General features: G+C 63.2%; 106 protein-coding genes and 3 pseudogenes (2 of these 109 only partly in view). 56 read left to right on the top strand and 53 right to left on the bottom strand.

Annotated elements, in window-relative coordinates:
* A protein-coding gene (locus tag X750_RS154595; RefSeq protein ID WP_023671802.1) for a glycosyltransferase family 4 protein crosses the window boundary here: on the bottom strand, window positions 1-784 show its 5' portion. 335 nt of this gene lie to the left of the window's left edge; 784 of the gene's 1,119 nt are visible here — the first part of the coding sequence; its start codon is at window positions 782-784; the stop codon falls past the left edge of the window.
* Window positions 785-952: 168 nt separating this feature from the next.
* Between X750_RS154595 and X750_RS154600 the strand changes: the two genes are divergently transcribed.
* A complete protein-coding gene (locus tag X750_RS154600) occupies window positions 953-2,392 on the top strand; it encodes a polysaccharide biosynthesis C-terminal domain-containing protein (protein ID WP_023703938.1) in 1,440 nt (479 codons plus the stop codon).
* 40 nt (window positions 2,393-2,432) lie between these two features.
* Here X750_RS154600 and X750_RS154605 read toward each other — a convergent pair whose 3' ends face one another.
* The 3 genes from X750_RS154605 to wecB are packed head-to-tail and all read right to left on the bottom strand — an operon-like array spanning window position 2,433 to window position 5,717.
* Window positions 2,433-3,236, bottom strand: coding sequence for a WecB/TagA/CpsF family glycosyltransferase (locus X750_RS154605; protein ID WP_023703939.1), 804 nt, complete (start codon window positions 3,234-3,236; stop codon window positions 2,433-2,435).
* Complete coding sequence (gene wecC / locus X750_RS154610; RefSeq protein ID WP_023686301.1) at window positions 3,233-4,570, bottom strand: UDP-N-acetyl-D-mannosamine dehydrogenase; 1,338 nt, start codon at window positions 4,568-4,570, stop codon at window positions 3,233-3,235. The genes X750_RS154605 and wecC overlap by 4 nt, the downstream gene beginning before the upstream one ends.
* Entirely contained in the window at window positions 4,563-5,717 is a 1,155-nt protein-coding gene (wecB, locus tag X750_RS154615) for a UDP-N-acetylglucosamine 2-epimerase (non-hydrolyzing) (protein ID WP_023747190.1), read from the bottom strand. Before wecB ends, wecC begins: the two co-directional genes overlap by 8 nt.
* Window positions 5,718-6,452: 735 nt before the next feature.
* On the opposite strand from wecB, the gene X750_RS0132475 reads away from it, so the two are divergent.
* Window positions 6,453-7,367 (top strand): hypothetical protein, encoded by a 915-nt coding sequence (locus X750_RS0132475; protein ID WP_245260025.1) that lies wholly within the window; start codon window positions 6,453-6,455, stop codon window positions 7,365-7,367.
* A 42-nt stretch (window positions 7,368-7,409) separates the two neighbouring features.
* Here the strand turns inward: X750_RS0132475 and X750_RS20480 are convergent, their stop codons facing one another.
* Window positions 7,410-8,513: an acyltransferase gene (locus X750_RS20480; protein ID WP_198020970.1), complete on the bottom strand. Its 1,104-nt coding sequence runs from the start codon at window positions 8,511-8,513 to the stop codon at window positions 7,410-7,412.
* Window positions 8,514-8,891: 378 nt separating this feature from the next.
* On the opposite strand from X750_RS20480, the gene X750_RS154620 reads away from it, so the two are divergent.
* From X750_RS154620 to X750_RS154640, 5 genes are all read left to right on the top strand, one after another.
* Window positions 8,892-10,154 carry a VpsF family polysaccharide biosynthesis protein gene (locus X750_RS154620; RefSeq protein WP_023671794.1) on the top strand — a complete coding sequence of 421 codons (1,263 nt, stop codon included), beginning with the start codon at window positions 8,892-8,894 and terminating at the stop codon, window positions 10,152-10,154.
* A gap of 452 nt (window positions 10,155-10,606) precedes the next feature.
* A complete protein-coding gene (locus X750_RS154625; protein WP_245271826.1) occupies window positions 10,607-11,986 on the top strand; it encodes a GumC family protein in 1,380 nt (459 codons plus the stop codon).
* A 1-nt stretch (window position 11,987) separates the two neighbouring features.
* Window positions 11,988-13,094, top strand: coding sequence for a glycosyltransferase (locus X750_RS154630; RefSeq protein WP_023691695.1), 1,107 nt, complete (start codon window positions 11,988-11,990; stop codon window positions 13,092-13,094).
* Window positions 13,095-13,334: 240 nt separating this feature from the next.
* Window positions 13,335-13,994 carry a HemK/PrmC family methyltransferase gene (locus tag X750_RS154635; protein ID WP_023747185.1) on the top strand — a complete coding sequence of 220 codons (660 nt, stop codon included), beginning with the start codon at window positions 13,335-13,337 and terminating at the stop codon, window positions 13,992-13,994.
* Complete coding sequence (locus tag X750_RS154640; RefSeq protein WP_023747184.1) at window positions 13,991-15,106, top strand: hypothetical protein; 1,116 nt, start codon at window positions 13,991-13,993, stop codon at window positions 15,104-15,106. Before X750_RS154635 ends, X750_RS154640 begins: the two co-directional genes overlap by 4 nt.
* A gap of 175 nt (window positions 15,107-15,281) precedes the next feature.
* Here X750_RS154640 and nadE read toward each other — a convergent pair whose 3' ends face one another.
* The 4 genes from nadE to asnB (X750_RS154660) are packed head-to-tail and all read right to left on the bottom strand — an operon-like array spanning window position 15,282 to window position 20,077.
* The gene (gene nadE, locus X750_RS154645; protein ID WP_023747183.1) at window positions 15,282-16,286 is read right to left on the bottom strand and encodes an NAD(+) synthase; all 1,005 of its coding nucleotides are present in this window, start codon (window positions 16,284-16,286) and stop codon (window positions 15,282-15,284) included.
* Entirely contained in the window at window positions 16,283-17,830 is a 1,548-nt protein-coding gene (locus tag X750_RS154650) for an AMP-binding protein (RefSeq protein WP_023747182.1), read from the bottom strand. The genes nadE and X750_RS154650 overlap by 4 nt, the downstream gene beginning before the upstream one ends.
* Window positions 17,831-17,853: 23 nt before the next feature.
* Complete coding sequence (locus X750_RS154655) at window positions 17,854-18,117, bottom strand: acyl carrier protein (protein WP_023671787.1); 264 nt, start codon at window positions 18,115-18,117, stop codon at window positions 17,854-17,856.
* A 22-nt stretch (window positions 18,118-18,139) separates the two neighbouring features.
* Window positions 18,140-20,077 (bottom strand): asparagine synthase (glutamine-hydrolyzing), encoded by a 1,938-nt coding sequence (gene asnB, locus X750_RS154660; RefSeq protein ID WP_023747181.1) that lies wholly within the window; start codon window positions 20,075-20,077, stop codon window positions 18,140-18,142.
* Window positions 20,078-20,660: 583 nt separating this feature from the next.
* On the opposite strand from asnB (X750_RS154660), the gene X750_RS154670 reads away from it, so the two are divergent.
* A complete protein-coding gene (locus X750_RS154670; RefSeq protein ID WP_023671785.1) occupies window positions 20,661-21,530 on the top strand; it encodes a hypothetical protein in 870 nt (289 codons plus the stop codon).
* Between the two features lie 207 nt (window positions 21,531-21,737).
* On the opposite strand, the gene X750_RS154675 is transcribed toward X750_RS154670, so the two are convergent.
* The 11 genes from X750_RS154675 to X750_RS154725 form a co-directional block, all read right to left on the bottom strand.
* Window positions 21,738-23,252 (bottom strand): aldehyde dehydrogenase family protein, encoded by a 1,515-nt coding sequence (locus tag X750_RS154675; protein WP_023710989.1) that lies wholly within the window; start codon window positions 23,250-23,252, stop codon window positions 21,738-21,740.
* Between the two features lie 175 nt (window positions 23,253-23,427).
* Window positions 23,428-24,702, bottom strand: coding sequence for an RNA polymerase sigma factor (locus X750_RS154680; RefSeq protein ID WP_023683451.1), 1,275 nt, complete (start codon window positions 24,700-24,702; stop codon window positions 23,428-23,430).
* Window positions 24,699-25,073: a YciI family protein gene (locus X750_RS154685; RefSeq protein WP_023671781.1), complete on the bottom strand. Its 375-nt coding sequence runs from the start codon at window positions 25,071-25,073 to the stop codon at window positions 24,699-24,701. Before X750_RS154685 ends, X750_RS154680 begins: the two co-directional genes overlap by 4 nt.
* An 82-nt stretch (window positions 25,074-25,155) precedes the next feature.
* Window positions 25,156-26,256 (bottom strand): DNA topoisomerase IB, encoded by a 1,101-nt coding sequence (locus tag X750_RS154690; protein WP_023683452.1) that lies wholly within the window; start codon window positions 26,254-26,256, stop codon window positions 25,156-25,158.
* A 63-nt stretch (window positions 26,257-26,319) separates the two neighbouring features.
* Window positions 26,320-27,081: a hypothetical protein gene (locus tag X750_RS154695; protein WP_023686315.1), complete on the bottom strand. Its 762-nt coding sequence runs from the start codon at window positions 27,079-27,081 to the stop codon at window positions 26,320-26,322.
* Complete coding sequence (locus X750_RS154700) at window positions 27,078-27,956, bottom strand: glycosyltransferase family A protein (RefSeq protein WP_023747178.1); 879 nt, start codon at window positions 27,954-27,956, stop codon at window positions 27,078-27,080. Before X750_RS154700 ends, X750_RS154695 begins: the two co-directional genes overlap by 4 nt.
* On the bottom strand, window positions 27,949-28,884 hold the full coding sequence (locus tag X750_RS154705; RefSeq protein ID WP_023725135.1) for a glycosyltransferase family 2 protein: 936 nt from the start codon (window positions 28,882-28,884) through the stop codon (window positions 27,949-27,951). Before X750_RS154705 ends, X750_RS154700 begins: the two co-directional genes overlap by 8 nt.
* 101 nt (window positions 28,885-28,985) lie before the next feature.
* A complete protein-coding gene (locus X750_RS154710; RefSeq protein ID WP_023683456.1) occupies window positions 28,986-29,870 on the bottom strand; it encodes a transglutaminase family protein in 885 nt (294 codons plus the stop codon).
* 1 nt (window position 29,871) lies between these two features.
* The gene (locus X750_RS154715) at window positions 29,872-32,283 is read right to left on the bottom strand and encodes a circularly permuted type 2 ATP-grasp protein (protein ID WP_023747177.1); all 2,412 of its coding nucleotides are present in this window, start codon (window positions 32,281-32,283) and stop codon (window positions 29,872-29,874) included.
* Between the two features lie 6 nt (window positions 32,284-32,289).
* On the bottom strand, window positions 32,290-35,649 hold the full coding sequence (locus tag X750_RS154720) for a transglutaminase family protein (protein WP_023747176.1): 3,360 nt from the start codon (window positions 35,647-35,649) through the stop codon (window positions 32,290-32,292).
* 248 nt (window positions 35,650-35,897) lie between these two features.
* Entirely contained in the window at window positions 35,898-37,094 is a 1,197-nt protein-coding gene (locus X750_RS154725) for an acyl-CoA dehydrogenase (RefSeq protein ID WP_023747175.1), read from the bottom strand.
* A gap of 106 nt (window positions 37,095-37,200) precedes the next feature.
* On the opposite strand from X750_RS154725, the gene X750_RS154730 reads away from it, so the two are divergent.
* Window positions 37,201-38,112 (top strand): LysR family transcriptional regulator, encoded by a 912-nt coding sequence (locus X750_RS154730; protein ID WP_023686321.1) that lies wholly within the window; start codon window positions 37,201-37,203, stop codon window positions 38,110-38,112.
* 11 nt (window positions 38,113-38,123) lie between these two features.
* Here the strand turns inward: X750_RS154730 and X750_RS1000000165695 are convergent, their stop codons facing one another.
* The 9 genes from X750_RS1000000165695 to X750_RS154770 form a co-directional block, all read right to left on the bottom strand.
* Entirely contained in the window at window positions 38,124-38,306 is a 183-nt protein-coding gene (locus X750_RS1000000165695) for a hypothetical protein (RefSeq protein ID WP_023820690.1), read from the bottom strand.
* Between the two features lie 65 nt (window positions 38,307-38,371).
* Window positions 38,372-40,693 (bottom strand): Tex family protein, encoded by a 2,322-nt coding sequence (locus X750_RS154735; RefSeq protein ID WP_023747174.1) that lies wholly within the window; start codon window positions 40,691-40,693, stop codon window positions 38,372-38,374.
* 114 nt (window positions 40,694-40,807) lie between these two features.
* Window positions 40,808-41,989 carry a serine hydrolase gene (locus tag X750_RS154740; protein ID WP_023747173.1) on the bottom strand — a complete coding sequence of 394 codons (1,182 nt, stop codon included), beginning with the start codon at window positions 41,987-41,989 and terminating at the stop codon, window positions 40,808-40,810.
* 33 nt (window positions 41,990-42,022) lie between these two features.
* Complete coding sequence (locus X750_RS154745; protein ID WP_023691711.1) at window positions 42,023-43,219, bottom strand: serine hydrolase; 1,197 nt, start codon at window positions 43,217-43,219, stop codon at window positions 42,023-42,025.
* Between the two features lie 62 nt (window positions 43,220-43,281).
* Complete coding sequence (locus tag X750_RS154750; RefSeq protein WP_023703961.1) at window positions 43,282-44,316, bottom strand: extracellular solute-binding protein; 1,035 nt, start codon at window positions 44,314-44,316, stop codon at window positions 43,282-43,284.
* Between the two features lie 23 nt (window positions 44,317-44,339).
* The gene (locus X750_RS154755; RefSeq protein WP_023671766.1) at window positions 44,340-45,140 is read right to left on the bottom strand and encodes an ABC transporter permease; all 801 of its coding nucleotides are present in this window, start codon (window positions 45,138-45,140) and stop codon (window positions 44,340-44,342) included.
* The gene (locus X750_RS154760; RefSeq protein WP_023703962.1) at window positions 45,133-46,053 is read right to left on the bottom strand and encodes an ABC transporter permease; all 921 of its coding nucleotides are present in this window, start codon (window positions 46,051-46,053) and stop codon (window positions 45,133-45,135) included. The genes X750_RS154755 and X750_RS154760 overlap by 8 nt, the downstream gene beginning before the upstream one ends.
* Window positions 46,054-46,055: 2 nt before the next feature.
* Window positions 46,056-47,156 carry an ABC transporter ATP-binding protein gene (locus X750_RS154765; protein WP_023703963.1) on the bottom strand — a complete coding sequence of 367 codons (1,101 nt, stop codon included), beginning with the start codon at window positions 47,154-47,156 and terminating at the stop codon, window positions 46,056-46,058.
* A gap of 156 nt (window positions 47,157-47,312) precedes the next feature.
* Window positions 47,313-48,992, bottom strand: coding sequence for an amidohydrolase (locus X750_RS154770; protein WP_023703964.1), 1,680 nt, complete (start codon window positions 48,990-48,992; stop codon window positions 47,313-47,315).
* Between the two features lie 277 nt (window positions 48,993-49,269).
* On the opposite strand from X750_RS154770, the gene X750_RS154775 reads away from it, so the two are divergent.
* Together X750_RS154775 and X750_RS154780 are read left to right on the top strand one after the other, a co-directional pair.
* Window positions 49,270-49,923: a TetR/AcrR family transcriptional regulator gene (locus tag X750_RS154775; protein WP_023703965.1), complete on the top strand. Its 654-nt coding sequence runs from the start codon at window positions 49,270-49,272 to the stop codon at window positions 49,921-49,923.
* Window positions 49,924-49,947: 24 nt separating this feature from the next.
* A complete protein-coding gene (locus X750_RS154780; protein WP_023747172.1) occupies window positions 49,948-50,979 on the top strand; it encodes a histone deacetylase family protein in 1,032 nt (343 codons plus the stop codon).
* Window positions 50,980-51,065: 86 nt separating this feature from the next.
* Here the strand turns inward: X750_RS154780 and X750_RS154785 are convergent, their stop codons facing one another.
* From X750_RS154785 to X750_RS1000000167505, 3 genes are all read right to left on the bottom strand, one after another.
* Window positions 51,066-52,259 carry a TMEM43 family protein gene (locus X750_RS154785; RefSeq protein WP_023733427.1) on the bottom strand — a complete coding sequence of 398 codons (1,194 nt, stop codon included), beginning with the start codon at window positions 52,257-52,259 and terminating at the stop codon, window positions 51,066-51,068.
* Between the two features lie 61 nt (window positions 52,260-52,320).
* Window positions 52,321-53,058, bottom strand: a complete 738-nt coding sequence (locus X750_RS1000000166805; RefSeq protein ID WP_348524466.1) for an insulinase family protein — start codon at window positions 53,056-53,058, stop codon at window positions 52,321-52,323.
* Window positions 52,959-55,226, bottom strand: a complete 2,268-nt coding sequence (locus X750_RS1000000167505) for a M16 family metallopeptidase (protein WP_023747170.1) — start codon at window positions 55,224-55,226, stop codon at window positions 52,959-52,961. Before X750_RS1000000167505 ends, X750_RS1000000166805 begins: the two co-directional genes overlap by 100 nt.
* Before the next feature lie 506 nt (window positions 55,227-55,732).
* Between X750_RS1000000167505 and X750_RS1000000167500 the strand changes: the two are divergent.
* A pseudogene (locus tag X750_RS1000000167500) lies at window positions 55,733-56,451 on the top strand (LuxR C-terminal-related transcriptional regulator).
* Window positions 56,448-57,218, top strand: a complete 771-nt coding sequence (locus tag X750_RS154795) for a helix-turn-helix transcriptional regulator (RefSeq protein WP_023747169.1) — start codon at window positions 56,448-56,450, stop codon at window positions 57,216-57,218. Before X750_RS1000000167500 ends, X750_RS154795 begins: the two are co-directional and overlap by 4 nt.
* A gap of 33 nt (window positions 57,219-57,251) precedes the next feature.
* Here X750_RS154795 and X750_RS154800 read toward each other — a convergent pair whose 3' ends face one another.
* From X750_RS154800 to motA, 6 genes and pseudogenes are all read right to left on the bottom strand, one after another.
* Window positions 57,252-57,689 carry a hypothetical protein gene (locus X750_RS154800; RefSeq protein WP_023671756.1) on the bottom strand — a complete coding sequence of 146 codons (438 nt, stop codon included), beginning with the start codon at window positions 57,687-57,689 and terminating at the stop codon, window positions 57,252-57,254.
* Window positions 57,686-58,768 carry a flagellar biosynthesis protein FlhB gene (flhB, locus tag X750_RS154805; RefSeq protein ID WP_023747168.1) on the bottom strand — a complete coding sequence of 361 codons (1,083 nt, stop codon included), beginning with the start codon at window positions 58,766-58,768 and terminating at the stop codon, window positions 57,686-57,688. Before flhB ends, X750_RS154800 begins: the two co-directional genes overlap by 4 nt.
* A 13-nt stretch (window positions 58,769-58,781) precedes the next feature.
* Window positions 58,782-59,874: pseudogene (locus X750_RS01000000162780) on the bottom strand (flagellar motor switch protein FliG).
* Window positions 59,875-59,912: 38 nt separating this feature from the next.
* On the bottom strand, window positions 59,913-60,302 hold the full coding sequence (gene fliN / locus X750_RS154810; protein WP_023683477.1) for a flagellar motor switch protein FliN: 390 nt from the start codon (window positions 60,300-60,302) through the stop codon (window positions 59,913-59,915).
* A gap of 33 nt (window positions 60,303-60,335) precedes the next feature.
* Window positions 60,336-61,268: a FliM/FliN family flagellar motor switch protein gene (locus tag X750_RS154815; RefSeq protein ID WP_023747165.1), complete on the bottom strand. Its 933-nt coding sequence runs from the start codon at window positions 61,266-61,268 to the stop codon at window positions 60,336-60,338.
* 35 nt (window positions 61,269-61,303) lie between these two features.
* Window positions 61,304-62,179, bottom strand: coding sequence for a flagellar motor stator protein MotA (gene motA, locus X750_RS154820; protein WP_023671751.1), 876 nt, complete (start codon window positions 62,177-62,179; stop codon window positions 61,304-61,306).
* 144 nt (window positions 62,180-62,323) lie between these two features.
* Between motA and X750_RS154825 the strand changes: the two genes are divergently transcribed.
* The 32 genes and pseudogenes from X750_RS154825 to X750_RS154975 all read left to right on the top strand — a co-directional run bounded on the left by X750_RS154825 (window position 62,324) and on the right by X750_RS154975 (window position 93,147).
* Complete coding sequence (locus tag X750_RS154825; RefSeq protein WP_023747164.1) at window positions 62,324-64,135, top strand: DUF1217 domain-containing protein; 1,812 nt, start codon at window positions 62,324-62,326, stop codon at window positions 64,133-64,135.
* Between the two features lie 7 nt (window positions 64,136-64,142).
* On the top strand, window positions 64,143-64,868 hold the full coding sequence (flgF, locus tag X750_RS154830) for a flagellar basal-body rod protein FlgF (protein ID WP_023671749.1): 726 nt from the start codon (window positions 64,143-64,145) through the stop codon (window positions 64,866-64,868).
* A gap of 4 nt (window positions 64,869-64,872) precedes the next feature.
* Window positions 64,873-66,294 carry a flagellar protein export ATPase FliI gene (gene fliI / locus X750_RS154835; RefSeq protein ID WP_023686339.1) on the top strand — a complete coding sequence of 474 codons (1,422 nt, stop codon included), beginning with the start codon at window positions 64,873-64,875 and terminating at the stop codon, window positions 66,292-66,294.
* Window positions 66,281-67,147: a hypothetical protein gene (locus tag X750_RS154840; protein ID WP_031242748.1), complete on the top strand. Its 867-nt coding sequence runs from the start codon at window positions 66,281-66,283 to the stop codon at window positions 67,145-67,147. The genes fliI and X750_RS154840 overlap by 14 nt, the downstream gene beginning before the upstream one ends.
* Window positions 67,148-67,232: 85 nt before the next feature.
* Window positions 67,233-67,613, top strand: coding sequence for a flagellar basal body rod protein FlgB (gene flgB / locus X750_RS154845; RefSeq protein WP_023683310.1), 381 nt, complete (start codon window positions 67,233-67,235; stop codon window positions 67,611-67,613).
* A 2-nt stretch (window positions 67,614-67,615) separates the two neighbouring features.
* On the top strand, window positions 67,616-68,032 hold the full coding sequence (flgC, locus tag X750_RS154850; protein ID WP_023683309.1) for a flagellar basal body rod protein FlgC: 417 nt from the start codon (window positions 67,616-67,618) through the stop codon (window positions 68,030-68,032).
* A complete protein-coding gene (locus X750_RS154855) occupies window positions 68,032-68,367 on the top strand; it encodes a flagellar hook-basal body complex protein FliE (RefSeq protein WP_023683308.1) in 336 nt (111 codons plus the stop codon). The genes flgC and X750_RS154855 overlap by 1 nt, the downstream gene beginning before the upstream one ends.
* Window positions 68,368-68,378: 11 nt before the next feature.
* Complete coding sequence (gene flgG, locus X750_RS154860) at window positions 68,379-69,167, top strand: flagellar basal-body rod protein FlgG (protein WP_023673650.1); 789 nt, start codon at window positions 68,379-68,381, stop codon at window positions 69,165-69,167.
* Window positions 69,168-69,173: 6 nt separating this feature from the next.
* Window positions 69,174-69,701, top strand: a complete 528-nt coding sequence (gene flgA / locus X750_RS154865) for a flagellar basal body P-ring formation chaperone FlgA (RefSeq protein WP_023714018.1) — start codon at window positions 69,174-69,176, stop codon at window positions 69,699-69,701.
* A complete protein-coding gene (locus X750_RS154870) occupies window positions 69,698-70,939 on the top strand; it encodes a flagellar basal body P-ring protein FlgI (protein WP_023683306.1) in 1,242 nt (413 codons plus the stop codon). Before flgA ends, X750_RS154870 begins: the two co-directional genes overlap by 4 nt.
* Before the next feature lie 3 nt (window positions 70,940-70,942).
* On the top strand, window positions 70,943-71,524 hold the full coding sequence (locus tag X750_RS154875) for a MotE family protein (RefSeq protein ID WP_023673653.1): 582 nt from the start codon (window positions 70,943-70,945) through the stop codon (window positions 71,522-71,524).
* On the top strand, window positions 71,521-72,225 hold the full coding sequence (gene flgH / locus X750_RS154880; protein ID WP_023686346.1) for a flagellar basal body L-ring protein FlgH: 705 nt from the start codon (window positions 71,521-71,523) through the stop codon (window positions 72,223-72,225). The genes X750_RS154875 and flgH overlap by 4 nt, the downstream gene beginning before the upstream one ends.
* Before the next feature lie 17 nt (window positions 72,226-72,242).
* Window positions 72,243-72,743, top strand: coding sequence for a flagellar basal body-associated FliL family protein (locus X750_RS154885; protein ID WP_023686347.1), 501 nt, complete (start codon window positions 72,243-72,245; stop codon window positions 72,741-72,743).
* A pseudogene (gene fliP, locus X750_RS01000000162775) lies at window positions 72,740-73,481 on the top strand (flagellar type III secretion system pore protein FliP). The gene X750_RS154885 and the pseudogene fliP overlap by 4 nt, the downstream one beginning before the upstream one ends.
* 210 nt (window positions 73,482-73,691) lie before the next feature.
* Complete coding sequence (locus X750_RS154890; RefSeq protein WP_023683303.1) at window positions 73,692-74,576, top strand: flagellin; 885 nt, start codon at window positions 73,692-73,694, stop codon at window positions 74,574-74,576.
* Between the two features lie 281 nt (window positions 74,577-74,857).
* Window positions 74,858-75,742, top strand: coding sequence for a flagellin (locus X750_RS154895; protein ID WP_023683302.1), 885 nt, complete (start codon window positions 74,858-74,860; stop codon window positions 75,740-75,742).
* Between the two features lie 189 nt (window positions 75,743-75,931).
* Window positions 75,932-77,572 carry a flagellar basal-body MS-ring/collar protein FliF gene (fliF, locus tag X750_RS154900; RefSeq protein ID WP_023686350.1) on the top strand — a complete coding sequence of 547 codons (1,641 nt, stop codon included), beginning with the start codon at window positions 75,932-75,934 and terminating at the stop codon, window positions 77,570-77,572.
* Between the two features lie 3 nt (window positions 77,573-77,575).
* Complete coding sequence (locus tag X750_RS154905; protein WP_023686351.1) at window positions 77,576-78,202, top strand: hypothetical protein; 627 nt, start codon at window positions 77,576-77,578, stop codon at window positions 78,200-78,202.
* 31 nt (window positions 78,203-78,233) lie between these two features.
* Entirely contained in the window at window positions 78,234-79,580 is a 1,347-nt protein-coding gene (locus tag X750_RS154910; protein ID WP_023686352.1) for a MotB family protein, read from the top strand.
* A complete protein-coding gene (locus X750_RS154915; protein WP_023703976.1) occupies window positions 79,577-81,007 on the top strand; it encodes a chemotaxis protein in 1,431 nt (476 codons plus the stop codon). The genes X750_RS154910 and X750_RS154915 overlap by 4 nt, the downstream gene beginning before the upstream one ends.
* Window positions 81,008-81,102: 95 nt before the next feature.
* Window positions 81,103-82,389 (top strand): flagellar hook-length control protein FliK, encoded by a 1,287-nt coding sequence (locus X750_RS154920; protein ID WP_198020320.1) that lies wholly within the window; start codon window positions 81,103-81,105, stop codon window positions 82,387-82,389.
* Window positions 82,316-82,909, top strand: coding sequence for a transglycosylase SLT domain-containing protein (locus X750_RS154925; protein WP_245271825.1), 594 nt, complete (start codon window positions 82,316-82,318; stop codon window positions 82,907-82,909). Before X750_RS154920 ends, X750_RS154925 begins: the two co-directional genes overlap by 74 nt.
* Window positions 82,910-83,129: 220 nt before the next feature.
* On the top strand, window positions 83,130-83,798 hold the full coding sequence (locus tag X750_RS154930; protein WP_023683295.1) for a response regulator transcription factor: 669 nt from the start codon (window positions 83,130-83,132) through the stop codon (window positions 83,796-83,798).
* Between the two features lie 94 nt (window positions 83,799-83,892).
* A complete protein-coding gene (locus X750_RS154935; RefSeq protein ID WP_023671890.1) occupies window positions 83,893-85,146 on the top strand; it encodes a flagellar hook protein FlgE in 1,254 nt (417 codons plus the stop codon).
* Between the two features lie 176 nt (window positions 85,147-85,322).
* Window positions 85,323-86,777: a flagellar hook-associated protein FlgK gene (gene flgK / locus X750_RS154940; RefSeq protein WP_023703979.1), complete on the top strand. Its 1,455-nt coding sequence runs from the start codon at window positions 85,323-85,325 to the stop codon at window positions 86,775-86,777.
* Between the two features lie 3 nt (window positions 86,778-86,780).
* Complete coding sequence (locus X750_RS154945; protein WP_023683291.1) at window positions 86,781-87,824, top strand: flagellar hook-associated family protein; 1,044 nt, start codon at window positions 86,781-86,783, stop codon at window positions 87,822-87,824.
* Between the two features lie 30 nt (window positions 87,825-87,854).
* A complete protein-coding gene (flaF, locus tag X750_RS154950; RefSeq protein ID WP_023671893.1) occupies window positions 87,855-88,202 on the top strand; it encodes a flagellar biosynthesis regulator FlaF in 348 nt (115 codons plus the stop codon).
* Complete coding sequence (gene flbT / locus X750_RS154955) at window positions 88,199-88,642, top strand: flagellar biosynthesis repressor FlbT (protein WP_023695743.1); 444 nt, start codon at window positions 88,199-88,201, stop codon at window positions 88,640-88,642. The genes flaF and flbT overlap by 4 nt, the downstream gene beginning before the upstream one ends.
* Entirely contained in the window at window positions 88,642-89,049 is a 408-nt protein-coding gene (flgD, locus tag X750_RS154960; RefSeq protein ID WP_023671895.1) for a flagellar hook assembly protein FlgD, read from the top strand. Before flbT ends, flgD begins: the two co-directional genes overlap by 1 nt.
* A 24-nt stretch (window positions 89,050-89,073) precedes the next feature.
* A complete protein-coding gene (gene fliQ, locus X750_RS154965) occupies window positions 89,074-89,340 on the top strand; it encodes a flagellar biosynthesis protein FliQ (protein WP_023671896.1) in 267 nt (88 codons plus the stop codon).
* A 71-nt stretch (window positions 89,341-89,411) separates the two neighbouring features.
* On the top strand, window positions 89,412-91,280 hold the full coding sequence (gene asnB, locus X750_RS154970) for an asparagine synthase (glutamine-hydrolyzing) (RefSeq protein ID WP_023703980.1): 1,869 nt from the start codon (window positions 89,412-89,414) through the stop codon (window positions 91,278-91,280).
* A gap of 223 nt (window positions 91,281-91,503) precedes the next feature.
* Window positions 91,504-93,147, top strand: coding sequence for an MFS transporter (locus X750_RS154975; protein WP_023703981.1), 1,644 nt, complete (start codon window positions 91,504-91,506; stop codon window positions 93,145-93,147).
* Window positions 93,148-93,170: 23 nt separating this feature from the next.
* On the opposite strand, the gene X750_RS154980 is transcribed toward X750_RS154975, so the two are convergent.
* From X750_RS154980 to X750_RS155020, 9 genes are all read right to left on the bottom strand, one after another.
* Window positions 93,171-93,539, bottom strand: coding sequence for a cupin domain-containing protein (locus X750_RS154980; RefSeq protein WP_084013515.1), 369 nt, complete (start codon window positions 93,537-93,539; stop codon window positions 93,171-93,173).
* Between the two features lie 58 nt (window positions 93,540-93,597).
* Window positions 93,598-94,983, bottom strand: coding sequence for an FAD-binding oxidoreductase (locus X750_RS154985; protein ID WP_023747161.1), 1,386 nt, complete (start codon window positions 94,981-94,983; stop codon window positions 93,598-93,600).
* 50 nt (window positions 94,984-95,033) lie between these two features.
* Complete coding sequence (locus tag X750_RS154990) at window positions 95,034-96,149, bottom strand: ABC transporter ATP-binding protein (protein WP_023703984.1); 1,116 nt, start codon at window positions 96,147-96,149, stop codon at window positions 95,034-95,036.
* Complete coding sequence (locus X750_RS154995; RefSeq protein WP_023703985.1) at window positions 96,146-96,943, bottom strand: ABC transporter permease; 798 nt, start codon at window positions 96,941-96,943, stop codon at window positions 96,146-96,148. The genes X750_RS154990 and X750_RS154995 overlap by 4 nt, the downstream gene beginning before the upstream one ends.
* On the bottom strand, window positions 96,943-97,815 hold the full coding sequence (locus X750_RS155000) for an ABC transporter permease (RefSeq protein ID WP_023703986.1): 873 nt from the start codon (window positions 97,813-97,815) through the stop codon (window positions 96,943-96,945). The genes X750_RS154995 and X750_RS155000 overlap by 1 nt, the downstream gene beginning before the upstream one ends.
* A gap of 22 nt (window positions 97,816-97,837) precedes the next feature.
* Entirely contained in the window at window positions 97,838-98,914 is a 1,077-nt protein-coding gene (locus X750_RS155005; RefSeq protein ID WP_023703987.1) for an extracellular solute-binding protein, read from the bottom strand.
* A 37-nt stretch (window positions 98,915-98,951) separates the two neighbouring features.
* Window positions 98,952-99,605, bottom strand: coding sequence for an XRE family transcriptional regulator (locus X750_RS155010; protein WP_031195920.1), 654 nt, complete (start codon window positions 99,603-99,605; stop codon window positions 98,952-98,954).
* Between the two features lie 90 nt (window positions 99,606-99,695).
* Window positions 99,696-100,037: a hypothetical protein gene (locus X750_RS155015; RefSeq protein ID WP_023703989.1), complete on the bottom strand. Its 342-nt coding sequence runs from the start codon at window positions 100,035-100,037 to the stop codon at window positions 99,696-99,698.
* A 448-nt stretch (window positions 100,038-100,485) separates the two neighbouring features.
* Window positions 100,486-100,785, bottom strand: coding sequence for a putative quinol monooxygenase (locus X750_RS155020; RefSeq protein WP_023703990.1), 300 nt, complete (start codon window positions 100,783-100,785; stop codon window positions 100,486-100,488).
* Between the two features lie 123 nt (window positions 100,786-100,908).
* On the opposite strand from X750_RS155020, the gene flhA reads away from it, so the two are divergent.
* The 7 genes from flhA to X750_RS155055 all read left to right on the top strand — a co-directional run bounded on the left by flhA (window position 100,909) and on the right by X750_RS155055 (window position 106,481).
* Complete coding sequence (gene flhA, locus X750_RS155025) at window positions 100,909-102,996, top strand: flagellar biosynthesis protein FlhA (protein ID WP_023671908.1); 2,088 nt, start codon at window positions 100,909-100,911, stop codon at window positions 102,994-102,996.
* Entirely contained in the window at window positions 102,993-103,745 is a 753-nt protein-coding gene (gene fliR / locus X750_RS155030; RefSeq protein ID WP_023747160.1) for a flagellar biosynthetic protein FliR, read from the top strand. Before flhA ends, fliR begins: the two co-directional genes overlap by 4 nt.
* Window position 103,746: 1 nt before the next feature.
* Complete coding sequence (locus tag X750_RS155035) at window positions 103,747-104,130, top strand: hypothetical protein (RefSeq protein WP_023703992.1); 384 nt, start codon at window positions 103,747-103,749, stop codon at window positions 104,128-104,130.
* Window positions 104,131-104,421: 291 nt separating this feature from the next.
* Window positions 104,422-104,994 carry a rod-binding protein gene (locus X750_RS155040; RefSeq protein WP_023747159.1) on the top strand — a complete coding sequence of 191 codons (573 nt, stop codon included), beginning with the start codon at window positions 104,422-104,424 and terminating at the stop codon, window positions 104,992-104,994.
* A 13-nt stretch (window positions 104,995-105,007) separates the two neighbouring features.
* Complete coding sequence (locus X750_RS155045) at window positions 105,008-105,424, top strand: hypothetical protein (protein WP_023747158.1); 417 nt, start codon at window positions 105,008-105,010, stop codon at window positions 105,422-105,424.
* A gap of 28 nt (window positions 105,425-105,452) precedes the next feature.
* The gene (locus X750_RS155050) at window positions 105,453-106,001 is read left to right on the top strand and encodes a hypothetical protein (RefSeq protein ID WP_023747157.1); all 549 of its coding nucleotides are present in this window, start codon (window positions 105,453-105,455) and stop codon (window positions 105,999-106,001) included.
* A gap of 195 nt (window positions 106,002-106,196) precedes the next feature.
* Window positions 106,197-106,481: an SCP2 sterol-binding domain-containing protein gene (locus tag X750_RS155055; RefSeq protein ID WP_023714024.1), complete on the top strand. Its 285-nt coding sequence runs from the start codon at window positions 106,197-106,199 to the stop codon at window positions 106,479-106,481.
* 69 nt (window positions 106,482-106,550) lie between these two features.
* On the opposite strand, the gene X750_RS155060 is transcribed toward X750_RS155055, so the two are convergent.
* Both X750_RS155060 and odc2 read right to left on the bottom strand, forming a co-directional pair.
* Window positions 106,551-107,222 carry an N-acetyltransferase gene (locus X750_RS155060; protein ID WP_023747156.1) on the bottom strand — a complete coding sequence of 224 codons (672 nt, stop codon included), beginning with the start codon at window positions 107,220-107,222 and terminating at the stop codon, window positions 106,551-106,553.
* Window positions 107,223-107,368: 146 nt separating this feature from the next.
* Window positions 107,369-108,502, bottom strand: coding sequence for an ornithine/lysine decarboxylase (odc2, locus tag X750_RS155065; protein WP_023747155.1), 1,134 nt, complete (start codon window positions 108,500-108,502; stop codon window positions 107,369-107,371).
* Window positions 108,503-109,041: 539 nt separating this feature from the next.
* Here odc2 and X750_RS155070 point away from each other — a divergent pair.
* The 4 genes from X750_RS155070 (at window position 109,042) to X750_RS155085 (ending at window position 113,082) form a co-directional block, all read left to right on the top strand.
* Window positions 109,042-110,241, top strand: coding sequence for an amidase (locus tag X750_RS155070; RefSeq protein WP_023747154.1), 1,200 nt, complete (start codon window positions 109,042-109,044; stop codon window positions 110,239-110,241).
* A 2-nt stretch (window positions 110,242-110,243) separates the two neighbouring features.
* Entirely contained in the window at window positions 110,244-111,143 is a 900-nt protein-coding gene (locus X750_RS155075; protein WP_023703999.1) for a LysR family transcriptional regulator, read from the top strand.
* A gap of 89 nt (window positions 111,144-111,232) precedes the next feature.
* Window positions 111,233-111,901, top strand: coding sequence for a DUF1007 family protein (locus X750_RS155080; protein WP_023671926.1), 669 nt, complete (start codon window positions 111,233-111,235; stop codon window positions 111,899-111,901).
* Window positions 111,898-113,082 carry a nickel/cobalt transporter gene (locus X750_RS155085; RefSeq protein ID WP_023747153.1) on the top strand — a complete coding sequence of 395 codons (1,185 nt, stop codon included), beginning with the start codon at window positions 111,898-111,900 and terminating at the stop codon, window positions 113,080-113,082. The genes X750_RS155080 and X750_RS155085 overlap by 4 nt, the downstream gene beginning before the upstream one ends.
* A 10-nt stretch (window positions 113,083-113,092) precedes the next feature.
* Here X750_RS155085 and denD read toward each other — a convergent pair whose 3' ends face one another.
* The 4 genes in view from denD to X750_RS155105 are tightly spaced (at most 58 nt apart) and all read right to left on the bottom strand, a layout consistent with a single transcriptional unit that may run on beyond the window.
* The gene (gene denD / locus X750_RS155090) at window positions 113,093-114,076 is read right to left on the bottom strand and encodes a D-erythronate dehydrogenase (protein WP_023747152.1); all 984 of its coding nucleotides are present in this window, start codon (window positions 114,074-114,076) and stop codon (window positions 113,093-113,095) included.
* Between the two features lie 11 nt (window positions 114,077-114,087).
* On the bottom strand, window positions 114,088-114,294 hold the full coding sequence (locus X750_RS155095) for a hypothetical protein (protein ID WP_023686390.1): 207 nt from the start codon (window positions 114,292-114,294) through the stop codon (window positions 114,088-114,090).
* 58 nt (window positions 114,295-114,352) lie between these two features.
* Window positions 114,353-115,324, bottom strand: a complete 972-nt coding sequence (locus tag X750_RS155100) for a cation diffusion facilitator family transporter (protein ID WP_023747151.1) — start codon at window positions 115,322-115,324, stop codon at window positions 114,353-114,355.
* Between the two features lie 15 nt (window positions 115,325-115,339).
* Window positions 115,340-115,343 carry the end of a GNAT family protein gene (locus X750_RS155105; RefSeq protein WP_023747150.1) on the bottom strand. 683 nt of this gene lie beyond the right edge of the window, so the window shows 4 of its 687 coding nt (coding positions 684-687); the start codon falls outside the window, past its right edge; the stop codon is at window positions 115,340-115,342.

The raw sequence follows: 115,343 nt of genomic DNA, 5'->3' as shown, positions 1-115,343 counted from the left end.
AAGCGATCAGTGATGCGACCTCGTCAGGTCCCACCCAGCCCGGAAAAGCAATACGGTCGGCAATCCCTAGAGCGACCGACCTCGCTCGTGCCGGCTCGACCTCACCATCGCCGGCGATCGTGGCACGCCAACCCCTGAGATGTTTCATCCGCTCCAGCGCCTCGCCCAACTGCGGCACGCCCTTTCGCTCGCCGATGCGGCCGAGGAACAGGATGTGCACGTGATCGCCTCCGCCGACATGCGCCAGGGAAGGAACTGCCGTGGCGTTGGGAACGATGACAATATTGCCGCCGTTCGCCGGTGCCCGGCTGGCGACGAAATCGCGCCAAAGCCCCCCCAGGACAATCACCCGGCCGGCATGCTCGAACAGAGCCCTGATACGGCGGCTCATGAAACTATGATCATCTTTCCAGAATGTCTGATACTGCGCCCCATGCAGATGAAGGACATATGGTATCGACAACAGCCTGGCGCAGGCGGCGATCATCATCTTGCGATAGGTGCTGCCGGAGACCGATATATTGATGTGAATGACGTCGGCGCGTCTGTCGAGGCGGGCCGCAAGCATCCGCGCGCAAAAACCAAGCATGTAGAAGATCGAAAGCCCGACATGTCCCGGGCCACGGCTGGAAAGAAAGCGCAGATCGATGTCGGCGATCTCTTGCCGTTCGAACTCCTGCTTCAGCGCCCCCATGATCCGGTCGATGCCGCCTTGTCCCGAAACGCCCGAGGGCGTTGCGACCAAGACATGTATTTTTCTATTGTGGGCGAGACGCTGCAACATGACACCATTTGGATTGCGGATGCCGGGTGACCGTAAAGCAAACGTTCCAAAAAAGGTTTACGACAAATCTTTTGGTTCAAACTGTATCCGTTCACCCTTTGCCGTCATCATGCTGGAATTCCCGTCGGTCAACGGTTAATCGACGGCAAATTTTCCGGGGACAACCCTTTGCTGCTCCGTTCCACGCTCATCTATGGCCCAGCTATTCTGCTGACGCGGGTCTCCGCTCTGCTCCTGCTGGTCGTCATGACGCGGTTGATCGACCAGACCGAGTATGGCCTGCTGACCCTGGTGGTCACCGTGGGCGAAATGACGGATGTTGCCGTTACCAACTGGCTGCGCATTGCCTTGCTGCGGCTTGGTGGAAAAGGCGACGTCAGCCGTGGCAGCCTGATGCTTGCCGGACAGGTATTGCTTGCCACCACGGTGCTGGCCCTGATCATATCCGTGATCGCCTCGGCGGTGATCGTGCCGGAGCGCTGGATAGAATTTGCAATCGCCGTCTGCAGCTATCTGATTGCCGGCTCCATCAGCCGGTTCGCGTTGACGGTGCTGCAAATGCAGCAGCGTCATTCCCTCTATTCGATGCTTGAATATCTGCGCGGCCTGCTGCAACTGGCCTTGCCGATCGCCGCCACCCTTATCTTCCAATGCTCTTTTCTGACGGTATCGCTCGGCTCGAGCCTCGCCGTGCTGATTGCCGGCATCGTGGCGTGCGTTGTGGCATCCGGGCGCGTTATTGGCGGCCCGCCGCGCTTCACCCACAAGGAGTTTTTTGCCCTCGGCGTGCCCCTCGTCATCATGGCGCTGGTCGGTTTCGGTCTCAACAGCGCTGAACGCGTCTTCCTCAAGTTCTACTACGATGCCGGCGCGGTGGCTGTCTTCGCAGCCGCCTACGCATTGGCTCGGCAGCCGATCGATATGGTCGCCAACGCAATCAACATGGGCGCATTTCCAGAAGTGGTCAGCCGCTTCGACGACGAGGGATCCGAGGCGTCCGGGCGGTTGTTGTCGCAACTCATGGCCTTGATGATACGCCTTTGCCTGCCGGTCGCAGCAATGCTTATCGCGCTCAGCGGCGACATCACGCGACTCCTGCTGCCCGCGGAATATCATGGTCGCTTCGGTCTGCTGTTTCCGATCATCGCCTTCAGCGTTCTTTGTGCCAATCTCACAAGCTTCGTTTATGGCGTCGTGGTGCACGCACATAAGCGGCCGTGGTTGCTGATCATCGCCAATTCCTTCGGCTCGGTGGCAACGATTTCACTGTCTTTTCTGTTGATTCCCACCATGGCGGAGGTTGGCGCGGCGTTGGCGTTGGCGGGCGGATCGCTGGCAGGTCTTGCAGCCTGCATCGTCATCGCCGAGAGGCTCACGCCGGTGCCGGTTCCCTGGCGCGACATCGCTGTCTCGGCCATCATTTCTATCTGCACCGGACTGGCCGCCAGCCTTGCCAGCACTGCGCTGGGCAATATGCCGGCGATCTTTCCGCTCGCGGCGGGCGGTGTCGCCGGCGCTGCGGCTTTCCTGGGACTGACCTGGTTGTTTCACCCCGCGGCCGTGACGCAGTTCATCGGCAAGCTAAGGGCACGGCTCCGGATCGCATAAATCCCGCGCAATGAGGCATGCTTGTCTGAAAGTCGCGAGCCTACGGATTGACGTTTCGGCGTCCCCGGCGAGACCAGAACTCACGCCACAGCAGCACTGCATAGGCGGTGTTGGTATCGTAGTAGCGGCGCCACAAGCGTCGCGGCTCCTGTGCCACACGGAACAGCCACTCCAGGCCGGCCGCCTGAACCAGTTTCGGTGCCCGGGCGACCTTTCCACCATAGACGTCGAAGCTGCCGCCCACGCCCATGACGAAACTCGGAGCGAGTACGTCGCGATAGCGCTTGAGAAAGCGCTCCTTGCTCGGCGTCGGCATCGCCACAAACAGGCAGTCGGCACCTGAAGCGTTGATGGCCTCGACGATCGCGGCCTCTTCGTCCGCCTTGAAATACCCATTGCGCCTGCCGGCAATGGCCAGGCTCGGATGATCTCTGGCAAGTCGGCTTTCAACTGCGTCGAGAATGTGCTGTTCAGCGCCCAGAAGGTAGGGGCGATAGCCACGCCTGGCGCACAGCGCAAGCAGGTTGATCATGACGTCGACGCCGGTCACACGCTCCGGCAACTCGACGCCGCAGAGCCGCGCGCCCCAAAGCACGCCTTTGCCGTCGACATTGACCATATCCGCCCCGACGACATCCTCGCGCAGTTCGGCATTCTTGCGCATGTTCACAAGCTTGGCGACGTTCACGACAACATGATGAAGCGGCCGCCGCGTCGCCATCGCCTCGTCTGCGATGGCCAGCGTCTCGGCCATGGTCAGCGCATGGATGGTCGCACCGAGAAACTCGCGGCGGCGTGATGCCAATAGAGAGTGTTGCGCCCATGCCGTGTCATGCGAGTTCATGCCGCTTCTCCGGTGCGAGCGAGAGACTGCGAGCGTTCCATTTCGGATTTCTTGCCTTCGATGCGGGCGTCGGGCTTGCGCGCCTTGCGCCAGGTCCACAGGCCCCGTGTGTCGACGAGCTTCTTGTCCTTGAGCGCTTCGGGATCGATCAGATTGAATTGTCGATGGTCGACCAGCAGGACGACGATATCGGATTGGTCAATAGCGGAAAGTGCATCGGTGAACATGACGCCGCTGCCCTCGAGCTCGTGTGGCAACTGACGCGCATTGGGCTCGGCAGCGACGATCTTGATATTGGGAATCTTGGACAGAAGCTTAACAACCTCGACAGCCGGGCTCTCGCGCATATCGTCGATATTGGGTTTGAAGCTGAGGCCAAGACAGGCGATCGTCTGCTTGCGGGTCGGGTCGAGCAATGCCTCGATGTCCCTGACCACCGACAAGGGTCGCTCGGAATTGATGCGCCGTGCCGAACTGATCAGCCGCGTATTGTTCGGTGCGGCGTCGATGATAAAATACGGATCGATCGCAATGCAGTGGCCGCCCACGCCCGGGCTCGGCTGCAGGATGTTCACGCGAGGATGCCGGTTGGCGAGATCGATTACCTCCCAGACGTTGAGCGACAGATCCTGGCACACCGCCGCAAGCTCATTGGCGAAGGCGATATTGACATCGCGGAACGCATTTTCGGTCAGCTTAACCAGTTCCGCGCTTTCGGCCTGGGTTATGAACAGGTCGCCGGCGACGAAGCTTGAATAGAGTGCCGCTGTCCGCTCCGAAGACTTTCGGGACAGCCCGCCGATCGAGCGATCATTGTTGATCAGTTCGGTCAGCACCTTTCCCGGCAGCACGCGCTCGGGAGAGTAGGCGACCAGGACGTCAGCTTCCTCGCCATGTGCGACGGGAAATTTGAGATCGGGTCGCAGTTCCGCGAGCAGCGCTGTCATGACACGCGTCGTACCGACCGGCGATGTTGATTCCAGCACCACCAGGTCGTCCCGTTTTAGCACCGGAGCGATGCTTCGCGCTGCCGCAAGCACGTAGCTGACATCCGGCTTGCGGTCCGGGGTGATCGGAGTTGGAACGGCGATAATATAGGCATCGGCCGGCTGAGGCGTACTGAATGCCTTGAGCTTGCCATTGGCGACGACTTTCTGGATCAAACCATCCAGGTCCGGTTCGATGATGTGGATTTCGCCGCGGTTGACCTTCGCGACCACCGCCTCGTTGATATCGACACCGATGACATCGAGTCCGCGGCTGGCAAAAATGGCACAGGTCGGCAGGCCGATATAGCCCATGCCGATAACGGAAACGGTTTTGATTTCAGCCATGATTCAGCAATTCCTCAACGATCCGGGTCGCAGCTTGGCCATCGCCGTATGGGTTGTGCCTCTCCGCCATGCCGCGATAGACGCTCTCATCATCGAGCAGGCTATTGGCATTGGCCAGAATTTTTTCGATATCGGTACCGACCAGCCGGGCAGTACCAGCGGCGATCCCTTCGGGTCGCTCCGTGTTTTCCCGCATCACCAGCACCGGCTTGCCGAGTGAAGGCGCCTCTTCCTGCACGCCGCCGCTGTCGGTCAACACCAGGTAGCTCTGTTTCTGCAGGTACAGGAACGGCAAATAGTCCTGCGGGTCGATCAGGTGGATGTTCGGCACCGTCCCGATTTCGGCTTCGACCACGGAGCGCACATTCGGGTTGGGATGGACCGGGTAGATGATCTGCACATCCCTGCGCGCCGACAATGCCTTCAGCGCGGTGCAGATCCTCTGGATGCCGCCATCGAAATTCTCACGGCGATGACCGGTGACGAGGATCATTTTCTTGGTCGGATCGATGAAGGGGAAACGAGCGGCGAGCTTGGCGTTCATCAGCTTGTCGGCATCGATCTCGCTGGAGAAATGCAGCAGCGTGTCGATCACGGTATTGCCGGTTACGAAGATGGTGTTCGCAGCCTTTCCTTCGGCGATGAGATTGTCGCGCGCCTCGGTGGTCGGCGCAAAATGCCAAGTGGCGATGTTGCCGGCAATCTTGCGGTTCAGTTCCTCCGGAAAGGGAGAGTTGATGTTGTGGCTGCGCAATCCCGCCTCGATATGGGCAACCGGAATCCGCTTGTAGAAGGCAGCTAGAGCCGCGGTCATCGCGGTGGTTGTGTCGCCCTGGACGATGACGATGTCCGGCTTCGCCTTCTCCAGCACCCCCGCCATTCCGAGGAGCACGCGCGAGGTCACGTCGAACAACGTCTGACCTGGCTGCATGATGTTGAGATCGTAGTGCACCGGCAGGCCCGTCAGTTCAATGACCTGATCGACCATCTCGCGATGCTGGCCCGTCACACATATTTCCGTGGTAAAGCCCGGATGGGCAAGCGCGGCGCGCGCCACCGGAAAACATTTGAGCGCCTCCGGCCTCGTGCCGAACACGATCAGCAGTTTTCGCCTTGAGGGCAATTTCGGATGTGAAACGGCGTTCATGGTTGACCCTGGTCACCGAAAGCGTGGGCGCCCGGCTGACATGTGCTTTCAGCCTAACAATAGCGCCCTGAACCGCCTTCGTATTCAAAAAAATTAACGTATGATTAACGCTAGAGTCCGCAGGCCCCCTTGGGCAACCCTTGCCAGGAACTGTGGGGAAAGATACCAGAGCAAAGCCATTTTTTGCTTTAACGAGAATAACTTGGGTTGACTAATATTTTAATCATCGGCCACGCCGTCGCATCCCGGCGCTGGGAAAATGAGCTTTTCATGCGGTTGGGTGCGGCAGGTTATGTGGTCTCGAGTTGCCACGCGCCGGCGCCGGCGCCAACCGCTCGGGGGCTGGACACTGTCTTGGCGATCGAGAGCCGGCGTTTCGGTCCCTCGCTGGCGGGCCGGTCCGAGCCGTTGCCGCCCATCGATCGCGGCCCTCCGGACCTCGTCATAGATCTCACTGCCAGCGCAACGGGGCAAGACGCGCCAGTCCTGAGGCTCGAATTTTGCGGTCGCAACAGCTTTCCAGCCGGCGTTGCCGCAATGTTGGCGAGCGGACAATTGCCTGAACTTGGCGCTCGCCTCGATGGCGTTGTCGTGGCCCAGGCTAGACCGATGCTGGCAGACAGGCTCTGGCTATCTCGAAGCTGCAACGACCTGCTCGCCGGCGCCATGTCGCTGATCATGCAAACCGTCGCCCGCTTCTTTGCGGGCAAGCTTGTGCCGGTAACCGACAACCCGGTGCCGATCCTGAAGAACGACAGTTTTGTTCGACACTATGTGCCCTTTTTTGGCAGGGCTTTGATCGATCGCGCCGTGCAAAAAATCAGGCGGGGACGACGCCCCTTCTATTGGCAGGTTGCCTATCGGGTGATCGACGGACCAGGCATCGCCGAAACCGGGCAACTCGACGGCAAACCGTTCACAGTCCTGCCGGACGATGGCCAACGCTTCTATGCCGACCCGTTCGTCTTCGAGGCCGACCGCCGCCATCATCTGTTTGTCGAGGAATTCCCCTACGCGACGAGTCGCGGCGTGATTTCCGTCGCCGAGCTCGGTGACGATGGCACTTTCGGTGTTCCAAGGGTTGTATTGGAGGAAGCGCACCACCTGTCGTATCCGCAGGTGTTCGCACACGATGGCGAGATTTTCATGATCCCCGAAAGTGGTTCGGCTCGCGAACTTGTGCTCTATCGCGCCGCGCAGTTTCCCGACCGCTGGGTCCGCGACACGGTGCTGATGGCGGACAGGGATTTCAACGACGCGACGCTGCTCGAATCCGACGGTCGCTTCTGGCTGGTTGGAACGGAGCGGTTCGGCTACGGCAGCGCGTCGGACACGATGGCGGTCTATTGCGCGCCCTCGCTGCGCGGGCCATGGGTCGCCCATCCGCTCAATCCCATTGCCGTCGATCATTCGGCCACCCGGCCGGGCGGCGCCTTTATCCGCCAGGACGATGCCCTGGTGCTGCCGGTGCAGAACGGATCGAGGGCCTATGGCGGTGGTCTGGGGCTGATGCAGCTTGAGCGACTCGACGCGTCCGATGTCCGCTTCGCCTCGCCCCGGCCGATCGGCGCGGGTCCGGCATGGGCACGCACGGGCATTCATACGCTTAACCGCGCCGGCAATGTCGAGGTCGTGGACAGCGCGGGCTGACTGAAGCGCTGAAAGCCGTGACCGTCCCGTTGCTTGGCCTGCTTATTTGTTCTCCGTGGCAATATGAGGAAGCGGTGTGTTTCTCGTCTTCCTTTTGCCGTTCAGGGTCTGAAGAATCGGCTTCTCGATCATCTGGTAAATCACCAGACTGACGAGGCAGGCTGCCACGATGCTGACCACCGACACCAACAATACCGTTGTCGGATGCTCGTATCCGACGGTGCGTCTGGCCAGGTACGCCACAGCGCCGATCACGAAGATATGCGACAGATAAAGCGCGTAGGAAGCGTCGCCCAACTGCTCGAGAAGGCTCCAGTGCTTGAGTTTCGGCTCCAGAATGAGGCTGAGATGAAGTAGGCCCGCCGCCCACATTGCTTGTCCCGCGAAGCTGATCTGACCCAAGAGCGGCGTACCGTCATCGACGAATGAAAGCACCCCGCCCGCAGCGGTCATTACGCCGAATACCCAGGCATGGCGTATGTCGGAAGTGAAATCACCGTCCAAATAGCGCCGCCCTATCCACATACCGATGACGAATGCCACCGGAGAAGGGTTGAGATAGAACTGGATAACAGGGTTGGTGGGAGCCAGCCACAGCCCGGCTATCCACATCGCAATGAAAAAGACCGTCAGCACAAATACGCGCGAGGTCACGGACAGGAATGCGAACACCGCAAAAGCGATATAGAAAAATACCTCGTAATTGAGCGTCCAGCCGAGTGAGAGGATTGGACTGGCGCTATCCCGTCCAGGCGCTTCGTGAACAATGAAGAGGAGCGACTGAAGATAGTGGGGCCACGTAAAGACGGTCTTCTGGAAGAGACTTGGCGCGAGCGCCGCCAGAACCGCGGCGAGGCTGGTGAAAAGCCAGTAAAGGGGGATGATCCGGATTGCTCGGCGTTTCAGGAAGGTGGCAGCGGAAAACGGACCATCTCCCGTAATATGGACCATTATGAAACCGCTGATGACAAAGAACAGAACGACGCCCAGGCGGCCCGCCGTCACAATAATCAGATTGTCCACGCCAATCTGATAGGAAAAGGCGTGTGCGAACAGAACCAGCAAGGCGGCGCAGGCGCGAAGATACTGAATCGAATAGAACTTCTTCACCTTGATCTCCTGCGCTTTGCCGGTGCCTGATGCCATTGTGCCGTCCACAGGCAGCGCGTCGGGCGCCGTGCAAAGCATCGCCATCAATACGACCGGCCAATTAAGTGTGGGTTACCGAGTTCACGAATAGCGTAAATCCGGCTGCCGATGCATGTCGCGCAAGTGCATTGCGTGCATTCGTTCCCACGCGGCGCACTTTGGTGAGATTTCAATGAGCGGTGTCCGGCTTTTCGGCAAAGCTGACATGTGGCGGCCCATGCCCGGCATCGCCACTGTTAAGATCGGGTTATCCATATTCCTTTACGTTCGTGCAGGAAAATGTACCCGGGGGCGCGTTCGTCCCCTGCCATCTCAATCGCAAGCCGCAACGCTGGTCGGATAATCGTGAGTGTCACCCCCACAGAGCAACAGTTCGTGACCGCGCAGGCCAGCCGCCAAGACGCCCTCACACTCCTGTTCTTTCTCCTCGCGGCCTTCGCTTTCCTGCTCCGCTCGACCATCTCTCCGCAGTTGATGAATATGGTGATGTCCTATTCGACGGAGGGGGGGTCGTTTCCCGAAAAGCTGCATATCGGGACCTATGCCATCTTTCTGCTGCTTGTCGTCATCGCCACGACCCGGCCAATTCGGCTCGAAGGCGATGAAGTCAGGCTGTTCAAGGCGACATTGTTATATTCGCTGCTGCTGTTGTGGCTGGTGCCTTATCTCTTCGTGATAGGCCGTGCCGGCTCGGCCGGCTTCATAATCGATTCCTATCTGGTCTCTTGTGCCGCGGCGATGATCATGCTTGCCTTGGGTGACCATGTGCGCAGGGCGCTTGGCAATGTCATCGTCGGCATGATCGTCCTCAGCGCCATCATCGGAACGATCGAGGCCGTCACCCAGCATCGATTCCTGCCCTATCCCCTCGTTGAGCTGGACTTTCGGCCGATCGGACTGTCGGCCCATCCGCTGGCGCTGGGCGCGCTTTGCACCACCGCCATAGGTTTCGTTGCATTGACGCGGTGGCGTATCTGGGTGTGCGCGCTTTGCATCTTCATTCTCTTCATCGGCACGGCCGCTTCGGGCGCGCGCACCGCCCTGCTGCTCGCTTGCGGCGAGATCCTGTTCCTGCTCGTGTTCCTGCCTTGGCCGGACTTGTCACCCAGACATCAACGCCAGGCCAAACTCCTGGTGCTGATGCTGACGCTGGCCGGTGGCGCCATACTGATTGCGATACTCTTTTCGGCGGGGCTGCTGAACCGCTTCAGCAACACGCTCTTTGATCAAAATTACGACGCGCGCGTCAAGATCTACGATGTATTCAAGTTCGTTGAATGGAGGGACATCCTGCTTGGCATGAATCCCAACGAGTTGTTGAAGATCGTCAACGAAAAGCTCAACCTCCCCTTCATCGAAAGCACGCCGGTCGTTCTTACGCTTTTGTTCGGCCTGCCGATCGCCCTGCTCTTCGCGTTTGCTTTCTTCCGGTTCCTTTTCAAGCTCCTGCGCAATACGCCTCGGGCCGCCCATATCGCAGCGGCCGCGTCCATCCTCGCGGCATTGTCAAACAATGCCCTTTCTTCGAAGGCGCCGGATATCATGCTGCTCGTCATCTTGTTGCTCGCTTATCGAAAGCCGGATGGGCGCCAAACCGGCACGCCCCTTCAAGGCCAACCAGCATCAACAGCGACATGACGCCAAGCCCGCTCCTTGCGGGTGCCCTCGCGACGACCTCTTGTATTTCCATTTGAAACGCCTGCACGCTTTGCCAGGCTACGACGGGCGTGGCAGAATACCGACCAAGGGTGGATAGATCGCTGTTCCGGAACGCGCCTGACACGCCTGGAAAATGAAATGTTAACGATGTTTCCGTAAAGCAGGCTGTGCGTATTGAATATTAAAGGGTTAGCATGATGTCCGCCGCTTCCGGTCCTCCTCCAGCCGCGGCCGCCGCCGGCATTAGCCCCTATGAACGGATCGAAAATGCGCGGCGCGCCAGCAGGCCAAAGCCGCAACAAACCGCGCCGATCATGGCACATGCGGCGGCACCCGCTGTAACGTCGGCCCCTGTAACGTCGGCCCCTGTAACGTCGGCCCCTGTGTCGCCTGCACCCGTGGCGCCGCCTGTAGCCGAGCCCGTCACGACGGTGACGCTCAACAAGATCGGAACCTTTCTCGAACTCGATTTCGGGCGTCTGTTTGTCTGGCTGCGCGCCGGCCTCGCTCTGGTATGCCTGCTGGCAATAGCCGGCGGGATCATCGGCGGTGCCTACGCTCTGCTGAGCAAGCAGCGCTACACCGTGACCACGGACATCCTCATCAATCCCGCCAATCTTCAGGTTGTTCCGAACGATCTTTACCCGCAATCGGCCCAGGTCGATGGACAGCTGCTCAGCGCGCGCAGCAAAGAGCGCATCTTGACCTCGGGCAGCGTGCTTTCACGTGTTGTAGACGATCTTGACCTGGCCAGTGACCCGGAGTTCTTCGACGCGGACCGTAGCCGCACAGGGACGGACGGCGCCAAACCCGATCCAGAGCTTACCGCCCTGAAGAACCTGGCGGAACGGGTTGGCAGCATCGCGGATGAAAAGTCGTTTGTCACGACCTTGATGGTATCGGCGGAAACCCCCGCCAAGGCGATCCTGATTTCGCAGGATATCGTCAAGACTTTCCAGGAAGAGCTGGCCAGCGCCGAGGCTTCCGGCGCCAGCCGTGCCGCGGCGGCGCTGGACGGGCGGCTGGGCCAGCTCAAGAGCGATGTGCAGGCGGCCGAAGAGAAGGTCGAAGCCTATAGGCGCAGCCACAATCTGGCCACCAGCAATGGGCAGCTTGTTTCCTCGCAAACCATGACCCAGCTCAACGGCCAGATCGTGGAGACGCAATCGCGCGTCATCGCCGCGCAGGCAAGTTACGACGCCCTGCTTGCCGCCGGCGCAAACGGCACCAATTCCGGTCCCGCCACGTCGGAGGCGCTTGTGGCGCTGCGCGCAACGGCCAACGGCCTGCGCCAGCAGATCGATTCGCAGTCGATGACCTTTGGCCCCCGTCATCCGTCGATCGTCAGGCTGAAGACGGAGTACAACACGGTCAGCGCGCAACTCAGCGCCGAATACGCGCGCACCCTGCGCCTGGCGAAGGTCAATCTCGATGCCGCCAAAACCTCGTCGGCCTCCCTCAATGCCAAGATGAATGACTTGAAGGGCAACGTGTTCTCGGATAGCGATTCCGAGGTCGCCTTGCGTGAGCTTGAACGTGACGCCGCGTCGAAGACGGCCATCTATGAGAGCTTCCTGTCGCGGGCACGCCAGATAACCGAGCGCGAACAGATCGACAGCACCAATGTGCAGGTGATTTCCACCGCAGTGCCGCCAAAGGGCCGTTCATGGCCCCCGCGCACCGTCGTGATGATCGGCCTGGGGGCCATTGGCGGCATGATCCTCGGCATGTTGCTCGCCATTACCCTGGGTATCGTGCGCGACATGCGGCTTCCGCCGAACCGCCCGGATGTCAATGCCAGCCGCGCCTGAAATGGCGAAGCGGATTGTCTTTCACATTGCCAGCCTCAGGGGCGGCGGCGCCGAGCGTGTGTTCGTCCTGATAGCGAACGAGCTGGCATCGCGCGGCCACAACGTCACGCTTTTTACCTGGAACGCGCAGGGGCCCAATGCCGCCCTGCTTTCGCCTGCCGTGCATCTGGTCGATTTCGGCCTCCCCATTCGCGGCGAGGGTTATGGCAAGTGGGCGACATTGAAAGGCATCGTGCGAAGCGCGGGCCTGCTTGGCCGCCTTTCTCCCGACGCGATCTACAGCGCCCCGGAATTCGCCAATCTGGTCGTGGCGCTGGCGCTTTCCCTCGCGCGAAGCAGGGCGCGGTTCTTCCCGAGTTTCCACGCCGCCGCCTCACTGCCTTCCGGCAGCCTTGGCGCGAAAATGGCGGTCTGGCTTTCGGCCCTGGTTGCGGCCCGCGCCACCAGGGCCATCGCGGTTTCTGAGGGTGTCGGCGGCGATCTTGTGGCCCGAGGCTTCCCGAAATCCAAGGTCGTGGTCATCAACAACCCGCTGCCGCCGGCTGCGGCATCCCAGCAACGCGCCTACGCCTGGCAGGCAGAGCTCGCGGCGATGGGCGACGGCCCCATCATCATCACCGCCGGACGCCTGGTGCCCGTTAAGGATCATTGGACGTTGCTGCGGGCCTTCGCTGTGCTGCGCGCCGGGCGCCGGGCCCGGCTTGTCATCTTCGGCGAGGGTCCGCTGGCCGACGAGTTGCGCGCCTATGCCGAAGAATCCGGTATCGGCGCAGACGTTCTGTTTGCGGGCTATGTCAATGATCCGGCGGCCTGCTACGCCGTAGCTGACTTGTTCGTCCTATCATCGACCAGCGAGGGCTTCGGCAATGTTCTGGTCGAGGCCATGGCAGCGGGGATTCCGGTGGTCTCCACGGACGCGCCGCACGGCCCGCGCGAAATACTTGATGACGGCCGCTTCGGCGCCCTGGTGCCGGTCGGCGATGCCGCGGCCCTGGCAGTGGCGATGGCCGGAATGCTCGACCAGCCGACAACCGCCGCGATCCTGAAAAGCAGGGCGGCGGATTTCGAAATTGAAAAGATCGGAGACCGGTACGAGGCGTTGCTCTGAATTAGCGCATGGATCGGCTTGCGGCGGCACAGGAATCCGCCATTGATGGGACAGGACGCCGCCAACATAGGCCGGTTACTCCCAATCCAATCATGATCTTTAACATCAATTTACCCGGAGTTGGTAACAACAGGGAACCCGCGTTTCATCCCCTCAGCATAGGGAATTTCCTTGCCGCAGCATCACAGCCTTCCTGCCGGCCGTGCAAACGATCGCAATTGGCCGAGATTGCACCGCCTCATGCGGGTTGAGCTGGAACTCGCGCCTGACGTTCTGGTGCCGCGAGCCGAAACGGAACTGCTTGGCCGGACGGCCGCGGCCATTCTTGGCGAACAGGCGCACGAAACGATCCTGATCGACATGTGCTGCGGCAGCGGCAATCTTGCCGTGGGCATCGTCAGCGAATGTCCTCGGGCTCGGGCATGGGCGGCGGACCTGACCGACAGCACGGTTTCGCTTGCCCGCCGCAATGTTGTGCGCCTCGCCCTGCAGGACAGGATCAAGGTCCGGCAAGGCGACCTATTTGCCGCGATCGAGGGTGACGGCCTCCGCGGCGCTGCCGACATGGTCGTGTGCAACCCGCCCTATATTTCCTCATCCCGTCTCGATAGCGAAAGCGCGCATCTGTTGGAGAACGAACCTCGGGAAGCTTTCGACGGCGGCCCTTACGGTATTTCGATCCTCCAAAGGCTGGTCCGGGATGCCGCAGCTTTCCTCAAGCCAGGCGGATGGCTGCTATTTGAGTTCGGCGAAGGTCAAGATCGGCAGATAGCAACCCTTTTATCGAGAACGAAATCCTACGAAACCCCAACCTTTGCCGTGACGGCCGACGGCCAGCCCCGTGTCGCCATGGCGCGCAAACATGGTGGCCGGGTTCCCGGAACCGGGAGCCCGGCGTGAGCGTCGTCCGCGCCCTCGATCAGGCCGACCTTGCGGCCGTCGCGGGCATGTTTCAACGCATGCTGCGCAAGAAGCGGGGGCCAGCGCCGGCCTCCCTCGTCGATTACATGAGGCGGTTTTATCTGGACGCACCCGACTGGGGCAGCGGGCTCCGTTCGCTTGTCCATGTCAATGACGCCGGCCAGGTTTCCGGCTTCGTCGGCGTTCATGCGCTGCCAATGAAATTCAACGGCCGGCAGCTCTACGCTGCCATCTGCAGCTCGCTGATGGTCGAGGATCACGAGACCGATCCGATGGCCGGTGCCCGCCTGTTGAAGGCCTTCCTCGATGGTCCGCAGGACATCTCCTTCAGCGAAACCGCCAATGATACGTCCGTGAAACTGTGGACGCGGCTTCGCGGCGTTGTGCTGCCGCAATACAGCCTTGACTGGGTTCGCGTGATGCGGCCGGCGACCTTCATGCTCAGCCTTTTTGCCAGTCACATGAAGCTTGCCTGGATGTTAAACCCGCTCGCCCGGATGGTGGACCGGCTCTACCTTCGCAAAATGAAGGGCAGTCAACGACGCTGGACCGGCGTCGTCGCCAACGCGTCGAGCCGGGGGGCATTTAGGACCTCCGAGATCGACAGCGGCAGCTTTGCGGGGCTGCTGGAGCCGCTTTGCGCCCAGTTTCCGCTACGTCCGCAGTGGGCGGAAGGTCAGCTCAACCATATTCTGGGCGATGCGGCGCAAAAGCCGGATTTCGGAGAGCTTGTCTGCGTGTCGGTGGCATCGCCGAACGGCGCCAATGTCGGCGCTTTCGCCTATTACGCGCGACCGGACGGGATCGGCCGCGTGCTGCAGGTCCTCGCTCTTCCCGGCCAGGCCGGGCCGGTGATCGATTGCCTGGTCGAGCATGCCGCCCGGCGCGGTGTCTCCGGCTTGCGCGGCCGCGTCCAGCCCGCGCTTCTGGACGCCATGCTTGTAAGACGCATAGCCTTCATACCGGTCGCCTCGACCGTCGTGCATTCACGCGATCCCGAGCTTCTCGATGCCATGAAGAACGCGCAGGTCTTTCTGAACGGGCTTGCGGGCGAGCAGTGGAGCCAGTTGATCGGCGGCCGCTTCACCTGAAGCGTTCCGCCTAGAGCAATTCCAGGAAAGGGTGCGCGGTTTTCCGGCCGGAATCGCGTTAAAACAAGAGCTTAGAGTGCCTCGCATGAAATCGGGTTCATGCGATGCGCTCTGAGTTTTTCTTGATGCATGTCGTATCGCAAAACCGGATCACTTTTGCTCGATATGCATCAGGTCAGGAGCCGACTTCGTCCACGCCGCCAACGAGCTGCGGGCGCAGGTGCAGATAGCGCGTTGCCTTTCGCTTGGCGGCGATGTCGGCCCAGACGCGTTCGATCTGTGAGGCGGTCAATCCCGCCGCTTGCCCTACCACCTCGGCGGACACGCCGTTGTTGAGGCCGTAGAGACACAGATCCATCCGATCGTAAGGCAGGGAGAAGTAGAATTCTTCCTGCGTCTGCGCCAGCGAGTAGGTGTCGGTGGTCGGCGGCCGGTTGCGGACCTCTTCCGGAATGCCGAGATAGGCGGCTAGCGCATAGACCTGCGTCTTGTAGAGATGCGCGATCGGCTTGACGTCGGCGGCGCCGTCGCCGTTCTTGACGAAGAACCCCTGGTCGTATTCCAGCCGGTTCGGTGTGCCGAGCACGGCGAAGTTCAGCCGCTCGGCATGATAATATTCGAGCTGCTTGCGGGTGCGCTGCTTCATGTTGGTGGCGGCAACGATGCCGAGGTAGACAGCCACCGGCATCCGCAGTTTCGTCTGCTTGCCTTGCGGGTCCTGCACCACCAGCGACGAGATGTTGTAGCCCTCGCCTTCGAGCACGTTCGCGATCACGATCTTCGAGGCCCAGCCCTTGCCATAGTCCGGGACCAATTCGCGGATGAAGGCGTCGCGGCGTTCATAGCAGCCCATTGCCCGCAGGGTCGGCCCGATATCCTCCACAACGGCCTCGACGCCGAAAGTGTCGGCGACCAGATGGCCGAGCCGCAGGCTTTCGGGGTCGGAATCGCTTTCCGGCATGAGGACGCACAGCACATTCTGGTGGCCGACGGCCCGCGCGGCCAATGCAGCCGAAACGCTGGAATCTATACCGCCCGAAAGACCGAGCACGAGGCCGCGCTTGCGAATGCCGCGCAACTGCTCGCGCAGGGCCGCCACGATCCTGTCCGTTTCGGCGGCGGGATCGATGACCAGGGCTTGCGTGAAGGCCGGCGCATCCTGGGTTGAGCCGATGTTCATTGCTCGGCCTCCATCATCTCAGCCGCGAGCCGGCGGCTGACCTTGCCCGACTCCGTCTTCGGTAATTCGCTGCGGAACTCTATGATTTTGGGGACCATGAAATCCTCCAGGTGGCGCGCGCAGTGACGAATGATGTCCTTTCCGCCAAGCGCCGGATCGGACCGCACGACGAGCGCGCCGATCGCATGCCCCAGCACCGGATCCGGCACGCCGACGACCACCGCTTCCGCGATACCTGGATGGGCGTGGAGCACTGCCTCCACTTCCTTGGGGGCGACCTTCTCGCCACGCGTCTTGATGATGTCGTCCTTACGCCCGACAAAATAGAGAAAGCCGTCCTCGTCGGTCTGGAACAGGTCGCCCGTATAGAGCACCTTTTCCCAAGGGTTAGGCCCCGGCCGGAGCGCTCGTTCCGTCGCGGCCTTGTTGCGCCAATAGCCCTGCATCACGTGCGGACCGCGGATGACGAGCTCACCTGCCACGCCCGCCGGCACGCGTTGTCCAAGGTCGTCGACGACAAAGGCTTCCGTGTTGGGGATGGCTATGCCGACCGACCCTGGCCGGCGGTCAAGTTCCTCGGGTGGCAAATAGGTGCAGCGCTTGCATTCGGTCAGCCCATACATCGAATAGATCCGGACGCCGGGCAGCAGCGAGCGCAGGCGTTCTATGTGGGCTGGCGGCAAGGCGGCCGCGGTGTTGGAAATATAGCGGAGGCTGGGCAGGAAACCCGGCGCCAGATCACGCATCTGCAGGATCATCGCCGCCATGGTAGGCACCAGCGGAAGGCCGGTGACGCCCTCTTTGCGGATGCGTTCGAAGATCTCGTGCGGGAAGGCGAAGGACTTCTCGAGCACCAGCGTGGCCCCGAGCCTGACTGCCATCAGCAACTGGTAGAGGCCATAGTCGAAGGCAAGCGGGAGGACGTTCAGGATGATGTCGTCCGGCGCGTTGCGCAGATAGGTGGCGATCGACCCCGCGGCAGCGTCGCAATTGCGATGCGTCATCATCACACCCTTGGGCCGGCCGGTCGAACCTGACGTGTAGATCAGCATCGCAAGGTCGACGTCGATGCCGCGATGGTTTACCTCCGCGCCATCGAACGTCAGGCAGTCAGTCAGGGACGCGGCCCCTGCCGGGCATTGCCCATCGGACCCAGGGGTGGAAGCCACGAAGATGCCGGGCTTGCCTTGCGATGCGCAGGCTTCGGTGACCACGGGCATCAGCTTCGCCTGCGTCAGGACCGCCCTGGCGTCGCAATCGGCGATGACGTAACCGAGCTTGTCGGCCTTTGTGGAGGGGTTGATCGGACTGAAGGTCGCACCTGCCTTGAGTGCGGCAAAGATCGATACGGCCGCCTCCCAGCAATTGTCCATGAAGATCAGAACGCGGTCGTCGCGCCTGATCCCATTAATGAAGAGAGCGGTGGCCAGCCGGCTCGAAAGGTCGTCGAGTTCTTCGTAGCTCAGCCTTTTGCCCTTGGTGACCAATGCCGTCTTGGCCGGGTGGGCAGCAGCCTTCGCCACCAGAAAATGCTCGATCCGCACGGGACGTTCCTCGCCGTTGGCGCTTACGCTGCCAGCGTTTGTGCTCTCGCCTCGATGAAGGACGAGATGCGGTCAAGCGAGTCCAGGTTGGCCGGAACGATGTCGGCGTCCACCATCGCGATGCCGAAATTGTCCTCGATGAAGGCCACCAGCTCAAGTACCGCAGTCGAGTCGATAATGTCGTTCTCGATCAGCGAGGCTGAATCCGACAGTTTGTAGGAGGTGTCGCCGAACAGGAAGTTATCGACGATAAAGCTTCTGACCCTGTCCTTGATTGCCGTCATCATGTCTTTCCTTTTCCTCGCCGTCTCAGGCCGCTCTTGCCGCGCCGACCGCTTGGCCGGCGAAATTCTTCTGCCACAGCTGCGTCGACAGAATGCCGACGAAGGCGGCGTTGTCGCGAAATCCGGTCGCGGTCTCCATGCGGCATTTCTCGTGGAGCTTGGCCACCGCCTTGGCGTTGAACAGGCCGCCGGCAGTAATGCTCGCCTCGCCCAGGCAGTCACGAACATAGTCTAGTTCCTCCGCCCGGACGAAGGAGCGGGCCTCCGGGGCGCGGTAAGGTTGCTTGGTGCGTTTACCGATCGCCGCCGGAAGGTGGTGCCTGGCCACCTTGCGCAATATGTGCTTCTCCATCAAGCCTTTCAGTTTCATCTCCGGCGGAAGTCTTGCCGCGAACTCTACCACGCGATGATCCAGGAAAGGAAACCGCCCTTCGATGCCGTGCGCCATGGCCATCCGATCGCCTTGGCTGGAGAGGATGTAGCCGGGCAGGAGGAAGCGGGTTTCGAGATATTGCGCCTGATGCAGCGGATGCCATAGGGAAAACGCCTCGGGTAGGCGGCTGGTTAGCTCTTCAGCTGCGTCATAACCCTTCAACGTCGCGCGCAGGTCGCCGGAAAAGAAGATTTTCGCCGCCGCCGTTGTCTTGAAGCGTGGCCGATGCGAGAACAGCGGATCGTCGAGGGCAGCGTTGCTGGTGCCGAAGAAGGCAGCCAGATACTCCACCGATTGCTGTTGCAGGCCCGGCAGATACGGGTAAAGCCGGCGGAACAGCTGCGGCCTAATGCGCGATGTGGGCTGCCGCCCGCAGAACCGGCGGACACGCGCCTCCTTGAAGACGTCATAGCCGGCGAAGACCTCGTCGGCGCCTTCACCCGTCAGCACCACCTTCAGGCCGGCCTGGCGAACCAGCGCGGACAATTTGTAGAGTGGCGCTGGCGCCGTGCGGATGATCGGCCGCTCGGTAAAGCGGATGACCTCAGGAAAGACGCTGGCGATATCGCGGGCGCCGCATTCTATGGCGTGGTGGCGCGTGCCGAGCGCCGAGGCCATTTCGGTCTGAAAGGCGCTTTCGTCATGCTCGGCGCTGTCGAAGGTTACGGAAAATGTCTCCAGTCTCCGAGGAGTCATGCCGGCGGCAAGCGCCGAAACAAGCGACGAATCGAGCCCTCCGGAAAGATAGGAACCGACCGGCACGTCGGCCCGCATGCGAAGCCTCACCGCATCGGTCAGAAGGGCTTGCAATTCCTCTGCCGCGTGGTCCTCGTTCGTGATCTTCGACGGCTCATCACGATGCGGATAGTCCAGGTGCCAGTACCGTTTGACCGTGACCTGCCCCTGCGTCGCGATCATCACACTTGCCGGTTCCAACTCGTGGATATTGCGGAACGCCGTGCGCGGAGCGATCGGCGCCCACAGCGTAAAGATCTGATCCAGCGCAACCGGATCAATTTCAGCGGAGACGCCCGGGACCTTCAGCAGGGCTTTGATCTCCGAGGCAAAGTAAAGCACCCCGTCCTTGCTTGTGTAGAACAGCGGCCGGACACCCATGCGGTCTCGTGCAAGCACCATTCGTCGCTGCCGATTGTCCCATATCGCCAAGGCGAAATCACCGTTCAGGAGAGACAAGCAGTCTTCGCCCATCTCCTCATAGAGCTGAAGGATGACCTCTGTGTCGCTCGACGTCCGAAAGTCCCGGCCCTTGGCGATCAGCCCTTCGCGCAGTTCTATGTAGTTGAAAATCTCGCCGTTGAACGCAATCGTCAAATTGCCGGCCTCGTCGGACATCGGTTGCTGGCCATCGCCGATGCCGATCACCGACAGCCGCGCATGCCCGAGCCCGGCATCGGGTGCTACGAATTTCCCTTGCTCATCCGGCCCACGATGGGCAATTGCGGCTACCATGTGCGTGAGCAAAGCTTCCGCATCCCGGATTGACCCGAAATAACCCCCGAATCCACACATCCCTTGAACTCATATTGAACGCTAAGGTACGGAACATAACCTCGATAGTGGCATCTGGGGTTAATCCGATATTTTCACCGAGCATGTGGTTAACAAGAAGTTGCCACGATGTGGTCTTCGTGGCTAGGACGCGATGGCTCTCCATCACCTCGCGGTTGCGGCCGTAATAGCCGGAACGATAGCCCAGGCGCTCCGACGTGGCGAACCGCCTGGATACAAACGGGCCGCGCGCAACGTGCTGGCGATCTTGAGGCAAATTCAACCGCAGGCTGCTGGGCTGACTATTATCGGGGTAGGTTTTTTCAACGCTTGCAACGGCTTAGTGCTTTCCGACACGCGCCGGGCGCGAACGGACCAGAGCATTTCCAAAAAAGTGTGACACGGTTTTCTCTGCAGAAGCGCGCGGCGCTTCTGCAGCAATTTGCCTCGAAATCAAGAGATGACGGGGGTTTCAACCTGTCTGTGGAACGGTTGATCGCTCTAGGCCTTTTGTCCGGGTTGGCATGGCTGGACACGGGCGGCTAAGGCTGGAAATGTGATTGCACGTCTTCGCTGCCGGGGGGCTGGCCGGAGGACGAGGAGGATGGCGCTGAATTTCGAATATATTGCCGGCCATCCGGCGCTGCACCGTCATGTCGAGGCGCAGTCGAAGGCGCTGCTGCATATCTATGAAACGAGCCCACGCCTGGCCGCCGTGTTCGCTACGCAACAGCGCTGGCTGCTGGCTCACACCGGCCTAGCCCTGCATTTCGCCCGCGACCCGCGCGATCCCCGCACGGAACTGACACTGGCCCGCTTCATCGATGCCGTGCTTCACTATTCCGTCGCTAGCCGCAACACGGCCGAAGCCTTCATCAAGGAGATGCTGCACTATCACATCATCGAATACCTGCCGCACACCGGTGACGGACGAGCCCACCCGTTTCAGGTGACGGCAGCGACGCTGAAGGAATTCGACGGCTGGGTGGTTGCGCATCTGCGCACGCTCGACGGTCTCGACAGCGGCAGCCGCCTCGCCGCCTTTCTCGAGCAGCACGGCATGATTTCCAGGCTGCAGCCGCTGGTGGCGGAAGGCCTGCTCTCCTCCAACCCTGTGCGTGAGCCCAAGCAGACGTTTTCGCTGTTCATCTGGCTCAACAATGGCGGCATCGTCATGGATTGGCTGATGTCCGGCATCGATCCCGACAATGCCGCCCTCGACCGGATCCCGACCAGCGTGGTTTCGATCGGCGAATTCGCCAGTTGGCTAAAACTCTCGCGCACCCATCTTGCGCGCAAATTGCGCGACGCCGAAAAGCTCGGCAGCGTCGGCTGGCTGGGCCGGCGCGGGCATTCCGTAATGTGGGTCTCGAACAGCTTCTACCAGGAATACATGACCGTGCAGGCCGCCAAACTTGCCGTCATCGATGCCGCGTTCGAAGCCTGCCGACCGGCGTCGCCGCACGCTGGCTGAACGTTCGGCGCAGACGCTGTTGCGCAGCCGATCGTGCCGACCGCGAGGACCCGTCCGGGCGCATGGCCGAGGCGGCCTTTCCGCCGTCGGGATACGGACATCTGGACAGCGGGGGCGAAGCCTGAAAGCGGAACGATCCGCGCGAGCGGCAGCGATCCGCCCGACGGGTTCGGGTGGATCAACTGGTCAAAAGCCGGGCGCAGCATCTCAATCGATGTCGAATGACACGCCCTGCGCCAGCGGCAGCGCCTTGGAATAGTTCACCGTGTTGGTGGCGCGGCGCATATAGGCCTTCCAGGCATCGGAGCCGCTCTCGCGGCCGCCGCCGGTTTCCTTCTCGCCGCCGAACGCGCCGCCGATCTCGGCGCCCGACGTGCCGATGTTGACGTTGGCGATGCCGCAATCCGAACCATCGACGCCGAGGAAGCGCTCGGATTCCTGCAGGTCGCGGGTGAAGATCGACGACGACAGTCCGGCGCCGACCGCATTGTGCTCGTCGAGCACTGCATCGAAATCGGAATATTTCATCACGTAGAGGATCGGCGCGAAGGTTTCTTCGGTGACAGGAGCCACCTGCTTCGGCATTTCGACCAGCGCCGGATGCACGTAATAGGCATCGGGATGGCCATTCTCGACCCGCGAACCGCCGGTCAGCTTGCCGCCGTGAGCGGTGGCTTCCTTGAGCGCCTTCTGCATGGCGTCGAACGCCCCCTTGTCGATCAGCGGCCCGACGAGCGAAGACGTCTCCAGCGGGTTGCCGACCGAGACGCTCTCATAGGCCTTCTTCAGCCGCGGCAGCAGCGTGTCATAGACGCTGTCATGCACGAACAGGCGCCGCAGCGTCGTGCAGCGCTGGCCCGCGGTGCCCATGGCGCCAAAGGCGATGGCGCGCAGCGCCATGTCGAGATCGGCGGTCGGGCAGACGATGCCGGCATTGTTGCCGCCGAGCTCGAGCACGGCGCGGGCAAAGCGCTTGGCCAGCCGCGGGCCGACATCCCGGCCCATGCGGGTCGAGCCGGTGGCAGAAACCAGCGCCACCTTCGGGTGGTCGACCAGGATCTCGCCGACGGAGCGGTCGCCAATCAGCACCGGTGCCAGGCCCTGCGGCGCATCCGCGCCGAAGCGCTTGACCGCGCCGGCAAAAATCGCCTCGCAGGCGAGCGCCGTCAGCGGCGTCTTTTCCGAGGGCTTCCACACCACGGCGTCGCCGCAGACCAGCGCGAGCGCCGCGTTCCACGACCACACCGCGACCGGGAAGTTGAAGGCCGAAATGACGCCGACGACGCCGAGCGGATGCCAGGTCTCCATCATGCGATGTCCCGGACGCTCGGTGGCGATGGTTAGACCGTAGAGTTGGCGGGAAAGGCCGACGGCGAAATCGCAGATGTCGATCATTTCCTGAACTTCGCCGAGGCCTTCCGACGGGATCTTGCCGACCTCGATCGACACCAGCCGGCCAAGCTCGGTTTTGTGCGCGCGCAACTCCTCGCCGAGCAGCCGCACCAGTTCGCCGCGCCGGGGACCCGGCACCATCCGCCAGGCCTGGAACGCCGTGTGCGCGGCATCGATGGTCTTGGCCGCATCGGCCGGCGAAATCGTCTTCAGCGCCGCGATCTGTTCACCCGTCACCGGGCTGCGCACGACGAGGTCGCCGCCGGTCAGCGCGTCCTTGGCCACACCCAGTTTCGCCAGAAGTTCGGCCGTTTCCTTCGCTATCGTCATTTTCATCCCTTTCAGATCCGCTCGCCATCATAGGGCGGCGGTCGAGCCTTGGCGCCATTATCGCCCGCATGCCGCAGGCGCTGTCATGGCGTGCCATTACTCGTTTCAGGGGAAAATCGCCACCCCGGCATGGTCCAAGCCGGGATTGCACGATTGAGCCACAGGAGGAACAGGTTTAGTGCGCTGTCTTCGCCGGCGCCTTCACGGCTCCGTCTCGCATCAGCCGGTCGATATGCATGCGGATATGGGCGGCTTCCGCTGCCGTGTTGGCCAACGCAATGGCGCGATCGAAGGCGACACGCGCCTCTTCGCCACGGCCGAGCTGCATCAACAGACCGCCCTTGAGGCCGAAGAAGTGGAAATAGCCGGACAGCCTCTCGCCAAGCGGCTCGATCATGGCAAGGGCAGCTTCCGGCCCGCGCACCTTGGCGACCGCAACCGCACGGTTCAGCGTCACCACCGGCGAAGGTTGCATCGCCTCCAGCAGGCTGTAGAGCAGGTCGATCTCTGTCCAGTCGGTCTCCTCGGGGGTTGCCGCCCGCGCATGAAGGGCGGCGATCGCCGCCTGCACCTGGTAGGGTCCGGGCTTCTGGTGGCGCAGGGCCTTGTCGACCAGCGCCAGGCCTTCGTCGATCATCTTGCGGCTCCACAGCGAGCGGTCCTGGTCGTCGAGCAGCACGATCTCGCCATTCTCGTCGAAGCGGGCCGGCGCGCGCGCATGCTGCAGCAAAAGCAATGCCGTCAGGCCCATGATCTCCGGCTCGGTCTGGAACAGCCGCAGCAACAGGCGCGCCAGCCGGATCGCCTCCTCGCAAAGCGGCGCACGCGCCGGCGCCTCGCCGCTGTTGGTGGAATAACCTTCGTTGAAGATCAGATAGACCATGGCGGCAACGGCGCCGAGCCGCTCCGAGCGCTCGACCGCGCCGGGCGTCTCGAACGGCACGCCGGCATCGGCAATGCGCGCCTTGGCGCGCGTGATGCGCTGTTCCATGGCGCTTTCGCCGACCAGGAACGCACGCGCGATCTGCTTGACGGTGAGACCGGAGACGATGCGCAGCGCCACCGCGATCTGCTGCGTAGGCGGCAGATCCGGATGGCAGCAGATGAACAAGAGCCGCAATATGTCATCGCGGTAGTGCGCGCCGTCCAGCCGTTCGGCGATATCGCTCTCGGCATCTTCCAGGTCCGAGATCTGGTCCTCTTCCGGCATCGGCGCCTGCTTGGCGCGCTTGCGCACCGCGTCGATGCCGGTGTTGCGGCCGACAAAGATCAGCCAGGCCGCAGGATCGCGCGGCGGCCCGTTCTGCGGCCAGTTCTTGAGTGCCCTCAGGCACGCGTCCTGGAAAGCTTCCTCCGCCGTATCGAGATTGCGGAAATAGCGCAGCAGCGCACCCATAGCCTGCGGGCGGGCAGCGCTGATCGCCGAGCTTATCCAGGCGAGGTCTGTCATGTGGCTACTCTGGTTGGGTTGAAGACGGAAACCGGTCGGATCTCATAGGATCCGCCGCTGGGATTGACCTCGGAAAGCTCGCGCGCGAAGTCGACGGCTTCGTCGAGATCGGCGCATTCCAGCGTGTAGAAGCCGAGGAACTGTTCCTTGGTCTCGGCAAACGGGCCGTCGATGACGACCGATTCGCCCTTGACCTTGCGCAGCGTCGTCGCGGCGGTGGTGGGCAAAAGCCGCGCCACCGGCCCAAGCCGGCCGGCTTGAGCGTATTTTTCCTGCACATGCATGAGCTTTGCCATGACCTCGTCATCCTGTGCCTTGCTCCAGGAGGAGACGACATCTTCGGAGGCATAGCAGAGGATAGCGTAGAGCATGGGACGTCCTTTTCTGTCTCAAAGGACGAAACAGTAGGGCCTATGCCGACATGGCGTCGACAAAAAAGTTACGCCATTTTTGTCAGCCTTCGCTTGCCTTCAACCATCTCAGCACAAGAGCCTCTTCATCATCGAGACCGTCTATCGATCGCTTGCGCTTGTTGGCCTCGGTCATTTCGCTAAGCAGCCGCCCTTCCACCCAGGCTTCGAAAACCTGTGGATGGATGTAGCATTTGCGGCAGACGGCGCGTGTGTTGCCGAGCCGCTCGGCCACCTTGTCGATGACGGCGTTCATTACACGCTTGGTCTGCGCCTGGCTTTCGGGAAGCTCCGTCCGCGCAAACAGCGACGCGGCATGGATGGTGCCGCCCCAGGTGCGGAAATGCTTGGAGCTGAAATTGGCGCCGATCGCGTCGCGGATATAGCGGTTGACATCGTCGGAGCGCACTCCATGCCTCTCGCCATCCTCGTCGAGATATTGGAACAGTTGCTGCCCCGGAATATCCTGCGCGCCGCGCACGACCCGGGCGATGCGGCGGTCGACCAGCTTCAATTTCCATTCCTTGCCGGACTTGCCCTTGAAGGCAAAGCGCAGGCTCGATCCCTTGATGTCGACGTGGCGGTCGCGTAGCGTCGTCAGCCCAAAGCTCTTGTTGTCGCGGGCATAGGCGGCATTGCCGACCCGGATCATCGTGTTGTCGAGCAGCCAGACAATTGCCGCCACGACGCGCTCGGCCGGCAGGCCACGGCGGCGCAGATCGGCATCGATCCGGCGGCGCAGCTCCGGCAGGCTTTCGGCAAAGGCGACAAGGCTGGAGTATTTGGCGCCGTCGCGCTCGGCGGCCCACAGCGGATGGTAGCGGTACTGTTTGCGCCCGCGCTGGTCGCGGCCGGTCGCCTGGATGTGGCCGGCGGGATCGGGCGAGATCCACACATCCGTCCATGCCGGCGGAATGGCCAGCGCCTTGATGCGGGCAATGGCTGCCGCGCCGACGGCCTGTCCTTTCGCGCCCTTGTAGGAAAAGCCTTCGCCCGCCTTCAGGCGCCGGATCCCCGGCTCGCTGTCGCTGATATAGGTGAGCGAGGCCTGTTCGGCAGCGGTCTGCGCGCCGTTCTTCGGCGCTCCATCGTCCCCCCGTCCGGCAGCCGACCGGCCGGATGGCGTCCCAGATTTGTCAAGCATGCCCGCTCCACGAAATTTTTCTCGTAGATAAGCGCCAGGCCGACTGCTGGTTCCACCCCGTTGCTATGGAATGTGGTCGGGTCCACCAATGGTGGCACCAGCCGGCACGGCCATCCAGAGGCCGCCATCGTCGACGTGAGGCGGATGGTAGTCGCGCCCGGGCGGAATCTGTTCGAACACGGCCCCTGCCTCATCGGCAAGGTAGTCATAGCCCACATCCTGCAGGAGCCCCTTTGGATCCAGGTGGTGGTAGAGATTGCGGCGGGCGATCCGCCGCTTCGGCTCCATCATCTTTAAATGATAGAGGTTGAGCCCGCTGTTGCGGGCCTTGAAACCAAGATCGGGAGGATACCAGAGCCCGTGCAGGTCCTCTGGTCGGTACTTCGCCGGATCGTAGGCTCTGAACAGACGATACTGGAACTTTTCGGCCCACAGCCCGTCGACCCGGTACTCGGTCGGCGAATACAATTCGCGGAGCCGGAACCCCCAAGCCATGCGCCTGTAATCCCCCGTCAGCTGTCCGATCCGCTCCGCGGTACCGCGTTCCAGCCGCTCATCGGGATCAATAGCCAGGATCCAGTCGGCGGCAGCTTCATGCGCTGCGTCGAGTAAGATCCGCCGCCGCTGCGGCTCGCTGCTGAACACGCCGGTCGCCCCGCGATCGTCATAGGCAATCCAGCCGTCAACGACCGGATCGATATTGGTGATCAGATCGGCAACCAGATGCGCGTCATAACGATAGCTGAAAACTGCGACCGTTCTCTGGCGCGTCCAGAACAGTCGGCTCCGTCGCCAGCGTCGAGGCTTGATTTGGCTCGTTATCATTTTCTTGTTGCCGCTTTCACGCGATTTCGCACGCCAATATAGACACCCACGGATTTGACCAGCAGGGCAAGCCAGACAATTGGCATCGACATCATCGCGAAAGTTCGATCCCGATCGGAAAGCCCGATCTTCGCCAGCTTGCGGGCATTCCGCCGATCGCGAAACGTGTCGCGAAAACACCGAAACGGAGTGTTCAGGGCGGACGCTGCGAGGTAATCGCCGCGGCGACAGCCGCGCCTGTACTGATCGGCAAGCAATCTGGACAGCCGGGTTTCGTTGCGATGAACGGTTTGCACCTTAGACTCCCACACCGGCTGCAGTTCCTGCGGCAGCCGCCCCAGGAATTCGGTGTCTTCGGCAGCAGGCATGGTTTCATCGAACAAGCCAAATTCATCGAACAGCCGCCGATCGAACGACACGCCGTAACGCAGCGCACGATCCGACGCCAGACCGGGAAGCCGTCGCATGAACATGATCAGATGAGCCGCACAGGCGATCAGATTGCGCGGATGGCTATTCACCATCGCGCTCGCCACGGCGCGGTCGCCAGCCAGATGCCGCTGCATCCGTGCCTCGGCCCAGCCCGAACAGGCGAGGCAATCATCGGCGAGAAAGGCAACGAAAGGCGCTTTGGTGGCCGCAATGCCGAGGTTGCGGGCTGCGCCTACAAACAGCCTTCGACCGACCTCGATCACTGGCACCTTGACCCCGGCGCCGGTCAGCAGCGCCAGGACCTCGCCTCCGCCCGAGTTGACCACCATGATCTCGAGCGGCTCATCCTGATCCAGCAGGGATGTCACCGCCTCGACGATTTGAGCCGGCGCGCGATAGCCGATGACAATGACGGCAAGCTGCGGCGGGGCTGATTCAGGCACGTTGCAACTGGACGCGCGGAGAGGAAAACCAGCGCCGCAGCGCCAGCTTCAGCTGGTAGCGCCTGCAACGCCAGGTGTTCGACCGCACCTTCGGCGCCGCCGCCGCGATCCTCAGGAACCGCGCCGCCGTCTCCAGATCGCCGCGCGCATAGTGAACCCTGGCGATCTTGAGGGCGACCAGCCCCTCCCTGGTTTTTAGCGACGACAGTGGGATGCCACAGTCAGTCAGCTCGCGCAGCGCCAGCCGCCAGTCGAGAAAGCGGCGCACCGGCCTGGTGATGAAGCGATCATCGGAACGCACTGCCGAAACGTGGTAGATCATGACGGGATGCACGATCAGGGCAAGCGACGCCCTGCCCATCAGCCTGGACCAGAACAGCGTGTCCTCGTCATAGGCAAGCCCGGTCGGGAAGCGCGTGTCGCCGACGACGCGCCGGGAAACCAGCGCACTGCCCACGGCGATCGAGCGAATGTGACCTTCCAGATAGGCCGAGGCATTGGCTATACCATCTTCTATGTAGCCGGCTGGAAGCTTGAGGTTCCGGTTCTCGCCATCGGTGCGCCGACGGTAGGCGCCGATCACCATGTCGGCGGCCGGCTGCGCCCCCGCCCGGACCAGCATCGACCGCAGCCCGCCCTCCAGATGCAAGTCGTCGGCGTCGATCAGGTAGATCCAGGAGCATTGCGCCTGCGCCAGCGCCACATTGCGGGAGCCGCCCGCGTCCCGGCAGTTGCTCATGAGCACGCGCAACGGCAACGAGAATTGCGTGGCGGCATTCAGCGCGGCTTCTGCCGTCCCGTCCGAGGAGGAATCGTCGACCAGCAGCACCTCGCCGATAACCTCGGCTTCGGAACGAAGCGAGGCCAGCGTGGCCGCTATGGTTGCCGCCGCATTGTGCGCCGGGATGATGACACTGATTGCCGTCAATACCGAACTCCGCATCAGCATGCCTGCCGACCGATCCTCCCCGAAGTTTCAACCGAGCATAACGGGCATGGCCGTTGTTGAGAAGCTGTGCTTCGAGGCTGTCAGGCCTTCTCGAGCGCGACCGGGATGACGTCGACGGCCTGGTCGCCGACCTGGCCGCCGGTGGTTTTCAGCACGCCGACGATCGGAGCCACGTCGGAATAGTCGCGGCCATAGCCAACGGTGATGTGGTCGTTGCTGGCCCGCATGCCATTGGTCGGGTCGAATTCCTGCCAGCCGGCATCGCGCCCACACCACACCTTGACCCAGGCATGCATGGCATCGGCGCCTTCGAGCCGCGGCTTCCCTTTCGGGGGAATGGTGCGCAGGAAGCCGCTGACATAACCCGCAGGAATACCTAGCCCGCGCAGGCCGGCGATCATGATGTGGGAGAAGTCCTGGCACACGCCCCGCTTCAAACGGAAGGCATCGCTGGCCCCGGTACGCACCGTGGTCGCTTCCCCGTCATAGGTGAAGTCGCGGTGGATGCGGTTGCACAGATCGATGGCCATGCCGACCGTCGAGCCGCCGGCGCTGTCGCGGGCATAGGCGGTGATCGCCGCATCGATGCCGGCATGATCGCTGGCGGCGAGAAAGTGATGCGGTGCATCCGGCGCCAGTGACCGTACGGCGCCGAGTTCTTCCCGCAGCCGCTGCAGATCGGGCGACACGTCGAGCCCAGGCTCCGGCCGTGACACCGACACGCGCGCGCTCATTCTGATGTCGAGCCCGTCATGGACGTCGCGAAAGGCGATCGCGGTGACATTGTTGCCGAAGAAATCGGCAAAATCCGTGCGCTCGGATGGGGTCGGCACAAACGAAAGCGAGGCCGCGATCACGCGCTGCACGCCGGCAATGGTCGGCGGCAATACACGCACCTGATGCCGGCTGCCACCGGCCGCGGCGTCATAATCGTAGCTGAGATGAAGCCTGATATCGTACAGCATGTTAACCGAAATACGCTTTAGCCAGGCTGCTGTAGAGGTTGCCGATCTCAGTTGCGAGATCGTCCAGCACCTCCGACGACATCTCCGATGGCTCCATGACGGCAATTGCCGTGTTGAGCTGCAGGATTTCCTTGGCCGCGACCGACATATGCCCCTCCGGGCCAACCGAGGGCAACAGGCCGATCTCCGCCTTCAGCCGTTCGAGCTGGAACAGGATCGAGCGCGGGTTGAGTGGGTCGAGCGCCAAGAGGTCGATCACCGTGCGCCGTCCGGCCCGCACCGGATATTGCCGGCGGTGGGTCATGACGCTGTCGCCGATCTCCAGCATCATGTCGAGCGAGCCGTCCGGCGCACCGGACCTTGTCAGTCGGGCTAGCGTACGGGCGATCTGGATGCCGCGCTCGATCCGCCGGCCGATCTCGAGGAAACGCCAGCCGGTGAAACGGTACATATTCTCGTGCAACAGGCCAGAGAAACCGGCGAGCTTGCGCAGCATGACCGTCATCGCCCGTGTCGCGTCGTCACCCGTCGCCACCGTGGTGGCGAACTGATGAATGGTCTTCGACAGGTCCTTCAGCGCCAGCCAGCCATCGGGCGAAAAGCGGTCGCGGATCTGTCCGGCGCTGTAGACGGCGCTGTCCAGCGTGCCGATCAATCCGGGCGGAATGGCCGCTTCGAGATCGATGCCGAAGGGTTCGAGATAGTCCCTTATATCGGCGAGCAGCAGCATGTCAGGATCGGACGTCTCGGCCAGCCGCACATGATAGGCGCGCAGGATGCGAACCGTATCCTCCGAGCGCTCGATATAGCGGCCGAGCCAGGTCAGGTTTTCCGCCGCGCGGCTGGGCAGGCTGCCCGGCATGGTGCGGACGAAGCTGTCATGCTCCTGGGGCAGCAGTGTCTCGCGCTCGACCGACCGGTCGCTGACCACCCAGACGTCGGCCGCCTGGCCGCCGCGCTGCATGGCGATGGCCGTCGGGTCGAGCGAAAGGCCGACACGGGCGAAACCGCCCGGCATTACCGTCCAGCCATCGGGCGTACGCGCCAGATAAACGCGCAGGCTTGCCGGTCGCGGTTCCAGCCAGCCGCCGACATAGACCGGCGTCGTCGACAGCGTCACCGCTTCCTGGCCGACGAAACCGCTGCCATCGCTCTCGATGCGCGCGATCAGCGCGATGCGTTCCTCCGGCGTCAGTGCCGAACCGAGCCTGGTCTGGCCGTCATCCTCGAAGGCCAGCCGCGTCGACAGCGCCGGACCGATCACCATGCGATCGATATTGGCAAGCACATGGGCCCGTTCGGTTGCTTGCCCGCACCACCAGGTGGCGACGCTTGGCAACAGAAGTTCTTCGCCGCGCAATGCGCGCGAAATCTTCGGCAGGAAGGCGAGCAGCGCCCGGGTTTCCATCAAGCCCGAACCCAGCGCATTGACCGTCGAAACCGTGCCGCGGCGGATCGCCTCGACCAGCCCCGGGGTGCCGATATGCGAGTCTGGCCGCAGTTCCAGCGGATCGGCGAAGGCGGCATCGAGCCGCCGCCACAGCACGCTGATCGGCATCAGCCCCGAAACCGTGCGCACCATAAGCTTGCCGCCGGCGACGGTCAGATCCTCGCCCTCGAGCAGCATGATGCCGAGATAGCGGGCGATATAGGCGTGCTCGTAATAGGTCTCGTTGAGCGGCCCCGGCGTCAGAATGGCGACGCGGCCGTCATTCTCCTTCGCCATGCCGATCAGAGCATCGCGAAAGCGACGGAAGAAACCGGCGAGACGGTGCACATGCATCTCGCCATAGATGTCGGACAAAGCCCGCGTCGTGGCGACTCGGTTTTCCAGCGCAAAGCCGGCGCCCGACGGCGCCTGCGTGCGGTCGCCCAGCACCCACCAGCTTCCATCCGGTCCACGGCCGAGCTCGAAGGCGCAAAAATGCAGGAAATGACCGCTGGCCGGCATGGTGCCGACGACGGGGCGCAAATATTCGGGGCTCGCCGCAATCAGGCCTGCCGGCAGGATTCCCTTCTCGGTCAGCCGGTTCGGCCCGTAAATATCAGCGACTATCTCCTCGAAAAGCTCGGCGCGCTGGACGAGACCGGCGCTGATCCCGGCCCATTCCTTGTCTTCGATCAGCAGCGGGATATGCGCCAGTGGCCATTCGCGCTCGTTGGCGCCGGCCTTGTCGTAGACGCGATAATAAACGCCGGCGTCGCGCAGATACTGGTCGGCGCGGGCAAAGCGCTGGCCCAGCTTTTCGGGACCCAGCTCCTCCAGCGCCTCGATGAAGGGCGCCCAGGCCGGACGCGGATGGCCCGAAGCATCGACCATCTCGTCGACGACGCCGTCAATCGGCTGGTAGTGCTCCAGCAGACTGTGCCTCAGCGGCTTGCCGCGGACCTTTTTCTGATTCCCCTTTGCCATCGCTGATCAGAGTCTTGCTGGCCGCCTGAGGTCAAGGGTCATGGGGAAGTCTTCAGAGGCTTCTTCATTGCGCAGCACATAGGCCGACGGCGTATGGCCGCGCGGCTCGAAGCGGGCGAGACGCCTCGCCTCGGCCTCATTGCCGTTGACCGGGAACGTGTCGTAGCTGCGCCCACCTGGATGCGCGACATGGTAGACGCAGCCGCCCACCGCCCGCCCCGACCAACGGTCGTAAATGTCGAAGACCAAAGGCGTGTTGACCGGCAGCGCCGGATGCAGGCCCGACGAAGGCTGCCAGGCCTTGAAGCGCACACCGGCCACCGCGACCTCGCGATTGTCGGTGACCTTCATCGGCACGATTCGGCCATTGCAGACAATGGCATGACGTTCCGGGTTGAGGCCTTCGGTCCTGACCTGCAGCCGTTCGACCGAGGAATCGACGAAGCGCACGGTGCCGCCGATGGCGCCTTGCTCACCCATCACATGCCACGGCTCCAGCGCCTGCCGCAGTTCCAGCTTGATGCCGGCATGCTGGACTTCGCCGCAGAACGGAAAGCGGAACTCCAGCTGGGCATCGAACCATTCCGGCCGGAATTCGAAACCGTTGAGCTTGAGGTCGTCGAGCATGTCGAGGAAATCCGCCCAGACATAATGCGGCAGCATGAAACGGTCATGGAGCGAGGTGCCCCAGCGCACGAAGCGGCCATCAAGCGGGTTGTTCCACGCACGGGCGATGATGGCGCGTACCAGCAATTGCTGCGCCAGCGACATGCGCGCATTGGGCGGCATCTCGAAACCGCGGAACTCAACAAGCCCAAGCCGGCCGGTCGGGCCATCGGGCGAAAACAGCTTGTCGATGCAGATTTCCGAGCGGTGCGTATTGCCGGTGACATCGGTCAACAGGTTGCGAAACAGTCGGTCGACCAGCCAAGGCAGCGGTGGGTTGCCCTGGCCCGGGTGCGGCACCTGCGCCATCGCGATCTCGAGTTCGTAAAGCGAATCGTGCCGCGCCTCGTCGAAGCGCGGCGCCTGGCTGGTCGGGCCGATGAACAGGCCGGAGAATAGATAGGACAGCGACGGGCGCCGCTGCCATTGCAGCACCAGGCTCTTCAACAGATCGGGCCGGCGCAGGAACGGGCTGTCATTGGGCGTCGCGCCGCCGACGACGACATGGTTGCCCCCGCCGGTACCGGTGTGGCGGCCGTCGATCATGAACTTGTCGGCGCCAAGCCGCGTCTGCCGTGCTTCCTCGTAGATCGCCGTCGTCGTCGCCACGCAGTCCTGCCAGTTGGCAGCCGGATGGATGTTGACCTCGATGACGCCGGGATCGGGTGCCACCCTGATGACGTTGAGGCGCGGATCGTGCGGCGGTCCATAGCCTTCGATATGGACGGGAAGGCCGATCGCCTTGGCCGCGTTTTCGGCGGCTGCGACGAGTTCGAGATAGTCTTCCAGCGCCTCGACCGGCGGCATGAACACGCACAGCCGCCCGTCGCGTGGCTCGACCGAAAGTGCTGTACGCACCGCGCCGCCGATCTCGGTGATCTCCTGTTCGACCCTATCCTGCTGGCCGGTCGTCGCCGTGAAAGAAATCGCCTGCTGGCGTCGTGCCATCTCGTCGGCGCCTTCCAGCTCGGCCGGAGCCGGTTCTGGCAGTATGGCTTCCCGCGCCGGCAGCGGTCCACGCGGCAGCGACGGATCGACCGGCACAATATAGGGGAACTGCGCCGGCGGCACATAGGGCAGCGTGCCCAGCGGCAGGCGGTAACCGACAGGGGAATCGCCCGGCACCAGGAACAGCCGCCCGCGCCGGGTCTTCCACTTCTCCGAGCGCCAGCGCGGGTCCGAAGCCTGGCTGTTCCAGCGCTGCACCGGCAGCACGTAGCCCGACGGCTTGGTCAGCCCGCGCTCGAACACTTTCGCCATGCGGCTGCGCTCTTCCGGGTCTTCCAGCTTGGAGTTGGACGGATCGACATTGTCGGGCAGCTTGCCTTCTTTCAGCAGCCATTCGGCCGGGTCCTCATAGGCCTCGCTGACCATCGCCTTGTCGATGCCGAGTTCGCCGGCGATTGCCGTCAGCAAGCTCTCGGCCTGCTGCGGCCCCACCTTTGCGTCGCTCTTTTCGCGTGCGATCAGCGACGGATCGCTCCACACCGGCTGGCCGTCGGTGCGCCAATAGAGCGAAAAGGTCCAGCGCGGCAGGCTTTCGCCCGGATACCATTTGCCCTGGCCGTAGTGGAGGAAGCCGCCCGGCGCGAAGCGTTCGCGCAATTTACGGATCAGCGCATCGGCCTTTTCGCGCTTGGTCGGGCCGACGGCGGCGGTGTTCCACTCGGCGGACTCGAAATCGTCGATGGAGACAAAGGTCGGCTCGCCGCCCATGGTCAGCCTGACGTCGCCCGCTTGAAGTGCGGCGTCGACCTTGTTGCCCAGCGCATCCAGCGCCTGCCAGCTTTCGTCCGAGAATGGCTTGGTGATGCGCGGATGTTCGGCGATGCGGTCGACACGCATGTCGAAGCCGAATTCGACATTGGCGAAGCTCGCCATGCCGGAAATGGGTGCGGCGTTGCGGAAATGCGGCGTGGCCGCCAGCGGCACATGGCTTTCGCCGGTGAGCAGGCCCGACGTCGGATCGAAGCCGATCCAGCCGGCGCCCGGCAGATAGACCTCGCACCAGGCGTGCAGGTCGGTGAAGTCGACGGCGGTTCCGGCTGGGCCATCGAGCGCGACCAGATCGGGCTTCAGCTGGATCAGATAGCCTGAGACGAAACGCGCGGCGAGGCCGAGATTCCTGAGAATTTGCACCAGCAGCCAGCTCGAATCCCGGCACGATCCCTTTTTCGCGGCCAGCGTTTCCTCCGGCGAGAACACGCCGGTTTCCATCCGCACGATATAAGCGATCTCCCGCTGCAGCCGCGCATTGAGGTCGACGACGAAATTGACGGTGTTGGTGGCGCTACGGTCGATGGTTGCGAGGAAAGCAGACAGCAGCGGCCCCGCCGGCTCCGGCGTGCGGTAGATGGCGAGATCGTCCCTGATGTCTTCGGGGTACTCGAACGGGAAGGTCTCGGCCGATGGCTCGACGAAGAAATCGAACGGATTGTAGACCGTCATGTCGGCGACGAGGTCGACCTCGATCTTCAATTCCGTCACCGGTTCCGGGAAGACGAAGCGGGCCAGGAAATTGCCGTAGGGGTCCTGCTGCAGATTGACGAAGTGGTTCGCCGGCCCGACCTTCAGCGAATGGCTGAGCACCTTGGTGCGGGAATGCGGTGCCGGCTGCAGCCTGATGACCTGGGGCCCGAGAACCACCGGCCGGTCGTATTTGTAATGGGTCAGGTGGTAGACGGCTGCCAGTATTGCCATGGGGCCCCGGAGATCGGCGTTTCTTCAGCCGAACCCTGACACATCTATTGGCCATTCTCCAAGCAGAGATGTTGCGCTGCACCTAAATTAAGCAGCCGAAGCCGGCTACGCTGTGTCGAGATTCAGGTCAGGCCGAGTCGAAAATGGCTGATACCGAGAACCGGAGCAGAGCGTACTTTTGGTACGCGAGCACCGGAAGCGCAGGTATCGGCCATTTGCAGGCCGGCCTCACTTGAATTCGGCACAGCTTAGAAAAACGCCTGTATCCCCGTCTGAGCCCTGCCAAGGATCAGCGCATGCACGTCATGCGTGCCTTCATAGGTGTTGACCGTCTCCAGGTTCTGCGCGTGGCGCATGACGTGGTAGCCGATCTGGATGCCGTTGCCGCCATGCATGTCGCGGGCCTGGCGGGCGATGTCGAGCGCCTTGCCGCAATTGTTCCGCTTGACGATCGAGATCATTTCCGGGGCCATCTTGCCTTCATCCATCAGCCGCCCGACGCGCAGCGAGCCCTGCAGGCCCAGCGCGATCTCGGTCTGCATGTCGGCGAGCTTTTTCTGGAACAGCTGCGTGCCGGCGAGCGGCTTGCCGAACTGCTTGCGGTCGAGTCCATACTGCCGGGCCCGGTGCCAGCAATCCTCGGCGGCGCCCATCGCGCCCCAGGAAATGCCGTAGCGGGCCCGGTTGAGGCAGCCGAATGGGCCGCCGAGGCCCCTGGCGTTGGGCAGCAGCGCGTCTTCGCCAACCTCGACGCCTTCCATCACCACCTCGCCGGTGATCGAGGCCCTAAGGCTGAGCTTGCCGCCGATCTTCGGCGCCGACAGCCCCTTCATGCCCTTCTCCAGCACGAAACCGCGGATTTCGTCCTTGCCGTTGTCGCCCTTCAGCTTCGCCCAGACCACGAACACGTCGGCGATCGGCGCGTTGGATATCCACATTTTCGAGCCGGAAATCTTGTAGCCGTTCGCCGTCTTCTCGGCCCGCGTCTTCATGCCGCCCGGATCGGAACCGGCATCCGGCTCGGTCAGGCCGAAACAGCCGATCCATTCGCCCGAAGCCAGCTTCGGCAGGTATCTCTTGCGCTGCTCTTCCGTGCCATAGGCATGGATGGGGTACATCACCAGCGACGATTGCACCGACATCATCGAGCGGTAGCCGGAATCGACCCGCTCGACCTCGCGCGCCACCAACCCGTAGGTGACGTAATTGGCGCCGAGCCCGCCATATTCCTCAGGGACGGTGATGCCGAGCAGGCCGGCCTCGCCCATCTCGCGAAAGATGCCGGCATCGGTCTTTTCCTCGAGATAGGCCTCCTCGATGCGCGGCGCGAGCTTGTCTGCGGCAAAGGCGGCCGCGCCATCGCGCACCATGCGCTCATCCTCGGAAAGCTGGTTCTCGATCAGGAAGGGGTCTTCCCAAACGAACGCGTTCTCGTCGGCGGCCATGGCTTCGCTCTCTCCCAAAATCTTGAAGTGCTCGGGCTTATCCGCCTTCGCTTCGGAAAAATCAAACAAAATTGCATCACCGATCAATGAGGTTTAGTAATGGATCATGAACGTCCAACGCCGGCTTTTGCCCAGCACCAGCGCCCTTGCCGCCTTCGAGGCCGTGGCCCGCCTTGGCTCCTTCACCGCTGCCGCCCAGGAACTCGATTTGACCCAAGGGGCCGTCAGCCGCCAGATAGCCCTTCTGGAGGAACAGTTCGGCCGCCGGCTGTTCGAGCGCGACAGCCGCAATGTTCGGCTGTCCACGGCGGGCGAAATCTATGCCGAAGCCGTGCGGGCGGCACTGGGGCAATTGCGCGACGCCGCGCTCGGATTGATGAGCAATCGGCATAGCGGCATGCTGAACCTCGCCATACTGCCGACCTTCGGCACGCGCTGGCTGATGCCTCTGATCCCGGATTTCGTCGCAGAAAACCCTGACATCACCATCAACTTTGTCACCCGCATCGGCCGCTTCGACTTCGCCCGCGAGCGGCTCGACGCCGCCATCCATCATGGCCAGCCCGACTGGCCGGACGCCGATTCCACATTGTTGATGCGCGAAACCGTGATGCCGGTGGTTTCGCCCGACTTCCTTGCCAGCCGCGATATCACCACGGCGGCCGACATCAGCCGCCTGCCGCTGCTGCACATGGCGACGCGTCCCGGGGCCTGGGGCGAATGGTTCGAGGAACAGGGCTTGAGCGCACCGATCGGACCCGGCATGCAGTTCGAGCAATTCGGCACCGTTGCCCAAGCCTGCATGGCGGGGCTTGGCGTCGCGCTCCTGCCTCAAGTTCTTATCGCCGGCGAATTGCAGCGCGGTCAGCTCGTGCCGGCGCCGGGACAGCCGATGCAAAGCCGCAGCGCCTACTACCTCGTCGTCCCGAACGACAAGCGCGGCCACCCGCCCGTCGTCAGCTTTCGCGACTGGCTGCTGGGCCAGGTTGAAAAGGAACCGGCCGTTCTGGCCTGGTAGCTACTTCCGCTTCATCGGCACGGTTTCCGGCTGGAAGCGCAGCGTTTTTGCGACTTGCGTTCGGCAACTTTCGCATCGAGCTTGCTTTTGATCCGGGCGAAAGCCTGGTCTCCATCGACCGAACTGCCACTCGCCATGCCCTCGTCCCAAAGACGCCCCAACTCTTGGACACTCACTTTCTCGAAACTTGCCATATCGCGCGTATCTCCACACAAGGATGGTAGATAACGCTCTAGCGATTGCAAGGAACCATCCGAGGCTACTTCCGCTTCAAGGCATCGGCCAGCGCCGCACCAAACGCGCCTTGCTGTGCCGATCGTTCCGGCTGACGCTGCGGCATCGGCGAAGGTTGCGCCGGCTTGCCGCCGCCATTGTCGCGCGGCCCCTTCGGCGTCCCGCCCTCGCCGCCGTCCTTGCGCATGGACAGCGCGATGCGCTTGCGCTTGATGTCGACATCGACGACCCGCACCTTCACCACATCGCCCGCCTTCACCACCTCATGCGCGTCCTTGATGAAACGATCGGCCAGTTGCGAGACATGCACCAGCCCGTCCTGGTGCACGCCGATATCGACGAAGGCGCCGAAGGCCGCGACATTGGTGACGGTGCCTTCGAGAAGCATGCCGGGCTTCAGATCCTTGATATCGTCGACGCCGTCGGCAAAGGTCGCCGTCTTGAAGCCGGGGCGCGGGTCGCGGCCGGGCTTTTCCAGCTCCGCAATGATGTCGCGCACCGTCGGCAGGCCGAACCGTTCGTCAACGAAGACGCGCGGATCGAGCGCCTTGAGCGCGGCACTGTCTCCCATCAGCGAGCGCACATCGCGACCGCAGGCAGCGACGATCTTCTTGGCCACGCCATAGGCTTCCGGATGGACGGACGAGGCGTCGAGCGGCTCGCTGCCATTGGCAATGCGGAGGAAGCCTGCGGACTGTTCGAACGCGCGCGGGCCGAGCCGCGCTACCTTGAGCAGTTCCTTGCGGCTGGCGAACGGCCCGGTCGCATCGCGATGCGCGACAATGGCATCGGCAAGCGACGCGCCCAGGCCTGACACGCGGGCCAAGAGCGGCGCCGAGGCGGTGTTGAGATCGACGCCGACAGCATTCACCGCGTCCTCCACCACCGCCTCCAGCGAGCGGCCAAGCCGGTACTGGTCGACATCATGCTGGTACTGGCCAACGCCGATCGATTTCGGCTCGATCTTGACCAGTTCGGCGAGCGGGTCCTGCAGGCGCCTGGCGATCGACACCGCACCGCGCAGCGACACGTCGAGCCCGGGAAACTCAGCCGCCGCTGTCGCGGAGGCCGAATAGACCGAGGCGCCGGCTTCGCTGACGATCACCTTGAGCGGCTTTGGCCCACCATCTGAAGGCATGTCGGACAGCATGTCGGCGACCAGCTTTTCAGTCTCGCGGCTGCCGGTGCCGTTGCCAATCGAGATCAGCTCGACCTTGTGCAGGCGGATGAGCTTGGCGAGCTCCGCCTGTGTGCCGCGCACATCGTTCCGCGGCGGAAATGGATAGACCGTCGTCGTCGCCAGCACCTTGCCGGTGCCATCTACCACCGCGACCTTGACGCCGGTGCGGATGCCGGGATCGAGCCCCATGGTCGGACGCGATCCTGCGGGCGCTGCCAGCAGCAAATCCTTGAGGTTGCGTGCAAAGACATGGATCGCCTCTTCCTCCGCCCGCTCGCGCAGGTCACGCATCAAATCGAGCGTCAGGTGCAGCGAAAGCTTGATCCGCCAGGTCCAGCCGGCGACTTCCATCAGCCAGCGGTCGCCCGGCAGGCTGCCGCCGATGGCGTAGGCATTGGCGATCATCCGCTCGACCGGCTTCACCGGCGAGGCATGGTCGGCATCGACCTCGATGTCGAGCGACAACACCTCTTCGTTGCGGCCGCGCAGCATGGCCAGCGCACGGTGGCTCGGAACATTTGCCCAACGCTCGACATGGTCGAAATAGTCGGAGAATTTCGCCCCGGCCTCCTGCTTGCCGTCGACGACACGGGCACGCATGAAAGCGCGCTCCTTCATGTAGGTTCGCAATTTGCCGACCAGATCGGCATTTTCCGCAAACTGTTCCGACAGGATGTCGCGTGCGCCTTCCAGTGCGGCCTTGGCGTCGGCCACATCCTCGGTCACATAAGCCAGCGCCGCCTCGGCGGGCACCAACGACCGGTTGGCCAAAATAGCCTCCGCCAATGGCCCCAGCCTGCGCTCCCGGGCGATCTCGGCCTTGGTGCGGCGCTTGGGCTTGTAGGGCAGGTAGATGTCTTCCAGTTCAGCCTTGGTGGCGGCAGCCACAATTTTGGCCTCAAGTTCGTCGGTCAGCTTGCCCTGCTCGCGAATCGAACCAAGGATCGTATCGCGCCGCGCATCGAGCTCGCGCAGATAGGCCAGCCGCTCGGCAAGGTCGCGCAATTGCGTGTCGTCGAGCCCGCCGGTGACCTCCTTGCGGTAGCGCGCCACGAACGGCACCGTCGCGCCCTCATCGAGCAGCCCTATAGCTGCCGATGCCTGCTCCGACCGCGCCCCGATCTCTGCCGCGATGATGGATGCGATGCGTTTGCTGTCTGCTGCCATGCTGGTCCCTGTCGCAAAGAGCGGCGACCATAGGCGCTGATGTCCGTCCCGCCAACCGCAGTGTTCTCAAGCGTCAAAGAGGTCCACAGGAAAGCGCCTTGCTTTGGCTCGTCCTCAGACCATCCCGCTCAGCGCCTCGAAAAAGGCAACGTTCTCGCGTTCGAGCGGATAATCTTCAGGCACCGGCTGCGACCCCATTTTTGCAATCACCACTTCCGTCTTCGGGTTGACGTAGAGCCATTGGCCGTGGATGCCGATGCCGCAGAAGGCGCCGTTTGCCGCCCCCGTCTGGTACCATTTGTTACGGTAACGGCCCTTTGGGAACAGATGCACCATTGTGCCGCGCTGCCAGGCCTCCGCGCTGCCGCCGGCAACGGTCGTATCGCGCACCCAGCCTTCTGGCACGATGCCGCGGCCATTGGCCGTGCCGCCCTGCCGCATCATCTCGCCGATACGCGCCAGGTCGCGCGGCGTCACCGAAATGCCGCCGGCGGTGCGCGCCGTACCTTCCATGTCGACGCCGATCGAAGCCTCGCTGACAGCACCCAGCGGTAGCCACAGTTTCTCGCGCATGAGGTCCGGGAAGCGCTGGCCGGAAGCTCGTTCGAGCAACAGGCCGAGCAGATCGGAATTGGGCGAACGGTAGCGGAAGGTTTTGCCGTGCGGTTCTTCGAGCCGCTGCAAGGTCAGAATGAATTCGCGCAAGCTTTCAGTGCCGCCGCCCGGATTCCACAGCGTAGCGCGACGGTAACGGGCAAAGGCGCTTTCGGGATCGAGATAGGCCTCCTCGAAGTCGAGGCTGACGCTCATATCGAGCACATGCCGGCAGCTTGCATCGGCATAGGCCGAACCGGCGGCTTCCGGAATGTACTGGGTCACCGGCGCTTCCGGGTCGAACACGCCCTCGCCTTCCAGTATTCCGGCGATGATCGCGGTGACCGATTTGCTGATCGAAAAGATGATGTGACGGGCGCCGAAATCCATATTGGGCGCGAACCAGTCGCCGATGACCTTGCCAGCCTTCATCACCGTCAGCGCGTCGCTGCTCGAACGTGTGAGGAATTCGGCCACCGTTTCCGGGGCGCTGGCGATCGAAACCTTTTCGCCGAGCAGGCCGCTCAGGTCCCGCACCGGCGCTTCGACGCTTCCCGGCGTCGGCGCCACGGGAGCGGTCGGCACCAGCTCGCCAAGGTTCTGGAACGACCAGCGGTTGAACGGGCTTTCGCGCCAGTTGGAGAGCAGCACCTCATTGCGGGCAAAGCCGTAGCGGGTCTCGAACGCAGTCTTGCCGGTCATGAACGTTTCCTCAGAGGGATGGTTTGTTGTGGGTCAACCAAGCGCCTTGGCGATGGCGTGCACCGCCTTCAGCGTTGCCACCGAATAGGCGACATTGCTGAAATCCGGATAGCTTGAAAGCTTGACCACGACCATGCCGGTGTCCCAGTCGATATGGATCATCTGCCCGAACACGCCTCTGCACATCAAAGCGCGCGTGCGCGGATTCTCGATCCAGAACTGGTTGCGATAGCTGCCCTCCGGCAGGCTCGGATTGAAGTCCGGCCCATGCTTGCCGTTGCGCGTCGCCTCGATCCAGTCGGCCGGCACGATGCCGCGGCCCTTGTCGAGGATCAGCTGGCCGAAGCGGGCGTAATCGCGCAGCGTCGCGTTGAAGCCGCCATCGGCCAGCGCATAGCCGGCGCTGTCGACCGTGAAGCAAGCGCTTTCGTCGGCGCCGAGCTTCTGCCACAGCTCCTCGGACACCAGCTGCGCCAGACGTTTACCGGTGACCCGCTCCATGATGAAGGCAAGCACGTCGGTCTCGATCGAGCGGTACTCGAACGCGGCGCCATGCGGCCGCACCTTGTCCTTCAGCTGCAGGATCAACTCGAACAGATGCGGCGGCCATTGGAAATCCGGATCGCTGTCCGGCGGCACCGGCTTCCAGCCCGTGGCGACATCAACCTGGCCGATGTCGGAGTAACGGTCGGTGTATTCCTCGGAAAACCGCACGCCGGTGGTCATATCCAGCACATGCTGCACGCTGGCGCCGTCCCAGCCGGTCGCGCCGAGCTCCGGCAGATAGGCGCTCACCGGTTTGGCCGGGTCGATCAAGCCGCGCCCAACCAGAATACCGAACACGGTGCCTGTTACCGACTTCGCCATCGACTGCGACAGATGCAGCGTGCGCTCGGCCATGCCGTTGAAATAGCGCTCATAGGCGACCTTGCCGTCTTTGAGCACCAGGAAGCCGTCCGTGTAGGTCTCGTCGAGCAGGCCAACGAGCGTCGTCGGACGGCCCTTGCTGTCTTCCACCGGCAGCGCGTCGAGATCGGTCTCTGCGCGCTCAAGACGATGGCGATGGCCATTACCGCGCCAGACCTCGATGGTCGGCAGGAATTCGCGGATGTGTTGGAAGGCCCAGCGATTCCATGGCGGCCGGTCCCAGTCGAGCTTCGGCAGCACCATTTGAGGCGGCGAGCCCTGCATGATCGACGGCCGCGGATCGCTGTTGCGATAGGAGTCCATGAAAGCCATTCCGGAAAAGAAAAGACCCGGCGGCGCATGCCGCCGGGTCTGTCAGACTGCGGTTATTTCTGCAGTTCGGTCCAGATCTTGGTGTAGATGTCCTGGATCTCAGGCGCGCACATCTTCTGGAATTCGCCTTGTGCCTTCGCAGCCTCCGGAATGACGACTTCCGGGGCATCCTTCATATCGGCCGGCATGTATCTGTCCGAGCCGGTAATGGCGTTTGCGTAACGGTGGAAGGCCGAGAGGCCGGCCGCGTTTTCCGGATCCATGATGAAGTTCTGGAACAGCTTGGCGTTCTCGACATTTTTGGCTTCCTTGAGAACGACGACGTTATCGCTCCACAGGCCGTAGCCTTCCTTCGGATAATTGTAATGGATGGCCGGATTGGCCAGCCGCTGACGCAGCGCCGAACCGTTCCAGTCGCTGGTCGCCTTGAAGTCGCCGGCGCCCATCTTTTCGATGGTGTTGTATTCCATGGCGATCCAGTTCGGCTTGGCCGCGACAAGCGTGTCGCGCACCTTCTTCAGCACCGTCTTGTCGTCGGTGCACTGCTGGCCGCCGACATATTTGATCGCCGCGAAGATAACGTCATTCATCTCGGGAACGACATTGGTCTTGCCCTTCAGCTCGTCCGGCGTGTTGAAGATGATGCCCCAGCTGTCGGCTGGTCCCTTGTAGGCATCGGTGTTGACGACGACGCCGACGGTGCCCAGCGCCCACGGCACGGAATATTTGCGGCCGGGGTCGAAGTCTGGATTGGCCCATTCCGGCGCCACGTTCTTGAAGTTCTCCATCTTGCCCGGATCGGTCTCCTGCACGAGGCCCTCCTTGATCCAGATCGGCACGTAGGTTTGCGACGGAACGGCGATGTCGAAGCCGGTGCCGCCCTGGCGTACCTTGGCGAGCGCCGTATCGTTGGAATCGTAATCGGTGATGGTCACCTTGACGTTGTATTTGGCTTCGAACTTTTTGATCACGTCGGGGCTGGTATAGTTGCCCCAATTGTAGATGTTCAGCTCGCCATCGGCGCGGGCCAGGCTCGTCGTTGCGAGCAGCGCCAACCCCATGGCGGCTGTCGTTGTTTTCCAGTTCATGGTTTTAGCTCCCATTTGTCGGTTCAGTCTCTTTTCCTGCTGACGAAGAAAAACAACGTGACGATCGCGACCGAAAGCAGCAGGAAGGCGGTCGATATCGCGTTGATCTCTGGCGTGATGCCGCGGCGGATCTGGCCGAGCATGTAGGTGGGCAGCGTATCCTGGCCGCCCGATTTGACAAACTCGGTGATGACGACGTCATCGAGCGAGATGACGAAGGCCAGCATCAGTCCGGCCAGTATGCCGGGCCACAAAAGCGGCAGCGTGATGCGGCGGAAGGTCTTCCAAGGCGTCGCGTACAGATCGGCGGCCGCGCGCTCCAGCGTCAGGTCCATGTTTTCCAGCCGCGCCCGGATCGGCAGATAGGCAAACGGGATGCAGAACGCCGTGTGCGCGGCGATCAGATAGCCAATGCCGGAATAGCCGGTGAAGATCTTGATGCGCGAGAAGAAGATCAGCAGCGCCACGCCCGTGACGATCTCGGGCACCATCAGCGGCTGGTTGATCGCCGCATATTTGAAGGTGAGGCCCGGATAGGACGCGGTGCGCGTGGTGGCGAGCGCGGCCATGGTGGCAAAGATTGTCGACAGCACCGCAGCGACGGCGCCGATCTGGAACGAGCGTAGCGTCGCGTCGATAACTTGCACGTTCTGCCAAGCCGACTGGAACCAGCGCATCGAAAAGCCGCCCCATTCGGACGTCGAGTTCGCCGCGTTGAAGGCATAGGCGACCAGCACGATGATCGGCAGATAGAGCACGATAAAACAGGTCGCAGCGATCACCGTGAAGCCGGTCTGGTGCTTGATGGAAAAGTTCTTAGCCATGCCGCGTCCCCGACTTGCCGGCATTGCGCACATAGGCAAGCAGCGCCACCATGACGATGATCATCACCGTGATCGACAGCGCCGAGCCGAGCGGCCAGTTGCGGCCTTGGCCGAACTGCAATTCGATCAGGTTGGACAGCATCATATTCTTGCCGCCGCCAAGCACGCTCGGCGTCACATAGGCGCCAAGGGCTGGAATGAAGACCAGGATGGAGCCGGCAATGACGCCGGGTTTGACCAGCGGGAAAATGATCTTCCGCAATACCTTGAATCGGGTCGCGTAGAGGTCGTAGCCCGCCTCGACGAGGCGAAAATCAAGCTTCTCCATGCTGGCATAGATCGGCAGCACCATCAGCGGCAGATAGACATAGGCCATGCCGATCAGAATCGCCGTGTCGGTGAAGAGGATCTGCACCGGCGCTGAGACGATACCAAGCTTGATAAGGATGGTGTTGATGATGCCTTCGTTGCGGATGATCTGCAGCACGGCGAAGGTGCGGATCAGAAGGTTGGTCCAGAACGGAATGGTGATCAGGAACAGCCAGAGATCCCTGGTTTTCTCGCTGCGCGTCGCCATGAAATAGGCGGTTGGAAACCCCAATGCCAAAGTGGCGATCGTCGTTATCACCGCCAGCTTGATCGAGCGCCAGAAGATGGTGACATGCGCTGCCGCAAGCGAAAGCGTATCGTCGAAAATGTCGCGTTCCATGAACACCGACAGCCAGGCATCGGGCGAAAACTGCCACTTCACATCGCCATAGGGGCCAGGCGTCAGGAACGAGTAGATCAGCACGATCAGCAAGGGGCCGGTCGCGGCGAGGAAGATCACCAGCAAGGCTGGCGCTGACAGCAGCCACCGGTCGCGCACATCGCGTCGCTCCGCTGCCTTGGCGACTTGTTCCGCGGTCGCCATGATCAGTCCTTCAGCACTTGCGCGGCGTCGTTGCCGATCATGATGCCGATCTGGCCGCCCTGCACGAAGCCGTCACCGGCGCCGCGGCTGTTCTGACGCCGCACGATGAACGGCTCGCCACCGGCAAGGCGCAGATGGAAGTGCGTGTCGGTGCCGAGATAGACGATGTTTTCGACGGTGCCGGACAGCGAAGCGCTCGGGCTGGCCGTGCCCAACTGCGCATGCTCTGGACGCACGACGATGGTGACCTTGCCGCTGGGGCTGAAGCCTTCCGGCAGCGAGGCTGGGATTTCCACACCAGACGGCAGCTTCACCGTCGCCCGGCCACCAGTCGCGCTAACCACATCCGCCTTGAGGAAGTTCGACTCGCCGATGAAGTCGGCGACGAAACGCTCGGCCGGCCGGTCGTAGATGTCGCGCGGCGAGCCGACCTGCAGGATTTTGCCCGACGACATCACCGCGATGCGGTCCGACATGGTCAGCGCTTCCTCCTGGTCGTGGGTGACGAAGATGAAGGTAATTCCGGTCTCGTGCTGCAGCCGCTTCAATTCGATCTGCATTTCCTTGCGCAGCTTGTAGTCGAGCGCCGAGAGCGGTTCGTCGAGCAGGAGCACCTTGGGCTGCGGCGCCAGCGCCCGGGCGAGCGCCACGCGCTGCTGCTGGCCGCCGGAGATCTGGCTGGTTCGGCGACCCGCCAGCGCCTCCATCTTCACCAGTTTCAGCATCCCGGCGACGCGCGCCTTGATCTCGGCCTTCGGCTTGCCCAGCATTTCCAGGCCAAAGCCGATATTGTCGGCGACCGTCATATGCGGGAACAGCGCGTAGGATTGGAAGACGGTGTTGACCGGCCGCTTGAAGGGCGGCAACGGCGCGATGTCCTGACCGTAGAGGAGGATTTCGCCGGCGGTTGGAAAGTCGAAGCCGGCAATCAGCCGCAGCAACGTGGTCTTGCCGCAGCCGGATGGTCCCAGCAGGGTGAAGAACTCATTCTCGCGGATGGATACCGAGACCGTATCGAGGGCAGCGACCTGCCCCTCACCCGATCCGAAAATTTTACTGACGTTTACGACTTCAATTGCATTCCGATCCGGTTTTTCCGGCACGATACGCCTCACTGTTCACCCCGCTCTTGCTGGCGGAGCTTTTCCCCTGTTCGATGTGACCACACGGCCGGTAGGTTGGCAAGTCCGGCATTGAATCACAGTTCAGTCGGTCATTTCGTCTTGCAAGCGGCAAGCTGTGCAAGCCGCATGCCATTGTCAGGCCTGGTAGGTGACCTTGCCACCGCAGACCGTCGTCACCGGCCGCAGCTTGTGCAGATCGGCCGGCGCCGTCTTCTCGATATCGGCCGACAAAACCACCAGATCCGCCATGTAGCCGGGTTTCAGAACGCCTTTGCGATGCTCGGCGAATTCGGCATAGGCGCCCTCGACCGTGTAGGCGGCAATCGCTTCCTGCAGCGAGAAACTCTGGTCAGGATCGCCTTCTGCCCATGGTTTGCGCTGCACTGCCGCCTGAATGCTCAGGATCGGGTCGATCGCCGCCACCGGCCAGTCCGAGGCGAACACGACATGGGCGCCGGCGCTTTTCAGGGCGCGCCAGGCATAGCTCAGCGGCCAGCGGGCCGGCCCGATGCGTGACACCGTCGGCTCCAGAGGAAAATCCATGGCTCCGGGCGGATGCGACGGCTGCATCGAGGCGATGACGCCGAGTTCGGCAAAACGCGGCACGTCGGCTGCTGTGGTGACCTCGATGTGCTCAACCCTGTGCCGGCTGTCGCGCTTGCCATTGACCTTCCGCGCCGCCTCGTAACCGTCGAGCACCGCGCGCACCGCGCCGTCACCGATCGAGTGCACGGCGATCTGCAGCCCGCGTTTGTCGATAGCCACGGCGAGATCGATAAATTGCTGCGGCGTGAACAGCGGCTCGCCGACCCAGTCGGGACGATCCGCATAAGGTTCGACCATAACAGCGGTCCAGGAATCGAGCACGCCGTCATAGAACACCTTGACCATGCCCGATGACAGCCACTCGCCGTCGTAGCGCTCGGCCATGACGGACGCCTTCTCGAGCATGTCGAGCGTCATGAAGTTCTTGTAGTGGAACGGGATCTTGACGCGGCAGGGCAATCCCTCCTCGGCCTCGATCTCGGAAAGCAGTTCGAGTTCGTAGAGATTGCCGTCCATGTTCTGGATCGAGGTGATGCCGTGGCGCGCGCACCATGCAAGCCCGCGCCGCATGATGTCACGGTCAGCGGCCCGCTCGGCGGCCGACGGCATTGGGTCCGGCTCGCCGCCGGTCGACAGCCCCAACCGCACCCGGCTTTCGCCGGCAAGGTCGAGCACCGGACCGAAGGCCTCGCCCTCGCGCAATTCGCCCGCGGCCAGGCCGTCGTCACCCATCACGATCTCGTTGCCCGGGCCGAGCGTGCGTCCCTTCAGGATGCCGGCCATCTCCAACGCCTTGGTGTTGGCCCACATCGTATGGTGGTCGGGCGCCGCCATGCAGAAGGGGCGGTCGGGCAGGATGGCGTCGAGATGATGGCGTGTCACCCGCTCGTCGCCGAGCACGGTGTAGTCGACGCCCTGGCCCACAAGCATTTTCGCCTCGGGCCGCGTCGTTGCGTAGTCGCGGATGGCGCTTTGAAGCGCCTCGAAGCCATGGATACCGCCGAGTTGAAGATGCGCGAGCTCGGCCCCTCCCGAGAACAGATGCATGTGGGCTTCGATGAAACCGGGCAGGACCGAACCGCCCTTGGCGTCGATCACCTCTGTGGTCGTTCCCTTGAGTTTTTCGATGGCGGCGTGGTTGCCGATGGCGATGATGGCGCCGTCCTTGACGGCAATCGCCTCGGCGGCGGGATTGTCATCGTCCATGGTCCGCACGCGACCATTGATGACGATCAGATCAGCATTTTGACCCGCACCCGTGACAGACATCGCGACTCCGCGCTTTTGACGACTGGCTGAGACCGACAACCCTCTAGTCCGACAAGCTGCCACTCCGCCGGAGCGGCTTTATCGGACGAAAACTGATGCCAGTGCGCTGTTTCGAAATTCCCCTTGTGATCTCTCGAAACAGCGTGGATAAAAGAATGCGACTAATTAGTCGCGTTTGTCAACGTGCCGAATTTCGAATGTATTGTGGACAACACACCACGCCAATGTTGAGACCGGGACCTGTGTTGAAACCGGCAGGGAACGAAGGCATCAATCCGTGAAGCGCAGTCTCAGCCGCGAAACCAGGATGGCGCTCGAACCGCGCAAGCAGCCGCGGCAGGAACGGTCGAGCAAGGTGGTCGACAGGATACTCGACGCTGCGCTGACCCTGACGCGGGAGCAAGGAACCAAGACGCCGACGACGCTCGCCATTGCCCGGCGCGCGGGCCTGTCGGTCGGTTCGGTCTACCAGTACTTTCCCAACAAGGAAGCCATTCTCCTCGACCTCGCCCGGCGCTGGCTGTCGTCGTTTCCCGAGGTGATCGCCAGGCGCATCGAGGTCACCCCACCCACCAACCGCGACGAGTTTCGGCAGGAGGTGCGCAAGCTCTTCATCGATACCTCCAGAATATATCTCGAAAACGCCACCCTGATGCCGGTGATCGAGGCGATATCCGGCAATGCCGACCTCAGGCCGATCCAAGACGGATATGACGAGCAGATCATCGCGCTTTACGCCGCGTGGCTGCAGCATGTGAACCCGGCCCTTGAAGACAAGATCGCCAGCCGGCTCGGCGTGCTGATGATGGATGTCGGGCACGCCTGCCGGCTTGTGGGGTTGAAGCGGGATCGCAAGACATACGACCTCATCGAGGACGATGTGGAAAGAATGTGGCTCGCTCTGGTCACCCCCTATCTCAACCTTGACTGATTTCGCTATTTCGAGAGGAAATTCATGAAGACTGTCTATTCGCCGCTTCATGCCGGCCATGCCGGCCAGATGGAACTGGTCACGTCGGCAATCGTGCCGGGTTTCGAAAAGCCATCGCGGGCCGAGTTCATCAAGGCGCGGGTCGAGAGCGAGAAGCTGGGGCCGATCATCGGACCGGTCGAGCACGATCTCACAGCCGCCAAGCGCATCCACAAGGCCGACTATATCGACTTCCTGCCAACCGTCTGGCCAGCGTGGAAGGCCGCCGGCCTCGATGGCACGGCGATGCCCTTCACCTGGCCGACGCGCGGCCTGCGCGGCGACGTGCCACCCAAGCGCGTCGACGCCTTGCTCGGCTATTACTCCTTCGACGCCGGCGCCACCTTCGTCGAAGGCACATGGACCGCCATCAAATCGTCCTATGACGTGGCGCTGACGGCGGCGGCCTTGGTCAAGGGTGGCGAGCGGTCGGCCTTCGCGCTTTGCCGCCCGCCCGGCCATCACGCCGGTGCCGGGTTCATGGGCGGCTACTGCTACATCAACAATGCCGCGGTCGCCGCGCAATGGTTCCTCGACCAGGGCGCCGAACGCGTCTCGATCCTCGACGTCGACTACCACCACGGCAATGGCACGCAGGAGATCTTCTATGAACGCGCCGACGTGCAGGTTCTCAACCTGCATGGCGATCCCATGGTCGAGTATCCGTTCTTCCTCGGCCATGCCGATGAACGCGGCGCCGGCGCCGGCGAAGGTTTCAACGTCAACTATCCCATGCCCTTCGGCACCAATTGGGACGCCTGGAACGCCTCGCTGGAGGATGCCTGCGTCAAGCTCGCCGCCTACGCCCCCGATATCGTCATCGTCTCCCTTGGCGTCGACACCTTCGAGAAGGACCCGATCAGCCAGTTCAAGCTGAAAAGCCCGGACTATCCGAAGATCGGCCGGCGCATGGCCAAGCTCGGCCTGCCGACGCTGTTCGTGATGGAAGGCGGCTACGCCGTCGAGGAGATCGGCATCAACGCCGTCGGCGTGCTCACCGGCTTCGAGGACAAATAGGAAAGCAATTCCAGGATAAGTGTGAGGCGGTTTTCCGGCCGGATTGCGCCAAAGAGATATGGGGCGGCTCCGGCCGCCCCGACCATCTAGGCGGCCGCAGCCGGGTTAGGTGCAACCACCGGAACGGCTGGCCTTCGCGACCGGCCGATGCGGTAGACAATCACCGCCGCAATCACGCCTGCCGCCAGGATGGCGAGCGCCAGCAACGGCCGGTACCAGAACCAGGCAATCGCGATCGTCACCGTGCCGACCAGGATCGCCAGAACGAAGGCGATGATGCCGGTGCCCATCCGCGCCATGCTGCCGAGGAAGGGTATGACGTCGAGGATCACCCCGATCGGGCTGAGGAACAGCGCAAAGCCTATGGTCAGCAACAGCAAGCCGGCGCCGCGCAGCAGCCAGGTGATCAGCGTGTTGGCGCTGACGGCGTCGGCGAACATCTTTTCGGCCGGGACGTTGCCGGTGTCGACCATCAGCAGCGCATCGCCGGCTTGCGTCTGGTAGGGCTCGAAGCGGCTGTCGGCCTGGCGCGCGATGATGCTGATCACGCCCAGCGGCGCCAGTTCGTAGCCGATTCGATAGTCACCCAAAGCGGGCGTCGTGTTGTCATTGCCGAGAAAAATCTTGCCATCGACGATGCTGAGCGGTTTCGTTCCGGTATAGGCAGCCTTTATCGCCGCCGACTGGTCGGCTGAGAGCGAATAGTCCTTGTCACCCTCGATACGGTCCAGCACTGGCGTATCGAGATCGAAGGCGACAAGCTTGCCCTCAGGAATCTGGAAGGTCCGGCCGTGGATTTCCATCGGCGGATTCTGGTGGCCGTCCGGCTTCTTGAAGTCCGACGAGTCGATCTGGCTGTCGTCCCACACCTTGGAATAGCTGTAGGTGGTCACCGTCTCTTCGCCACCGCCGAGCTTCTTCGTCGTCTCCGACTTGGACTCTTCCTTCCACTGATACATCTCGACGCTCCGCGACAGCCGCAGCCCTTGCGCCGCAATGCCGAAATCCGGATCCGCCAGGCCGCTGTCCGCCGTTACCGGTCCGCTGACATGAACCAGCTTGCCGTCATTGGCGGTATCGACGCTGTCGGCGCCGACCGAAACCACCGCTCCAGAACCTTCGGCCAGCGAGCGCGCCGTCTGCACGGCGCGGCCTTCGTTCCAGAACAGCCCGATCACCATCAGCACGATCAGCATAAGGCCGAAGATGACCCCGCCGACCGCACGCTTGATCCGCCCGAACCACGAGACGGATGTGACTTCCCGAAATGAATCGCTCATCGTTTCCCCCGAAACAAAGTTGCCCAAGATTTAAACGCGGCCGGCGGCCGCGTCGTATCGATCAGTCGGCGTGGATCTGCGCGCCGCAGTCCCTACCGCCTGTACAGGAATGCACCGCCCGTGTCGTGCCGCCATCGCCGACCCGCCATGGCGATGCGGAGAGCGGCGCCTGGCGATTGCCTCCGAGAAGATCGAGCGCCCGCATCGCCGTCTCTTCGCCGACCTCGTCACGCTTGACGATCTCGACGTCCTTGAGGCCGATCGCGGCAAGCTGCGGCATCACCACATCGGGGTCGCCCGCCACCACGATCAGCGACGGATCGAGCGACGCCAGGGCCAGCGCCTGTTTCTGAACCGCATCGAGCGTCAGCTTTGTGCGCGCCGCCATGCGGGTTTGCTGGTCCTCCAGCGTCGATCCGCTGCCGACCGCGCCAATCAGCGAGGAGAACAGACCAGCCGACGTCTCGGCCGATCCAGCCAGCGCCCGGCGATAGACGGTCACCGTGCGGTCGACCTCGTCCTGCGCTACCGGCAAGGTTGTCAGGCCGGCAAATCCTTTCAGGATTTCGGTAATCGCCGGCCCGGTGTTGGCGCGCTCGACGGTGGTTGCCACGACCAATCCCGAGCCGGCCTTCATCGGGCTCATCAGATAGCTCGACACGCCATAGGAGTAGCCCTTCTCCTCGCGGATCACCGAATTCAGCCGGCTGGAGAAATCGGCGCCAAGCAGGTTGGAGACCGCGGTCGATTCGGCGCGCTCGCTCTCGTCGGTGCCGGGCGCCGGCCGCGCCACGAACAGCGCCGACTGGCTGGCGCCGGGTTCGGGCACCAGCAGCACTTTCTGTCCCCCGTTGAAATGCGCCGCCGGCGACGGCTCGACGGCACGCCGGCGGTGTCGCTTGTCCACGCGCCAAATGCTTTTTCAAGGCTGGCGGCGACGGTCGCGACCGGCATCGGGCCGACGCTGTAGAAGGTCACCGCCTTCGGCGTGAACTCCGCCTTGAATGCGTCCCTCGCCTCGTCGAGCGAGATCGAGGCCAGCGCCTTTGCCGACCAGTCCACCGCTGCCTTGCCCGGCACCTGCGGGATCAGCGTCGCCTTTGCCATGCGGCCGGCAACGCCGGGCAGATCCGCCTCGCGGCCGTTTAGCCAGTCGACTGTCTGCGCCATCAGCACCGTCCATTCGGTCTTGTCGAAACGAGGCTTCAGCACCGCGTCGGCGAGCAGGCCAATACCCTGGTCGAGCTTTTCCGGCGGCACGCCGAGCGTCATCATCGTGGTCAGCGTTCCGGCCTGGTGGCCGACGCCGGCGCCGATGTCGCTGGCCGCCTTGGCGAAATCAGCCGAGCCGCGATCGGCGGCCCCGCGTGTCGCCATGCTTGCTGCAAGCTCCAGCAATCCCTCCTTGCCTTCCGGCACGCTGTTCCAGCCGCCGGCGGCACTGGCCGCGACATAGACCATCGGCGCTTCCGGCATTGTGTAGTGGACGAGTTTGATGCCATTCGAGAGCGTCGCCGTTTCCATGGCGGGCAGTGTTGCCGAAGGCGCTTGCCCGGCCGCATGCTTCGGAATGTCGATCGCCGCTCGCTCCGGCGCGGTGAACGGCTGCGGTGTGCCGGACGAGCCGATCAGTGCATCGGGATAGCCGCCGCGCGGTCCGGGCTTCAGCACCAGCACGCTGGCGTCTTCCGGTTTCAACAGCCGCTTCATCGTGGCCTCGACATCCGCCACGCTGGCGTCCTTCACCCGCGGGTCGTCGACCAGCGCGCTCTGCGCATCGCCGAGCACGTCGGCATTGTAGGAGACGACGCCGGCGCGATCCTTCAGTGCTTCGCTGCCGAGCCGCGCTGCCTGCAAGATGCCCGTGCGCGCACGCTCGACATCGACCGGATCGAGCGGGGTCTTCAGGAAATCCGCGAACGCCGTTTTCATCGCGCTTTCCAGCGCTTCCGGCGCCACACCTTCGGCGGCACCCGCCTCGAAGGTAAAGCGGCCACCGAGCAGACCGCCGGTCCAGCTCGCGCTGGCATAGGTGGCAATGCCCAACTGCGAAACCAGCCGGTTGCGCAAAAATCCATATTCGCCGTTGCCGAGCAGTTCGGCGGCAATGCTGAGCGCACCATTGTCGGGCGACTGCGCCACCGGGCCACTGAAGCCGACCACGACGATGGGGCTTGGTACACGATCCTCGAGCACCAGCTTGAGCCGGGCCTGCGTCGGTGCCGGCACGGCGGGCCGCGCCACATCGGCGCCGCGCGCCACGCGGCCGAACGTGTCGGCAATCAGCGCCTTGGTGTCGTCGATCTCCAAGTCGCCGACCAGCACCAGCACCGCATTGTTGGGCAGATAGTAGCTGTTGAAGAAACCCCTGACATCGTCGAGCGTCGCCGCATCGAGATCGGCGACCGAGCCGATGACCATGCGGCTATAGGGATGCGGCTTCGGGAACAGCCCGGACCAGAAAGCTTCCCAGCCGGATGCGCCGGCCTTGTCGAGCACGTTCTGGCGCATCTCGTTCTTGACCACCGAGCGCTGCAGATCGAGCTTGGCCTGAGTCACCGAACGGCCGAGATTGGCCATGCGGTCGGCCTCCAGCGACAGGATCATCGGCAGTGACGACGACAGCCCGTCGACGTAATAAACGGTGCCGTCTTCGGTGGTCCAGGCATTGATCTCGTTGCCGAGCGCGGCGTGCGCGCCGAACACGTTCGGCCAGGCCGGCGTGCCGGAAAACATCAGATGTTCGAACAGATGCGCAAAGCCCGAGCGTCCCGCGGGTTCATTCATCGACCCGACGCGGTAGCGCAGGTTCATCACCACCTTCGGCACGCGATGGTCGGGCACCAGCACCACCTGCAGCCCGTTGTCGAGCGCATAGGTAACGGTCGGCTCAGCCTTGGCGGGCGCTTCCATACCGGCAAGAACCGCAAGCACCACCGTGAACGCCAGGAAAACCTGCTTCATCATGACCCCCGATGCTGATGGCCGCGAGCAAGCGCCGCCAAATCCGCCGTATGACCGAAGGGATGCCCACCCCTGCCGGCTGCCGAGACCCTATCGGAATCGATCGGCCCTCGATACGCAGTATCGCAACACCCTCTGGCTTTTTCGTGTCGGCGTTTCAGGCCTTTTGCGGCGGAAAAGGCCGCGGAAGCCGCCCCTGAGTCGCTTGAGTCCAATAATATTGATTTTGTCAAATCGCGTTTGATGTCGGATTCATCTGCGGGTAGATTAGACCCGAATCAGCCGGTCCTTGGGGGGCGCGGCGACCACCCAAAGTCTCAAGTTCCGGCAAATGACCGGCACCAGACGCGGACGGCTTCGCGTTCCCTGAATGGATTCGGCGATCAGCGCGACCGCCGCGCCGTGTGAGTGCTTCGTAAACGTGATGCGTCTTCAAGTTCGGCCGCTGCTAGCCCCAGCGTCCGGGCTCAAGAAAAGACTCCGGCCATGACATACAACCAAAGCATCCAATGAGCAGTTCCGCCGCGCTTCTCCAATCCGATACGTTAGGCTCGCGCCTTGAATCGCGCGGCGATCTCACCTCCTTTTTCATGCAGCTTGCCGCCGAGATCGGCGCCGACAGCTACATGCTCGTCGCCATCGTCCACGACCAAGATCGCAACGACGCCCGCATCGTCTCATCCAACTGGATCTTCGACGCCATCGAACTGATCGGCAAGCGGCTGATCGCCGGCCTTGCCCAGGGACCGCTGACCGTTGCACCTGGCATCCGCCCGAGGCCACTGGTCGCCGCCGCGGCGCCCGACGCCGGCGGACTGCTCACCGGCGAAGAGGCGCGCCTGCTCGACGTGCTTGGCCATGCCGAAGTCTATTCACTGCGGCTCAATGTCGGTCGCCAGCGGCTGTTTGCGCTTTTCTCGGCGGCCGAGGCCGGCAGTATCGACCAGCCGGCGCTGATGAAGGCTCAGTTGAAGTGCTGCTACGCGCTGTCCGCTATCCCGCAATTGATCGCCGCCGCCGCCATGCAGGACCCGCTGTCCGACCGTGAGCGCGAATGCCTGTTCTGGGTGTCTGAAGGCAAGNAGGCAAGACCACCGATGAGGTCGCGGTGATCCTCGGGGTCTCGTCCAACACCGTCAACAGCTACATCACCCACGCCATCCAGAAATTCGCGGCCTCGAACCGCGCGATGGCCATCGCCACGGCGATCAGGAGCGGCATCATTTGAAACACGCTGACATCAAGGCGGCGGCCGAAGCCCTTTTCAACGAGCAGCGCAATCCGTTCGGCGCCTTCTCCATCGGTTCCGAGACGCACCATGCCGTTACCATCCCGGACGCGGTGCGCCGCTGCCGCTGGATCGCCGTCGACATCAACGCGTCGGCCTTCGGCCTCTACTTCGTCAGCCCCTCGCCGGAACGGGCGCGCCTGGTGCCGAGCTTCGATTCCGACTATCCCGCCACCGCGGTGACAACCAAGTTCATCGCCGGCGCCAATGGCGAGGAGATGGTGCACCACAGCGGCGCCTCGACAGCGCCGCGCTGGTGGGCGGACGACGGCATCGCCGGCTCGGACGCCGTCTTCCAGAACCTCGCCTGGGCGGAGCGGACGGCGCCGCTGGCGCCGGGCACCAACGGCATTGCCTTTCCCGTCCATGCCGATCGGGGCCATTGCGGGCTGGTGGTGTTCCTCGGCTCGACGATCGCTTTGCCGGAGGACACGCTCTACGAAATCCACGCCCGCTGTTTTTCGCTGTTCGCCGCCGTCGCCCGAATTCGTCCGAACGATGCCGGCCGGATGCGGTCGATCTCCAAGCGTGAACTGGAGTGCCTGAAGCTGACCGCCAACGGCAACACCAGCGAAGAGATCGCCAGGCTGCTGAAGCTGTCGGTCCACACCGCCAACCAGTATCTCACCCAGTCGACGCAGAAGCTTAACGCGGTCAACCGCAACCAGGCGGTGGCCAAGGCGCTGCGGCTGGGGCTGATCGAGTAGTCAGCGTCCAGCGATTCGGCTTGCGAAAGAAAATCAGCGATAGGCGAGCGGCTCGGTCCGGCGAATGCGCGCCTCTTCGATCACCGTCTCCAGCAAGGCGGTGTTGTGCTCGGGGTCTTCGCCGGGCTTCTCGAACGACACATAGTTGACCGCGACCGAAGACCTCTCCTCGCTCAGCGTCAGCTGGAAATAGACGGTGACGCCCGGCGGCCGAAGCTCGAGATCGAGCACGATGCGCGGGCTGCCGCTCCAGTCGACATGTGCCTCTCCGCCATGGCCGAGCCTGAGCGTGCCAGGCAGGAAGAACAGCTCCACCGCCGAATCCACCAGATCCGACAGGCAAGCGAAATGCTCGAGCCGGATGAAAGCGATGTAGTCGGCGACATCGATCAGCCGCAACTCGTCGACCACCTGCTCGATGGCCTTGGCGACAATGAGTTCGCGGGATTTTGCGTGCGGTTGGCGGTTCATGAAATTTGTCTCCGCTCAGCCTTTTTGGAGTAGACGATCCGCACCAGTTCGGCGACGGCCTGGTAGAATTGCGACGGGATCACGCTATCAACCGAAACTTGCTTGTACATGGAGCGGGCGAGCGCCACGTCCTCGAAGATCGGGATGTTGTGCTCCTTGGCGATCTCGCGAATCTTGAGCGCAACCAGGTCCTGGCCCTTGGCCAGCACCAGGGGTGCTGAATCCTCGTCGCGGACATATCTGAGCGCGATGGAAAAGTGCGTCGGATTGGCAATGATCAGCGTCGCGCGCGGCACCGCCGTCATCATCCGCTTGCGCGCCCGGTCGCGCGCCAGCGAGCGCAGCCGGGACTTGATGATCGGGTCGCCCTCGGACTGTTTGAACTCGTCCTTGACCTCCTGCTTGGTCATCCGCAGATCCTGCTTCCAATGGAAGCGCGACCAGACGACGTCGACCGCCGCGATCAGCCCCATGACGAAGACGATCGCCACCAATATGTCGACGGTGATGCTTTTGATGACGAGGCCGAAAGCGACGGGGTTGGTGATCATGCCGGCCAGGAGCTGGCGGTAGTCCTGCGACAGCGTGAAGTAGAGCACGATACTGGCGAAGCCGAGCTTGCCCAGCGATTTCAGGAATTCTACCCAGCCCTGAATACCGAACATCCTGGTCCAGCCCTTGGCTATCGAGATGCGCGACAGTTGCGGCCGGATCCGCTCGCCGACGACTTGCGGCATGTTCTGCAGCACCGAGGCGCCGATGCCGGCCACCACCAGCAGGACCAGCAGGCTGACGGCGGCGTTGCCTATTTCCATCATCACGGTCTTGTAGAGCGCGATGACGTCGGTCTCGGTGTCCATCGGCCACGCCTCGGGCTTTTCCAGGAACATCGACAGGAACATGCCGAGATTGACGACCGCGTCCTTGGCGTAGAAGACGGTGAACACCAGTATGGCGATGAAGGACGCCAGAAGTGCGGCCTCCCTGGAATGGGGCAGCTTGCCCTGTTCGATGGTGTCGCGGATCTTCTTTTCGGTCGCGTCTTCGGTTTTGGAGTCTTTGTCCGCCGCTTCAGCCATTCAGCTCTCGGCGTTAAGCCGCTTCGCTCTGCTGCGACGAGGGCAGTTCGAAAGCCCCCTCGCGCGAAAGCCGGATTGTCGCCACCGCGATGTTCTTGCGCGCCGTCATGATATCGGCAAGCTGAATGCCTTCCGAGCCCTGTCCGAGCTCGGACTCGATCATGCGCCGCGACCGTGCGCCGATCGCCGAGAGCGCCGATACCGTCAATGCGGGTGGTGCACCGCGCAGCGCCAGCGTAATCAGTTCGGTCGACAGCCCGTCGAACAGAAGCACCCGCGCCTTCTGCGTCAAAAGCGNCGCGCAGCGCCAGCGTAATCAGTTCGGTCGACAGCCCGTCGAACAGAAGCACCCGCGCCTTCTGCGTCAAAAGCGGCAGATCGTCGAAGGCAAACAACCTGGAGCGGACACCGCCGAGGTCCGGCGTGCCGGCCTCTTCCAGATCCTGCATGACCTCTTCCAGCTGCGGCTTGTCCATTTCGTTGAGCACACTGGCGACGCGCGCCTGTCCGGCCGAGATATCCTTGGTCGCTGTCTGCGCCAGCACGCTGGCGCGCAGCTGGTTCTCGATGATCCTGGTCGCCGCGTCCGGAATGGTCGCCATCGTCACCATGCGCTTGATGATCTCGCTGCGCATCGGCTTTTCCATGGTCAGCAAAATGTTGGCGGCGGCCTGCGGCGCAAGCTTCGACAGCACCATGGCCGCGGTCTGTGGATGCTCGGTGGCAAGGAACGCGCCCAGACGCGTCGGTTCGAGCTTTTCCAGCTGCGGCCAGATCGGCGGTGGTCCTTCCGGCGCAACCTCGAAGCGCTTGTCGCCCATGATGGCGCTCATCTCTTCGGGCGACAGCGATTCATTGAGGATCGTGTCCATCCGGTCGGCGGAATCGAGCAGGCCCGCGCCTTCGGTGAACTCGGCCTCGAATTCGGCGACGATGCGTTCAAGATCGCTTTGCGGAATGGTGCGCAGCAGCCGCGCCCCTTCGATCAGTGCCTTCAGTTCTTCCTGCTTGAAGAATTTCAGCAGCCGGCTGGCCGAAGGTTTGCCCATCGCCACCAGGATGGCGGCGGCCTTTTGCGGGCGCGTGAGCGTCACCGGCGTCGTCATGGCATCCGCTCCTGCTGAGACCGCATGTCATTCATTGCTCAAGCGCCCTTGGTCGCCGCGATAATTTCGGTCAGCCTGATGCCGAAGCGCGACGGATCGCTTTCCAGCACGGTGATCTCGCCGCGCGCGATCTTGCGGCCGTTGACCACGACATCGACCGGTTCGCCGATGCGCCGGTTGAGCGCCACCGTCGAGCCCTTCTGCAGCGCCATCAGGTCCGACACCGGCATTTCCGTACTGCCGAGGATGATCTGCACATCGACCGGGATGCTCATGATGATGTTGGAATTGGCGCCGGACGTGGCAGCCCGCAAGGCGGCGTCGGGCCGCTTTTCCTCCTCCTGGAGGACACCGCGCAATTCCTCGATGGCGCGGTCGAGCTGTTCGTCCGGCTGGTCGATATTGGCTTCCACCTTGGTCTTGGCCATCAGTCGTCTCCAAATGCTTGGGCTTGCCCGGCGTCAGCCCGGCATGAGCCCATCGATAAAATCCTGACCGGCATCGTAAGGATGCCTGATCCGGACGGTGTAGTTCTGCCCGAGTTTACCGAACTCGCAGACAAACAGCGTCTTGTCGCGCGCGCTCAGCTTGGCCTGCGACTGCGCGGTTGCCTCGAACTCGATGATCTGGCCCGGCTCGAAGCCGGCGAGGTCGCCGAGCGTCAGGCGTGCCAACGGCATGGTCGCTTCGAGCGTCACCGTCGAGCGCATCACCTCTTCGGAAAAACGTGCCCGCCAGTCGGAGGTCGTGCCTTCGCTGTCGTGGACATCGGCGATACCGCGTGTGGCCAGCAGGATGCGCTGCGGGATCATCACCGTGACCGTTCCGCTGTCGGTCGGCGTCGAGATGCCGAAGACGATGCGCACCGCCGCGCCATCGCGCAGCACGCGGCGCTTGGCTTCGCTGCCCGAAAGTGCCCGCGGCACCGGCAGCCGCAGCTCGAGCGAGCGCCGGCCTGATCCGTTCAACGCCTGCGCAACTTCCTGGAAGACCGTGGTCGCGACATCGGTCTCGATCTGCGACAGAGCGCGCTCGATCGGCGAAACCGGCTGATCCGGATCGCCGCCGAACAGCGCGCACACCATCACGGCGATGGCCGGCGCATCAGCCACCAGCGTCATCGCATCCGAAGACGTCGGCGATGCTATGATGGCCATGGCAAAGGCATCGCCGGCATTCGTGCGGGCATCGGGAACACGGCTGATCTCGACCGTGCGCAGGTCGACGGTGACCGGTGCACCGAGCTCGCCGGCCAGGCTCTTCTGCAGCAGCGGCAGTGCGCGCTCCCCCATCGAGCGCCCGGTGCCGATGACGTGAGCGGCCTCACCGCTTTCACCGACCAGACGCTCGATGATCAGCGAGCGGGCTTGCGAGGGGCTGCCAGGACTTGTCATGACGGCGTGCGGTCCTGTCTGTCTTCATGCATGGCTCAAGCCGCTTTCTTCTCGGCGGAAGCTGTGTTCATCGTGCTTTGCTCGACGGCATCGATCGTCGGCCGCTCATAGGACGAGATGGTCTTGCGGCCGAACTCGATCGCCACCTGCGGCAGAGCGCCGTTCATATAGGCAAGCAGCGTCTGCTTGACGATGATATAGAGGCGATTCTTCTTCTCGCGCACCGTCTTGATCTTGGTGGCAACCGGTCCGACCACCGCATAAGACAGGAAGATGCCGAGGAAGGTTCCGACAAGGGCGGCGCCGATCAGGCCGCCGAGGATTTCGGGCGACTGGTCGAGCGCGCCCATCGCCTTGACCACGCCGAGCACGGCGGCGACGATGCCGAGCGCAGGCAGACCGTCGCCCACCGCCACCAGCGCATGGTAGGCCTTCATCTTGTCGGACTTGATGGTCTGGATTTCCTCGTCCATCAGCGCCTCGATCTCATGCGAGCGGGCATTGCCGATGATGATGATGCGGCAGTAGTCGCAGATGAAATTCGTCAGGTCGTGGTTCTTCAGCACGGTCGGGAACGCCTGGAAGATCGCCGACTCCTCCGGATTGTCGATGTGCGCCTCGACCTCGCTGCGCGACTTCGAGCGCAGTTCGCGCATCAGGCTGTGCAGCACGCCCAGCGTCTCCAGATAGTCGCGTTCTTTCGGTACCGCCTGCTTGAACGCTTCGAGGATACCCCTGCCGGTGTCCTTGACCGTCTTCATCGGGTTGGCGACGAGAAAGGTGCCAAGTGCGGCGCCACAGATGACCACCGCTTCCCAAGGCTGCATCAGCACATGCAGATGGCCGCCCATGGCCATGAAGCCGCCGAGAACACAGCCGAGCGTCACCACAAGTCCGATCAGAATGCCCACGCCAGATCCTTCCGCATCACGTCAGGCCTAACCGATAGCCCCCGTGCCTTGTGTGAGGCTTGAATCATGCAAGGTGAGGCGATTCAGCCTCGCGCAAGCAAGTCCGCATACTCTTGCTTTTGAAGCTGCGACCGGAGGCATGTCGTGTTGAGCACTTTTACCAGCTACCAGCTCATCGCCAGGGACATCCCCAAGGCGATCGACCGCATCGAGGCGGAGCCGATCACCAAGCGCGACACCGACTACTATCTCGCCAACATCGGCAGCGTGAAATCGATCGACGATTTCGTAAAGAACGACCGGCTGTTCAAATATGCCATGAAGGCCTTCGGTCTCGGCGACATGGCTTACGCCAAGGCCTTCATGGTCAAAGCCCTGAAGGAAGGGGTGTCGGATTCCGACAGCTTCGCCAACAAACTGAGCGACAAGCGTTATGCCGAGTTCGTGTCGGCCTTCAATTTCGCCGCCCTGGGCCCTAATGCCACGAGCTACAATTCGGCGCAGCAGGGCGTGACCAACAATTATGGTCTCCAGGTCTCGGTCGGCCCTTCGCAGAACGGCTTCACCTATTACAAGGGCGAAACCTCGTACTACCTGAGCAACATTTCCAACGTAAAATCGATCGACGACCTGATGGGCAACGATCGCCTGCTCACCTATGCGATGGCCGCGTTCGGCCTGGACGCCGACGCCGAGCCGGCTGCGACCGTGCGGGCCATGCTGGAAGGCGGCGTCACCGACCCGAACAGCCCCGCAAACACGTCGACAAACAAGGGCTATGCGGCTTTCGTCGCGGCTTTCGACTTTGCCCAATATGGCGACCAGGCTACGGCGCGCGACGCCGTCCAGCAGGCGGTGCCGAAGGCTGTGATCGGCGGAACCGGACTGTTGCTCGTCAAGCCGACCGCGCAATACATCAAGGGCGAGGCCGACTACTACGCAGCCAACATCTCCAAGGTGAAGTCCATCGAAGACCTGCTGAAGGACAAGCGCCTGCTGACCTTCGCCATGGCTGCCTATGGGCTTGATGCATCGACCCAGACGACGAAGCAGATCCGCACCATGGTCAATGGCGGCGTCACCGATCCGTTGAGTCCCGCCAACCTGTTGACCGACAAGAGCTACGCCAACTTCGTCAGCGCCTTTGATTTTGCCCAGTATGGCGATCAGACGACCACGCGCGACGCGGTGCTGAAGACCACGCCGAAGCTCTACACGACCGAGTCCAGTCTTGGCCTCATCAAGCCGAATGCGGACGCCGTCCAGGCCGAGACCAGCTACTACCTCGCCAACATCACCAAGGTGAAATCGGTCGACGACCTGATGGCCGACAGCCGCCTTTATAACTATGCTCTGTCCGCAAGCAGGCTCGATCCGGCGACCACCAACAAGGATCTCGTCCGTGATGTCCTTGAGGGCGGTGTCCGCGATCCCGCCAGTGTCGCCAACAAGCTCTCCAACAAGGCCTATGCCAGGCTCGCCACCTCGTTGAATTTCGAGGCCTACGGTGAAGCGGCAACGACCCGCAGCCCGTCGCAGCAGCCGGTGGTCGACAAATACATGCGCCAGACCCTGGAAGAAGACGCCGGCAAGACCAATGAGGGCGTGCGGTTGGCGCTCTATTTCGAGCGCAAGGCCTCGACCATCACCAACTGGTACGACGTGCTGGCCGACACGGCCCTGGCCAGCGTGGTACGCACCGCCATCGGCCTGCCCGATTCCTTCGCTGCCGCAGATATCGACAAGCAGGCGCAGGCCTTCGAGGCAAAGCTCGACCTCACCGATTTCACCGACCCGGCCAAGCTCGAGAAATTCCTCACCCGCTTCACCAGCCTTTGGGAAATCAATCATCCGACCTCGACCGCCCAGACATCGATCGGTGTGCTGTTTGCGCAGCCGACCACCGTCGGCATCTCGACCGATCTGATGATGGCCATGCAGAAACTGAGATTCTGAGAACACCATGCAGGACAGCCTTTACGTCGCCCTTTCCTCGCAGATCGCGCTTGAGCGCCGTCTCGACACCATCGCCGATAATGTCGCCAACGCCTCGACCATCGGCTTTCGCGCCACCGGCGTGAAGTTCGAGGATGTCGTCTCCGGCAGCGGCCCCAAATCGGTGTCCTTCGCCTCCTCCGGCAAGACCTATTTGTCCGGCGCGCATGGCGCGATGACGCAGACCGGCAACCCGTTCGACTTCGCCGTCCAGGGCGATGCCTGGTTCGGCATCGACACCCCGGCCGGCACCGTGATGACGCGCGACGGACGCTTTTCGATGAACGAGAACGGCGAGTTGATGTCGCTCGAAGGCCATCCGGTGCTCGACGCCGGCGGTGCGCCGATCCAGCTCGACCCGCGCGACGGCCCACCCAAGGCGGGCGCCGACGGCTCGCTGCGCCAGGGCGACAAGCTCGTCGGCGCCATCGGCCTGTTCAATTTCGATCCCGGCCCGAATTTCGTCCGCTACGGCAATTCTGGCATCGTGCCCGCGCGTGCGCCGGAGCCGGTCACCGACCGTTCCGATCTCGGCGTCGCGCAGGGCTATGTCGAGGAATCCAACGTCAATCCGGTGCTGGAGATGACGCGCCTGATCATGGTCCAGCGCGCCTTCGAGAACACGGCGGCGCTGATGCGCCAGACCGATGCCTCGACCGACGACGCCATCAAGACGCTCGGCTCCAAGTCGTAGCAGCATGTCGAGCAGCAAATCATCGATACGCGCGCTTGAACGGCAACCGGAGACAGCACCGGAAAACCGGCTGGCTGCGCTGGAGCGGATCTGGCGCCGCTTCGATGACACCGAGACGTTGCTGCGGCGCGGCGGCCGTGTTTCGGAGGTTTCGCCAACGCATTACAAGGTGCGCGGCCTGTCTGAAGTCGCCAGGCTTGGCGACCTCGTCGAACAGCGCGGCAATGCCGGCACGCGCCGCGGCGAGATCGTCAGGATCGGCCGCGACGAAGTCGTCATCGCCCCTTTCGAACGCAGCGCCGACGCCGGCATCGGCGACGCCGTGTTTCGCCGCGGCCCGCTGACGGTAACGCCGCATGCTTCGTGGCGTGGGCGCGCCATCGACGCGCTGACCCGCGTCATCGACGGCGGCCCGCCGCTGATCAGGATCGGCGAGGCTGCGAGCGGCGACGGCACAACGCCCGGCGCCATGGCGCGGCAGCGCGTCGGCACCGCCTTCACGACCGGGGTCAAGGTCATCGACATCTTCACGCCGCTCTGCCTCGGCCAGCGCCTCGGCGTCTTTGCCGGTTCCGGCGTCGGCAAGTCGACGCTGCTCGCCATGCTGGCCGGCGCCGACGCCTTCGACACCGTGGTCGTGGCGCTGATCGGCGAGCGCGGCCGCGAGGTACGCGAATTCCTCGAAGACACGATCGGCGCAGAGAGCATGGCCAAGACGGTCGCCGTCGTCGCCACCAGTGACGAGAGCGCCATGATGCGCCGGCGCGCGCCGGATACCGCCATGCGCGTTGCCGAACATTTTCGCGACCAGGGCCATCGCGTGCTGCTGGTGCTGGATTCGATTACCCGCTTTGCCCATGCGCTGCGCGAGGTAGCGACCGGCACCGGCGAGCCGCCGGTCGCCCGCGGCTATCCCGCTTCGGTTTTCACCGATCTGCCCAAGCTGCTCGAACGCGCTGGCCCGGGCGCTGAAGGCCCCGGTGTCAAAGGACAGGGATCAATCACTGCCATCATCTCGGTGCTGGTCGACGGCGACGACCACAACGACCCGGTCGCCGATTCGGTACGCGGCATCCTCGACGGCCATGTCGTGCTCGACCGCGCCATTGCCGAACAGGGCCGCTACCCCCCGGTCAATCCGCTGTCGTCGATCTCGCGCCTCGCCGACAAGGCATGGAGCCCCGAGCAACGCATGCTGGTGACCAGGCTGAAATCGATGATCTCGCGCTTCGAGGACACGCGCGACATCCGCCTGCTCGGCGCCTATCAGGGCGGCGCCGATGCCGAGCTCGATATTGCCGTGCGCCAGGTGCCGCTGATCTACGAGGCGCTGACGCAGTCGCCCAGGGATCGCGCCTCGAGCGACGCATTCTCCGACCTCGCCCGTCATCTGAAAGGCAAGCAAAGTGTCGATGCAGGAGACTGAGCTTCAGTACACCGAGCGGCTTTTGCGCGAGATGATCGCACAGGCCAGTGCCGCCGAGGAAGCCCGGGCCAACGAAGCGAGAGCTGTCAGGGCAAAGGCCGATCTCGACAAGGCCACCAAGGCTGAGGCCATTCTGGCCAGGGCCGCCAGGCCATTCTTGCCCAGGGTAGTCAGCGTAGTCGAGTCCACTGTGCCTCGCTTGGCCGAGCCTGCCTTGCCCAGCGTCGTCAAGCCTGCATTGCCAAGGACCTCTCGCGCCGGCCCCAAAGAAGCGATCGAGACCAGTCGTGACTCGCTTCTTGACGGGCTGTTCCCGGTCACCGAATGGCCGCAGCCGCCAAGGCCGCAATATCCCAGGCTCGACAAGAAATCCGACCGCCGCAGCGATATCGTCTTTGCCGCGCTCGGCATCACGCTCGGCCTGATCTGCGCGCTGTTTCCCTGGTATATCTTCTTCAATCAGGACCAGTTCGGCGTGCAGGCGATCAAGTTCGGCGGCAGCGGCACCAATGCAGGGCGGGTCAGCGGCGGTTCGCAGATGGAAAACAGCGGTCAGCCGCTGACGGCAAACGATGTTCCCGATGTCGACCTGTTCGCCACCGGCACGCTGCAGGATCCCGAGGATAGGACCCAGCCTTCCGGCGTCGACGAGCAGCCCTTCCCGGCGGATCCCAAATTTCGCATGGTTCATGTCGCCAATGGCCGCGCCATGATCGAGGACGATGCCGGCCTGTGGATCGTCCAGCGCGGCTCGAAGCTGCCCGACTCCAGCGTCGTCTCGTCGATCGAGCAACGGGGCGGCAAGTGGGTCATGGTCACCAGCACCGACCAGGTGATCGAACTCTCCAAATAGCGGCACACCGGATTCACCCCCGAGCCGCGCAAGGTCCGCGCAAGACTGGCAGCCTAGTCTTGTTCGTACCAGCCCGGAGATCCCCATGGAGCCCGTCAATCTTTTCGATCTCGCCGCCAAACAGTCGCAATGGCTGTCGGTGCGCCAGTCTGCCATTGCCGGCAACATCGCCAACGTCAACACGCCCGGCTACACCGCCGGCGATGTCGAGCCGTTCGAGAAGGTGCTCGACCGCACGGCAGTGTCGCTGACCGCCACCCAGGCAGGCCACCTCGGCACTGCCGCCACCAATGCCGGCTTCACGGTCAAGCCAGAAGAGACGACCGGCGCCATCATGCCCTCGAAGAACACGGTGGTGGTCGAGAACGAACTGATGAAGGCCGGCGAGGTCCGCCGCTCCTTCGAGCTCAACACCGCGATCGTCAAGGCCTTCCATTCGATGATGATGATGGCGGTGAAGAGCTGACAATGGACCCCTTGACCTCAGCCCTCAAGATCGCCGCGTCCGGCCTCAGCGCCCAGTCGGACCGCTTGCGCGTCGTCTCGGAAAATCTCGCCAACGCGCAGTCGACCGGCAACACCCCGGGCGCTGACCCCTATCGCCGCAAGACCATCAGTTTCGTCTCGGAACTCGACCGTGCCTCGGGTGGCACGACAGTTGAGGTCAACTCCATCGACCGCGACCCCAGCGACTTTCCCGTCGAATTCCAGCCCGGCAACGAGGCCGCCGACGACAAGGGCTACGTCAAGATGCCCAATGTCAACGTGCTGGTCGAGATGGCCGACATGAGCGAGGCCAACCGCTCCTACGAAGCCAACCTTCAGGTCATCAAGCAGGCGCGTGATCTGATCTCCATGACCATCGACCTGATGAGGAACCAGTAATGATCAGCGGCATTGGCGGTATCGGATCGCTTCCCCTCAAGCCGGAGATCGGTGGCGCCGATACCACGACCGACCTGTTCCAGGGCACCAGGGCGCCGATGGCCGGCAGCGAAATCGGCGCCACCTTCGCCGAAGCGCTGAGCCAAGCTACTTCAAAGACCGTCAACACCTTGCAGAACGCCGAGCAGGTCTCGATCCAGGCGCTCAAGGGCCACGCCGATACCCGTCAGGTCGTCGACGCCGTCATGAGCGCCCAGCAGGCCCTGCAGACCACGATCGCCATCCGCGACAAGGTCGTCTCCGCCTATCTCGAAATCAGCCGTATGGGCATCTGAGGAGACTTGCCGTGAAAGCACTCGCCATCGCAGCGACCGGCATGAATGCCCAGCAGACCAATCTGGAAGTGATCGCCAACAACATCGCCAACATCAACACCACCGGCTACAAGCGCGCGCGCGCCGAATTCTCCGACCTGCTCTACCAGGTCGACCGCACACAGGGCGTGCCCAACCGCTCCAATTCATCGCTTGTGCCGGAAGGCGTGTCGATTGGCCTTGGCGTCAAGACGACGGCGGTGCGCAACGTCCATACCCAGGGCGAACTGACCTCGACCGGCAACAGTTTCGACATGGCGCTGACCGGCCGAGGCTGGTTCCAGATCGAGGGCGGCGACGGCGGCACGCTCTACAGCCGCGCCGGCGCCTTCAACACCAACGCCACCGGCCAGCTGGTGACCGTCGACGGCGCCAATGTCATCCCGGCCATCACCGTGCCGACCGATGCCATCGAAGTTGTCGTCAACAAGACCGGCCAGGTCTTTGCCCGCATCGACGGCCAGACCGACCTCCAGCTGCTGGGCCAGCTGCAGCTCGCCAACTTCGCCAATGAAGCAGGCCTCGCGCCGCTCGGCGACAATCTGTTCCAGGAGACGCCGGCCTCCGGCCCGGCCAATGTCGGCGTGCCCGGCGATCCCGGCTTCGCCTCGGTCGAGCAGGGTTATCTCGAGGCCTCCAACGTCGATCCGGTCAAGGAAATCACCGAGCTGATCTCGGCGCAGCGCGCCTATGAGATGAACTCCAAGGTCATCCAGGCCGCCGACGACATGGCCTCCGTCGTGTCCAAGAACATCAGGTAAGATTTGATGGTCTCTCCGGCCTTCCGCTCCGCGCTTTGCCGCACCGCGCTGATCCTGGCGCTGGTGGCCGGCGGTGTGCCGGCGTTTGCCCAGGAGAGCGCAGACCAGCAGACCACCACTCAGGTCGCGAGCAGTCAGGCAACGGGCGAGATCGTTCTGATCCCCAACCGGGTCATTTATCCCGGCGAGATGATCGACACCGGCGTGCTGAAACCGGTGACGCTGCTCCCCGGCAAGCACAGGCCAGATGCGGTCGCCACGCGGGCCATGGAACTCCAGGGCAAGGTCGCCAAGCGCACGCTGCTGCCCGGCCGCTATATCCCGGTCGCCGCCATCCGCGACGCCTGGCTGGTCGAACAGGGCGCCGACGTGCAGGTCTATTTCATCGCCGGCGACCTCACCATTTCGGCCACGGCGGTGTCGCTGCAGCCGGGTGCCGCCGGCGATTTGATAAAGGTCCGCAACACAGACAGCGGCAAGATCTTTTCCGGCACGGTGATGGCTGACGGCACCATCCGGGTCAGCGCGTCATGAGACGCGGAGCTGCCCTTCTGCTCGCGACCGTTGTCGGCCTGCAGCCGGCGCTGGCCGACGGTCTTACGCCGAAGCAAAAGCGCGATCTTGCCGGCCAGAATGGCGGCGCCTTTGTCGATCCCGAATACGATCCGGCCACCACCAACCGCATGTTCAGGGTCTCCAACGGCCCAAGCTCTCTGCCACCCGGCCAGGTCGCATCGCGCATCAAGGACATTGCGCAGCTGCAGGCTTCGCGCGACAACCAGCTCGTCGGCTACGGCCTCGTCATCGGCCTCGCCGGATCGGGCGACAGCCTGCGCAATTCGCCCTTCACCGAACAGTCGATCCGCGCCATGCTCGAAAATCTCGGCATCGCCACCGAAGGTGGCAGCGCGCGGGCCAAGAACGTCGCCGCCGTCATCGTCACCGCCAACATGCCGCCTTACGTGCAGTCGGGCGCCCGCATCGACATCGACGTCTCCTCCATGGGCGACGCCACATCGCTTGCCGGCGGCACGCTGATAATGACGCCACTGAAGGCGGCCGATGGCGAGATCTATGCTGTCGGGCAAGGCTCGGTCATCGTTTCCGGCTTCACTGCCCAAGGCGATGCCGAAAAGCTGACGCAGGGCGTGCCGACGGCCGGCCGCGTGCCCAACGGCGCCATCGTCGAGCGCACGGTGCGCGCCGAATTCGAGGACCAGGCGCTGCTCACCTTGCAATTGCGCAACCCCGATTTCTCCACTGCCGTTCGCATCGCCGACGCCATCAACGGCTACACCTCGCAACGCTTCGGCATGCGCGTGGCGGCGGAGCGCGATGCACGTACCGTGCAGATCAGGCGGCCGAAGAATGTTTCGGCGGCGCGCTTCTACGCCGAGATCGAGAATTTGGTGGTCGAGACCGACACGCCGGCACGCGTCGTCATCGACGAACGCACCGGCACCATCGTCATCGGCAACGAGGTCAAGATCTCGCGGGTGGCGATCAGCCACGGCACGCTCACCGTGCGCATCACCGAACAGCCGAAGATCGTCCAGCCGGAACCGTTCTCCAAGGGCGTGACAGCGGAGGAACCCTTCACCACCATCGATGCCACGCGGCCTGACGCCCGCGTCAATGTGCTCGACGGACCGAACCTCGAAACGCTGGTGTCGGGCCTCAACCGTCTCGGCGTCAAGCCGGACGGCATCATTGCCATTTTGCAAGGCATCAAGTCGGCCGGCGCTTTGCAGGCCGATCTGGTTCTCCAATAGGCCATGCCGATGATCGATTTCTTTTCCCAAAAGCAGCACCGCCGAAGCGCAGCCTTGGCAGCTTGCGTCATCGCCGCCACCGTCCTTGCCGGCGGCACTGTTCGCGCGGAAGAAGCGGTGCGGCAGGTTCTTCCTGGCGGGCAACAGCCGGCGGCAGTGCAGCAGCTGGTCCGCGAGAAGGTGCCCGATGAAAGCGAGATCCAGCGCTTCTGCTCCAACATCGCCGACGCCGCCCGCGACCGCCGTTACGCGCTGCAGGCCGAAGAGTTGAAGCAGTTGCAGGCTGGCATCGACCAGCGCATGAAGGCGCTGGACGACAAGCGCGCCGAATACGAGCAATGGCTGAAGCGGCGTGAAGTTTTCCTGGCCCGCGCCGAGGATGGCGTCGTCAAGATCTATGCCGGCATGAAACCGGATGCCGCGGCCGAGCGCCTGGCCATGGTCAACACCGATCTCGCCGCCGCCATCCTGATGAAACTCGATTCGCGCAAGGCCGGCGTCATTCTCAACGAAATGGACCAGAAGGCGGCAGCCACGCTCACCGGCATTATGGCCAGCGCGGCGCGAAGGGTAGACCCGTCATGAAGTCGCATATACTAGCCCTGGTCGCCACCGCTTCACTTGCCGGCTGCGCCTCCGACCCCAGGGAGATCGGCAGGGAGCCGGCGCTGTCGCCGGTTGGCGCCGGCATTACCGGCAGCGTCAATGCGCCCTACTCCTATCCCGAAACGCCACCCGCGCCAGTGAAGAAATTCTCGCTGTGGGATGATCGCCAGAGCCGGTTGTTCACCGACCCACGCGCGCTGCGCGATGGCGACATCCTCACCGTCAGGATCAAGCTCAACGACAAGGCCAACTTCAAGAACCAGAACGACCGCAGCCGCACCGCCGGGCGCAAGCTCGGCTATGACGTCAACCTCGGATGGGAAGGTGCCACCACCAGCGGCAAGGGCGACGCGGGGCTGAGCTCCACCACCGAAACCAATGCGGACGGCGAAATCAAGCGCTCGGAGAACCTCGAGCTCAACGTCGCCGCCGTCGTCACCGAAGTCCTGCCCAACGGCAATCTGATGATCCGGGGCTCACAGGAGGTGCGCGTCAATTACGAGCTCAGGGTGCTGACCATCGCCGGCATGGTGCGTCCATCCGATATCGGCGCTGAAAACACCATCTCTTATGAACGCATCGCCGAGGCGCGCATCTCCTATGGCGGCCGCGGCCGCGTCAGCGAAATCCAGCAGCCCGCTTACGGTCAGCAGATCCTCGACCAAGTCCTCCCCTTTTAGGACTGGAGAACGGCGCCGTGGCAAATGTCGAACAGGTTCAGCAAAAAAAGGGCCCGTCGCTTGTCATCCAGCTTGCGATGCTGCTGGCGATGACGGGCGCCGCGATCGGCATGGGCTGGATGTCCGGCGGCTATCTGAAGGGCGTCGGGGGACCGGTGCCGGTGCCCGCCGCGCCCGAGAACCAGTCCAACGCCGAGCAACCGAGCAAGGCGGCCGAACATGCGCCCGGCACCGGGCCGACGCTTGTCCAGCTGGCGCCGATCACCACCAATCTGGCTTCGCCTGCCGACACCTGGATAAGGCTGGAAGCGTCGGTGGTCTACGATGCGCCGCAGCCGCCGGAACTTACCGAAAGCATTCACCAGGACCTGCTTGCCATGGTCCGCACCCTGAAGATGCATCAGATCGAAGGCGCCAGCGGCTACCAGCATTTGAAAGCCGACCTCGAGGAGCGCGCCGCAATCCGCAGCGGTGGCCATGCCAAACAGGTTCTGATCAGGACATTGCTGCTCGAATGAGAAAACTCGTCCTCGCCGCCGCGATCGTCGTCGCCGCCACCTCTGTCGCCGCCGCCCAGCAGCTCGATCTCGGCGGCATCGGCAAGGCCGACGGCGCCACCNGGCGCCACCGTCGGCTATATCATCCAGATGTTCGGTCTGATCACCGTGCTGTCGGTGGCGCCGGGCCTGTTGATCATGGTGACGAGCTTCACCCGCTTCGTCATCGCCTTCTCGATCCTGCGCGCCGGCATCGGCCTGCAGTCGACGCCGGCCAATCTGATCCTGATCTCGCTGTCGCTGTTCATGACCTTCTACGTCATGGCGCCGACCTTCGACCAGGCCTGGAACACCGGCGTCAAGCCGCTGATGGACAACCAGATCAGCCAGACCGAGGCGTTCGAAAAGATTTCGGACCCGTTCCGCACCTTCATGCTGCACAATGTCCGCGACAAGGACTTCGACCTGTTCGCCGATCTCGCCCGCGAACGCGGCCAGGTCGTTGCCAGGGACACCGTCGACCTGCGCATCCTGGTGCCGGCCTTCATGATCTCCGAAATCCGCCGCGGCTTCGAGATCGGCTTCCTGATCGTGCTGCCGTTCCTCGTCATCGACCTGATCGTCGCCACCATCACCATGGCCATGGGCATGATGATGCTGCCGCCGACCGTCGTTTCGCTGCCCTTCAAGATCCTGTTCTTCGTCCTCATCGACGGCTGGAACCTGCTTGTCGGCAGCCTGGTGCGCTCCTTCACCTGACCGTCCGCGCGCCGTTGGCGCCTTGCTAAAGTTTTATGCAATATATTTCCGGTTAACCGTCCCGTTTAGCCCTTTGGTAGGGACTTGCCCGCATATTGCTCGCAGATGGCGGGTGATCGGGTCTCACGATCATTGGCATGATGCCGCTCCGTCATACCGGAAAAGCCGGTATGTCAAAAACACCCTGTAAAAATCAAGGTACGAGTAGCCATGTCCAGTATCATGACGAACGCCTCGGCGCTGACCGCGCTGCAGAGCCTGAACAACACCAACAAATCCCTCGAGCAGACGCAGGCCCGCATCTCGACCGGCTACCGCGTTGCCACCGCTTCCGACAACGCCGCTTACTGGTCGATCGCGACCTCGATGAAGTCCGACAACAAGGCCAACTCGGCCGTGCAGGACGCCCTCGGCCTCGGCGCCGGCAAGGTTGACACCGCCTACACCGCCATCAACGACGTCAAGGACCAGGTCGACCTGATCAAGACCAAGCTGGTCACTGCCCGTAGCGCCTCGAAGGAAGACCAGCAGAAGATCGCGACCGAAATCAACGCCATCCAGGCGCAGATCAAGTCCTCGGTCGCCAACGCCAACTTCGCCGGCTCGAACCTGCTGCAGAACGACGCTGCCGCTGCGTCCGACCTGAAGATCGTTGCGGCTTACAACCGTACCGGCGCGACCGTCACCATCGACACCATCGACGTCAAGGCAGCCGATACGCAGGTTCTCGATGTCGCCGGCACGGGCGGCATCGTCGGCGGCCTGCTCGCCGCTGCCTTCTTCGACCCGAGCACCACGGCGGTTACCCCCGCCGCCATCGACACCGCGCTCGGCACTGTTGAAACCGCGCTTGCCAAGCTGTCCACCGGCGCTGCCTCGCTCGGCGCCGCCAAGTCGCGCATTGACACCCAGAAGAGCTTCCTGTCGAACCTGTCGGACTCGATCGACAAGGGCGTCGGCGCGCTGGTCGACGCCGACATGAACAAGGAATCGACGCGGCTGCAGGCCCTGCAGGTCCAGCAGCAGCTCGGCATCCAGGCGCTGTCGATCGCCAACGGCAACTCGCAGTCGATCCTGTCGCTCTTCCGCGGCTGATCTCTCGACATTACGACTGACACCATCCGTCGGGCCGCGCCAACAGCGCGGCCCGATTTCTTTTGCGGCTGTTGATTGTCTTGCTGAATGGCTGCCGATTTTTGCTCTTGGCCAGCGCCCTGAATGGCTTGGTTTAACAGGCCGTTAACCATATCCCGGTAGTCATGGTTAACCATTCCATGGCGGGCAGACCATACGGTCGATGGGCTTATGCCTACCCCCTTGATGAAGTTGATCCGGCGTGTTCGGGACACGCCAGTGTTTGAAAAGGGGTAAATATCTTGGCTAGCATCATGACGAACGCTTCGGCTCTGACCGCGCTGCAGAGCCTGAACAACACCAACAAGCAGCTTGAAACCACCCAGTCACGCATTTCGACCGGCTACCGCGTCGCCACCGCCAGCGACAACGCCGCCTACTGGTCGATCGCCACCACGATGAAGTCCGACAACAAGGCGCTTTCGGCCGTTCAGGACGCGCTTGGCCTCGGCGCCGGCAAGGTCGATACCGCCTACACCGCCATCACCGACATCAAGGACCAGGTCGACCTGATCAAGGCCAAGCTGGTCACTGCACGCAGCGCCAGCAAGGACGACCAGCAGAAGATCGCGACCGAAATCAAGGCCATCCAGGACCAGATCAAGTCGTCGGTCACCAACGCCTCCTATGCCGGCTCGAACCTGCTGCAGAACGACGCTGCTGCGACCTCCGACCTGAAGATCGTCGCGTCCTATAACCGCACCGGCACGACCGTCGCCATCGACACCATCGACGTCAAGGCGGCCGACACGCAGGTTCTCGATCTTCCTGGCACTGGCGGCATCGTCGGCGCTCTGCTGGCGACGACCTTCTTCGATCCCAGCACCACCCAGGTCCTCCCGGCGGCCATCGACACCGCACTCGGCGCCGTTGAAACGGCGCTTGCCAAGCTGTCCACGGGTGCCGCCTATCTCGGCGCCGCCAAGTCGCGCATCGACACCCAGAAGAGCTTCCTGTCGAACCTCTCGGACTCCATCGACAAGGGCGTCGGCGCGCTGGTCGACGCCGACATGAACAAGGAATCCACGCGGCTGCAGGCCCTCCAGGTCCAGCAGCAGCTCGGCATCCAGTCGCTGTCGATCGCCAACGGCAACTCGCAGTCGATCCTGGCGCTGTTCAAGCAGTAAGCCTGACCCGGCTTTCTCTTCCTTGAATAGGCCGCGCCAACAGCGCGGCCCTTTCCTGTATGGGTGTGTTTTGACGCATGTCGTTGACCCGGAACCGCTGCACACTTCCGGGCGACATGCTCTATCATCTTCGCACAAGCTTCGCGGTCTAGTGTTCCCACGGAATATCATGCTGGGAGCGCTTGAATCGTGCCGCAACAGATCCAGAGCATCATCTCGAATCTCAGGGCATTTGGCGTCAGGCGCCTTGCCATGCTGGCCGGCATTGCCGCATTGGTGATGGCCGTCATCGGCATCGGCTCGGTCTATCTCAACCGCCCGGCCTATGAGACGCTCTATGTCGGGCTCGATCGCTCCGACGTGAACCAGATCGGCCTGGTGCTCGGCGAAGCCGGCATCGGCTTCGACGTCGGCTCCGACGGCACCTCCGTGCTGGTGCCGGCCGGCACCACCGCGCAGGCGCGCATGCTGCTCGCCGAAAAGGGCCTGCCGACCAGCGCCAATGCCGGCTACGAACTGTTCGACAATGTCGGTTCTCTTGGCCTGACCTCCTTCATGCAGCAGATCACCCGCGTGCGCGCGCTGGAAGGCGAGATCGCCCGCACCATCCAGTCGATATCCGGCATCAAGGCCGCCCGCGTTCACATCGTCATGTCCGAGCGCGCCAATTTCCGCCGCGACGAACAGCAACCCTCCGCCTCGGTGGTCATCCGCTATTCCGGCATCGACGCCGAAAAGAGCGCCATGTCGATCCGCCATCTCGTCGCCGCCGCCGTGCCGGGCCTGTCGGCCGACAAGGTTACCGTGCTCGATTCCAACGGCAACCTTCTCGCCGCCGGCGACGATCCCTCCAACACAAGTGCTGCCCGCACGCTCGGCGTCGAGCAGACCGTCGAGGCGCAGATCGGCGACAACATCCGCCGCGCGCTGACGCCTTATCTCGGCCCCGACAATTTCCGCGCCAGCGTCAAGGCCGATGTCAACACCGACACCCGCCAGACCGAAGAGACGATCTTCGATCCGGAGTCACGCGTGGAGCGTTCCGTGCAGTCGGTGCGCGCCAACGAAAACAGCAATCAGAGGCAGGCCTCGACCCCGGCCACCGTCGAGCAGAACCTGCCCGAGACCCAGGCGACCAGCACCGATGGTCCGCAGACGTCATCGGAGAATGATCGCAAGGAGGAGATCACCAATTACGAGATCAACTCCAAGAAGATCGCCACAGTCTCGAACGGCTATTCCGTCACCAAGATGTCGATCGCCGTCGTCGTCAATCAGCAGCGGCTGATGACCATCCTCGGCAAGGACGCAACGCCCGAGCAGATCGCCAAGCGCGTTGCCGACATCCAGAAGATGGTGGCTTCGGCCACTGGCTTCGACGACAAGCGCGGCGACATCATCGATGTCTCGGCCGTCGAGTTCATCGACGGGCTCGACGGCGAGGCGGTCGAACAGCCGGGCATAATGGCGTCGATCGGAACCCATGCCGGTACGATGATCAACGCCGGCGCTTTCATCGTCGTGGTGTTCCTGGTCGCCTTCTTCGGCCTGAGGCCGATGGCCACCGCGCTGAGCGCGCGGCCGACGCCGGCACTTGCCGGTCCGAGCTTCGACGACGTCCAGCGTTCACTGCCGACACCCGAAGCCGCCAGCGCCGAACAGGCGCCGGCTGCCTTGCCCGGCAGCCGCCCAGGCCCGACTCCACTCGACGATCTTCGTCAGAAGATCAGGCCGGCGCCGCAGGAGCGGCTTGCCCGCATGGTCGACATCAATGAGGAGCGCACCGCGCAGATCCTGCGCAAATGGGCGGCCCAGGAAGCAGCGGTATAGACCATGGCCTCGGCAGCGCTTTTCGACCTTTTGCCGGATTTCGGCGCACGCAGCCAGCGTGCCGGCCAGCCCTCGCTCGCCGCCATGGCCGAGCCAAGGCCGGAGACGTCGGCGCCGCAGGCCGACATCGGCGCGCTGATCGCCGAAGCGGTCATCGATGCCGAAGCCGCCCTTGAAGCCCGCCTTGCCATCGCCCACCAGGCAGCGCTCGAGGCGCAGAGACAGGCCAACGCCGATGAAGCAAAGGCCTTTCTAGAAAGTTTCGGCGGCGATCTCGGCGCGGTCGTCACTGCCCGTATCGAGATCATGGAGGCCAAGGTCAGCGACCTCGTCGGCGCCACCATTGCGCGCATCATTGGCGGCCTTGTCAGCGACGATCTGCAGAAGCGTTCGCTGGAAACCCTTGCCGGCACGATCCGCGAAGCCGTCGGCGACAGCGAGGCGGTGCGCATCGCCGTGCGCGGACCGCTGTCATTGTTCGAGACGCTGAAGGCTTCGCTCGGCCCACGCGCGGCCAATCTCGATTTCGTCGAGGCGCCCGGCTTCGACCTTACCGTCGCCATTGACGAGGCGGTGTTCGAAACCCGCATTGCCGAATGGTCGGCCGCCTTGTCGGAGGCCCTGTCATGAGCGAGGGCCCTCTTACGAACGAGTGGACGTCATGAGCGTTGTCGAGGCCGCAGACGCCAGGCATGAGATCATCATCGTGCGGCGCAACCACGACGACCACGACGACGCCCACCATGGCGGCGTCTGGAAGATCGCCTTTGCCGATTTCATGACTGCCATGATGTGCTTCTTCCTCGTCATGTGGCTGATCAACGCCGCCAACGAGCAGACCAAGGCAGCCGTCGCCAGCTACTTCAATCCGGTCAAGCTGGTCGATCGCAACGCCAGCCGCAAGGGCCTCGAAGACCTCGGCGATGGCCCGAGCAAGGTCGGGCTGACGGCGGACGACCCGCGGGACAAGACCAGCAAGGCCGGACAGGACGGCGTCGGCGGCGCCGGTACTTCCGACAAGAAGCAATCGAAGGAATCGGCGCCAAAGACGGATCTTTCCGACGAGCATCTGTTTGCCGATCCCTATGCGGTGCTGTCGGAAATCGCCACCGACACCGGCGTCATGCAAAATGTCAGCGAGAAGGGCGATGGCGGCGCGCAGGCGTCCGGCCCGGCTACCGGCGCATCCGGCGGCCAATCCTACCGCGACCCGTTCGCGCCGGATTTCTGGTCGCAGCAGGTGGCTGCACCAGGCGCCGAAGCCACCGCCGAACGCACCAAGATCGAAGGCGATCCCCTGAAGCCGGGTGACAAGGCGGCACAGACGCAAGTGGCGGAGGTGAAGGCCGTGCCGGCCGCGCCGCCAGTGGCCGCGGCGCCGCTCGAGCCGCTGGCGAAATCCGTTTCCGATAAGCCGCTGACCAAGGCTGAAGCCAAAGCAGAGGCCAAGGCTGAAGCAGCGAAGGCCGAAATTGCAAAGGCCGAAGCCGCCGAAGCACAACCCGCACCCAAACCCGAAGCCGCGGAAAAAGCGCCGACGGCCGCCACTGTTAGAGCCGCGGCGCAGGTCAAGCAGGAACTGGCCGAGGCCTTCAAGCCAGGCGACAAATTGCATAATGGCGTCTCCGTCGAAGCCACCGACAAGGGTGTCGTCATTTCGATCACGGACCAGTTCGATTTCGGCATGTTCGAGATCGGATCGGCGGTGCCTAGGCGTGAACTGGTGCTGGCGATGGAAAAGATCGGCCGCATCGTCAACGAGCAGAAAGGCACGATCAGCATCAACGGCCACACCGACGCGCGGCCGTTCCGCAGCGACACTTACGACAATTGGCGGCTGTCCACGGCGCGCGCCCATTCCGCCTATTACATGCTGGTGCGCGGCGGCGTCGACGAGCGCCGCATCACCGAGGTCGCCGGCTTCGCCGATCGCGAGCCGAAAATTGCAGCCGACCCGATGGCGGCCGCGAACCGCCGCATCGAAATCCTGATGGCGACCGACGGATGAGGCGCGCCGCCATCATCGGCCGCGCCGTCGGGCTGCTGCTGCTGAGCGCTGTCCATCCGCCATCGGCCTTCGCCGAGGACGGCTTGCAGCCCTATCAGCTGGTGCGCTCGCTGCAGCTTGTGCAGGACCGCATCGCCGCCGGCGATCACGCCGCGCTGCCGATGCAGGCCAAGCTGCTCGAAATGGCCGACACAAGGCTGCGCGCGGCGGACGCAGATGATTTCAGCGACCCGAAGAATTTTCGCGCCTTGCTGGTCTATGGCATGAGTGGCGGCAACCCCGTCACCGTCGAGGCGGCGGTGTCGCGCGCCAAGACCGACCCGCAAAGCCTGACCATCGCCAAGGGCATTGTCGATTATCTGAACGGCCGGCAGGCGGCTGCGATCGAGGCGCTGAAGCCGATCGATCCGATGACCCTGCCCCCCGATGTCGGTGCCTTTCTGGCGCTGGTCAAGGGCTCGCTTCTCGCCACCGAGCAACCGGTCAGCGCGCTTGCGCTGCTCGACGATGCTCGCCTGCTCAGCCCCGGCACGCTGGTCGAGGAAGCAGCACTGCGCCGCTCGGTCGGCATCGCCGCCGCGCAAGGCGACGGTGCGCGTTTCGCGCTTGCCTCAACCCAATACGTCGAAGACTACCTCTATTCGCCCTATGCCAGCCAGTTCGCCGACGCCTTCGTCTCCGGCGTCATCACGCTGCACATGGCGATCAGCCAGGACAAGCTCGCCGACATCACCGCAATGATGGATCCAGAACGCGAGAAGGTGATCTATCTGCGCATCGCCCGCCGCGCCGCGATCGACGGCTTTGCCGATCTCTCCGCCTTTGCCTCGGCCAGGGCTGAACGGGGCCGCGACGGCATCCACAATCAGGACGATCCGCGCGCCCAGCTCTATTCCAGCCTGTCCACGGTAACGTCCGGCACCATCGGCGAGGTCCGCGCCAAGCTGGACAAGATCGATCGCAACCAGCTTTCGCAAAGCGACCGCGACCTGCTCGATGCCGCGCAGGCCGTGGCGGGTGAAGTCATCGCCCCGCCGGCGCCGCTGCCTGCCGAAAAGCCCGCACCTGCCGCGGCCAGGCAGGAGCCGGTCAAGACCGCGGCCGTGGAAAGACCCGACGAGCCAGAGCTGCCGCCGGTCGAAGGCGCGATGCCGGAACAGCCAGCCGCCACAACGTCGAGTGAACAGCCCGCAACCGACCGACTGAAGGCGGCAAGTGAACCGGCCGCGCAGGCACCAAGCACGCCAGAGGCAAAGGCGGCGGAAACGCCTGCAGTCGCCCCGGCCAGCGATGCGGCTCCGGTCGTGCCGGCATCGGTGCCGGCCCCCGCCGCAGTAGAGCCTACCGATCCCACCGACGCCGCCATGGCGAGGACGCGTCGCCAGCTCGATTTGATCGACCAGATGCTTGGAGCAGCCCCGAAATGACCACCAATGTTGGCCAGGCCCTGCCGGCTCCCGCGCACGCCGGATCGAAGCAGTCGGCCTCAAACGCCAAGGGCGGCGACAAAAGCTTCGGCGACATGGTGCGCGGCGACGACGATGCGCCGACACCGATAGGCCAGGGAGCAATTGAGGCCGCGTCGCACGAGCTGCGTTGGGCCAAACGCAGCCCTGCCGGTCCCGGCAAAAGCGAAATCCCACACACCCAGTCTGGCAAAACGGGGACGAAATCCGCTGCCGGCAAGGCCGCAAAAGAACATGCCGATAGTGGCCCGGACAAACCATCCAAGGACGCTGAGGTGGCCGGACGAGACGCGGATGCAGGATCGCTGCAGGATCATTTGCCACTGGTGCTGGCGCTGCACGATATCAGGCATTTCTCAACGGTCCGGACAAGCGGGAACGGCATCGCGACGAATGGACAGACTGGGCAACCGGCGCCCGCTGGCGAGGCCATTTCTGCACAGACGTCGCCTCTGAAGAGACACCGCGCAGCGTCCGGCATTGACAACAGACTCGACACGACGACGCGATCGGAACGGGCCAAGCCCGGTACCAGCGTTTCCGCACAGGATCAGGGGCAAAAGCTGCCCGCGATCGGGCTCCAGTCCGGCAAACTGCCGCACCAGGATGGTCCGACGCCTCCTCTACCGGCGGACCAGACGGCAAGCGACGTTTCGGCACCCGAGGCAAAACGGTCCGCGCCGTCGGCGAAGTCCGTCGATGGAGCCCATTCCGCGGCATCGGCCACACAGGGAAAACAGCCGCCATTCGCTGCGCGCGTCGACATTGTTGCCGAACAGAGCTTCCCGGCCCCGGCGCAAAACCCGATGAACCAGACGACTTCGGCGCTTATCGACGTGCTGGCTTCGGACAACGGACTGCGGCAAGCGGTTTCGACGCCGTCGACGAGCGCCCAGACGGCCGGTTCTGTTGCCGTTCCGACACATATATTGAAGATCGAGCTTCACCCGGCAGAGCTCGGCATGGTCACCGCCAGTCTCAGGCTTTCCGGAGAACAACTTTCGATAGAATTGAAGCCCGAAACCCATGAGGCTTACCGCCGTCTCGCCACCGATAGCGACGCCATCGTGAAGTCGTTGCGCGGGCTCGGCTTCGATGTCGACAAGGTCACCATCCTGCAACCCTCGATAGTGATCCACGCAGCGGCCCGCAGCGATGCAGCGAACTCGCATCCAATGCCGCAAGGCCGCGACCAGTCCGCTTTTCAGCCCGGAAACTCGAGCGGCAACAATACGGGTTCGGACGGCCAGCAGTCGGGAAGAAACCGCAATGACGATGCCCAGGAATTCGGCCGCGCTGGCGCGCCTGCTCGCGAGCGCGCTGGCGACGATATGTTTATCTAGCCTCGCCACCAAGCCGGCCACCGCCGCCACCAACCCTTGCGAGCCCGAGATTTTGCGTGCCGCCGACCGCTATGGCGTGCCCGCCGGCATCCTCTATGCGGTCGGGCTGACCGAGACCGGCAAGAAGGGTAGCTTGCAACCTAACGCGTTGAATATAGAGGGGAAAGCGGTATTTCCAAGGAACCGAACCGAGGCCCTGGCCACCTTCGAAGCAGCCCGGCGCGAGGGCAAGACACTCATCGATCTCGGCTGCATGCAGATCAACCATCACTATCACGCCGCGCATTTCCGCAGCGTCGACGACATGCTCGACCCGCGCCAGAATGTCGACTATGCCGCACGCTTCCTGGCCAGCCTGCATGCGCATCATGTCAGCTGGTCGATGGCCGTCGCCCGCTACCACGCCGGCCCCGACAATGATCCCGCGCAGAAATTCTATGTCTGCCGCGTCATCGCCAATATGGTCGCCACCGGCTTCGGCAAATGGACCCCGAATGCCCGCAACTTTTGCAATCCTTAGGTGAATCAGCTCTTGCGAACGGCTGCAAATCCACGCCCGGCGGGTGACGTGCTACGTCACCCGTTCGGCAACCAACGATACAACCTCCTGATTGCGGTTATTTCGAAACTCGAAATAACTCCCAAGAAAATAGCTGCAAGAAATGATGGTTGTTCAGGATTCCCGGCACCGGTTACGGCTCTTCCCACGGGGCAGATGATCTGATTCGGAGGCGGGACCGATGATTGTAATCGTTGACGAGCGTGAGCTCGTAACTGAAGGCTATAATTCACTTTTCGATCGTGAGGGCGTCGCCTGTGCAGGCTTCGCGTCCGGTGAATTCGGCGAGTGGGTGACATCGGCCGCCGACACGGATTTGCGATCGGTCCGAGCCTTCCTCATCGGCGACTGCCGCGAAGGCGCCATCTCGCCACGCCAGATCCGCGACCGCACCGGCGCTCCGGTCATTGCGCTGAGCGAACAGCACTCGCTCGAGAATACGCTGCGGCTGTTCGAGAGCGGTGTCGACGACGTCATCCGCAAGCCGGTCCACATCCGGGAGATCCTGGCCCGCATCACCGCCATCCGCCGCCGCGCCCATGAGGACGTCAGCTACACCGAGATCGGCGCCATGCGCATCTTCATGGATGGCCGCGATCCCGAGATCGATGGCCAGCCGCTGCCTCTGCCGCGCCGCGAACGCCGCATCCTCGAATATCTGGCGAGCAACCGCGGACGCCGCGTCACCAAGACCCAGGTCTTCAACGCCATCTACGGCATCTTCGACGAAGAGGTCGAGGAGAACGTCGTCGAGAGCCACATCTCCAAATTGCGCAAGAAACTGCGCGAAAAGCTTGGTCAGGACCCGATAGATTCCAAGCGCTTCCTCGGCTACCGGCTGGTGTTCTGATGCCGGTCTGCGCCAGCCTCGCGCAAGACAAAAATTATATCCTCGCGACCACAGACATAGGCCCAACGATCTTGGGCATTGAGGAGACGTTTCGATGAGCCTTTACGGAATGATGCGGACCGGCGTTTCCGGCATGAACGCCCAGGCCAACCGCCTGTCGGCGACAGCCGACAACATCGCCAATTCCGACACCACCGGCTACAAGCGATCCTCGGCCGAGTTTTCGACGCTGATCATGCCGCAGGTCGGCGGCGCCTATAATTCCGGCGGCGTCAACACCACCATCCGCTCGGCCATCAGCGCCCAGGGCGTGCTGCAGTACACGACCTCGGTTTCCGACCTTGCGGTCAACGGCAACGGTTTCTTCGTCGTCCAGGACCCCAGCGGAACGCCTTTCCTCACCCGCGCCGGCGCATTCGTTCCCGACGCTCAGGGCAGGCTGGTCAACGCCGCCGGCTACCAGTTGATGGCATACAGCTACGCCAACGGCACGCCGGCAGCCACCGCCAACGGCTTCGAAGGGCTGGTTCCGGTCCAGATCTCCGACCAGGAAATGACGGCGACGCCCAGCACCACAGGCAATTTCAACGCCAATCTGCCGGCTGGCGCCACGCCGCCCGCCGGTCCGCTGCCTTCCACCAACAGCCCGACCGCCGAATACACGTCGAAGTCCTCGATGGTCACCTACGACAATCTCGGCAACAAGAAGCTGCTCGACGTCTATTTCACCAACACCGGCACCGGCGCCTGGTCGGTCTCTGTGTTCGACCAGTCCCAGGCGACGCCGGGCACATCCTTCCCCTATACGGGCGGCGCGCTGGCCACGGCCAACCTGACCTTCGACACCACCACCGGCAAGCTAACCGGCGCGGTCGACAGCATAACGATCCCCGTACCGGGCGGTGCGTCGCTCGACCTCGATTTGTCCAAGCTGACTCAGCTCGGCACCGGCTTCACAGTCTCCGAAGCCAAGGTCAACGGCAACGCGCCCAGCACGATCGAAAAGATCCAGATCGGCGAGGACGGAGTCATTTACGCCCAGTATCAGGACGGCTCGACCAAGCCGCTGTTCAAGATCCCACTGGCCGACGTCCAGAGCGCCGACAACCTCACCGCACTGCCTGGCAATGTCTATGCGCAGTCCACCGACTCCGGCACCGTGCGCATCGGCTTCGCCAACGAAGGCAAGCTCGGCAGCATCATCTCCGGCGCGTTGGAAAATTCCAACGTCGATATCGCCGAGGAATTGACCAACATGATCGCGGCGCAACGCAGCTACACCGCTAACTCGAAAGTGTTCCAGACCGGTTCCGACCTCATGGATGTCCTTGTCAACCTGAAGAGATAAACGACGGGCGCTAGGGGAATGAACCCAAACCAGAGCAGCGCGGTGCGCGGATTTCGAATTCGAGGCCACACCGGCAAACCGGCCGGGGTGGTCCGGGATTGCAGGTTTCCGAGCGCCGACGCCGCCGACAGGGCAGAGACGTCATCCCCTCCCCACTGGCCTCGTGAAAGACCCGCATGTCGCTGACTTCCGCATTGACCATAGCCCAACAGTCGCTTCAGACCACATCGAAGCAGACCAGCGTCCTTTCCCGCAACATTGCCGACGCCAGCAACCCCGACTATGCCCGCCGCACGGCGGTCGTCGTCAGCAGCGCGCCCGGGGCGCGCTCGGTCGAGATCCAGCGCGCCACCAACGCCCTGCTGTTTCGCCAGAACCTTAGCGCGCAATCGGCCTGGAGCGGCCAGAGCACGCTCTACAGCGGCATTGACCGCCTCGCCGTTGCAGTCAACGGCGTCGACAACGCCTCCTCTGCCTCGACCGCGATCGGCAAGCTGCAGAACGCGCTGCAGCTTTACGCCGCCACGCCATCGAACCAGAGTCTCGGTTCCAGCGTCATCGATGCGGCCCAGCAAGTGGTGCGCTCGCTGAACGACGGCACCAACGCGATCCAGGATTTCCGCACCCAGGCCGATGGCGAGATATCTACGGCGGTTAACGATCTCAACTCGCTGCTTAGTCAGTTCCAGGACGCCAACAAGGCGGTCATCTCCGCAACCCGTTCGGGTACCGACGCATCCGACGCGCTCGACCAGCGCGACGCTTTGCTGAAGAAGATCGCGGACTATGTGCCGGTGTCGACCTTCACGCGTGGCGACAACGACATGGTCATCACCACCAAGGATGGCACGACACTGTTCGAGACCATTCCGCGCTCGGTAAGTTTCACCCCGTCGGCGGGCTACACGGCCGGCACACCAGGCAACACCATCTACATCGACAATGTGCCGGTCAGCGCCGGGGCTGGCGGCAACACCAGCGCCGACGGCAAGCTCGCCGGGCTCATCACCTTGCGCGACGGCGTCGCGGCGACGATGCAGAGCCAGCTCGACGAAGTGGCGCGCGGCCTCATCACCGCCTTTGCCGAAACAGCACCTTCGCAGCCCGACCGAACCGGCCTGTTCACCTGGTCGGGTGCGCCCGCCATTCCGGCCGCCGGCACGCTGATCGACGGGCTTGCCGGCTCGATCAAGGTCAACGCCGCAATGGACTCGAGCGTCGGCGGCAATCCGGTGCTGCTGCGCGACGGCGGCGCCAATGGTGCGGCCTATATCGCCAACACTGCCGGCAACGCCTCCTATTCGCAGCTCTTGATCGGCTATGGCGACAAGCTCGACAAGCCGATGCCTTTCGACGCTGCGGCCGGCATCACCGTCACGTCCAGCGTGTCCGACTACGCCGCCAATGCCATTGGCTGGTTCGAAGGCCAGCGCCAGCAGGCCTCGAGCAACGCCGACGCCAAGGAAGCGCTGGCATCGCGCACTGCCGAGGCGCTGTCCAACGACACCGGCGTCAATGTCGACCAGGAGATGTCGCTGCTGCTCGACCTCGAACACACCTATCAGGCCTCGGCGCGCATGATGAAAACCGTCGACGACATGCTGTCGGCCCTGCTCGATGCCGTGGGATAAGCCATGAAAGCCACATCCGTCTCCTCAGCCGCTCTCTCCAACGCCGCGCGCTATCAGCAGATGCGCATGCAGGGCGAACTGGTCAAAGCCACTAAGGAATCGACGACCGGCACCGTCGCCGATGTCGGTCTGGCGCTCGGCGCGCGCACCTCGCAGGCGGTCACCTTCTCGCGCGACCTCGACCGGTTGAACGTCATCATCGATTCCAATTCGCTGGTCACCGCTCGGCTGTCCTCGACGCAGGCTGCGCTTGGCCAGCTTTCCGACACTGCGCAGAATTTGCTGACCGCACTGACCGCCGCCGGCAATTCCTCGAGCACCATCACGCAGCAAGCCGGCAAGGCCGCCGTGCAGCAGATGACCTCTATCCTCAATGCCAGCGTCAACGGCGAATATCTGTTTGCCGGCACCAACACCGACGTCAAGCCGATCGACGATTTCACCGCCGCCGGCTCGCCGGCCAAGGCGGCGTTCGACGCTTCCTTCTCGTCGTATTTCGGCTTCACGCAGACCGATCCGCTCGCCGCCAACATCACCGCCGCCCAGATGGACGGCTTCATCACCAGCAATGTCGTGCCGCAGTTCATGGGCGCCGGCTGGCAGGCCAACTGGTCGAACGCCACCGACCAGCAGATCGTCAGCCGCATTTCGCTGGGCGAAACCACCCAGACCTCGGCCAGCGCCAATGAAGACAGCATCCGCAAGCTCGCCATGGCTTCCGCCCTGGTCACCGGCCTGCTCTCCGGCAACATCAGCCAGGCGGCGAAGACCACCGTCGTCGGTCGCGCCCAGGCGATGGTCGGCGAGGCGCTGGGCGGACTCGGCCAGTTGCAGGCCGAGACCGGCCTTGCCGAGAAGCGTGTTTCCGACGCGAGCGACCGCATGAAGACGCAGGTCGACCTGTTCGAGCGCCATATCCTCGATCTGGAGGGCGTCGATCCGGCCGAGGCCGCCACCCGCGTCGCGGATCTGACGCAGCATATCGAGACGTCCTTCGCGCTGACCGCGCGCCTGCAGCAGATGAGCCTGCTGAACTACCTGACCTGACAATCTCAACCGCAACGGTAGAGCCAAACGATGTACCAATTCTCCTACGCCGACATCCAGACCGACTCCGTTGCCGATGCGAAAGATCGCGAGCGGCAGCTTTTGACCCGCTCGATCGAAATGCTGGCGGCGGCGGCGGCGGTCGGCCACACCTCGATGGAGGCGGTCGAAGCGCTGCACTTCACCAACCGGGTCTGGACCACCTTCGTCGAGGATCTCGGTTCCAGCGACAATGTCCTGCCCAAGGAACTGCGCGCCAACCTCATCTCCATCGGCCTGTGGCTGCTGCGCGAGGCCGAGGACATCCGCCAGGGCCGCACCGACAATTTCGAAGGGCTGATCGAAGTGTCCCAGATCATTCGGGACGGCATTCAATGACCAACACGCTGAAGATATCGCTGAAGCCGAACGAGAAGATCTACATCAACGGCGCCGTCATCCGCGTCGACCGCAAGGTCACCGTCGAGCTAATGAACGACGTACAGTTCCTGCTCGAGAACCATGTCATCCAGGCCGACGATGCCTCGACGCCGCTCAAGCAGCTCTATTTCATCCTGCAGGTGATGCTGATGAACCCGGCCGGCGCCATCGAGGCGCGCGCCATGTTCCGCCGCTCGCTGCCCTTGCTTTTGGCAAGCTTCGAGGATGAGCAGATCAGTGGCGCGCTGAAGCAGATCGACCGCATGGTCGGCGAAGACCATATCTATGAAGCGCTGAAGGCTATCCGCGCGCTTTATCCGCTCGAACGTCGCGCACTTGGCGGCAATGACGATGTTCTGGGTGCGAAGCGCCCGCTGGCCGTGGGAGCACAATACTGATGAATGTGGACATGACGACGACGATCCCCACGGGCGCCAACCAGGGCACCCAGCAGACGTCGAAGACAGCGGTCGACTACCAGTCGTTCCTGAAGCTGTTGATCGCCGAGATGAAGAACCAGGATCCGACGAAACCGATGGATTCGACACAGTATGTCGCCCAGCTCGCCACCTTCTCGCAGGTAGAGCAATCGGTGCAGACCAACACCAAGCTCGACCAGATCATGCAGTCCTCGGCGCTGTCGCAGGCCGATGCCTTGATCGGCCGCTCGATCACCTCGGCCGACGGCAAGACGACCGGCGTCGTGGCCTCGGTCAAGCTTGCAAGCAACGGCGTGATCGCCGTGCTGCAGAACGGCACCGAAGTGCCGGTCGGCGCGGGCGTTTCGATAAAGCCGGCCAGCTAGACAGTTCCATAGAGGCGCGCTCACATGAACGAGGCCGACGCCCTAGACATCGTCCAGTACGCGGTATGGACGGTGCTTGTTGCTTCCGCGCCGGTGGTGCTGGTCGCCATGGTGGTCGGCATCGGCATTGCCCTGATCCAGGCCCTGACCCAGATCCAGGAAATCACCCTGACCTTCGTGCCCAAGATCGTCGCCATCATGCTGGTCGTGGCGCTGACCGGTCCGTTCATCGGCAGCCAGATCTCGGCCTTCACCAACGTCATCTTCGAGCGCATTGAAAACGGGTTCTAGGCAGCGCTTGCAGGCGGCTGTGTTCCGGCTAGATTGCAGGCCATGACTCAGGCAGAACTCACCGGCAGGCCATGTGCGGAATAGCCGGCGTCTGGCGCAAACGAAACCCGATCGACGCCAACGACCTGTCGGATGTCGCCAGCATGATGCAGGCGCTGGTACATCGCGGCCCCGACGATCATGACAGCTGGCACAACAATCGGCTGGCCCTCGGTCACCGCCGACTGACCATCATCGATCCCTCGCCCGCCGCCCGTGAGCCGATGCTGACTTCTTCCGGCGATGGCGTTCTCGTCTACAATGGCGAGGTCTACAATTACCGCTCGTTGCGCGAAACGCTGCAGGCGCAAGGCGTCGTCTTTCGAACCATCTGCGATGCCGAAGTGGTTCTCGAAGCCTTGCATCACTGGGGTCCCGAAAAAGCCGTGCCGCTGTTCGACGGGATGTTTTCCTTCGCCTATTTCGACGCTCGCAGCAGTGCGCTGTGGCTTGCGCGTGACCGTCTTGGAATCAAGCCGATGTCGGTGGCCGACACGCCGGAGCGAATCCTGTTCGCCTCGGAGGACAAGGCGATCCTCGCCTGCGACGGTTTTCCGCGCGACATCGACAGCCGCGAGATCACCTTGCGGCTTGCCTGGCAGAGCCGCGATTCCAGCTACAGCCTGTTCGACCGCATCGAGCGCCTGCCGCCCGCCGGCCTGTGGAAGATCACCGATGGCGTTATCGAGAAGCGCCGCTTCTGGCATGTGCTGGACGTGCTGGAGACCGCGCGCATTACCGGCGATGCATCCGCTGATGCTGAACACATGGCGACGCTCGAGGCGTTGCTCAAGGACAGCGTCGGACTTCACTGCATCGCCGATACCAGCGTTGCCACCGCCTGCAGCAGCGGTGTCGATTCCGGCCTGATAACGGCGCTGGCAAGGCGGTTCAGGCCGGAAGTCCACGGTTATGTCGTCGACCCGCAGCTCGGCAACAGCGAGGCCGAAGACGCCGAACGCACCGGCCGCCATGTCGGCGTGCCCTTGCGCCGGGTGCAGGTCGACAGGAACCGGTTTTTCGAACTTTGGCCAAGGGTAATCTGGCATCTTGAAAGCGATGGCTGGCACGCCAGCCATGTCGCGCTGCTGGCGCTTGCCGAACAATGCCGGGCCGATGGCGTCAAGGTGCTGCTCACCGGCGAAGGCGCAGACGAATTGTTTGGCGGCTACCCATTGCAGGCCTTGAGCATGAAGAAGTGGCGTTCCTGGTCGTGGCCCCGGCGCCTGGTCCATTCGAAGCGCTCGCTCGACCGGAGATTCGAGCAACAGCGTCATGCCCCCTACAAGGTCTCGGCTGGAAGCCACTCACAAATGGATCGCAGCATGGTCCTGCGTGCTTTGTCGCCGGAGCTGAATTTCCTGCAAACCGAGATCTTCGACCGGCTGGAGCCGGTGACGCCGCCCGCGGATCGCGCCTTTCTCGGTAGTTGCCTCTACGACCTCTATTCGCATCTGCAGGACATACTGCACCGGCACGACCGGCTGAGCATGGCGGCGTCCGTGGAACTGCGGGTCCCGTTCCTGGAAAACCGGCTGATCGACTTCGCCATCCATTTGCCGAGGCGGCAGAAATACCGCGACAAAACAGGAAAATGGCTTTTGCGAAAGATCGCTGAAAAGCACATTCCGCGCCAGAACGTCCAGGCGCGCAAGATCGGCTTCGAAATGTCGTCGCAATTCTCTGCCGGCACGGAGACTTTGCTGCGCGGCGGTTTCCTGCGCGATGCCATGAAATGGCCCGCCGCGAATGTGGAGGACATGGTCCAGCTCGCGCGGCGCGAGCAACCGTCCAGGCTGCGGCTTGTCGGCATGGAGCTTTTCCTGCGCCTTCACGCCGGCGGCGAGACGCCAAGCACGCTGGCCGAAGCCTTGCATGCCGCTGCCCGGGACAGAAGCTGACTTCGCGCGCGGCCGACAGCCCCGCGCAGTGGACCAATGAGAACATCGCTCTGGGTAGCGGACCCTTCCCGGCTGACGTATTTTCGCCTTGCTATCCTGTTGTTGGACCATGATCTTTTTCGAAGACGCGTTCGCCCTTTTGGATGTCGTGCTCTATTTCAAACGGATGCCATGATTGTCGTCCCGGCGGACGAAACCAGCACGTGAAGGTGGGACAGGTCCAATGATCGATGACGAGCCGGACAGCGAACGCGTCTCGGCGCTGGCGCCGTTCCGGCACGGCATCTTCCGCGCCGTCTGGTCGGCCAGCCTGGTGTCGAATTTCGGTGGCCTGATCCAGGGCGTCGGCGCCGCCTGGATGATGACCACCATCGCCACGTCGCCCTATCAGGTGGCGCTGGTCCAGGCCTCGGCCACTCTGCCGATCATGCTGTTTGCACTCGTCGCCGGCGCCATCGCCGACAGCTTCAACCGGCGCAAGGTGATGCTGATCGCCCAAATCTTCATGCTGGTCGTCTCTGCACTTCTAACGCTGTTCACCTGGAACGGCTGGATGACGCCGTGGACGCTGCTTGCCTTCACCTTCCTGATCGACTGCGGCACGGCGCTCAACAACCCGTCCTGGCAGGCATCGGTCGGCGACATGGTGCCGCGCAACAAGCTGCCGGCCGCGGTTGCACTCAATTCACTGGGCTTCAACCTGACACGCAGCGTCGGCCCGGCGATCGGCGGCATCATCGTTGCCGCCGCTGGTGCGGCTGCTGCGTTCGCCGCGAATGCGCTGAGCTATATAGGTCTCATCATCGTGCTATTCCGCTGGAAGCCGGAGCTGCCGGTCTCGACGCTACCGCGCGAGACGCTGGGCGCCGCCATGGGCGCCGGCCTGCGCTATGTCGCCATGTCGCCCAACATCGGCAAGGTGCTGGTCAGGGGCTCCGCCTTCGGCTTCAGCGCCGGCGCGGTTTTGGCGCTGCTGCCGCTGGTGGCGCGCGACGTCGTCAAGGGCGATGCCTTGACCTACGGCATCATGCTCGGCGCCTTCGGCATCGGCGCCGTCGGCGGCGCGCTGATAAGCGTGCGTCTCAGACAATTGCTATCCAGCGAAACGATGGTGCGGATGGCCTTCGCCGGCTTTGCCGTCTGCGCCTTCAATGCCGCCATCAGCCTCAATGCCTGGCATACTGCGGCGGGTTTGCTCATCGGCGGCGCCTGCTGGGTGATCGCGCTGTCGCATTTCAACGTCACGGTGCAGATGTCGACGCCGCGCTGGGTCGTCGGCCGGGTGCTGTCGGTCTACCAGACGGCGACCTTCGGCGGCATTGCGCTGGGCAGCTGGATCTGGGGCGTCGTTGCCGATGTGCATGGCGCCGAAACCGCGCTGATTGCGGCGGCCATCGCGATGCTTGTTGGCGGCGCCATCGGCCTGTTCCTGCCGCTGCCGCAGCAGACGACTCTCAACCTCGACCCGCTCAACCGCTTCAAGGAGCCGCATCTCGGCCTCGACCTGAAGCCGCGCAGCGGCCCCATCGCCATCATGATAGAGTACATTATCCGCGACGAAGATGTGCCCGAATTCCTCGCCACCATGGCCGAGCGCGGGCGCATCCGCCGCCGCGACGGCGCCCGCAACTGGACGCTGGCTCGGGACCTAGAAAATCCCGCAGTCTGGATCGAACACTACCACACGCCGACCTGGCTGGAATACATCCGCCACAACCGGCGCGCCACCCATGCCGACGCCGTCGTCGGCGAGCGGGTGCGGGCGCTGCACAGCGGCGACGAACCGCCGCGCGTGCGCCGCCTGATCGAGCGCCCGACGACCGCCGGCACCGCGCTGGTCTCGCCGAAGGGGCCGATCGATCACTGAGCTCGCCATAGCCGTAGCGCCGGTCAGCCGGCGCTCTGGATCATGTAGAGCTTGCGCGTGGTCTCGCGTATCAGCCACTCGCCCTTCCAGCCCTGCGGCAGGACGAGGAGATCGCCCGGACCGAGTTCCCGCACCTCGCCATCGATGCGGCTCAGTTCCACGCGCCCCGAAATGATGTGGCAGATCTCCGACGAGTCCGAACGATCGGCGGTGAAGCGGCCGGGCGTGCATTCCCAGATGCCGATGTCGACGGTTCCGTCCGGCGATTGAAAGAACGAGCGCACGGCCTCGACCTGATCCCCTTCAATCGAGGTTGGCTTAGGAGAGAACGCGCCGATCTCGGCCTTGGCGAGATCGTGGAAGGTCGAAAGATCGATCAAGTCTAGCTCCATGGATAAGAGCAATTCCAGGAAAGGTGTCTGCCCCGGAATTGCGTGAGAACAAATGGCTTTAGTGGCCGGTGATGCTGTCGGCCAACGCGGCCAGCTTCGAGGTGCGCGCAAGCCCTGCCGCCTCGCGGCCATCGGCAATGCGATAAAGCTGGTACATCGAATGCACGCCCAGCCAGCGGAAGGGCTCCGGTTCCCATGGCCTGACCTTGCGGTTGACCCAGGGCAGCTTCGTCAGCTCGGTGTTTGCCCCGAGAACAAGGTCAGCCAGCGTGCGCCCCGAAAGGTTGGAGCTGGACACGCCGAGGCCGACATAGCCGCCGGCCCAGCCGATGCGGGTCGCGGGGTCGAGGCCGACCGTGGTGCACCAGTCGCGCGGCACGCCGAGCACGCCGCACCAGGCGTGATCGATGCGGCATCCCTTGGTCTGCGGCAAGAGCGTCGTCAGGATCGTGTGCAGCTGGTCGATCGTGGCCTGCTGCGTCTGGCCGTTGACGTCGGTGCGCGAGCCGTAGCGATAAGGCACGCCGCGTCCGCCCATCGTGATGCGTCCCTCACGCGTGCGCTGGGCATAGCAATAGGCATGCGCCGCATTGCCGAGCAGTTCGTGCCCTTCCCAACCGATGTCGCGCCACAGGTCGGCAGGCAGCGGCTCAGTCACGATCTGCGCGCTGTTGAGCGCCAGCCAGGTCCGCTCCTCGCCGGGGATGCCTGATGTAAAACCCTCGGTCGCGCGGATGATCGTCTCCGCCTGCACCGTACCGTGGTCTGTCGTCACGCTGCCCTTGGCGATGCTTGTCACCGTAGTCTTCTCATAGATCGGCACGCCCAGCCGCTCGACGGCATCGGCAAGCCCACGCACCAGCTTGGCCGGCTGCACCCGCGCCTGGCCATGGACGACGAAGCCGCCCATGACGTTACGGATGTTGATGCGCGTGCGCGTTGAGGCGGCGTCCAGCATCTCGACGCGGTTCGGGTCGACATCCCAGGAACGGATCGTCTCGCATTCTTCGCGCACGCGCTCCAACTGCGCTGCGTTGGTGGCCACCATCAGATTGTCGACGCGGCGAATGTCGGCGTCGATGCCTTCCTCGGTCGCGACGCGGATCACTTCGTCAACGCAGCCTGCCATCGCAGCCTGCATCGCCATCACGCCTTGCCGGCTCGATGTCTTGAGATATTTTTCGCGCGACCAGCTGAAGCCGCCCGACAGCCAGCCGCCATTGCGCCCCGAAGCGCCGAAGCCGGCAAATTCGCGCTCGACGATCACGACGCGCAGCGATGGCTTCGCCTTTTTCAGATAGTAGGCGGTCCACAGGCCGGTATAGCCGGCGCCGACAATGGCGACATCGGCCTCGATGTTTCCAGGCAAGGGCGGGCGCGGAACGGGAACCGCCCCCAGATCCGCATACCAGAACGATATGTCGCCGTTGCGCTTGGCTTGCATGGAATGACTTTCAGATGGGATCAGGCCAGATGGGATCAGGCGAGATGGAATCAGGTGAGTGTGGTGTCGGCGCTTGCGTCGTCCGCCAGCAGCTTGGCGTCGCTGCCTTCGAAGCAGAGCTCGACCTTGTCGCCGAGGCCAAAACTCTCGCCGGTCAGCGGTGAGCGCACGATCGCGGCCGAGCCGTCGGCGAGCTTGACTTCGTATTTCGATTCCGAGCCGAGATAGATGGCTTCCGCGATCGTTCCCGACAGGCGGTTGGCGCCATTGGCAGCACTTTGGCCGGCTCTTCGGATCGCGAGCTTTTCGGGACGCAGCAGCATCACCGGACTGGCTTCTCCCGACAGCTTACGCGGTACCGTCACCGTCTCGCCGGCGATGCTTAGCGCGGTGCTGTTGCCATCGCTGCGCGCCTTGCCGCGCAGCACGGTGGAATCGCCGATGAAGCGGCCGACGAACAGCGTTGCTGGCTCGTCGTAGAGCTGGCGGCCGGTGCCGACCTGCTCGATGCGCCCGCGGTTGAACACGGCGATACGGTCGGACAGCACGAGCGCCTCTTCCTGGTCGTGCGTGACATAGACGAAGGTGGTGCCGAGTTCGCGATGGATGCGCTTGATCTCGAGCTGCAGCCATTCGCGCAGCTTCTTGTCGAGCGCGCCGAGCGGCTCGTCCATCAGGAGCAGCGGCGGGTCGAAGACGATGGCGCGTGCCAACGCCACGCGCTGCTGCTGGCCGCCCGACAATTCGCTGGGATAGCGATGCGCGAAATCGCCCATCTTGACCATGTCGAGCGCCCTTGCCACGCGTGTCTGCCGCGTCGCCTGGTCGACGCCGCGAAGCGTCAGCGGATAGGCGACGTTGCGGCCGACGCTCATATGCGGGAACAGCGCGTAATGCTGGAAGACGACGCCGATGTTGCGCTTGTGCGCCGGCACGCCGACGACGCTTTTTTCCCCGACCAGAAGCTTGCCGCTGGTGACATCGGTGAAACCGGCAATCACGTTGAGCGTCGTCGTCTTGCCCGAGCCGCTGGGGCCGAGCAGCGTCATGAACTCGCCGGGCTCGATGCGCAGCGACACGCCGTCCAGCGCCTTGAAGCCGCCATAGGCCTTGCTGATCGCTTCGAGATCGATCGCCGCGCCCTTGCTTGTCGGCTTCGGATTCATTGGCGTCCTTTCCGCTCGCGGCCAAGAAGGAGCATGCCGCCGCCGATCAGGATCGTGGTCGCGAAAAGCAGGATCGTGCCGACAGCCGCCACCGTCGGATCGGCGTCGCGCGTGATCGAGGCAAAAATCTGCACCGGCAATGTCTTGAGATAGGGGTTCGTGATGAACAGCGACACGACAATCTCGTCGAACGAGGTGGCGAAAGCGAACAGCAGGCCGGAGAGCACGCCCGGCGCGATCAGCGGCAGCGTCACCGTGCGAAACGTGGTTAGTGCGCCGGCGCCCAGGCTGGCTGCGGCTGTCTCCAGCCGGCGGTCGAACACTTCGAGACTGGCCGAGACCGCGATCAGCACGAAGGGCAGCGCAAGGATGGTGTGGGCCAGCACGAAGCCGAGCAGCGTCCCGACGAGCTGCGTGTCGAGATAGACGGCATAGATGCCGATCGCCAGCACCACGCCCGGCACCACCATCGGCGTCAGCATCAGCATACGCAAAAGGTTCGCCGGCCGCGCCTTCATGCGGTCGAGGCCGAAGGCGGCAAGCGTGCCGAGCACCGTTGCCAGGACGGCAACGATGAAGGCGACTTTCAGCGAGTTCAGGAAGCTGTTCGACCAGTCCGGATTGGTGGCGAAATTCTGGTACCACTGCCAGGAAAAGCCTTGCGGCGGAAACGCCAGCGATTTGTTTTCGTTGAACGACATCGGCACCACGACCAGCGTCGGCGCCACCAGCCATATCGCCACCAGCAGGCAGACGAGCCCGAGAAGAACGCGGGTGAGCGGCTTCATCTCCATCAGCGCCGCCCCGCTTCCCGATGCCTGGACCGCATCACAGGTGCTGCCAGCGCCAGCAGCACGAAGGTGGTGACCAGCAGAACGACGCCCATGGCGCCGCCCCTGCCCCATTGCAGCAGGCTCAGCACCTGCGTCTGCACCAGCGTCGACAGCATGGTCGAGCGCGGGCCGCCGAGCAAAGCCGGCGTGATGTAGAAGCCGAGCGACAGGATGAAGACGATGACCGCGCCGGCATAGACGCCGGGCAGCGACAGCGGCAGATAGACGGTGAAGAACGCGCGCGACGGCCGCGCACCGAGGCTTTGCGCCGCACGCATCAGCCTGAGGTCGATGCCTTGCATCACGGAATAGAGCGGCAGGATCATGAACGGCAACAGCACCTGCGCCATGCCGATGACCACGCCGGTCTGGGTGCGGATCAGCTTGACCGCGCCGAACCCGACCGAGCGCAGCAGCGAATTGATGACGCCCGAATCCTGCAGCAGGATCACCCAGGACAGCGTTCGCACCACACCACTCACCCAGAACGGGATCAGCACGCAAAGCACCAGCACCAGCCGGACGCGCGGCCCGACCGCCGTCATCAGATAGGCATAGGGATAGGCCGCGATGACGCAGACCAGCGTCACCCAGGCCGAAATGACAAAGGTCCGCTGCAGCACTGTCAGGTTGACCGGCGCGCCGAAGAACCAGGCATAGTTCTGCAGGCCCCATTCAGGTTCCGACAGGCTGCGCAGCACGATGGTGAGCAGCGGGTAGCCGATCACCGCGACGAGCAGGATGAGCGCCGGCGCCGTGAGCGCGAACGGCCGCCATGCCCGACCCGACCGCGCATGGGCGGCGGGTTGGGCGATGAGTTCGGACGCGCTCACGGCCTGGCTCTCACTTGGCTGTTCAGTTGCCGGCCATCAGCGCCGACCACTTCTCCTGCGCCACCGGGAAGTTCTCGACCCAGAACTTGATGTTCTGCTTGTAACCCTGCTTCTGGCGCTCGGGCGTGTTGGTCAGGAAGGCGGCGACCGACGCATCGACCTTGGGCTGCGCGTCATTGTTGATCGGCGTATAGGAGGTCTGCTGCGCCAGGATCTCCTGCGCCCCCTTGCCGAGATAGGCATTGAGCAGCGCATAAGCCGCATCCGTATCCTTGACGCCGACCGGAATGGTCATCTGGTCCATCACCACCAGCCAGTCCTGCCAGGCCGGCGCATATTTGGCGCCGTTCTTCACCGCCGTCATGGCACGGCCCGTCCACATCATCAGCATGTCGGCCTCGCCGGACTCGGCGAGTTGCTGCGATTCAGCGCCGGTCTTCCAGTAGATCGTGTCGGGGCCGAGCTTGCGGATCACGTCGATGGACTTGTCGATGTCGGCCACCGTCATCGCCTTCGGATCGCCGCCCGACGCCTTCAGCGCCTGCTCCAGCAGGCCACCGGTCGGATCGCCCGAACCATCCAGCGCGCGCACGCCCGGGAATTTTGCCGTGTCGAAGAAATCGGCCCAGCTCTTGGGCGGGTTATCCCCATACTTCTCCTTGTTGTACATCAGTACGACGCCGTAGTTCATGGCCGGCACCGAGCATTCGCCGACCTGGCCCTCCGGAACCTTTGAGACGTCGAGCTTGCTGAAATCGAGCTTCTGGAACAGCTTGCCGCAATAGACGTAGGGCGGCAGGTCGGCGGTGTCGACGACGTCCCAGGTGACGTTGCCGGATTCGACCTGCGCCTGCAGCTTGGCGATCTCGGTCGGCCCGTCATTGAGCAGTGTGACGCCGGATTTCTCGACGAACTCTTTCAGCGCGGCGGCCTGGCCGTCCTGGTAGATGCCGCCATAGGAGACGAGCGTCAGCGTCTTGCCCTTGAGCGAGCCTTCCTTGACCTCACCCGCGACAGGCTTTTCCTGCGCGAACGCTGCGGTTGCCAGAACGCCGAGCGCCAGCACGGCGCCAAGGCCAAGATGTCTTGTTTTCAGCATGATTATTGTTCTCCCATTTGACCCGCATGGATTGAACCTACCTGGCTGCGAGCGGTTTCCAGGCACTATATTGATCGAGTTCGGCGCGCACCGAAGTCGGTGGCGCAATGATCCACATCACCTCGGCTCGGCCACTGCCGATGTTCTCTGAGCGATGTGCTGTCGATGTCGCGTATTCGATGCTGTCGCCCTCTTCCAGCACATGCCTGACATCGCCGAGCGAAACCTCGACGATGCCGCGCAGCACGACGAGCATCTCGTGCGCGTCGCCATGGGTGTAGAGCGCTGGGCCGGTCGAGCCGCCGATTTCGAACTCGCCGACATAGACTTCCATGTCGCTTAAAGGGGGACGCGAGAGCAGCATCTTGCGGCAGCCGTCGCTGGGCGGCAGGCTCGGCCGCTCGCTGCGCAGCAAGACCCCGCGCTGCCCGGCGGCACTATCCTCGAACAGCATCGCCACGCTTACACCCAGCGCCGAGGCCATCTGGTTGAGCGAGGCGGTGCTGGCGCCGGTCAGGCCGCGCTCGAGCTGGCTGATGAAGCTGGCGCTGGTCCCGGTCAGCTCGGCGAGTTCGCGCAGCGAAAGCCGCCGGCCGAGACGCAGGCTCTTCAGCCGCTGGCCCAGCATCTGATGGGCATGCGTCGCCGTCGAGGCGACGCCATTCTTGACCGGAGCCTGGTCGGTGCTCATCCCGTCTTTTTCTCCCACTGAACAATTTGTACAGTGACACTGTACACGTGGCAAGCGCCGAGTAGGGACATTTAAGATGCCGGCCGAGGCCTAGTCTTCGCCCGACAGGTCGCGCCGCGCCTTGTCGAGTTCCTCGGCGTAGCGCCGCATCAGATGGCCCTCGGTCAAAAGCCCGACAACGGCTCGGTTGTCGAAATTCTCGACCACCTCCAGTTCCTCCGCGATGGCGCGCTGGATGGTTTCGGCGGTGGACCGGACGTTCATGGTCGGCACCAGCACCGCATGCCGGAATTTGGCCGGCGCCAGCACCGGCGTCTCACCATCGGACGGATCGCTGTGCAGTTCGGCGACGATCAGCACGCCGACATAATGCCGGCTGCTTGTGCCGCCATTCCGGCGCTGAGGCGCAGTCAGCTTGCCGCCCCGCTTCAATCCCCTGTTAGCCTGTCGAGGTATATGAGCGATCGCTTACGCAATCGACGCAGCTGTGTTATTTTTGCCCGTCTCTATTTCCCTCAAGGAGGAGAAGATGAGTGCGCGGGGATTTTTTTCATTAGCTGTTGGCAGGATTTTTTTGAGCTCGTCTGCGGTGAGCAATTCAAGCATGGATATGCCGGTTAGGTCTGTTGTGTCACACCCGATGTCTCTTTTGGCGGGAGGCAATCCGGAAAACCAAAGCCGGCCGGCAAAGGAATTTATCCAGACTGCACAACAAGATGTTTGCTGTCCTCGCGGCTACCCTTGGTATCGCAATTCGACGAACACCTGCTACGGCAGCTATGAAGACTGCCACGATACCGATGGCGGCGGATGGTCCTGCAGACAGGTCAACGCCTGCTAGACTTTCTTGGGCCAACGCCTTCTTGACTGTGCCCGGTCCTCAGGTCGGCTTCGGCTCGCCGGCCTCATAGAGCATGAGGTTGCGCTCGCCTATGCCGAGCGATGCCCAGCTCGCCCGCCAATCGGCGATGTGAGGCGAGCGGAAATGCGCGTCGAGCGCGGCCCTGTCGCTCCACACCTCGGTTACATGGATGAGCCCGACGTCGAGTACGTCCTGTGCGTAGGAGTATTCGATGCAGCCGGGCTCCGCACGGCTGCCCAGTATCATGAGCCGCATGGCCGGCCTTGCCTCGTCGAGCCGTTCCGCCGGCAAGCGAATGGTGCCGATGATCACCAGCATGATCTCTCTCCTCAAGGCCTCTGTCGTCCCGGCAAGTAACCAGTCCTCCCACCCTCGCGCAAGCTTGACCGGTTAGGCTCGAAGGGCTGTCGCGTGCTCGGCAGGCTTGTGATTGGGGACGACATGGCGGTCAGCGAAAGCTTAGCGACAGGAACAGTGGCCAAGAACGGCCGCGATGTCTTCTTCGCCATCGGCATCGTCATCATCCTGGCCGTGCTATTCCTGCCGATCCCGGCCTTCCTCATCGACATCGGCCTCGCCTTCTCGATCGCACTGTCGGTGCTGATCCTGATGGTGGCGCTGTGGATCCAGCGGCCGCTCGATTTCTCGTCCTTCCCGACCGTGCTGCTGATCGCCACCATGCTACGGCTATCGCTCAACATCGCCACCACGCGCATGATCCTGTCGCACGGCAATGAGGGCACGCACGCCGCCGGCTATGTCATCGCCGGCTTCTCCAAACTTGTGATGGCCAGCGATTTCGTCATCGGCCTGATCGTCTTCATGATCCTGATTGTGGTCAACTTCATCGTCATCACCAAGGGCGCCACCCGTATTGCCGAAGTCGGCGCCCGCTTCACCCTCGACGCCATCCCCGGCAAGCAGATGTCGATCGACGCCGACCTGTCCGCCGGCATGATCGACGACAAGACAGCGCAACTGCGCCGCCGCGAGCTGGAAGAGGAATCCTCCTTCTTCGGCTCGATGGACGGCGCCTCGAAATTCGTCCGCGGCGACGCCATTGCCGGCCTCATCATCACCGCCATCAACATCGTCGGCGGCATCGCCATCGGTTACATCAGGCACGGCATGGGCATGGGCGAAGCCGCCGATGTCTTCATCAAACTGTCGGTCGGCGACGGCCTCGTCACCCAGATCCCGGCGCTTATCGTTTCGCTCGCCGCCGGCCTGCTTGTGTCCAAGGGCGGCACGCGCGGCTCGACCAACCAGGCGGTGTTCGGCCAGCTCGGTGCGCATCCGCGCGCGCTCTATGTCGCGGCCTCGCTGCTCGTCCTGCTCGGCCTGATGCCCGGCCTGCCGTTCTTCCCGTTCTTCACGCTAGCCGCCGGCATGGCCGGCCTTGGCTACGTCATCCCGATGCGCGCCAACCGCGAGGCTGCCGCCGCCGAAGCGATCAAGGATCTGGAGAAGGCGAACAAGGTCGAGGAAGAGAAGAACTCGGTCAAGGCTTCGCTGACCACCGCCGAGATCGAGCTTCTGATCGGCAAACAGCTGTCGACGCGGCTGCTGGTGTCGCATCAGGAACTGGTGTTCCGCATGGCCAAGATGCGCAAGAAATTTGCCACGCAATATGGCTTCGTCGTGCCGGAAGTGCGCGTCGCCGACGATTTCGGCATCCCGCCGAAAAGCTATCAGATCAAGGTCCACGGCACCGTCGTCGCCGAATACCAGATGCGCGTCGGCGAGATCATGGTGCTGCTCGGCAACCGGGATTTGCCCGACGTTCCCGGCGAGGAAATCCGCGAGCCGGCCTTCGGCATGCGCGCCTTCTCGGTGCTCGAAACCTTCGCCGAGGATCTGAAGCGCGAGAACTATACCTTTGCCGACAACATGTCGGTGCTGCTCACCCATTTGTCCGAGGTGATCCGCAACAACCTGCCGCAGCTTCTGTCCTACAAGGACATGAAGGCGCTGCTCGAGCGCCAGGATCCGGAATACCGCAAGCTCGCCGACGAGATCTGCACCTCGCACATCTCCTATCCCGGCCTGCAGGCGGTGCTGAAATTGCTGCTGGCCGAACGCGTATCGATCCGCAACCTGCATTTGATCATCGAGGCTATCGCCGAGATCGCGCCGCATGTGCGCCGCACCGAGCAGATCGTCGAGCATGTCCGCATCCGCATGGCCCAGCAGATCTGCGGCGATCTCTCCGAGGGCGGCATGCTCAAGGTGCTGCGCCTCGGCAACCGCTGGGACCTCGCCTTCCACCAGAGCCTCAAGCGCGACGCCAAGGGCGAGGTGCGCGAATTCGACATCGACCCGCGCCAGCTGGAGGAATTCGGCCAGGACGCGACCAAGGCGATCCGCAAGCATCTCGAGGCCGGCGAGCGTTTTGTCCTCGTCACCGCGCCCGATGCTCGCCCCTATGTGCGCATGATCATCGAGCGCCTGTTCACGACGCTTCCCGTTCTCTCCCATGTCGAAATCGCCAAGGGCGTCGAGATCAAGGTGCTCGGGACGATCTCGTGAACATACTGTCGCAAGGCGTCGTCATCGCCGCCTTCCTCGCCTTCTGTCGCATCGGCGCCTGCTTCATGCTGATGCCGGGCCTGTCCAGCGCCCGCGTGCCGGTCCAGGTCCGGCTGTTCGTGTCGATCGCCGCCACCGGTGGCCTGCTCGCCTTCCTGTGGGACAAGATCTTTCCCTTCGTCGATGCGCGTCCGCAGGTGCTGGCACCGATGATCATTTCGGAACTTTTGGTCGGCGGGCTGATCGGCGCCATGACCAGGCTTTACATAGAAGCGCTGCGCTTCATGGGCTCGGCCATTGCCATGCTGATCGGCTATGGTGGCACCGGCGGCCCGGCGATCGAGGAGCCAGAGCCGCAGGCGGCCCTCGCCGCCATCATCTCGTTTTCAGCGTTGCTGCTGCTCTTCGTCTTCGATTTCGACCACGAGATCATCCGCGCTCTGGTCGCCTCCTACACGGTGGCGCCGGTCAACGCCTTCTTCAATCCCCAGGCCGCCCTGGTCGATCTCACCGACACGGTGTCGGACGCCTTCTTCCTGGTCATCCGGCTCGGCAGCCCATTCATCGCCTATGCCATTCTGGTCAATTTGACGATCGGCTTCGTCAACAAGCTGACGCCGCAGATCCCGGTCTACTTCATCTCGCTGCCTTTCGTCATCGCCGGCGGCATGATCATCTTCTACTTCGCCATCGGCACCATGCTGTCGCTGTTCGTCGACGGCTTTGTCGACCTGACGCTGGCGAGGTGAGATGAGCACGCGCATGGAACGGCTGAAGAAACTGGTCAAGGTGCAGGAGCAGCTGAAGGCCCTGCACGAGACGCGCCATGCGGCCTTCCTGGCGGCGGCCGCAACCGCCGAGACCGAAGCCAGGGAACTTGTCCAGCATTTCGAGGCCGATCAGTCGCTGGCGGTGCTGTTCCCTGACCTCTACCATCGCCGCATCGCCAATGCGCTGGTCCGGCAGGAAGCGAGCCTGGAAAGCGCCAGGCAGGAGATCACGCTCATCGCCACTGCGACGGCGCGCACCAACATGGTCGAGCGCGCCTACAAGGACGTGCGCCGACAGGACGAACGCGAACGCTCCGACCGCGACCGGCTCGATCTGATCGCGCAGAGGCGCGGGCAGGAATAATCGGAAGTTAGAGCCGCGTCACTTGCGGACGGCGTTCGGTTTCGTTCCGTGCGGCGGGCTGTATTGGGTGTACGGCGCCGTGTTCGGCCTCTGCGCCTACGCCACCTACGATCTGACCATGGCGACACCGGCAGCGCCCACCGCAAACGACCAGATCGCATCGACCCAGCCGGACTTGCCGCTGCTGATAGCAATGGCCCAGCATCCGGCGAAGGATTTCAAACCGGCAAGCCTGCCACAAGCTTGTTGCGGCATGGTCGCTCAGGAAACCCGGCAAAGAGGCGGACTTTCTTGGCGATTTCTCCACCCAGCGACATCGTTCTCGATGTTGCCCGAGCCGTCGACCCGACGGATATCGAGGCTGCCCGTGCCGCGCTGGCCAAGCGGGCCAACGGCGTTGGCGGCGCCTTTTTGGTCGACATGGCGGCTTCGGTGGATACCGGCTCGATCTTGTCGCGTGCCACGGCCGACAAGGCCGCGGCAGGCGCCGATCCCGCGGGAAAATTCAAGAAGTTCGAGGCCATGGTCTTGCAGACCTTCATCCAGAACATGCTGCCCAAGGACACAGAGGGCGTCTACGGCAAGGGGCTGGCCGGCGACATGTGGAAATCGCAGCTTGCCGAGCGTGTCGCCGACGTCATGGCCGAGCGCGGAGGGATCGGCATAGCCAAATCGCTGCTCGCCGACCACTACAAGGACGGCAAGCGCACCGTGCCGATCGGCCCGGTGTCAACCGGGCCGCACAAGACCGAGATCGACCAGCAGACCCGGCTGTCCACCTCGCTGGTCGAGGAATTGCAGCGCAAGGCCGCACGGTCGATGACCGGCGACGAGACGACCATCAAAACCGAAATCAAGATCTAGACCAGGATTTTCAATGGCCGATTTTTCAAAATACTCTTCCAACCTGCCGGCGCGTACGTCCGAAGCGCCGATCCCGTTTGCACGGCCGGGCAACATTGCCGCCATCATCGGCCGCATCGAGGAAGCGGTCGAGGAAGAGACGGCCGGTTTGAAGAACGACACCAGCTATGACCTCAAGGCCTCCAACGCCCGCAAGAGCCGCTACCTCTATGAGCTGACCCGCGCCATGAAGGGCGCCAACGAGATCGAATTCCTGGAACAGCATCGCGACAGTCTGGCGCGGCTGCGCCAGAAGCTCGCGAAAAACGAGGCTGCAATCCTCGCCCACCTCAACGCGGTCAACGAAGTCGCCACGCTGTTGAAGAACGCCATTCAGCGCGCCGAAGCCGACGGCACATACTCGGCCGGCGAATTCGGTTGGGCGAGCTGATGATCTCGGCAACAGGCGGGAACAACCGGTGATCAAATTCATCGCCGCCGCGATCTGGATCTGCGCCGCCACGCTTGGCGCGGTGTTCTATTCGTTCCAGGCGGCCGGTGAGCGCGGCGTCGGCGAGACGCCGAAACCGATGCTGGGTGGCCTCGACTACGTCAAGACCGACATCATCTCGGTGCCGCTGATCCGCGATTCCAAGATCGACGGCTATTTCCTCACCAAGCTCGTCTACACGGTCGAGCCGGCCGAGATAAAGAAGATGTCGATCCCGGCCGAAGCGCTGATGACCGATCAGGTCTATTCCTATCTCTACTCCAATCCGCAGATCGACTTCACCAAGAAGGAAACCATCAATCTCGATGCCTTCCGCAAGGCCATACGCGACACCGTCAACGCTCGCGTCGGCGCCGACCTGGTGCATGAAGTGCTGATCGACCAGGTCAACTTCCTGACCAAGGATGAAATCCGCGACAACGCCATGCGCCGCCGCAAGGATCCGGCCACGCCGACCGAACCGGCCCCGGCGGAATCGGCCCAGGCCGAGGCGGCGAAGCCCGCTGCTGAACACTAACCTTCGTCGCAGGGTGAATGTTCTCTGCCGCATTCCTTCCGACTGAAACGAGATGACGCATCGCGCGTTGACGTTTACGTCAACTCGAAGCTATATGCGCCAAGCGACCAGGATCGCGGTACGCGCGAGACAGCGACTTCGGCGGAGGCCGGTCACTGAAGCGCGGCAAAACGCAACGAGACCAGGAGAACAGTCATGAGCGTTCAGGACATTGCCGAGAAGATGAGGTCGCGCGTGGCGAGCGCCGGGTTCGAACATTCCGTGAAGTTCGACACCGGCACCGACGGCGTCATCGTCATCGATGGCGCGACCGTCTCAAACACCGATGCGCCGACCGACTGCACCATCAAGCTGTCGCTCGACGATCTGGATTCGCTGATCGCCGGCGACCTCAATCCGACCATGGCGTTCATGTCCGGCAAGATAAAGGTCGAAGGCGATATGTCGGTCGCCATGGCGCTCAGCCAGCTGATCGGCTGAGCCCTTCGCAAAAACAAAACGCCGCCCTCGCTGAAATGCAAAGGACCGGCGGCGTTTGTTTTTGACCAATCAGGCGGCCAGCGAGAGCCTCTGTGTCTTGAGCTTGCGACCTGCAGCCTTCAGCGTGCCATGCGCGCCGTCGAGCGCACCATCGATCAGTTCCAGCGCGAGCAGGCGGTGCCGCTCGTACGGACCAGGCATGGCTAGCGCGCCAGTCTTCTCCGCCGAAAAGCCGAAGCGACCGTAATAAGGCGCATCGCCGACCAGCAGCACCGCGGCATGGCCGAGACGCGCGGCCTCGGCCAAAGCATGGCGCATCAGCGCCGAGCCGATGCCGGCGTTCTTCAGCGCCGGATCGACGGCGAGCGGTCCGAGCAGAAGTGCTCCCGGGCCGCCCTCGCCCAGACGTACGTCCCACAGCCGCACCGTGCCGGCAACCGCGCCGGCGGCATCCCGCACGACAAAAGCGAGACCTTCGGAAGGCCGGCGCCCACGCCGCAGCTTCTCCGACGATTTCTTGCGCCGCATCGGCCCCATAGCGCGATCGAGCAACGCTTCACGCAATGCAATGTCTGCCGCAGTTTCGGCGACGATGGGAATGGCGCGGGCACTCTCCCCCCTCGAGGGGGAGATGTCGCCGAAGGCGACAGAGGGGGTCGGCACGACCTGACGCGACACCGCGTCGTGGACGAGGGATGCCGGCGCTTCACGCGAGACGACCCCCTCTGGCCTGCCTGCCATCTCCCCGTCAAGGGGGGAGATTCCCACGGCACCATCAATGTAATTTACAATGTCCATTTCCGCGATCCTTCACGAGCGGAGCTTGTTCCAAGGCGAACCCGAGCGGACGCAAACGTCCGCCTGGGGTGATCTGAAGGCCGAAGCCGTCAGATCACGTAGGATCGGAGAGGCTCGAAGCCGTTGAAGGCGACCGCCGAGTAGGTGGTTGTGTAGGCGCCGGTGCCTTCGATCAGCACATCGTCGCCGATGGTCAGCGACAGAGGCAGCGGATACGGCGTCTTCTCGTACATCACGTCGGCCGAATCGCAGGTCGGGCCGGCGAGCACGCAAGGTGCGGTCTCCGAACCGTCATGGCGGGTGACGATCGGATAGCGGATCGCCTCGTCCATCGTCTCGGCCAGACCGCCGAACTTGCCGATGTCGAGGAACACCCAGCGCACATTGTCGTTTTCGGCCTTCTTCGAGATCAGCACGACTTCCGACTTGATGACGCCGGCATTGCCGACCATGCCGCGACCCGGCTCGATGATGGTCTCAGGGATCGCATTGCCGAAATGCTTGCGCAGCGCCGAGAAGATGGCCTGGCCGTAAGCCTGGGCCGCCGGCACATCACGCAGATAGCGCGTCGGGAAACCGCCGCCCATATTGACCATCTTCAGGACGATGCCTTCGTCGGCGAGCGTGGCGAACACCTTCTTGGCGTCGGCCAGCGCACGGTCCCACGCCGTCAGGTCGGTCTGCTGCGAGCCGACATGGAACGACACGCCATAGGGGTCGAGGCCGAGCGTCCTGGCATGGCGCAGCACGTCGACGGCCATCGCAGGCACGCAGCCGAACTTGCGCGACAGCGGCCACTCGGCGCCTTCGCCGTCGGTCAAAACGCGGCAGAACACGCGCGCGCCGGGAGCGACGCGGGCGATCTTGTCGACCTCCTCGACGCAGTCGACGGCAAACAGCCGAATGCCGAGCTGGTAGGCGCGTGCAATGTCACGCTCCTTCTTGATGGTGTTGCCGAAGGAGATGCGGTCCGCCGGCGCACCGGCGTCCATCGCCATCTCGACCTCGGCAACGGAAGCGGTGTCGAAGGACGAGCCCATCGCAGCAAGCAGGCGCAGGATCTCCGGCGCAGGGTTTGCTTTCACCGCATAGTAGATTCTGGAATCGGGCAGCGCCTTCTCGAAGGCACGGAAATTGTCGCGCACGACATCGAGGTCGACGACGAGGCAGGGGCCGGACGGACGTCGGGTGGCGAGGAAGTCGAGGATGCGCTGGGTGGCCATCGGGGTCTCTCCATTAACGCCTTGCGGCGCGCAATAAGGCTGCGGGACGGGCTTTCGGCCTCGCGAACACGCGGTCAAACAAAGGCGGGACGGAAATCCATGGAACCAGCCGGTGGAGACCCCGGAACCATGAAACGCCGTCTCGCGGCGGTGAACCTTGGCCTTGCCCGGCCTCGGTTCGCTTTGTCTGCCTTGGCTTGGATGGGAGACCCGTCCGCACTACCGGCAATGAAGGTGTGCCTCTTCAGTAACCCCGGTCTTTGGACGACCGGCAGAACACCAGAAAGGCCCGCACCGTCGTTGCTTCAAGGTGTCCTCGGGCTGGCGGTTGGCCGCTAGACCGACTGGAGGGGTTAGCTCCAGTTACCTTACCGATTTCCCTCACCATTCGAGGATCGGCGGACACCCACAGGCACGTGCGACTTTGGGCAAGCGCGATATAAGATCGAAAGATTTCACAATCAATAAAAATCGTACTCCAGGTTGTAAAATTTCCGGCATCGAACAATGCTGGGCCTACTATATACGGATATCGAACGATGCCAGGCACGCACGGCCCGCTCAACGCCCTTCTCGACCTGCGTCGAATGCCGGTGGCCAATGCGGAACTTGGGCCACTGGCCGGGCTGCGCCTGGCTGTGAAGGACATTTACGACGTCGCCGGCTACCGCACCGGTTGCGGCAATCCGGTGAAGTTCGCCGAGTCCCACGCCGCGTCCAGCACGGCACCGGCCGTGCAGATGATTCTCGACGCCGGCGCGCGTTTCATCGGCAAGACGCAGACCGACGAGTTCGCTTTCTCGCTGATGGGCCAGAACGCGCATTTTCCGTTTCCGGTGAACCCGGCCGCTCCCGATCGCGTCACCGGCGGCTCGTCCTCCGGATCGGCGGCGGCGGTGGCCGGCAAGCTTGCCGATATCGCCACCGGCTCCGACACCGGCGGCTCGATCCGCGCCCCGGCGAGCTTTTGCGGATTGATCGGGCTGCGCACCACGCATGGCCGCATTTCGCTCGAAGGCACGATGAAGCTGGCGCCGAGCTTCGACACATTCGGCTGGTTCGCCGACGACATCGAGACCTATGAGACGATCGGCAAGCTGTTGCTTGGCCGCGACCCGCATCAGCATCCGCTCAACCGGCCGCTTTCGATCCGCTGGCTGGACGCTTTCGTGGCCGGCCCCGCCGAGGCAGCCGAATATGCCAGGATGAGAGCGCTGGCCGCCAGTCTTGTCGGTGAGCCGGCGCCGGTAGAGTACAGCTTCGCCTCCTTCCCCGACGAGCTCTACTGGTGCTTTCGCCGCCTCCAGGCCGCCGAGGCCTGGCAGCAGCATGGCGCCTGGATCATTTCGGACGAGCGCGATCTCGGGCCGGGCGTCGAGGAGCGCTTTGGTTTCGGCCGGACAATCGACGAAAAGACCGCGCGGGCCGAGGCGGTGCGCCGCTTGACGTTCCGCTCCGAGCTAGCCGCGCTGCTCGGCCAGGACGGGTTTCTTGTCCTGCCTACCGTTCCAGGCCCCGCACCTCTGGTCAAAAGCGAGCCGCAGCAGCTCCAGGCCTACCGCGAAAGGGCCTTGCATCTTTTGTGCCTTTCGGGTCTTTCAGGCTTTCCGCAAATCACCCTGCCGCTGGGCTCGGTTGACGGCGCCCCTTTCGGCCTCTCGCTGCTCGGTCCTCCCGGCAGCGACATTGCCCTGATACGGCTCGGCCGGCGAATTCTCGATGCGGCACGAAAGGCTTGATGATGGATACACTGACCCGCATGCGCGCCTTCATCGACGTCGTCGAGGCCGAAGGCTTTTCGGCGGCCGCGCGCAAGATCGGTCGCTCCAAGGCGCTGCTGTCGAAATATGTGCGCGAACTCGAAGACGAACTCGGCGCGCTGCTGCTCAACCGCACCACGCGGCAGTTCTCGTTGACTGAGGCCGGCCATACCTATTACAGCCGCGCTTCGGAAATCGTGCGCGAGGTCGACAGCCTAGCCGACGCCGTGCGCGAATCCTCCGGCGACGTGCGCGGCAGGATCAAGCTCTCCGCGGCGCGCACCTTCGCCGACGCGCCGATAGGCCAGTCGCTCATCGACTTCGCCAGACAGCATCCCGACATCGTGCTCGACATCCATCTCGACGACCGTTTTGTCGATCTGGTCGAGGAAGGTTTCGATCTTGCCGTGCGCATCTCGCGCCTGGAGAACTCATCGCTGATCGCCCGCCGCCTGGGGCCGTTTTCGATCAAGCTTTGCGCCTCGCCGGAGCTGATCGCCAAGCACGGCAAGCCGACGCGCCCGCAGGATCTCGCCAACTTGCCCTGCATCGTCGACACCAATGGCCGCTCGCTCGCCAACTGGCGCTTCAGGGGCGATGGCGAGGAGTCTGTCAGTGTCAACGTATCGGGTCCGATCGAGGTCAACAGCCCGATGGCCGCGCGAGCCGCCGCCGTGTCCGGTCTGGGCTTCACCATCCTGCCGGATTTCATCGCCGCGCCCGACCTCGCATCCGGGCTGCTGGTGTCGTTGCTCGACGACCGCATCCAGTCGGGCAGCGGCATTTTCGCCGTCTACCCGCACCGTCGCTATCTGCCGGCCAAGGTCCGTGTCTTCGTCGATTTCCTGGTGCAATGGTTCAAGAACCGCGAGAGCGCTTGAGCCGGTCCTGCCGTGCCGCGGTCCCAATTTCGCCCCGTTTCTGGTAACCTCTCGAAATCTCTCCGAGGCCGATGGAACAGCGACCGAGAATGCATCTGAAACGGCACGCAATCATGCTGGCTTCGGCCCTGGCGACGACTTTTGCCTCCGTCGGAGCGGCTGGCGCGCATCCTCATGTCTTCGCCGAGGCCCGCCTCGACGTGATCCTCTCGCCGGATCACCAAAGTGTGAAAGCGCTGCGTCACCTCTGGCGTTTCGATGATCTGTTTTCGAGTACGGTGATGATGGAGTTCGACAAGAACTCCGACCTGAAGCTTGACGACAAGGAGCTGAAGGATGTCGCCGACACAGTTCATGCCTCGCTGGCCGAATTCAACTATTTCCAGCTCGTCACCGTCGACGGCAAGGACGTGCCTATGACGCCGCCACCGCATCTGATGGCCAATTTCGACAACGACCAGTTGATCATCCTGTTCGAATCCGAACCCAAGGTGCCGATCAAGCTCGCCGGCAAGATCGATTTCGGCGTCTACGATCCAACCTTCTACACAGCGATCGACTTCACCGAGGATAGCAACATCACGGTGGAAGGCCTGCCCTCGAACTGCACCAAGAGCGTCATCCGGCCTGATCCAGACGAGGCGATCAAGGAAAACCAGAAGACCCTGACGGACGCGTTCTTCAACGACCCGACAGGCACCGACATGAGCAAGATCTTCGCCACCAAGCTCGAACTGAATTGCCCGCCAGAAGGATAGATCCGGTGATGAAACCGTCCCTGCGTTTGGCATTCGGCCTCGTGGCCGCTGCCCTGCTGATGACGCACTTTCTCGGGCAGGCCCATGCCCAGAGCTCACTCGGCATCGGTGTCAATGACGGCATGGCGCCCACCACCGGCCCGTTCGCCCACATCCTGATGTGGATCAATCTGCGCCAGCAGGAATTCTACCGCGCATTGGCCACGGCGATGAAAGCAATGCGCGAGGACGGCAGCAAGATGTGGCTGCTGATCGGCCTGTCCTTCGCCTACGGCATTTTCCACGCCGCCGGCCCCGGCCACGGCAAGGCGGTGATCTCGTCCTACATGGTGGCCAATGAAGTGGCGCTCAGGCGCGGTATCCTGCTGTCCTTCGTCTCGGCGCTGCTGCAGGGCCTGACCGCGATCCTGGTGATGCTGCTTGCCTATTTCGTCCTGCGCGGCACCGCCATCTCGATGACCGACGCAGCCTGGTTCATGGAGATCATGAGCTATGTCTTCGTCACTTTGTTCGGCGCCTGGCTGCTGTGGCGCAAGCTCGGGCCTACGGTCCTGCGCTGGTTCGGCAAGGCGCCCGCCTACAGCCTGTCGGCAGCCCACGCCGGTCATTCCCATGGCGGCCATTCACATGCCGCTCACAGCCACGCGGCGCATGCGCATTCGCATGCCTTGCATGTGCATCACGACCATTCGCATGATCATCACGATCACGCTGCGCACGACCACGACACACACGATCATTCCCATCACGACCACGCTCATCACGATCACGCCGCCCACGATCACCCAGCCGGCGAAGTCTGTGGTACGTGCGGCCACTCACATGCGCCCGATCCGGCGCTGCTGTCGGGCGACCGCTTCGACTGGCGCACGGCCTGGTCGGCAGTAGCCGCCGTCGGCATCCGCCCCTGCTCCGGCGCGCTGATTGTGCTGAGCTTCGCTTTGCTCAACGGCCTGTGGCTCGGCGGCCTGCTCTCGGTGCTGGCGATGTCGATTGGAACCGCCATCACAGTCTCGGCGCTGGCAACGATCGCAGTCACCGCCAAGAACTGGGCGGTCTATTTCGCCGGCGATGGCCGCATGGGCAACCGCATTCACACATTCGTCGAGATCGGCGGCGCCGCCTTCGTCTTCCTGTTCGGACTGTTGCTGTTGTCGGCGAGCCTGTCCGGAACTGTATGACCTCGGCGGGTCAGGCCTGACCCGCGATCTTTCCGCCCAGCTCATCCTCGATATGCGCGCGGATGATTTCATCGAAACTTTTTTCGGCGCTGAAGCCGAGGTCTCTTGACCGTCGCGCCTCGAAGCGCGTCGGCCAACCCTTGACGATCGCCCAGATCGTCTCGTCGGGCTCCTCACGGATCAGGCTCGCCACCTTGGTGCCCGCTATGCGTTCCAGCGCCTCGATCTGCTCGCCGACGGTGACGGCAACGCCCGGCATGGTGAGGTTGCGGCGTGGCCCGACGGCGGCACTGTCGATCCCGGCGGCATGGATCAGGAAGTTCACCGCCGAGCGCGGGCTGGCATGGGTGTGCAGCACCGAGCGCGGCACTGGCAGGATGGCCTCATGGCCGCTCAGCGGCTCGCGGATGATGCCGGAGAAGAACCCTGACGCCGCCTTGTTCGGCTTGCCGGGCCGCACGCAAATGGTCGGCAGCCTTATGCCGATGCCGTCGAAGAAGCCGCGCCTGGAATAGTCGGCCAGCAGCGCTTCGCTCATCTGCTTCTGCGTGCCGTAGGAGGTCAGCGGCGTCGGATGGAAGTCGTCCGGGATGACATCGGGGAACGGCGCGCCGAACACCGCGATCGACGAGGTGAAGACCAGACGCGGCGAAAAGCCCGCCAGCCGGACCGCATCGAACAGAGCCCGTGTGCCGTCGAGATTGACGCGGTAGCCGAGATCGAAATTCGCCTCCGCCTCGCCCGACACGATGCCGGCGAGATGGAACATGACGTCGGGGCGTGAGGCGACCAGGCTCTCGGCAGCACCGGCGTCGGCAAGGTCGCCCGTATGCGTGGCGATGCTGACGCCATCCATCGCCGGCGCCTGCGGCGGCACGATGTCGTGCAGGTCGAGCCCGGTGATCTTGCGGCCGTTGAGCGTGCCGTCCTTGGCCAGCCGGTCGACAAGTTTGCGGCCGACCATGCCGGCGGCGCCAGTAATCAGGATGCGCATTTCAAAGCCTCTTATTTGCCCTTGTTCTGGCTGCGGCCCCGCAACCAGAACACCAGAAAGAATGCCAGCACGAAGGCGATGCCGACGATGCCGGCAAGTACGGTCGAGACATTGCCGACGGCCAGCATCACGGTCGGCAGATAGAACGCCGCGATGCCGAACAGCAGCATGATCCAGGCTGCGGCAATCAGCGCGTTTCGCGTGTCGCGATCCATCATGCCGTCCCGCCACAGCGGGAACTCGTCAACTCGGATGCCAATGCCATGAAATTCCCTGTCAGTGATAATGGCCGTGATGCGGTGGCGCACCATGGTCGTGGTCATGATCGTGCTCGTCATGGCTGTCGGCGCACTGGCCGAATTCCGGTTCGACCGTCGCGTGGCTGATGCCGTGTTCGGCGGCGAGCCGCTTCTTGATGGCGCTGACCGCCTGGTGCGGATCGACGCCATCGTTGAGGCAGGCATGCAGCGTCGCCATGTTGCTGGAGCCGTCCAGCGACCAGACATGCATGTGATGCACTTCGCGCACGCCCTTGACGGTGCCGGCAATGTCCTTGGCGATGAGGTCGCGGTCGAGGCTTGCCGGTACGCCTTCGAGAAGGACGTGGGCGGCTTCGCGCATCAGCGACCACGCGGTGGACAGGATCAGCAGGGAGACCAGCACCGACAGGATCGGATCGATCGGCGTCCAGCCGGTGGCCAGTATGACCAGCGCCGCCACGATCGCCGCCGCCGAGCCGAGCAGGTCGCCCAGCACATGCAGGATGGCGCCGCGCATGTTGAGGCTGTCGCGGTCGCCGCCATGCAGCACGAAGAACGAGGCGAAGTTTACCAGAAGGCCGGCGATCGCCACCACCAGCATCGGCCCGCCCAGCACCGGCGCCGGCGTCATCAGCCGGCCCCAGGCTTCGTAGACGATCCACAACGCAATGGCGAAGATGGCGATGCCGTTGGTGTAGGCGACCAGCGTCTTGACCCGGCCGAAGCCATAGGTCAGGCGCACTGTCGCCGGCCTTCCGCCAAGATGGAAGGCGTACCAAGCAAGGCCAAGCGCGATCGAGTCGGCGAGCATGTGGCCGGCGTCGGCCAGCAGCGCCAGCGATCCCGTCAAAACGCCGCCAAGCACTTCGGCAACCATGAAGCCGGCGGTCAGGCAGGCTGCGATCAGCACGCGTTTCTTGTCGGTCGAGCCATGCACATGGCCGGCGCCATGCCCAGCATGCGAACCATGATCATGGCTGTGCGCCATCGAAAAAAACTCCTGTTAC

This window comes from Mesorhizobium sp. LNJC391B00, from assembly GCF_000502535.1.
GTDB lineage: Bacteria > Pseudomonadota > Alphaproteobacteria > Rhizobiales > Rhizobiaceae > Mesorhizobium.
This window is presented reverse-complemented; position numbering and strand designations above follow the sequence as displayed.

Excerpts from the sequence above, each read along its gene's own strand:
- flgF (WP_023671749.1), top strand. The coding sequence starts at position 64,143 with ATGCAGGACAGCCTTTACGTCGCCCTTTCCTCGCAGATCGCGCTTGAG.
- X750_RS155035 (WP_023703992.1), top strand. The coding sequence starts at position 103,747 with ATGAGCACGCGCATGGAACGGCTGAAGAAACTGGTCAAGGTGCAGGAG.
- X750_RS154670 (WP_023671785.1), top strand. The coding sequence starts at position 20,661 with ATGGCGCTGAATTTCGAATATATTGCCGGCCATCCGGCGCTGCACCGT.
- X750_RS154710 (WP_023683456.1), bottom strand. The coding sequence starts at position 29,870 with ATGCTGTACGATATCAGGCTTCATCTCAGCTACGATTATGACGCCGCG.
- X750_RS155070 (WP_023747154.1), top strand. The coding sequence starts at position 109,042 with ATGCCAGGCACGCACGGCCCGCTCAACGCCCTTCTCGACCTGCGTCGA.
- X750_RS155095 (WP_023686390.1), bottom strand. The coding sequence starts at position 114,294 with ATGATGGATCGCGACACGCGAAACGCGCTGATTGCCGCAGCCTGGATC.
- X750_RS154915 (WP_023703976.1), top strand. The coding sequence starts at position 79,577 with ATGAGGCGCGCCGCCATCATCGGCCGCGCCGTCGGGCTGCTGCTGCTG.
- X750_RS155010 (WP_031195920.1), bottom strand. The coding sequence starts at position 99,605 with ATGAGCACCGACCAGGCTCCGGTCAAGAATGGCGTCGCCTCGACGGCG.
- flgH (WP_023686346.1), top strand. The coding sequence starts at position 71,521 with ATGAAGTCGCATATACTAGCCCTGGTCGCCACCGCTTCACTTGCCGGC.
- flgC (WP_023683309.1), top strand. The coding sequence starts at position 67,616 with ATGGACCCCTTGACCTCAGCCCTCAAGATCGCCGCGTCCGGCCTCAGC.
- X750_RS154635 (WP_023747185.1), top strand. The coding sequence starts at position 13,335 with ATGCGGGTTGAGCTGGAACTCGCGCCTGACGTTCTGGTGCCGCGAGCC.
- asnB (WP_023747181.1), bottom strand. The coding sequence starts at position 20,077 with ATGTGTGGATTCGGGGGTTATTTCGGGTCAATCCGGGATGCGGAAGCT.
- X750_RS154945 (WP_023683291.1), top strand. The coding sequence starts at position 86,781 with ATGAAAGCCACATCCGTCTCCTCAGCCGCTCTCTCCAACGCCGCGCGC.
- X750_RS154870 (WP_023683306.1), top strand. The coding sequence starts at position 69,698 with ATGAGACGCGGAGCTGCCCTTCTGCTCGCGACCGTTGTCGGCCTGCAG.
- X750_RS154785 (WP_023733427.1), bottom strand. The coding sequence starts at position 52,259 with ATGAGCGATTCATTTCGGGAAGTCACATCCGTCTCGTGGTTCGGGCGG.
- X750_RS154780 (WP_023747172.1), top strand. The coding sequence starts at position 49,948 with ATGAAGACTGTCTATTCGCCGCTTCATGCCGGCCATGCCGGCCAGATG.
- wecB (WP_023747190.1), bottom strand. The coding sequence starts at position 5,717 with ATGAACGCCGTTTCACATCCGAAATTGCCCTCAAGGCGAAAACTGCTG.
- flbT (WP_023695743.1), top strand. The coding sequence starts at position 88,199 with ATGACCAACACGCTGAAGATATCGCTGAAGCCGAACGAGAAGATCTAC.
- wecC (WP_023686301.1), bottom strand. The coding sequence starts at position 4,570 with ATGGCTGAAATCAAAACCGTTTCCGTTATCGGCATGGGCTATATCGGC.
- X750_RS154755 (WP_023671766.1), bottom strand. The coding sequence starts at position 45,140 with ATGGCTAAGAACTTTTCCATCAAGCACCAGACCGGCTTCACGGTGATC.
- fliN (WP_023683477.1), bottom strand. The coding sequence starts at position 60,302 with ATGGCCAAGACCAAGGTGGAAGCCAATATCGACCAGCCGGACGAACAG.
- X750_RS154980 (WP_084013515.1), bottom strand. The coding sequence starts at position 93,539 with ATGGAGCTAGACTTGATCGATCTTTCGACCTTCCACGATCTCGCCAAG.
- denD (WP_023747152.1), bottom strand. The coding sequence starts at position 114,076 with ATGCGCATCCTGATTACTGGCGCCGCCGGCATGGTCGGCCGCAAACTT.
- flhA (WP_023671908.1), top strand. The coding sequence starts at position 100,909 with ATGGCGGTCAGCGAAAGCTTAGCGACAGGAACAGTGGCCAAGAACGGC.
- X750_RS155075 (WP_023703999.1), top strand. The coding sequence starts at position 110,244 with ATGGATACACTGACCCGCATGCGCGCCTTCATCGACGTCGTCGAGGCC.
- X750_RS154715 (WP_023747177.1), bottom strand. The coding sequence starts at position 32,283 with ATGGCAAAGGGGAATCAGAAAAAGGTCCGCGGCAAGCCGCTGAGGCAC.
- X750_RS154630 (WP_023691695.1), top strand. The coding sequence starts at position 11,988 with ATGGCGAAGCGGATTGTCTTTCACATTGCCAGCCTCAGGGGCGGCGGC.
- X750_RS154740 (WP_023747173.1), bottom strand. The coding sequence starts at position 41,989 with ATGACCGGCAAGACTGCGTTCGAGACCCGCTACGGCTTTGCCCGCAAT.
- X750_RS1000000167505 (WP_023747170.1), bottom strand. The coding sequence starts at position 55,226 with ATGATGAAGCAGGTTTTCCTGGCGTTCACGGTGGTGCTTGCGGTTCTT.
- X750_RS154975 (WP_023703981.1), top strand. The coding sequence starts at position 91,504 with ATGATCGATGACGAGCCGGACAGCGAACGCGTCTCGGCGCTGGCGCCG.
- flgB (WP_023683310.1), top strand. The coding sequence starts at position 67,233 with ATGGAGCCCGTCAATCTTTTCGATCTCGCCGCCAAACAGTCGCAATGG.
- fliI (WP_023686339.1), top strand. The coding sequence starts at position 64,873 with ATGTCGAGCAGCAAATCATCGATACGCGCGCTTGAACGGCAACCGGAG.
- X750_RS155005 (WP_023703987.1), bottom strand. The coding sequence starts at position 98,914 with ATGCTGAAAACAAGACATCTTGGCCTTGGCGCCGTGCTGGCGCTCGGC.
- X750_RS154735 (WP_023747174.1), bottom strand. The coding sequence starts at position 40,693 with ATGGCAGCAGACAGCAAACGCATCGCATCCATCATCGCGGCAGAGATC.
- X750_RS154690 (WP_023683452.1), bottom strand. The coding sequence starts at position 26,256 with ATGCTTGACAAATCTGGGACGCCATCCGGCCGGTCGGCTGCCGGACGG.
- X750_RS154725 (WP_023747175.1), bottom strand. The coding sequence starts at position 37,094 with ATGGCCGCCGACGAGAACGCGTTCGTTTGGGAAGACCCCTTCCTGATC.
- X750_RS155020 (WP_023703990.1), bottom strand. The coding sequence starts at position 100,785 with ATGCTGGTGATCATCGGCACCATTCGCTTGCCGGCGGAACGGCTCGAC.
- X750_RS154875 (WP_023673653.1), top strand. The coding sequence starts at position 70,943 with ATGCCGATGATCGATTTCTTTTCCCAAAAGCAGCACCGCCGAAGCGCA.
- fliQ (WP_023671896.1), top strand. The coding sequence starts at position 89,074 with ATGAACGAGGCCGACGCCCTAGACATCGTCCAGTACGCGGTATGGACG.
- X750_RS155080 (WP_023671926.1), top strand. The coding sequence starts at position 111,233 with ATGCATCTGAAACGGCACGCAATCATGCTGGCTTCGGCCCTGGCGACG.
- X750_RS154890 (WP_023683303.1), top strand. The coding sequence starts at position 73,692 with ATGTCCAGTATCATGACGAACGCCTCGGCGCTGACCGCGCTGCAGAGC.
- X750_RS154720 (WP_023747176.1), bottom strand. The coding sequence starts at position 35,649 with ATGGCAATACTGGCAGCCGTCTACCACCTGACCCATTACAAATACGAC.
- flgA (WP_023714018.1), top strand. The coding sequence starts at position 69,174 with ATGGTCTCTCCGGCCTTCCGCTCCGCGCTTTGCCGCACCGCGCTGATC.
- X750_RS154745 (WP_023691711.1), bottom strand. The coding sequence starts at position 43,219 with ATGGACTCCTATCGCAACAGCGATCCGCGGCCGTCGATCATGCAGGGC.
- X750_RS154605 (WP_023703939.1), bottom strand. The coding sequence starts at position 3,236 with ATGAACTCGCATGACACGGCATGGGCGCAACACTCTCTATTGGCATCA.
- X750_RS154655 (WP_023671787.1), bottom strand. The coding sequence starts at position 18,117 with ATGATGACGGCAATCAAGGACAGGGTCAGAAGCTTTATCGTCGATAAC.
- X750_RS154760 (WP_023703962.1), bottom strand. The coding sequence starts at position 46,053 with ATGGCGACCGCGGAACAAGTCGCCAAGGCAGCGGAGCGACGCGATGTG.
- X750_RS1000000165695 (WP_023820690.1), bottom strand. The coding sequence starts at position 38,306 with ATGGCAAGTTTCGAGAAAGTGAGTGTCCAAGAGTTGGGGCGTCTTTGG.
- X750_RS154935 (WP_023671890.1), top strand. The coding sequence starts at position 83,893 with ATGAGCCTTTACGGAATGATGCGGACCGGCGTTTCCGGCATGAACGCC.
- X750_RS154675 (WP_023710989.1), bottom strand. The coding sequence starts at position 23,252 with ATGACGATAGCGAAGGAAACGGCCGAACTTCTGGCGAAACTGGGTGTG.
- asnB (WP_023703980.1), top strand. The coding sequence starts at position 89,412 with ATGTGCGGAATAGCCGGCGTCTGGCGCAAACGAAACCCGATCGACGCC.
- X750_RS154990 (WP_023703984.1), bottom strand. The coding sequence starts at position 96,149 with ATGAATCCGAAGCCGACAAGCAAGGGCGCGGCGATCGATCTCGAAGCG.
- nadE (WP_023747183.1), bottom strand. The coding sequence starts at position 16,286 with ATGAACATCGGCTCAACCCAGGATGCGCCGGCCTTCACGCAAGCCCTG.
- X750_RS154840 (WP_031242748.1), top strand. The coding sequence starts at position 66,281 with ATGCAGGAGACTGAGCTTCAGTACACCGAGCGGCTTTTGCGCGAGATG.
- X750_RS154985 (WP_023747161.1), bottom strand. The coding sequence starts at position 94,983 with ATGCAAGCCAAGCGCAACGGCGACATATCGTTCTGGTATGCGGATCTG.
- flhB (WP_023747168.1), bottom strand. The coding sequence starts at position 58,768 with ATGGCTGAAGCGGCGGACAAAGACTCCAAAACCGAAGACGCGACCGAA.
- X750_RS154685 (WP_023671781.1), bottom strand. The coding sequence starts at position 25,073 with ATGCTCTACGCTATCCTCTGCTATGCCTCCGAAGATGTCGTCTCCTCC.
- X750_RS154930 (WP_023683295.1), top strand. The coding sequence starts at position 83,130 with ATGATTGTAATCGTTGACGAGCGTGAGCTCGTAACTGAAGGCTATAAT.
- X750_RS154800 (WP_023671756.1), bottom strand. The coding sequence starts at position 57,689 with ATGAACCGCCAACCGCACGCAAAATCCCGCGAACTCATTGTCGCCAAG.
- X750_RS154925 (WP_245271825.1), top strand. The coding sequence starts at position 82,316 with ATGACGATGCCCAGGAATTCGGCCGCGCTGGCGCGCCTGCTCGCGAGC.
- X750_RS154770 (WP_023703964.1), bottom strand. The coding sequence starts at position 48,992 with ATGTCTGTCACGGGTGCGGGTCAAAATGCTGATCTGATCGTCATCAAT.
- X750_RS154815 (WP_023747165.1), bottom strand. The coding sequence starts at position 61,268 with ATGACAAGTCCTGGCAGCCCCTCGCAAGCCCGCTCGCTGATCATCGAG.
- X750_RS154905 (WP_023686351.1), top strand. The coding sequence starts at position 77,576 with ATGGCCTCGGCAGCGCTTTTCGACCTTTTGCCGGATTTCGGCGCACGC.
- X750_RS155045 (WP_023747158.1), top strand. The coding sequence starts at position 105,008 with ATGGCCGATTTTTCAAAATACTCTTCCAACCTGCCGGCGCGTACGTCC.
- X750_RS20480 (WP_198020970.1), bottom strand. The coding sequence starts at position 8,513 with ATGGCATCAGGCACCGGCAAAGCGCAGGAGATCAAGGTGAAGAAGTTC.
- X750_RS154695 (WP_023686315.1), bottom strand. The coding sequence starts at position 27,081 with ATGATAACGAGCCAAATCAAGCCTCGACGCTGGCGACGGAGCCGACTG.
- X750_RS155055 (WP_023714024.1), top strand. The coding sequence starts at position 106,197 with ATGAGCGTTCAGGACATTGCCGAGAAGATGAGGTCGCGCGTGGCGAGC.
- X750_RS154995 (WP_023703985.1), bottom strand. The coding sequence starts at position 96,943 with ATGGAGATGAAGCCGCTCACCCGCGTTCTTCTCGGGCTCGTCTGCCTG.
- X750_RS154680 (WP_023683451.1), bottom strand. The coding sequence starts at position 24,702 with ATGACAGACCTCGCCTGGATAAGCTCGGCGATCAGCGCTGCCCGCCCG.
- X750_RS154910 (WP_023686352.1), top strand. The coding sequence starts at position 78,234 with ATGAGCGTTGTCGAGGCCGCAGACGCCAGGCATGAGATCATCATCGTG.
- X750_RS155060 (WP_023747156.1), bottom strand. The coding sequence starts at position 107,222 with ATGGCAGGCAGGCCAGAGGGGGTCGTCTCGCGTGAAGCGCCGGCATCC.
- X750_RS154750 (WP_023703961.1), bottom strand. The coding sequence starts at position 44,316 with ATGAACTGGAAAACAACGACAGCCGCCATGGGGTTGGCGCTGCTCGCA.
- flaF (WP_023671893.1), top strand. The coding sequence starts at position 87,855 with ATGTACCAATTCTCCTACGCCGACATCCAGACCGACTCCGTTGCCGAT.
- flgK (WP_023703979.1), top strand. The coding sequence starts at position 85,323 with ATGTCGCTGACTTCCGCATTGACCATAGCCCAACAGTCGCTTCAGACC.
- X750_RS154730 (WP_023686321.1), top strand. The coding sequence starts at position 37,201 with ATGAACGTCCAACGCCGGCTTTTGCCCAGCACCAGCGCCCTTGCCGCC.
- X750_RS154920 (WP_198020320.1), top strand. The coding sequence starts at position 81,103 with ATGGTGCGCGGCGACGACGATGCGCCGACACCGATAGGCCAGGGAGCA.
- odc2 (WP_023747155.1), bottom strand. The coding sequence starts at position 108,502 with ATGGCCACCCAGCGCATCCTCGACTTCCTCGCCACCCGACGTCCGTCC.
- X750_RS155100 (WP_023747151.1), bottom strand. The coding sequence starts at position 115,324 with ATGGCGCACAGCCATGATCATGGTTCGCATGCTGGGCATGGCGCCGGC.
- flgD (WP_023671895.1), top strand. The coding sequence starts at position 88,642 with ATGAATGTGGACATGACGACGACGATCCCCACGGGCGCCAACCAGGGC.
- X750_RS154855 (WP_023683308.1), top strand. The coding sequence starts at position 68,032 with ATGATCAGCGGCATTGGCGGTATCGGATCGCTTCCCCTCAAGCCGGAG.